Genomic DNA, 112,819 nt, shown 5'->3' with positions numbered 1-112,819 from the left:
GCTGGTCGCTTCCTGGTGGCCCACGGGGGCGGGGCGGACGGCTTCCCCGCGGCACCGGACACACCGGATCGGGACTACCCGGGGCCAGGTCTCTCCGTCGCGGTTCCGGCGGTCGTGGCGATGGAACGGGTCACGGTTGCACGGGGCTCCGGCGACCATTCCCGGGCGGGGCGCGCCACAGATCGGCTTGAGGGTGGTGGCGATGGTCATCACGCCACCGCCCCGGCAAGGGTGTGTGCACCTTCGTAGGAGTAGCCAGGATCGGGCAGTCCCTTGGATGCTGCCGCGAGCGCACGCCGCCTCCCGACTCGCTGTCGTTCTTCGTTCCGCTCCCACAGCGGCACCACGTTCACGGGCTCGGGCTCGAACTCGAAAGTCGGTTCCGGGGTCGTTTCGAGCTTCGACCGAGAGAGGGCGTGATGGTGGCGGCGGTGGGCTCGCTCGCGGGCGTCGCCGTCGCGGGGTTGAGGGGGCGGTCCGGGTCCTCGCACATGATGCGGCCCCCGAGCACCCCGTCCAGCACGCCGGACTTGACGGCGTCGCACAGATCGGCCCAGTAGTCCGGATCGAGAACGAGCACCCGGTTCCGGTGGTCGTCGGCCACGGTCAGGACCACGCCCTCGATCGATTCGGCGATGAGCACGCCTGCCGGAATCAGGATGCCGTCCGGGTCGGGCCGGACCGCACGCCACACCAGGTCGCGGTGGGCGGGCGAGAAGTGCGGGACGGGGACGGGCAAGCGGGTCATTGCTGTGGCACCTCATCTTCTTCTTCGGAGGGCTGGCGGACTTCGGACCACACGCCGTTGCGGCGCGGAACCCTGTCGTGGCCGTACGCATCGCCGCGAGCGAGTACGTGAAGGACTGCCTTCGTCATCTCGGTCGTCATCTCGGACGGGTCTATTCGGATCGTGACCTTGAGACCCCCACCCCTGACCGCCAGGGTGAGCGCGGGACGCCCGAACAACTTGTGCAGGGCGTCCGATATCCACCTTGCGCGGTCACGGAAACGCTCTTCGAGCGGCGGTCTTCGACGGTCTTCGGGGCATGCGTCATCTGAGCAGCTTTCCGTTCAATCACGCCGCGCGGGTGTTCGCGGCCATCGCCGCCGGCGCGCAGCGGCGGGGCTCGCGCCAGGTGTTGCCACCATGGTGTGAAGCCACCGGCGCCGGCCGGCTGCCCGCTCCTGCCGCATTGCCCCGAGCCCGTCAGCACGGGCGGGCAACACGCGGACAGCCGACCGTTCCGCAGCCGCCCACCCGGGAGTGGTCGGCGACAGGCACCCAGATGACTCACCGAGTGGGCTGGTCGCCCGCCTCAGCTCCGTGGCGCGGGCGCTGGGGCGGGCTGTACAGGGGGCCGGGTCGGAGGAGGCTCCGGCTCCGGCTTCACCGGCGGACGGCCGCGAACCGCCCCGCGCGGGACGAACCCGAGGTCCGCCAGCGACTTGTCCGGCCACATGTGCTGGAACACCCGCCGGTAGACGTAGTAGGGACAGCGGATCTCGCCGGCCTCCACCCGCCCGATGTAGCGCGCGTCGCACGACACGTGCTCGCCGATCTCCCGACCGGCCCTGCGAATCTTCGTGGCGAACTCCCTCGGTGAGAGATTGCCACGCAGTTCCCGCATCGCCAGGTTCGGGACGGGCGGGAGCCCGGACACGTACATGGTGGTCACCGCCTGTCTCCTGTCACTTTCGGTGTGTAACCAGCTTGGACGCAGGGGGCTACGATCGGAAGTCATTCGCGCTGCACAGTCCTACCGTGTGGGACTCCGGCAACTGGAAGTGATCAGGCTTGCGAAAGACAGCACTTGACCCCTCATCAGGTCCAGCCGCGGCTTTTGGAGTGCAACTCCGCAGGTCACGTGAGGCGTTAGGCCTGACTCAGGTTGAGGCGGGACGGGCGCTGAACATCAGCGACAGCTACGTGTCGTCCATCGAAAGAGCGGAGCGCAATCCCACAATCGAACTGGCTCGGCGGGCAGACATGGCGTTCGGCACCGGCGGAACCCTGGAGCTGATGTTCTGGCAGATTGGCAACCAAGCATTCCTTGAAGGCTTCCCGGAGTACGCCGTGGCCGAAGGCAGGGCTGTGGCCATCCGCTTGTATGAACGGGTCATCCCGCACGGCCTGCTACAGACTCCGGAGTTCACCACGGAGCTGGAGCGAGCCGCCGTTGAACGGGGCAGTGCTACACCTGAGCAGGCAGAGGAGCGGGCCGCGCATCTGCTTGCACGCCAAGCCAACACCCTTGGTCGAGTCTCACCTCCACTGATCCACGCGGTGCTGGACGAGAGCTGCCTTCGGACCGAGGTAGGGGGCCGTGACGTTCTGAGCCGGCAGCTCGCGCATCTGGAAGACCTGTCGCTTCGTCCCAGCGTGATCATTCAGGTGGCCCCGTTCAAAATGGGGGCGTCACAGCCCTTCCTACATGCGCTGACGCTCTTGACCATGCCGGACGGCTCGACTCTGGGCTATACCGAGACACACCAACGCGGATACCTGGAGAGGGATAAGGAGTCGGTTGCGACGTGGGGCAGGGACTACGATCGGCTTCAGGTGGAAGCGCTCTCCCGAACATCGTCGCGCGCGTTGATCCGCCAGGCCCGGAAGGAACTGTCACATGATGGAACATGACGTCGACCTGAGCGCCGCTCGTTGGTTCAAGAGTTCGTTCAGTGGCAACGGTGGCCAGTGTGTAGAGATCACCACTGACTACGTAACCTCGCACGCAGTGCTGTTCGTTCGGGACAGCAAGGACCCGCACGGGCCTTCTCTTTCTGTCTCCCCTTCCGCCTGGGCTGCCTTCGCCGAAGCGGCGGGAAACGGCAAGTTCGGCAACGCCTGACAGTGACTCAGGTCTTTTACTCGACAGTTGAGCCCCCGACGCCGGGGGCTTCGCTGTGTCGCGCGACGACGGCGAGCGCCTCGGCCGCCAGGGCGTGCGTGGCGGTCGGCACCGGGACAGTCAACCGGCACGCTCAAGAGATCATGGAAGCGGCAAAGGCCCCGCCCCGACCGCCCGCAGGAGGAGGACAAGGCGGGGCGTTGTTCAGCGCTGCAGAGTCAGCCGGCGAGGACGTTCGTCAGTCGGGCAGCGGCCTTGCCTCCGAACAGGGCGATGCCGCAATAGAACTCGATCCGGGTTCGAAACACGGGCTTGTCGTGGGCCTCTCCGAGGTCGGTCACCTGGATGCCGCCGTTGGTGAGTCCGGTGACTCCTGCGTCGGCGTCGGAGGTGCCGAACCGGACGGCGTAGATGTCGCCGGTCTCCTTGCCGCCGGTACCGGTGGTGAGCGGGAGGACGTCGGTGCCGTCGAGCTTCTGGCCGGGGTCGAGCATCGGGATGCCGTTCCACATGGTGACTTCCTTGCCGCTTCCTTGCCGTGGATCTGCGCGGTCAGCAGTTCGGAGCCGCCGAGCCGGCGGAACCCGGAACGGATCTTCGCGATGATCGCGGCGTTTATGTACGCCGCGCCGTTCTGGCTGGTGATCCCGCACACCTGCGCGGTGAGCGCGTCCAGGGCGTCGAAGAAGTCGTAGCCGCTGGAGACGGGCCCGGCGCCCTTGGCGTCGAGGACCTGGCGGCCAATGAGGCGCTTGCGCAGCCCGTCGAAGCCGAGCGGGTTCACCATCGTGTCGCCCTTGAAGAACTGGTCGGAGGAGTGGACCGACGCGGCCTTGACCTTCATGGCTCCTGGATCGCGCGCTGCTCGTTGATGTTGCCGCGCGTCTTGACGATGAACTTGTCGACGTCGCTGTCGCCGCCGAGGATCGCCAGGGTCTCGATACGCGGACTGACCGCGCCCACACTCTCCGGGTACGCCTCGTTGACCACACGAAATGAGACGCTGAGAGGGGCGGACTCCTCGTTGTAGCGGAACGGGGTTCCCTCGAACTGGATCAGTGGCAGCCGGTCGAGGATCGGCGATTCCTGGACGAAGGTCTCGACCACGCCGCGCTGAAGATTGTCGATCGAGAACTTCGCGGACTCGGCAAGGGTGAGTGCCATGGTGATGTTTTCTCCTGATTCTCCATGCAGGGTGGGGAGTTCAGTCCCCATACGTCGTCTCTATCGCTCGACTGCGGCGTGCGACGGCGATGCGAGCGCTTAACGATGACCTCAATTTCCCGAGATGGAAGGCGAGTTGGACCGCTACTGAACTTGAACTCGTGATGTCGGTCGACTCGTGGTGGCGGCGTCAGGGTCCGAGACTCGGCTGTTACCGGCTCGGGTTCAGGACGACGGCTGTAGCCAGCGCCGTGCCGCGGAGAGGTTCACCTCGACGTCATCGCTCCAAGAACAGACCTCCAGCCATGAGAGGTAGCCGCCTTGCGCGAAGACCAAGACCTCACCAGGGCACTCGCCGGTTTCGGTGAACAGCTGTACATCGGCAGCCACGACGGTGCCGGGGCCCGTTGGCGCGGGCTCCAACGCGTCGGCGTCAAGGTCGAAGTAGGCAGTGCCGCACCCACACTTGCAGCGGGATTGCACCCTGAGTTGGGGCACCTGCCGTCGGAGGGCGACGTGAATCGGCTCGTCCGGGTTCAGGACGAGGCCAAGCACGTCAGCTACATCCTCGGGCAGACTTTCAGGCATGCCGCCACCGTAGCTGACCAGCAGCTTCGGGCTTCGACCAATTTCGGGTCCGTCGACCCGACGCTCACAGGGCCAGGTCGGTGCCGCCGGCCAGCTGTCAGGCGAACGGCACCGACATCACTCAATCGAGTTCAGTAGCGGGCGAGGGTCCAGTTCGCGAGGCGGTCCACGATGTCGAGAACCGACCTGCGTGCCCCGGCGGAGATGAACGCGAAGACGACGAACGAGGGGATGAGCGCCACGATCACGACCAACGCGGGCAGCAGACGGACCACGACGGTGCAGAAGTCCAGCAGGGCGCGGAGGGTCCGGGTCTGAGACAGGAGGTCGATCAAACGGTCCAGCAAGGTGCACTCCTCGGATACGCGAGCGGGGTCACCTGGTGTCCGACTGAGGGCATACATCTCCCTCAGACGGTGCCTTGTCAGGGCAACCAAGCTAATGAAGAACCCCGCTGGCCCGCGTTTCACGAGTCAGCGGCAGGTTCGAAACCTGCTGCGCATCCCTGTCTCCCTGCATATCGACCTACGACGCCGGACTACAGTCCGGCGGGCAGCTAAATTTACTGACCGCCACACTGTCATTCAAGGGCGAATTTTAGTCACTGTCTAGAAACACTCGAAGCTACTGCCTGAGCTTGAATGCGTGATGCCGGCCAGTCGTCCGTGATCAGGCCGGTGCTGGTCAGGCAGCCGTCGACCAGGTCCGGACGGTACTGGATCTGCTTGAGCCTGCGCTTGACGGCGCGAGTGATCTGGCCGAGGTCGGCTGCGGCGAGGTTGCCGATGTCGCGTTTGACCAGTGACCAGATGCCCTCTTGCGGGTTCAAGTCCGGTGCGTAACTCGGAAGTTGGAAGACGGTGAGCCAGTCCGCGTGGTCGGCGATGAATCGGCGCATCGCCTCGACCAGGTGCATGCGCAGGTTGTCCCAGACCAGCACGATCGGGCCGCCGAGCTGGATGTGCGCTCTGACCAGCAGGTCGCACAGGTCGCGCCAGCCGGTGCCCTTCGGCTCGCCCTTGCGGCCCCGGTACTCGCGGACCGAGTAGAACGTCCGGGACCGCTTCCCCGGCTTGTAGCAGGTCAACCCGGCTATGGACACCCGGCCCGAGCCCCGGCCACGGACCCGGACCACTGGCGTTGAGCCCTTGCGTCCCCAGCTTCTCGCGCGTGGCGGCGGTCTTGATCCGGGCCAGTGTCCACCGCTGGTCGGCCCAGCCGTGGACCAGCGGCCCACGCTCCAGTTCCCGTTCCAGCCTCGCGATCTGTGCTTCGCCCAGTCTCGGCCGCCCCGGCGATCCCTTCGACAGGACCCCCGCTTCACCGCGCTCGCGCCACTGACGGCGCCACCGTTCCACAGACCGCTCACTGACCCGCAGCGTCGCAGCGATCTCCCTGTTCTTCTGCCCGCCTTGGAAGCGTGTCACGGCCTGCAGCCGGACCCGCTCCCTCGCGGCCCTCCCGACGTCGGTCAACCCGCCGCCCTGCGCGTATCTCACAGTTCAGGGCTACCGGAACGGACCGACCACCATCAGGCGAACGGTCCGACATCACCCAATCAAGTTCAAGTAGCCCCGCAAGAATGGCTGTATTGGCCATCGGGGTTTTTTGCCTCCCGCCCGGTCAAGGTCAGGAGGGGAGGGAGTCACCCCCTGGGTAAAGCCATAGGTCAAAGGCCCTTTGCGGGCTTTTGGCGCTCCGAAGCCCAGCCTCCGGGCTGGTGAACAGCCGTCTCACGGCTGTGACACTGCGTACACAGCGGACGGAGGCACGACCACGCGTCAGGATCAGCGGCACCACGCGCGACCAGTGAGCGGCGCGACTCGGGGAAGTGGTCGGCGACGGTCGCCGGCTTCGCGCACAGCAGGCACCACGGGTGTGTGTACAGGTAGGCCCGGCGAATGCGTGCCCAACGCTGGGCGTCGTAGCCGCGCTCTGCTGCCATGTCTCGCTGCTGCTCTGCCTCGCGCTGGTGTTCAGCACAGCGTCCACCACGGGCGGTCAGCTCGGGGCACCCGGGACTGTGCACGGGGGGCGGGGTCGGCGTGGCACGGGAGACCTCCACGGCAGGGTGGGGCCACCCCGAAAGGACGTTATGACCTCTTCTCTGCTGGAGGCATGAGTAGGCCCCCTCATAGCGAGGGGGCCCGGCTCGAAGTGAGGTCAGCGGACGTCGAACGAGTGGGTTGCGTAGTTGTTGCTGGCGCTACAGCCCGCGACATAGACGGCGCTGGGGGCACTGGCGCTGTAGGGGTACAGGCACATGTTGAATGCCTGGTTGCGCAGTTGGTACCGGCTGGGCTTGCTGGAGTCGATCATGGTGAAGGTCTGTTCGTCCCACCGGGAATCGCACGGACGCTGCTGGACCTCGCTGCCGTTGGTGCTGGTGCCCAAGACCGTTACACACATATCGCTGTTGAGGTTGCGCAACAGGAAGGTGTTGCTGGTGACCGGATCGATGGCCCATTTCTGAGCCAAGTCGCCGGTGTCGGACTGGTACTGGAGCAGCGCGCCACCGACTGTCGAGTTGCCGGCGACGCCAAGGACGGCACCGGTCTGCCAGTTGCGGATCTTGGTGCCGCTCAACGGCCCCGTTGCGTCAGCGGTGCCCGACCCAAGTACGGTGGCGCCCAGCGCCAAAGCGGCGATGGCGCAGGTGGATCGAATGCGCACGAAAGACTCCCTTGCCTCAAAGCAATCAGCACTGTCCGTGTCCGGTTGGACACGAACGCCATGCTGCGCCGCCATGGCGGCCTCTGCAAGCGGTGCGACGGTTAGGTGGCTCGGTCCGCTCGAATGGGCAGTTTGTGGCTGGCGCGCTGTTACTCGTTCCGAAGTCCTCGCAGGTCTTCGCCTTGTGGCACGGTCGGCACAGCGGTTGGACGTTCTCGTCAATGTCCTCGCCCCCGAGGGCAAGCGGCGTGATGTGGTCCACGTCCACCGTGGACGGAAGGAACTCCAGCCGGCACCGCGCGCACGTCACCCACCCCGACTTCCGCAGGGCCTTCCGGAGCCTCGCCGCAGCGCTGTTCCCTCGGGCTGTCACCGCCTGGTGAGCGCGGCGGGCACGGACGGACGGGCTTCGCGGGCCCTGTGGTGGGCTTCGCAGCGGCCCCGGTGGGTCGGGGGCGAGAGGCAGTCGACACAGTGCACGGTGACCCCTCTCAGCGTTGGATGGTGCCTCGCGCAGGTTCTCGCCCTCGCCGAAGTCGATGTTCAACTGCGCGGCGGCAGCGTCGCACGAATCGCGCTGACGCTCCGGGCTGGTCGTCTCGTCGGTGAGGACGGACAGACGGATCGCCCGGACCCCACGGAGGGGCCGGGCGAACACGGTGCGCTCGGTGCCGGGAAGCCCGTTGCTTGAGTTGTCCATACCCTCGGAGGAGGGGGACGAGTGCGTGTGACGGGTCCGGGGCGCGGGGGCGAGGGCGGTAGACACGGGGGCTCACTCCAGAGGTGTGAACCCGGATCACTCGGCGAAGGGGAACGCACCCCACCGCAAGATCGCGACGCACGACAATCACTTGCACGTGCACGCGACCTCACGGACCGGTGAGCGCTCGCGCAGCGCCGAACCTCAGGCAGTCCGCCGCAGCAACGCCAGATACATCGCGTCCGTCCCATGCAGGTGCGGCCAAAGCTGAACGTCCGGCCCGTCCCCCAGCTCCGGCACGCCCGGCAGCAGCGGCCGGGCGTCGACCCACTCCACGTCCTCGCGGCCGCGCAGCACGTCGTCCACCACGGCGCGCGTCTCGGCCAGGTGCGGCGAGCACGTCGCGTAGCCGACCACGCCGCCGACCCGCGCCGCGTCCAGCGCGTTCCGCAGCAACTCCCGCTGCAGCGGCCCGAATCCGGCAATGTCCTCCGGCCGACGACGCCACCGCGCCTCCGGCCGACGTCGCAGCGCACCCAGACCGGAGCACGGCACGTCCACCAGCACCCGGTCGAACGCCCCTTCCTGCCAAGCCCCTTGCGTACCGTCCGCCGTAATGACCGCATACGGCCCGGGATTCCCGTTCAGCGCACGCGCCACCAGCCGGGCGCGGTGCGGCTGCTTCTCGGAGGCGACCAGGGCCGCCCCGCGCGAAGCGGCGATCGCGCCGAGCAGCGCGGCCTTGCCGCCGGGACCGGCGCAGCCGTCCAGCCAGAGCCGGTCGGGGCCGTCCACGGGGGCGTTGGCGAGTGCGAGCGCGACCAGCTGGCTGCCCTCGTCCTGCACGCCGGCCCGGTTCTCGCGGACGGCGTCCAGCCCGGCGGGGTCGCCGCCCTCGGCGAGCCGCAGCGCGTACGGGGACCAGCGGCCGTCCTCGGCCTCCGGCAGCGCCTCGCGCAGTTCTGCGACGTCGGAGCGGCCGGGGCGGGCGACCAGCGTCACCTCGGGGCGGGCGTTGTCGGCCTCCAGCAGGCGCTCCATCGCGGCGCGGCCGGCGTCCTCGGGCTGCCAGCGGCCGAGCGCGTCCCACAGCGAGGAGACCACCCAGCGCGGGTGCGAGTGCACTACGGCGAGGTGGTCCTCGGCGTCGTCCTCGTACGGCGGGGCGACCTGGGCGACCCAGCCGTCCAGGTCCTGCGCGCTGATCTTGCGCAGCACGGCGTTGACGAACTTGGCGCGGCCGTCGCCCAGCACCACGCGGGCGAGTTCGACGGTCGCGGAGACGGCGGCGTGGCTGGGGATGCGGGTGCCGAGCAGCTGGTGCGCGCCGAGCGAGAGGACGTCCAGCACCGGCGGGTCGACCTCGCGCAGCGGGCGGTCCACGCAGGCGGCGATGATCGCGTCGTAGGTGCCCTGGCCGCGCAGCGTGCCGTAGACCAGCTCGGTGGCGAGCGCGGCGTCGCGGCGCTCCATGCCCTTGCGCTCGGCCTCGCGGAGCAGCGACGGCAGGATCAGGTTGGCGTACGCGTCGCGCTCGTCGACGGCGCGCAGCGCGCGGAACGCGACGATCCGGGCCGGGTCCTTCTTGGGGCGACGGTGCGGACGGGGGGCGCGCTTGGCGCCGGCGGGGGTGCTCAACGGGTGCCTCGAAACAAAGTGCTGCGGATCAGGTCCGACCCGGCAGCGCGGCCGGGCCTCACCCCGAATTCTAGGACGAGACCCGGCCGAACCGGACATCAACCGGCGTCAGCCCTCGAAGCGCTCGCCGGACTCGATCCGCGCGCCGCGCGCCCAGTCGGCGGCCGGCATCGCCTTCTTGCCCTGCGGGCGGACCTCGCCGAGCTCCACCTCGTGGCTGCCGGTGCCGACCCGCACACTGTTCTTGCTGACGGCCAACTCCCCTGCCGCCAGGCCGACTTCACCGGGCAGCAGCCGCACGGGGCCGGTCACCTTGAGCCGCTCGCCGCGGAACGTGGTCCACGCGCCGGGCGCGGGCGCGCAGCCGCGCACCACCCGGTCGACCCGCAGCGCGGGGTGGGTCCACTCGATCCGGGCGTCCTCGACGGTGATCTTCGGCGCCAGCGACACCCCGTCCACGGGCTGCGGCTCGGGGCGGGCCTGGCCGTCCTCGATCGCGTCCATGGTGCGCACCAGCAGGTCCGCGCCCGCGTGCGCGAGCCGGCCGAGCAGGTCGCCGCTGGTGTCGGTGGGCTTGACCGTCTCGGTCAGGACGCCGAACACGGGGCCGTCGTCCAGGCCCTCCTGGATCCGGAAGGTGGACGCGCCGGTCACCTCGTCGCCCGCCATGATCGAGTGCTGGACGGGGGCCGCGCCGCGCCACGCGGGCAGCAGCGAGAAGTGCAGGTTCACCCAGCCGTGCACCGGGATCTCCAGCGCACCGGGACGGATCAGCGCGCCGTACGCCACCACCGGGCAGCAGTCGGGGGCGATCTCGGCCAGCCGGGCCATGAACTCCGACTCACTGGGACGGGCCGGCTTGAGCACCTCGATGCCCGCCTCCTCGGCGCGCTGCGCGACGGGGCTGGCCACCAGCTTGCGCCCGCGCCCGGCCGGCGCGTCGGGGCGGGTCACCACGGCGACCACCTCGTGCCGGGAGGCCAGCAGGGCGTCCAGGGCGGGAACGGCTACCTCGGGGGTGCCGGCGAAGACGAGACGCACGGGCATGGGCCTTTCTTGAAGTCACACCGACCAGCAGGAAGTCCCACTGGTCAGAACATCGGATTGCCGGAAAATGATCGTCACTTGATCGGGCCTCCGGCTCATCGGGCCTTCGGCTCATCGACCCCTGCGACAATCCCGCAATCCCGTCGAAACACGTCGAAGCACGTGGAAATACGTGGAAACACGTCGAAACGCGGGGCACCAACGGGCGCTCGGCGTCGAACCCGTCAGCGAATGACGCCGAACGTGGAATGCGGCGAGATCTTCACCGTCGGCGCCGGAGCCCCGCCCCAGTCCGCCTCCCGGATCGCCTTCATCGCCGCCTTCCGGGTCTCCCGGTCCAGCCGGTCGATGAAGATGATCCCGTCCAGGTGGTCGGTCTCGTGCTGGATGCACCGCGACAGCAGCTCGGTGCCCTCCACCGTCACCGGGTCCCCGTACATGTTGAAGCCCTTCGCCACCACGCCGAACGCCCGCTTGGTGTCGAACCGCAGCCCGGGCAGCGACAGGCAGCCCTCGGGGCCGTCCTGCTCCTCCTCGGTCAACGACAGGTCGGGGTTGATCAGATGCCCCACCACACCGTCCACGTTGTACGTGAACACCCGCAACGAGACGCCCAGTTGCGGCGCCGCGAGGCCCGCGCCCGGCGCCTCCAGCATGGTGTCCGTGAGGTCCTTCACCAGCCTCCGCAGCTCCTTGTCGAAGGTGACCACCGGCTTCGCGGCGGACCGCAGCACGGGGTCACCGAAGATCCGGATCGGCTGAACTGCCAAGACTGCGACTCCCTCTGCACCCGGAACGGGATGTGAACAACGACCTACCGGGAAGTCTATGCAATCCCCGTCACCTGTTCGGAGCGGTCACCGACAAATCCCGACTCGCACTCCGGGCGTGACCCAACGACCCGACGTGCGTTGGTCAATGCGAATTGACCGGGACGCGCGAGCGCCCCGAGCACGCGACCCGACCGAGAGGTGGCAACCAGGCCATGGCCGAGCAGATCAACCACGACGCCCGGGCCAGGGCGTCCCTTCACCTGCTGGTGCGGGACATCGAACGGGTTCGTCGCCAGGTCGACGCCCTCCGCACGCTCACCGCCCAGCTGGGCAACGTCTACCGCCCGCGCCGCCCCAGCACCTCCGCCGGCTTCGTGGTCTACGGCCGGGCCCCCGCCCCCACCGTCCGGCTCGCCCAGGAACTGCGCGAAAGCGTCGAAACCCTGGTCGCCGCCGCCGTCGAGTTCGACCGCGCCCTCGGCTTCTCCTGGGACTCCGTCGGCTCCGCCCTCGGCGTCACCAAGCAGGCCGTCCACCGCCGCTACGGCGTCCGCCGCCCCACCACCGAACTCCTCCCCGCCCCCCGCGAAACCGAGGCGGCGCCCCCGGCACCCCCCACCCCCCGGCCCCCGATCCCCCAGGCCCGCCAGGCCAGCCCCTTGATGCCCCAGCGCACCCGGTAAGGAAGCAGGGGCGCGGGGAACTGCGCGAAGGGGAACGCACCCGCCAGCAAGATCGCGACGCACGACAATGACTTGCACGTGCTCGCGACCTCACGGACCGGCTTGCGCTTGTCGCCCAGCTCTCCCCGCGCCCAAAAATTTCGTACCCATTCCCCCCACCCCGGTGGTCCCCCTCCCCCTCCCGTCCAAGAATCGATCTCGCACGCCATCCTGCGCCGACGAGAGGGATCGATCCCATGGCCGTGGCCAATACCCCGATGAACCTGACCCGTGCCGCCCATGTCGGCATCTCCGTCTCCGACCTGGACACCTCGATCGAGTTCTACCGCGCCCTGACCGGCCGGGAGCCGGTCGTCGCCGACGAGACCATGCACAGCGTCCCGTTCGGCCTCTCCCAGGGCCTGCCGTCGGCGAAGCTCCGCTACGCCACCATCAACCTGGACAACAGCCTCGGCATCGACCTGATCGAGTTCCAGCAGCCGATCGGCTACCGCACCAACGGCGCGGCCAACCGCCCGGGCTCGATGCACCTGTGCTTCCGGGTCGACGACTTCGACGCCGTCCTCGGCCGGATGAAGGAGGCGGGGTACGGCTTCCTCGGCGACGACTACACCTTCCTGGCCGGCGAGGTCACCCCGGAGTCGGCGCTGGGCACCAAGGTCGCCTACTTCAACGACCCGGACGGCACCAACCTGGAGATCATCCAGCCCAAGGGCGGCTTCGCGAGCTGACGTCGACACCCCGCGAGCCACGGACCCGACTCAACCGATGTCTGTCGGGTCCACCCGAATCCGCACCGTCTCCGCCCCTCGCAGCGCCAGCCGGGCGATCTGCGCCGCCTTCAGTGCCGAAGCCAGCGCGGCGCCCTGCCCAGGCGCGACCCGCACCAGCGCCCGCTCGGCGGTCTCGCCCTTGGGCCCGCCGTACACCGGCACCGGCCCGAGCACGTCCGCGCCCTCGGGCAGCCGCACCAACCCCAGCAGGTCCTCCACGGCCTGTGGGGGTCCCGTCACCGCGGCCATCCGGGACACCGGCGGGAACCGGAGTTCCTCCCGCTCGTCGAGTTCCATCCCGGCGTGCCCGGCGGGATCCCATCGCACCAGCGCCTGCACGGGCCTCGAGGCCGCCTCGGCGACCACCACCACCGTCCCGCCGTCCCCGGCCGGACGGACCAGCGAGGCGGCCGTCAGCCACCGCCGCACCGTCTCCTCGCCGGCCCGCAGGTCGGGCCGGTTCAGCAGCGCCCACCCGTCCAGCAGCAGCGCCGCCGCGTATCCGGGCCCCTCCGCCACCGGCTCCGCGCCCGGCGTCGAGATCACCAGCGCCGGGGACGAAGGGACGGAAGCAAGGATCGCGTCCCGCCCGGACGTCCGCACCGGCACCCGCGGGAACGCTTTCCCGAGCTCCTCCGCCGTCCGCCGCACGCCCACCACCTGTGCCCGCAGCCGGAACGACCCGCACTCCAGGCAGTGCCAGTCGTGCTCCTCCGTCCCGCACCACGCGCACACCAGCGCCGCGTCCGCCGCCGGAGACTCCAGCGGCCCCCCGCACGCACGACACCGCACCGGCTCGCGGCAGCGCCCGCACGCCAGCCGGGGCGCGTAACCCCGCCGCGGGACCTGAATCAGCACCGGGCCGCGCGAAAGCGCCTCGCGCGCCGTCTCCCACGCCACCGAGGGCAGCCGCGCGGCCTGCGCCGCCGCGTCCCGGCCCTGGTCGTGCTCGGTCACCGTCCGCACCCGCGGTGCGACCTGCCGGACGACCTCGCGCGGAGCGGCCAGCGGCCGCGCCCACCCACTGCGCAGCAGCTGCGCGGCCTCGACGGTCATCGAGACGCCGCCGAGCAGCATCGCGGCGCCCTCCTCGGCGGCCCGCAGCAGCGCCACCTCCCGCACGTGCGGGTACGGCGCGTTGGGATCGCTGTGGCTGCTGTCGCCGTCCGACCACACCACCACCAACCCGAGGTCACGGACCGGCGCGAACACCGCCGCGCGGGTCCCGATCGCGGCGTGCACCGAGCCCCGACTGACGGCCAGCCACCGCCGGTACCGTTCCTGCGGGCCCGCCTCGGCGGCCAGCACCGCGTGTCGGCCCTCCCCGAGCACGCCCCGCAGCGCGGCGTCGACCCGGGCGACCGAGCGCCCGTCCGGCAGCACCACCAGCGCACCGCGCCCGGAGGCGAGCGTCGCCGCCACCGCCCGCGCGATCTCGAACGGCCACTCGGGGCCGGGCAGCGCCGTCCACACCGCACGCGGCGCATGGCCGCCCGCCAGCGAGGCCAGGAAGTCCGGCCCGTGCGCGTACCGCTCCCAACTGCCCGCCGCCGGAGCGCCGGGCGGCGGCAGCGGCCGCGGCGAGTCCTCGCCCTCGGCCCCGGCGTGCCGCGGCGGGATCGCCAGCTGCAGCACATCGGCAAGGGTGCCCGCGTACCGGTCGGCGACGGCCCGGCACAGCCGCAGCAGCCCGGGCGTCAGCACCACCTCGGGCGAGAGCACCCGGGCCAGCGGCGCCAGCGGGCCCGCGTAGTCGGAGTCGTCCCGCCGTTCGACGATGAACCCGTCGTGCAGCGCCCCGCCCTCGCGCCGCCCGTGCGCGCCGACCCGCCCCCCGAAGCGGACCCGGACCCGGACGCCGGGCCGGGCGTCCTCGGACGTCGCCTCGGGCACCGCGTAGTCGAAGTACTGGTCGAGGCTCAGCACGCCCTTGTCGACCAGCACCCGGGCCACCGGCTTCCGCTCCGCCAGGACGACGCCGCGCGCGGCCCGAGGCTTCGCCCGGCGCACTGTCTCCCGGATGAACGCCAACTGCTCCCCGGCCCCGTCCGCGCTGCTCACGCCCCCAAACCTAGCGGACCGCACCGACACAACGACAAAGCCGCCCGCCGAGGAGAATCCCTCGACGGGCGGCAGCGTCAACAGCGAGCTCAGGCGGCGACAGCGGCCTTCAGCGCGTCCACGCGGTCGGTGCGCTCCCAGGTGAAGTCCGGCAGCTCACGGCCGAAGTGGCCGTACGCGGCGGTCTGGGCGTAGATCGGCCGCAGCAGGTCCAGGTCGCGGATGATCGCGGCCGGGCGGAGGTCGAAGACCTTGCTGACGGCTTCCTGGATCTTCTGCACCGGAACGGTCTCGGTGCCGAAGGTCTCCACGAACAGGCCGACCGGCTCGGCCTTGCCGATCGCGTACGCGACCTGCACCTCGGCGCGGCCGGCGAGGCCGGCGGCGACGATGTTCTTCGCCACCCAGCGCATCGCGTACGCGGCGGAGCGGTCGACCTTGGACGGGTCCTTGCCGGAGAACGCGCCGCCACCGTGGCGGGCCATGCCGCCGTAGGTGTCGATGATGATCTTGCGACCGGTGAGGCCGGCGTCGCCCATCGGGCCGCCGATCTCGAAGCGGCCGGTCGGGTTGACCAGCAGGCGGTAGCCCTCGGTGGTGAGCTTGATGCCCTCGTCGGCGAGCGCCTTGAGCTCCGGCTCGACCACGAACTCGCGGATGTCCGGGGTGAGCAGCGACTCCAGGTCGATGTCCGAGGCGTGCTGCGAGGAGACCACGACGGTGTCCAGGCGGACGGCGCGGTCGCCGTCGTACTCGATGGTGACCTGGGTCTTGCCGTCGGGGCGCAGGTACGGGATGGTCCCGTTCTTGCGGACCTCGGTCAGGCGGCGGGAGAGCCGGTGCGCCAGGGTGATCGGCAGCGGCATCAGCTCGGGGGTGTCGTCGCAGGCGTAGCCGAACATCAGGCCCTGGTCGCCGGCGCCCTGCCGGTCCAGCTCGTCCTCGACATCGCCCTCGACCCGGTGCTCGTGGGCGGTGTCGACGCCCTGCGCGATGTCCGGGGACTGCGAGCCGATGGACACCGACACGCCGCAGGAGGCGCCGTCGAAGCCCTTCTTCGACGAGTCGTAGCCGATCTCCAGGATCTTCTCGCGGACGAGCTGGGCGATCGGCGCGTACGCCTTGGTGGTGACCTCACCGGCGATGTGCACCAGGCCGGTGGTGATCAGGGTCTCCACGGCGACGCGGGAGGTCGGGTCGTCCTTGAGGAGGGCGTCCAGAATCGTGTCGCTGATCTGGTCAGCGATCTTGTCGGGGTGGCCCTCGGTGACGGACTCCGAGGTGAACAGGCGGCGAGACACAGCGCTCCCTGGGGTTGCAGCGGCTGCTGACTGAATGCGCTCGGAAGTCCCGAGGCATCCGGAAAGACTTGATTCCTGCTGTGGAGTGTAACGGTCGGCTACCGATCACGGACACTCTCTGTGCGCCCCGAACATGTCCGCGATGTGAATCACATCCGGGTGAAACCGGCGGAAACACTCCCGGAACACCCCGAGCCGATCCCCAACTGCCCGGGCCGCTCGGGGTTTTGCAGAAGTCAGTCGGCGAGCCGGACGGCGACCTGGTCCCAGATCGCGTCGGCCAGCATCTCCTTCGGACCATCCGCGATGTGGACCTCCGAACCGTCCGCGCCGAGCAGCACCGCGCTGTTGGTGTCCTGGCCGAACGCCTTGCCGTCGCCGACCTCGTTGACCACCAGCAGATCGCAGCCCTTGCGGGCGAGCTTGGCGCGGCCGTTGGCGAGCACGTCGTCGGTCTCGGCGGCGAAGCCGACCACCAGCTGTCCGGGGCGGGCCCGGTCGGCGGAGATCTCGGCCAGGATGTCGGGGTTGCGGACCAGCACGATCGGCGCGGGCTCGACCCCGTCCACCTTCTTGATCTTGCCGGTGACATACTCGGCGGGCCGGAAGTCGGCGACCGCGGCGGCCATCACCACGGCGTCGGCCCCGGCGGCGGCCTTCAGCACGGCGTCGCGCAGCTGCAGCGCGGTGCCGGCCCGGACCACGTCCACCCCCGCCGGGTCGGGCAGCGCGGTGTTCGCGGCGATCAGGGTGACCCGGGCGCCGCGGGCGGCGGCGGTGGCGGCCAGCGCGTAACCCTGCTTGCCGGACGAGCGGTTGCCGAGGAAGCGCACCGGGTCCAGCGGCTCCCGGGTGCCGCCGGCGGAGACCACCACGTGCCGGCCGGCCAGGTCCTGCTCCAGCGAACCGCGGGCCAGCACCCGCCGGCAGGCGGCGAAGATCTCGCCCGGGTCGGGCAGCCGGCCCTTGCCGGTGTCCACGCCGGTCAGCCGGCCCACGGCGGGCTCGATGACGATCGCGCCGCGGCGGCGCAGCGTGGCCACGTTCTCCTGGGTGGCCGGGTGCTCCCACATCTCGGTGTGCATGGCGGGCGCGAACACCACCGGGCAGCGGGCGGTCAGCAGGGTGTTGGTGAGCAGGTCGTCGGCGAGGCCGTGGGCGGCCTTGGCGAGCAGGTCGGCGGTGGCCGGGGCGACCACCACCAGGTCGGCCTGCTGCCCGATCCGCACGTGCGGGACCTCGTGCACCCGCTCCCAGGTCTCGGTGGCGGCGGGCCGCCCGGACAGCGCCGCCCAGGTCGCCTCGCCGACGAAGTGCAGCGCGGCGGCGGTCGGCACCACCTGCACCTGGTGCCCGGACTCGGTGAACCGGCGCAGTAGTTCGCAGGCCTTGTACGCGGCGATCCCGCCGCTGACACCGAGGACGACACGGGGCGCGGTCATGGCGGTCGATTCTCCTAACGACGGGTCAACCAGCCCACCTTACGACCCGCCGCCGGACCGCTGCGACGTGTCTCCGCGCACACCACCGGCCCACCCGCGCACACCCCGGGGGAGGTGGCGGCTGTTCGCAAGTGATCGCACCCGGTCATAAGTGATCACGCGCCGGAGATTGTCTACGCGGAGATTATCTGCGCATAGACCAACTCCGCCCCGGCCACCCAGACACCACCGGCCCGCCCGCGCACATGCCGAGGGCCCGCCCGACGCACATGGCATCGGACGGGCCCTCGAAGGAAATGCTGGGGGCTCAGGCGCCCTCGATCGCCTCGGCGGTGAGCAGGCCGGCGTTGATCTCGCGGAGCGCGATCGACAGCGGCTTCTCGTGCACGTGGGTGTCGACCAGCGGGCCGACGTACTCCAGCAGGCCCTCGCCGAGCTGGGAGTAGTACGCGTTGATCTGGCGGGCACGCTTGGCCGCGTAGATCACCAGGCTGTACTTGGAGTCGGTGGCCTCGAGCAGCTCGTCGATCGGCGGGTTGATGATGCCCTCGGGCGCGGTCATCGAAGAGGACACGCTGAACCTTCCGAAGTGGTTTTCATGGATTGGCTGGATGCAGCCGATCCGGTCAGGCTACACCGAGCAAGGCTAGCAGTTCGGCCGCTACCTGCTCGACGGAGGTATTGACAAGCGTCGTGTCGAACTCCGCCTCAGCGGCGAGCTCGATCCGGGCCGCTGCCAGCCGCTCGTCGATGACGGCCTGCGACTCGGTGCCGCGGCCGGTGAGCCGGCGCACCAGCTCGTCCCAGCTCGGCGGGGCCAGGAAGACCAACTGGGCCTCGGGCATCGACTCCTTGACCTGCCGGGCACCCTGGAGGTCGATCTCCAGCAGCACCGGCTCGCCCTTGTCGAGCTTGTCGACGACGGCCTGCCGGGGGGTCCCGTACCGGTTGCCGGCGAACACTGCCCACTCCAGCAGTTCGCCGTTGGCGACCAGCTTGTCGAACTGCTCGTTGTCGACGAAGTGGTACTGCACTCCGTCGCGCTCACCCGGGCGCGGGTGGCGGGTCGTCGCCGACACCGACAGCCAGACCTCGGGGAACTGCTTCCTCATATGAGCGACGACCGTGCTCTTGCCGACCCCGGAGGGGCCGGAGAGCACGGTCAGCCGCGGACGCTCACTCATGTACCGATTATCCCGGATCGCGGAGGTTCCGCCGACACCGGCCTCCGTTCAGGAGGCGGCGCCGCCGAACTCCCGCTCCAGGGACGCGATCTGGTTCGTACCGAGGCCCCGCACACGACGGCTCTCGGAGATGCCGAGGCGCTCCATGATCTGCTTGGCGCGGACCTTGCCGACACCCGGCAGGGACTCCAGCAGAGCGGAGACCTTCATCTTGCCGATGACCTCGTCGTCGGACTTGCCGGCCTTGATGACGTCGTGCAGCGAGGCGCCCGAGTGCTTCAGCCGGTTCTTGACGTCGGCACGCTTCCGGCGAGCCTCGGCGGCCTTGGCGAGCGCGGCGGTGCGCTGTTCGGGAGTAAGGGGCGGAAGAGCCACGCCGTTCACCTCAGGTGTGGATGGAAGGGATGTTCCATGACTGGGTTGTGCCCGGACGCCACAGGCTCTGACCTGCGACGGTGGCCGGAACCACCGCCAACTGGCGTCCTACCGCCGGACACTACCCAACTTGGGCCGCCACGTCAGGAAAAGAACACGAAAAGTCCAGGTCAGCAGGGGCCGACCCGGGACTTTTCCGGGCAAATCAGCCGAGTTGGCCACCCCTGGGTCACGCGTTTGTGACGGCCCTCACATCATCGACGAACACCTGCGCGGCCTGTCGCAGTGCGGCGACCGACGGTCCGTGCTTCAGCACATCGCGGCTCACACTGGGCACCACGTTGCGCACCTGGTCGCCGAACACCCGCGGCAGGTCCTGCGCGGTGGCGCCCTGCGCACCCACGCCGGGGGCCAGCAGCGGGCCGTTGATCGCCAGGTCCACGCCCGCGTCGGCGAGCGTCGCGCCGACCACCGCACCGAACGAACCCAGCGGCGCCGCACCGGAGTTCTCCGCCGCGAGCCGCCGCAGCACGGCCTGCGCGACGCTCTCGCCGTCCGCGCCGATCGCCCGCTGCACCTCGTGGCCCTCGGGGTTGGAGGTCAAAGCCAGCGCGAACAGACCGCAGCCGTTGGCGTGCGCCAGGTCGACGGCCGGCTGCAGCGAACCGAAGCCCAGGTACGGGCTGACGGTGAGCGCGTCGGAGAACAGCGGGCTGTCCGGCGCCAGGAAGGTCTCCGCGTAGGCGGCCATGGTGGAGCCGATGTCGCCGCGCTTGGCGTCCATCAGCACCAGCGCGCCCGCCTCCCGGGCCTCGGTGACGGTGCGCTCCAGCACCGCGATGCCGCGACTGCCGAAGCGCTCGAAGAACGCCGACTGCGGCTTCAGCACGGCGACCCGGTCGGCCAGCGCCTCCACCACGGTGCGCGAGAAGCTCTCCAGGCCCGCGAGGTCGTCGTTCAGGCCCCAGGCGGTGAGCAGCGAGCCGTGCGGGTCGATGCCGACGCAGAGCTGGCCGCGAGTGTCCAGGGCGGTCCGCAGGCGGGTGCCGAACGGCGTGATGTCAGTCATCGGTGTCTTTCCTCAGTCTCAAGAATGTGGTCGGCTGCCCGTTTCGAGGAACAGGCTCAGCGGATGCCCTTGCCGACCGCCTCGCCGATGGACGCGTAGCCGGCGGCGCGCAGGCGCGCGGACAGGCCCTTGTGGACCTTGCGCATCCAGAACGGGCCTTCGTAGATGAACGCGGAGTAGCCCTGGACCAGGTCGGCGCCGGCCAGGATGCGCTGCCAGGCGTCCTCGGCGGTCTCGATGCCGCCGACCGAGATGATCGCCAGGCGGCCCTCGGTGCGCTTGCGCAGCCGCTCCAGCACCTCCAGCGAGCGGGCCTTCAGCGGGGCGCCGGACAGGCCGCCCATGCCGATCTCCTCGATCCGCGCGGCGGGGGTCTTCAGGCCTTCACGGCCGATGGTGGTGTTGGTGGCGATGATGCCGTCCAGGCCGAGGTGCAGCGCCATGTCGGCGATCTCGTCGATGTCCTCGTCGGCGAGGTCGGGGGCGATCTTCACCAGCAGCGGCACGTGGTGGGTGGTGACCTCGTCGGCGGCCTTGCGGACGTCCCACAGCAGCGGGCCGAGGATCTGCACGGCCTGCAGGTTGCGCAGCCCGGGGGTGTTCGGCGAGGAGACGTTGACGACCAGGTAGTCGGCGTAGGGCGCCAGCGCCTTGGCGCTCTTCAGGTAGTCGGGCGTCGCCTGGTCCTCGGGAACGACCTTGGTCTTGCCGATGTTGATGCCGACCACGGGGGTGCTGCTGGTGCGCGCGCGGCCGGCCAGGCGGGCGGCGACCCGGGCGGAGCCCTGGTTGTTGAAGCCCATCCGGTTGATCAGCGCGCGGTCCTCGATCAGGCGGAACAGGCGCGGCGCGGGGTTGCCGGGCTGGGGCTCGCCGGTGATGGTGCCGATCTCGACGTAGTCGAAGCCGAGCATCGACAGGCCGTCGATGCCGATGCCGTTCTTGTCGAAGCCGGCGCCGAGGCCGAACGGGCCGGGCAGGTCCAGGCCGAGGGCGGTGGTGCGCAGCTTGGGGTCGCGCGGGGCGAGCACGGCCCGCACCAGCGAGCGCAGGCCGGGCACCGAGCTGGCCAGCCTGATCCAGAAGAACGCCAGGTGGTGGGCCTTCTCCGGGTCCATCTTCTTGAACAGCAGGTTGAACAGCAGCTTGTACACGTGGGCCTCCGACGGCTGGCTGGGCTCGGGCATGGACGTGGGGGGCACCCGGCGTGCGGTGTGCCCCCCACGGTTTTCGACCTACTGGCGGCCGGAGTTGATCAGCGCCGCGTGTTCCTGCAGCGACATCACGCCGACCTCGCCGCGGTGCAGCGCGTCGATGCCCTGCACGGCCGCGCCCATCGCCTGCACGGTGGTCAGGCAGGGGACGGCGCGGGAGACCGCGGCGGTGCGGATCTCGTAGCCGTCCATCCGGCCGCCGGTGCCGTACGGGGTGTTGATGATGAGGTCGATGCCGCCCTCGTGGATCAGCTGGACGATGGTCTTCTCGCCGTTCGGGCCCTCGCCCTCGGAGTGCTTGCGCACCACGGTGGCGGGGATGCCGGCCCGCTGCAGGACCTCGGCGGTGCCGGTGGTGGCGAGCAGTTCGAAGCCGAGCTCGACCAGCGCGCGGGCCGGGAAGACCAGGTTGCGCTTGTCGCGGTTGGCGACCGAGACGAACACCTTGCCGCTGGTGGGCAGGGCGCCGTACGCGCCGGTCTGGGACTTCGCGTAGGCGGTGCCGAAGACCCGGTCGATGCCCATGACCTCGCCGGTGGAGCGCATCTCCGGGCCGAGCACGGTGTCCACGCCGCGGCCGTGCACGTCGCGGAAGCGCGACCACGGCATCACGGCCTCCTTGACGGAGATCGGCGCGTCGGCGGGCAGCGTGCCGCCGTCGCCCTCGCGCGGCAGCAGGCCCTCGGCGCGCAGTTCGGCGATGGTGGCGCCGAGCGAGATCCGGGCGGCGGCCTTGGCCAGCGGCACGGCGGTCGCCTTGGAGGTGAACGGCACGGTGCGGGAGGCGCGCGGGTTGGCCTCCAGCACGTACAGGATGTCGCCGGACAGCGCGAACTGGATGTTGATCAGTCCGCGGACGCCAACTCCCTTGGCGATGCCCTCGGTTGCGGAGCGCAGCCGCTTGATGTCGTACCCGCCGAGGGTGATCGGCGGCAGCGCGCACGCCGAGTCACCGGAGTGGATGCCGGCCTCCTCGATGTGCTCCATGACGCCGCCGAGGTACAGCTCCTCGCCGTCGTACAGGGCGTCCACGTCGATCTCGACGGCGTCGTCGAGGAAGCGGTCGATCAGCACGGGGTGCTCGGAGATCAGGCCCGCGTGCCGCTCCAGGTAGGAGGCGAGCGAGGCCTCGTCGTAGACGATCTCCATGCCGCGGCCGCCGAGCACGTAGGACGGGCGGGCGAGGACGGGGTAGCCGATCTCGTCGGCGATGGCCTTGGCCTCGTCGAAGGAGAAGGCGGTGCCGTGCTTGGGGGCGGGCAGGCCCGCGTCCTTCAGCACCCGGCCGAACGCGCCGCGCTCCTCGGCGAGGTGGATCGCCTCGGGCGAGGTGCCGACGACCGGCGCGCCGTTGTCCTTGAGCGCCTGCGCCAGGCCCAGCGGGGTCTGGCCGCCGAGCTGCACGATGACGCCGGCCAGCGGGCCGGCCTGCTGCTCGGCGTGGACGATCTCGAGCACGTCCTCCAGGGTGAGCGGCTCGAAGTACAGCCGGTCGGAGGTGTCGTAGTCGGTGGAGACGGTCTCCGGGTTGCAGTTGACCATCACGGTCTCGTACCCGGCGTCGGCGAGCGCGAAGGACGCGTGCACGCAGGAGTAGTCGAACTCGATGCCCTGACCGATCCGGTTCGGGCCGGAGCCCAGGATGATCACGGCGGGCTTGGTGCGCGGCGCGACCTCGTTCTCCTCGTCGTAGGACGAGTAGAAGTACGGGGTCCTGGCGGCGAATTCGGCGGCGCAGGTGTCGACGGTCTTGAACACCGGGCGGATGCCGAGCGCGTGCCGCACCTCGCGGACCACGTCGGTCTTCAGGCCGCGGATCTCGCCGATCTGCTGGTCGGAGAAGCCGTGCTGCTTGGCGTGGCGCAGCAGCTCCGGGTCGAGCTTGTCGCCCTCGGCGAGCTCGACGGCGATCTCGTGGATCAGGAAGAGCTGGTCGACGAACCACGGGTCGATCTTGGTGGCCTCGAACACCTCCTCGGGGGTGGCGCCGGCCCGGATCGCCTCCATGACGGTGTTGATCCGGCCGTCGGTGGGGATCTGAGCCTTCTCCAGCAGCTCGTCCTTCTCCCCCACCTGGCCGACGAAGCTGAACTGCGAGCCCTTCTTCTCCAGCGAGCGCAGCGCCTTGTTCAGCGCCTCGGGGAAGTTGCGGCCCATCGCCATGGCCTCGCCGACCGACTTCATGGTGGTGGTCAGCGTGGCGTCGGCGGACGGGAACTTCTCGAACGCGAACCGCGGCACCTTGACGACCACGTAGTCCAGGGTCGGCTCGAAGGAGGCCGGGGTCTGCTCGGTGATGTCGTTGGGGATCTCGTCCAGCGTGTAGCCGACGGCCAGCTTGGCGGCGATCTTGGCGATCGGGAAGCCGGTGGCCTTCGACGCCAGCGCCGACGACCTCGACACACGCGGGTTCATCTCGATGACGATGACCCGGCCGTCGACGGGGTTGACGGCGAACTGGATGTTGCAGCCGCCGGTGTCGACGCCGACCTCGCGGATCACGGCGATGCCGATGTCGCGCAGGATCTGGTACTCGCGGTCGGTGAGGGTCATCGCCGGGGCGACGGTGATCGAGTCACCGGTGTGCACGCCCATCGGGTCGAAGTTCTCGATCGAGCAGACGACCACGACGTTGTCGTGCTTGTCGCGCATCAGCTCGAGCTCGTACTCCTTCCAGCCGAGGATGGACTCCTCCAGGAGCACCTCGGTGGTCGGCGAGAGGGTCAGGCCCTGGCCGGCGATGCGGCGCAGGTCCTCCTCGTCGTGCGCGAAGCCGGAGCCGGCGCCGCCCATGGTGAAGGACGGACGGACCACGACCGGGTAGCCGCCGAGGGTGTCGACGCCGGCGAGCACGTCCTCCATGGAGTGGCAGATCACCGAGCGGGCGGACTCGCCGTGGCCGATCTTGGCGTTGACGGCCTCGACCACGCCCTTGAACAGCTCGCGGTCCTCGCCCTTGTTGATCGCCTCGACGTCGGCGCCGATCAGCTCGACGTCGTACTTGTCGAGGGTGCCGGCGCTGTGCAGGGAGATCGCGGTGTTCAGCGCGGTCTGGCCGCCGAGGGTCGGCAGCAGCGCGTCGGGGCGCTCCTTGGCGATGATCTTCTCGACGAACTCCGGGGTGATCGGCTCGACGTAGGTGGCGTCGGCGATCTCCGGGTCGGTCATGATGGTCGCCGGGTTGGAGTTGACCAGGATGACCCGCAGGCCCTCGGCCTTGAGCACCCGGCAGGCCTGCGTACCCGAGTAGTCGAACTCCGCCGCCTGGCCGATGACGATGGGGCCGGAGCCGATCACCAGGACGGACTTGATGTCGGTGCGCTTAGGCACGCTGGGCCTCCATAAGGCTCACGAAGCGGTCGAAGAGGTAGGCGGCGTCGTGCGGGCCGGCTGCCGCTTCGGGGTGGTACTGCACGCTGAAGGCGGGGATGTCGAGTGCCTGCAGGCCCTCGACCACGTCGTCGTTGAGGCAGACGTGGGAGACCTCGACCCGCCCGAAGGGGGTGTCGCTCACCTTGTCCAGCGGCGCGTTCACGGCGAAGCCGTGGTTGTGGGCGGTCACCTCGACCTTGCCGGTGGTGCGGTCCTGCACCGGCTGGTTGATGCCGCGGTGGCCGTACTTGAGCTTGTAGGTGCCGAACCCGAGGGCCCGGCCGAGGATCTGGTTGCCGAAGCAGATGCCGAAGAACGGGGTCTTCTTGGCCAGCACCTCGCGCAGCACCTCGACCTGCCGGTCGGCGGTGGCCGGGTCGCCCGGGCCGTTGGAGAAGAACACGCCGTCGGGCTGCACCGCGTAGATGTCCTCGGCGGTGGAGTTGGCCGGCAGCACGTGCACCTCGATGCCGCGCTCGGCCATCCGCTGCGGGGTCATGCCCTTGATGCCGAGGTCGAGGGCGGCGACGGTGAACTTCTTCTCACCGATCGCGGGGACGACGTAGGTCTCCTTGGTGGCGACCTCGGCGCACAGGTCGGCGCCCTTCATCTCGGGGGCCTGCTGCACCTTGGCCAGCAGCGCGGCCTGGTCCTCGACGGCCGGGCCGGAGAAGATGCCGACCCGCATCGCGCCGCGCTCGCGCAGGTGGCGGGTGAGGGCGCGGGTGTCGATGCCGCTGATGCCGACGACGCCCTGGCGCTCCAGCTCCTCGTCCAGCGAGCGCTTGGCGCGCCAGTTGGAGGCGACCCGGGAGGGGTCGCGGACCACGTAGCCGGCCACCCAGATCTGCTGCGACTCGTCGTCCTCGTCGTTCCAGCCGGTGTTGCCGATCTGCGGGGCCGTCATGACGACCACCTGGCGGTGGTACGACGGGTCGGTCAGGGTCTCCTGGTAGCCGGACATGCCGGTGTTGAAGACCGCCTCGCCGAAGGTCTCGCCGACCGCGCCGTAGGCCTGGCCGCGGAACGTCCGGCCGTCCTCCAGGACGAGCACGGCAGGCACTCGCTCCCGCCTGGTGCGCGTGGTGGTGGGGGCAGGTGCGGTCATTTCGCGGCCTCTTCCGTCTTCTTCGTGCTCGTACGTGTTACCAGTGCCTCGACGGCCTCGACCCAGGCGTCGTGCTCGGCGGCGGCGTCCAGCCGGAAGCCGCTTTCCAACTCCCGCTCCCCGATCGTCCAGCCGACCACCAGCAGGCCCGAGGGGACCACCTTGCCGGCGATGCCGGAGTCGGTGCGGGCGCCGGTGAGGGCTTCGGCGGGGATCCACAGGTCGTCCGCGCCGGGGCGGCGGGCCAGCAGGCCGTGCTCGGTGAGGGTGAGCTCGGCCAGGCTGCGGGTACCCAGGCCGTGCGCGACGACCCGGTCCAGCCAGTTCCCGGCGGTGGTGGAGCCGTGGTACCGGCCGGGGGCGGCCAGCAGGGTCTCACCCGGCTGCGCGGGCACCGCGGGCAGTTCCGGCAGGTCGGACTGCAGGGTCCGGCGCCAGTTCCAGCCCTGGCGCATCAGCCAGTAGACCAGCGCGACCAGGATCAGCAGGCCGACCGTCGCACCGATGTACCCGGGCCAGTTGGTCACCTGGCCCTTCTCGGTGGCGAGCAGCATCAGCGCTCGACCAGTTCGCCCGCGAGGACGGTGGCCTCGCCGCGCAGGAAGGTGGCGTGCACCCGTCCGGGCAGGTCCATGCCCTTGAAGGGGCTGTTGCGGGAGCGGGTGGCGAAGGTGTCGGGGTTCACGACACCACGGTACGCGGGATCGAAGAGCACCAGGTTGGCGGGCTCACCCACCGAGACCGGACGTCCGTGGCCGGTCAGCCGCCCGATCCGGGCCGGGCGGTGCGACATCCGGTCCGCGACGCCCTCCCAGTTCAGCAGGCCGGTCTCGACCATGGTCTGCTGCACGACCGACAGCGCGGTCTCCAGGCCGACCATGCCCATCGCGGCGACCGCCCACTCGCAGTCCTTGTCCTCCGCCGGGTGCGGGGCGTGGTCGGTGGCGACGGCGTCGATGGTGCCGTCGGCCAGCGCGCCGCGCAGCGCCTCGACGTCCGCGGCGGTGCGCAGCGGCGGGTTGACCTTGTACACCGGGTCGTAGCTGCGGACGAGTTCGTCGGTGAGCAGCAGGTGGTGCGGGGTGACCTCGGCGGTGACGTTCCAGCCCTTGCCCTTGGCCCAGCGGACGATCTCCACCGAGCCGGCCGTGGACAGGTGGCAGATGTGCACCCGGGAGCCGACGTGCGCGGCCAGCAGCACGTCCCGGGCGATGATCGACTCCTCGGCGACGGCGGGCCAGCCGCCGAGGCCGAGCTCGCCGGAGACCAGGCCCTCGTTCATCTGGGCGCCGGCGGTCAGCCGCGGCTCCTGGGCGTGCTGGGCGACGACGCCGTCGAAGGCCTTCACGTACTCCAGCGCGCGGCGCATGATGACCGCGTCGTCCACGCACTTGCCGTCGTCGGAGAACACCCGCACCCCGGCGGCGGAGTCGTGCATCGCGCCGAGCTCGGCGAGCTGCTTGCCCTCCAGGCCGACGGTGACGGCGCCGACCGGCTGCACGTCGCAGTAGCCGTACTCCTGGCCGAGCCGCCAGACCTGCTCGACGACGCCGGCGGTGTCGGCGACCGGGAAGGTGTTGGCCATCGCGTGCACCGCGGTGTAGCCGCCCATGGCGGCGGACTGGGTGCCGGTCAGCACGGTCTCGGCGTCCTCGCGGCCGGGCTCGCGCAGGTGGGTGTGCAGGTCGACCAGGCCGGGCAGGGCGATCAGGCCGGTGGCGTCGATCTCGATGTCGGCCTGCACGTCGAGGTGCTCGCCGATGGCGGCGAAGACGCCGTCCACGAGGTGGATGTCCTGGGGGGCGCCGCCGAGGATCTGGGCGTTGCGGATCAGGTAGGTGGTCACTGGGCGGCCTCCGGGGTTTCGATGGTGCGGGCTGCGTCGGCTGAGCCATCGGCGAAAACGGCGCCGCCGAGCAGCAGGTAAAGGACGGCCATCCGGACCGAGACGCCGTTGGCGACCTGCTCGACCACGGTGCAGCGCGGCGAGTCGGCGACGTCGGCGGTGATCTCCATGCCGCGGACCATCGGGCCGGGGTGCATCACGATGGCGTGCTCCGGCATGGTGGCGAGGCGCAGCCCGTCCAGGCCGTAGCGGCGCGAGTACTCGCGCTCGGTGGGGAAGAACGCGGCGTTCATCCGCTCGCGCTGCACCCGCAGCATCATCACGGCGTCGACCTTCGGCAGCACGGCGTCCAGGTCGTAGGAGACCTGGCAGGGCCAGGTCTCGATGCCGATCGGCAGCAGCGTCGGCGGGGCGACGAAGGTGACCTCGGCGCCGAGCGTGGTCAGCAGGTGCACGTTGGAGCGGGCGACCCGGCTGTGCAGGATGTCGCCGACGATGGCGATCTTCCGGCCGGCCAGGTCGCGGCCGGGGCCGGGGTTGAGGTGGCGGCGCATGGTGAACGCGTCGAGCAGCGCCTGGGTGGGGTGCTCGTGGGTGCCGTCACCGGCGTTGATGACGCTGCCGTGCAGCCAGTCGGAGCCGGCCAGCCGGGCGGCGGCACCGGAGGCGTGGTGGCGGATCACCACGGCGTCGGCGCCCATCGCCTGCAGGGTCAGCGCGGTGTCCTTGAGGCTCTCGCCCTTGGAGACCGAGGAGCCCTTGGCGGAGAAGTTGATGACGTCGGCGGACAGCCGCTTCTCGGCGACCTCGAAGGAGGTCTTGGTGCGGGTGGAGTCCTCGAAGAACAGGTTGACGACGGTGCGGCCGCGCAGCGTGGGGAGCTTCTTGACGGCCCGTCCGGAGAGCTGGGCGAGCTCCTCGGCGGTGTCCAGGATCAGCAGCGCGTCGTCGCGGCTGAGGTCGGCGGCGGAGACGAGGTGGCGCTTCACGCGGTTTTACTCCGGGAGCTGGGGATCGGCGGCAAGAGCCTGGGAACTGCGGGCGGCGTAGTCGCGGTCGCCGAGCAGGACGGCGTCGCGGCCGTCGGTCTCGGAGAGCTGGACCTGCACGGCCTCGCGCAGCGAGGTGGGCAGGTTCTTGCCCACGTAGTCGGCGCGGATCGGGAGTTCGCGGTGTCCGCGGTCGACCATGACGGCCAGCTGCACGGCGCGCGGGCGGCCGATGTCGCCGAGCGCGTCGAGGGCGGCCCGGATGGTGCGGCCGGAGAACAGCACGTCGTCGACCAGGATCACCAGCTTGCCGTCGATGCCGTCGGCGGGGATCTCGGTGTGTTCCAGGGCCCGGGCGGGCTTCAGCCGCAGGTCGTCCCGGTACATGGTGATGTCCAGCGTGCCGAACGGGATCTCCCGGCCGGTGATCTGGGTGAGCTTGGCGCGCAGCCGGCGGGCCAGGTGGACGCCGCGGGTGTGGATGCCGAGGAGCACGACGTCCTCGGCGCCCTTGGCGCGTTCCACGATCTCGTGGGCGATCCGGGTGACGACCCGGGCGACGTCGGTGGCGTCCAGCACCTGGTGCGGGGCGCGGGGAGCAGAACTGGGTGTGGTCATGCCGAAGCGGACCTCCTTCCCCGCCTCACTGGACGGGTCTTAAAGGATGTCGGGAAGGGTTTCCGGCCGCAGCCAGAACCTTGCTCATCGTAGCAGTGCGCTGATCTCGGCCCGTTCGGCACGCGTTCGCACGAGTGCCCCATTCGGCTTGACGCGCCACCCTCACTCTACGTAACCTCACAGTGAGTTACGAACGTGCTCCACTGCGGGCCTCGTGGCTCCCATTCAGCGTCCCATTCAGCGCACGCGAAGCAATCTCGTCCGGGGAGATCCATGTCCAGCGACTATGCAAAGCAGCTCGGGGCCAAGCTCCGGGCGATCCGCACTCAGCAGAATCTCTCCCTGCACGGTGTGGAGGAGAAGTCCACGGGCCGCTGGAAGGCCGTCGTGGTCGGCTCCTACGAGCGCGGCGACCGTGCCGTGACGGTGCAGCGCCTCGCCGAGCTGGCCGATTTCTACGGCGTCCCGGTGCAGGAGCTGCTGCCCGGCGGCACCCCGGGCGGCGCGGCCGAGCCGCCGCCGCGTCTGGTGCTCGACCTCGAGCGGCTGACTCAGGTCCCGTCCGAGAAGGCCGGCCCGCTGCAGCGCTACGCCGCGACCATCCAGTCGCAGCGCGGCGACTACAACGGCAAGATCCTCTCGATCCGCCAGGACGACCTGCGCACCCTCGCGGTCATCTACGACCAGTCCCCCTCGATCCTCACCGAGCAGCTGATCAGCTGGGGCGTGCTGAACCCGGACGCGCGGCGCGCCGTCCGCGAGGACGACGCGAGCTGATCTCCGCTCCCTGAGCGTTCGCACTGAAGAAACGTCACAGCGGGGCGGGTGGCCGGTTCTCCGGCCGCCCGCCCCGCTGTCGCACGCTCAGACCACGGTGCCCAGGCTGAAGCCCGGACCGGCCGGGACACCGTGCATCGCCACCTCCGCCGGCGTCCAGTCGAAGCCGGTGCTGCGCCAGGCCCAGGCGACCTGCCGGTACTCGCCGCACAGCGAGCCGGAGCCCTGCGTCCCGTGCAGCACCGCGGCGCCGGGCAGTTCGCCGTACAGGCCCGCGCAGAGCACCGCCGTGATCAGGTCGAGGTCCTCGTCGTTGATCCGGACGGCGCCGTCCTCCCAGTGCAGCACCCGGGCGTGCGCCTCCAGCGCCCCGCCGGGGGCGTCCACCGCGACCCGGAACTCGTACGCCCCGCAGCCGGCGCCGACCATCACCCGGCGGAACACCTCGGACGCTTGCTGGTACGTCCAGCGCGCCCGCGGATCGGCGGCCGCCTTCCCCCAGCCCAGGGGGCTGGGAGGTACCCCCACGGCGGCGCACAGCGCGCCGTCCATCACCAGGTCCGCGTGCCGCAGCGTCAGACCGCCCTCGCGGGCCCGGACCAGCCGGGGCACGAAGTCGGCGAGCTCCTCGCCGCGGTAGGTGACCAGCTGGGTCTGCAGCGGCGGGTTGACCAGGTAACCGTCCCGGGCGGCCTGCTCGCCCGGGTCGACGCCGTGCAGCAGGCAGTAGTCCGCGAAGTCCGCGGGGTGGAACATCCGGGCCCGGACCGTCCCGTAGCACTCCACGGCCTCGGCCAGCAGGTCGGCGGTCTCGCGCAGGTAGGTCTCGTAGTCCGGCGCGTCGGTGAGCTGCCACTCCCGCGCCCGGGCGAAGTCGGCCTCGTCGGTCAGGATCCCGGTGACGAACGCCTCGTCGCTGCGGCGCGAGGACTCGGCACCGCAACGGCGCGGCCGACGGCTGTTCCTGGACATCGGTGGCTCCCGGGGATCTCGGTCGAGCAACTGCTGACCGACTTCTCCCCGCCCACACCCGTCCCACACACACGGGCTGTCACAACTCTGCAACTGACCGTCAAGTCCGGCGCGCGCCCCGCCGAGATGGGACCGCCGGGGCGCGGGGCGGCCCAGGAGGCCGATCCGGGCCCGATGGCGCAAGGTTTTGACTATTGACCGCATGGGGCCGCGCTGCGGCAGGCCCCGGCTCACGGCCGGGCGCGAGACCGCCGCAGTGAGCCGAAACCAGCCGAAGGAGCGGTTTCAAGTGAAGGCTGCACGCTACTACGACTGCGGCGACATCCGGATCGAGGACATCGCGGAGCCCGCCGTCCGGCCGGGCACGGTGGGCATCGACGTCGCCTACTGCGGGATCTGCGGCACCGACCTGCACGAATACCTCGACGGACCGATCTTCGTCCCGCCCGCCGGCCACCCGCACCCGATCTCGGGCGAGAGCGCCCCCGTGACGCTCGGCCATGAGATGTCCGGCGTCGTGTACGCGGTGGGCGAGGGCGTCGACGACCTGAAACCGGGCGACCGCGTGGTCGTCGAGCCCTACATCCTGCGCCCCGACGTCGACACCGGCGAGAACAACCCGGTCTACCACCTGTCGCCCGACATGAACTTCATCGGCCTCGCGGGGCGCGGTGGCGGACTCGCCGAGAAGATCGTCGTCGAACGCCGGTGGGTGCACCCCGTCGGCGACCTCCCGCTCGACCAGGCGGCCCTGATCGAGCCGCTGTCGGTCGGGTACCACGCGTTCCAGCGCTCGGGCGCGAAGGCCGGCGACTTCGCCCTGGTCGGCGGCGCCGGACCGATCGGGCTGCTCACCTGCGCGGTGCTCAAGGCGATGGGCGTCGAGGTCGCGGTCTCCGAACTCAGCTCGCTGCGGCGGCAGAAGGCGCTGGATTCCAAGGCCGCCGACCACGTCATCGACCCGGCCGCCACCGACGTCGTCGAGGAGGTCCGCCGCCTCACCGCCGGCCGGGGCGCGGACGTCGCGTTCGAGGCGACGTCCGTCAACGCCGTCCTCGACACGCTGTTCGACGCGATCAAGCCGGGCGGGGTGATCACCGTCATCTCGATCTGGGGCAAGCCGGCGTCGCTCGACATGCAGAAGCTCGTCCTCAAGGAGGTCGATCTGCGCGGCACCATCGCCTACGTCAACTCCCACCCGCAGACCATCAAGCTGGTGCAGGAGGGACGGATCGACCTGGCGCCGTTCATCACCAAGACGATCGGGCTGGACCACCTCGTCACCGAAGGCTTCGAGACCCTCATCCACCACAACGAGACGGCCGTCAAGATCCTGGTCGACCCGCGCCGCTGACCTGCCCCGAGCCGGCCCCCGGTCAGCGCGGGGTCTTGGCGAGCTGGCGGGACTGGGCGACCAGCCGGCCGTCCTCGTCCCAGATCTCGCAGTCCTCCTCGAAGTAGCCGCCGGCCAGGTTGCGGGTGGCGTGCGAGACCCGCAGCCAGCCGTCGGCGGGCAGGGCGCGCAGGTGGACGGTCAGTTCGATGGTGGGGGCCCAGCCGGGGCGGCCCAGGTCGAAAGTGACGGGGGGCAGCGCGTCGGCGGTGAGCAGCAGCGAGAGCGGGTCGGCGGGGCGGCCGTCGGCGAGCCGGAACCAGCCCTGGATGCGCCCCTCCTTGGACGGCTGGCCGAGCGCCCAGCCGACGGTGGCCGGGTCCAGGCGCAGGTCGAGGCGCTCCAACAGGGCGGCCTGGGCGATGAGTTCCTTGGGCGCGAGCTCGATGCCGACGCACTGATCGGGGGCGGGCAGCACGGGCGGCAGCGCGGTGGTGGCGACCTCGTCGTCGAGCGCGCCGAGGTCGGTGAACGCGGCGGTGACCCGCAGCCGCTCCTCGCCGTCCTGGGAGAGGATCGCGCTGCCGGTGGCCAGGGTGCGGCCGCGGCGCATGATCTCGGTGCGGACGGTGGCCGGCCCGGGGCGGGACGGCGAGACGTAGGTGCCGCTGACGGTCAGCGGGTGCGGGTGGCCGGGCCCGGCCTCCAGGGCGAGGGCGTGTGCGGCGAAGGCGAGCAGCAGTCCGCCGTTGACGCCGCCGCCGATCTGCCAGCCGTCGCCGAGTTCGCCGTCATAGCGGCCGGGTTCGTCCGGGTGCGGGGTGAGCGCGATGCCCCGGTCGAACTCGCTGGTGGTCTCCGGCATGGCTGAGGCCCTTCTGCGCAGACGCCAAAACACATTACTTGCCGGTAGCTTACGCGCGAAGGCCGCCGGACCAACAGGTCCGACGGCCTTCGAACAGGCAGTGCGAGCTCAGCGACGAATGGTCGGCTTGAGCTCCAGGAAGCGGGCGAGCAGGCCGTTCACGAAGGCCGGCGACTCGTCCGTGGAGTACTCCTTGGCAATCTCGACGGCCTCGTCCAGGACGACCGCGTCGGGGGTGCCGTCTTCCCAGATCAGCTCGTACGCACCGAGCCGGAGCACGTTGCGGTCCGCGATCGGCATCCGGTCGAGCGTCCAGCCCACCGCGTAGGTGGAGATCAGGTCGTCGATGGTGCGCGCGTGCTGCGAGTAGCCCTCGACCAGCTGCATGGTGTACTCCGCGACCTGCGGAATGCCCTCGTCCGGACGGGGGTCGCGCGAGCGCGCGACCCAGTCGGCGAGCACCCGCTCGGGGGCCACGCCGCGGTGGTCCGCCTCGAACAGGATCTGAAAGGCCCGGGTGCGGGCCTTGGTGCGAGCAGAGGCCACGATTACTTGACCCGGCCGAGGTAGCTGCCGTCGCGGGTGTCGACCTTGACCTTCTCGCCGGTGGTGACGAACAGCGGCACCTGGATCTCGGCACCGGTCTCCAGGGTGGCGGGCTTGGTGCCACCGGTGGAGCGGTCGCCCTGCAGGCCCGGCTCGGTCTCGGAGATGACCAGCTCGACCGCGGCGGGGAGCTCGATGTACAGCGGGACGCCCTCGTTCTGCGCGACCAGGGCCTCGAAGCCCTCGAGCAGGTACTTGGCGGCGTCGCCGACGGTGGCGGCGTCGACCGGGACCTGGTCGTAGGTGTCCATGTCCATGAAGATGAAGGTCTCGCCGTCGCGGTACGAGTACTGCATCGTCCGCTTGTCGACATTGGCGGTCTCGACCTTGACGCCCGCGTTGAAGGTCTTCTCGACGACCTTGCCGGAGAGGACCTCCTTCAGCTTGGTGCGAACGAAGGCCGGGCCCTTGCCGGGCTTGACGTGCTGGAACTCGACGACGGACCAGAGCTTGCCGCCGTCCAGCTTGAGGACCATGCCGTTCTTGAGATCATTCGTGGAAGCCACGGGCGCACTTACTCCTGATATGTCCGCTGTCAAAGAACACCAAGCAGTGCGCCGCCGGAGCCCGTTGGGCTACAGCGCGAGGAGCTCCTTGGTGGTGATGGTGAGCAGCTCGGGCCCGCCCTCCTCGGGAGGCCGCACCACGAGCGTGTCCTCGATCCGGACGCCGCCCCGGCCCGGGAGATGCACTCCTGGACCGACGGTGACCGGCACGCGATTGTCCAGTTTACCCATGTCGGCGGGCCCGAGGCGCGGCGCCTCCCTGATCTCCAGGCCGATGCCGTGCCCGAGCGGGTGGACGGCGTGCTCGGCGTGGCCCGCGGCCTGCAGGATCGAGCGGGCCGCGTCGTCCGGGACGTGCTGCTCGACGCCCGGCCCGAGCGCCTCCCGGCCGGCCCGCTGAGCGCGGAACACCAGGCGGTGCAGCTCGACCTGCCAGGCGGCGGGGGCGGCCCCGATCACGAAGGTGCGGGCGGTGGAGATGCCGTAGCCGCGGTACTGCGCGCCCAGCGCGACGGTGAGGAAGTCGCCCTCCTCGACCCGGCGGTCGGTGGGCTGGTGGCGCTCCAAGCCGGAGTGGCTGCCGGTGCCGACGGAGACCGGGAAGGCGGCCCGGTCGGCGCCGTGGTCGATCATCCGGCGTTCCAGCTCCATCGCCAGGTGGCGTTCGGTGCGGCCGACCAGGATCGATTCGAGCAGCTCGCCGAGCGCCTGGTCGGCGATCTCGGCGGCGATCCGCAGGTCGGCGAGCTCGTGCTCGTCCTTGACCACCCGCAGCCGCTCCACCGCCCGGTCCAGGTCGAGCAGCCGGGCCGGCTCGGCCTGCCGGGCGACGGCGCGGTGCCGGGCGACCGTCAGGTCGTGCTCCTCGACGGCGAGGTCCCGCACCCGCAGCCGGGCGGCGGCCTCGGCGGCGGCCACCGCGGCGTCCGTCTCGGCGGGCGCCGCCAGCCGGGTGACCTCCTCGTCCACCTCGCGCTCCACCGACTCCTCGGGCGGCACGTCCTGCGGCAGCGCCAGCACCGCGCGTTCGCGGGTGAGCAGCAGCGCGGCGCCGCACGGCGGGCAGCCGGTGAGGTAGCGGACGTTGGCGGCGCGCGTGATCAGCGCGGCGTCGGCTCCGGAGGCGCTGCAGTACTCGCGGAGGCGTTCGCGTCGGGCGGCGTGCGCGTCGGACATGTCTCCGAGCCTACGAACGGGGCCCGGGGGCCGCCCGTCGGAACGGGCCCGATCGGGGCGGGAATGCGGCGGGGCAGGGGCGTGTTGTGGCCACATGAAAACGGCAATCGTTGCCGAGAGTGGAGGTTCGAGATGGCGCGCAGCGAGCTGCGACCGGTGATCACGCTCCGGTCGGCGGCGGGCACGGGCTTCAGCTACGTGACCCGCAAGAACCGGCGGAACAACCCCGACCGGATCGTCCTGCGGAAGTTCGACCCGGTGGCCGGGCGGCACGTGGAGTTCCGCGAAACCCGCTGACCACAGGGCAGTTGAGGGCGTTCGAAGGCTGTTGAAGGCTTGGCGAAGGAGGAGCAGATGAAGCAGGGAGTGCACCCCGAGTACCGTCCGGTGGTGTTCCGGGACAAGACGGGCGGCCTGTCGTTCCTGACCCGATCCACGGCCACCAGCGGCCGGACGGTCGAGTGGACGGACGGGCGGGCGTACCCGGTGGTGGACGTCGAGACGTCCTCCGCGAGCCACCCGTTCTACACCGGCAAGGCCCGCCTGCTGGACACCGCGGGCCGGGTGGAGCTGTACCGGCGCAGGTACGGCCTCTGACAGACGTGCGGCGAAGGGCCCCGGGAGCTTCCCGGGGCCCTTCGCTCACTTGCCGGCCGGCGGGGGCACGGAGACCACCAGGGTGAGCCGGCAGTCGCCGGTGCCCTCGTTGCGGTAGCTGTGGGCGGTTCCGGCCTCGTAGGAGGCGGTGGAGCCGGCCGGGATGCGGTGGGCGCGGCCGTCGAGGACGAGGGTGAGTTCGCCCTCGTCGATCCGGGCGATCTCGACGGTGCCGGCCGGGTGCGGGTCCGAGGCGTGGGTCTCGCCGGGGCGCAGGTGCCAGGTCCACAGCTCCAGCGGGCCGGGGGCCTCGATGCCGTTCAGCAGGACGCCACTGCCGCCGTCCGGGCCGCTCCACAGCCGCACGGCGTCCTCGGCGGGGATGATCCGCACCACCGAGGTCTCGTCGTAGTCGAGCAGCCGGGCGATCGAGACGCCGAGGGCGTCGGCGAGCCGGACCACGGTGCCGACACTGGGGTTGGTGCGGGCCTGCTCGATCTGGACCACCATGCCGCGGCTGACGCCGGAGCGGGCCGCGAGGGCGTCCATGTTCGCGCTCGGCGTCGTGGTCCTCTCGCAGACCGCCGCCGCCCTGGTCCTCGTCCTGGCCGTCACCGCCACCGGCGGCTGGGCCGACGCGGGCCCCGCGCTCTGGTACGCCGTCGCGGCCGGCGTGATCGGGCCGGTCGCGCTGCTCGCCTTCTACAAGGCACTGGCGCTCGGGCCGATGGGCGTGGTCTCACCGCTGGCCACCGTCGGCGTGCTGGTGCCGATCGGCGTCGGCCTGTTCCTCGGCGAACGGCCGGGCGCCGTCCAGGGGTTGGGGATCCTGGTGGCGATCGCCGGGGTCGCGCTGGCCGGCGGCCCGCAGCGCGGCGGACCGGCTGTGAGCCGCCGGGTCCTCGTCCTCACCCTCTCCGCCGCGTTCGCGTTCGGCGCGGTGCTCGCCCTGATCGCGCATGGCAGCGCCGGCGGCGGACTGCTGCTGACGCTGTGCGTGCAACGACTGACCAACGCGGTGGTCGGCATCGGCATGCTGGCCGCCGCCGCCCGCCGGGAGCCGGTCGAACTGCGCGGCGCGGCCCGTTCGTTGCCCTCACTGACCGCCGTCGGCGTCGCCGACGTGGCCGCGAACGGCCTGTACGCCGCCGCCACCCACCTGGGCTCGGTCGCGGTGGCGGCGGTGCTGGCCTCGCTCTACCCCGTGGTGACGGCGCTGATGGCGCGCGGCCTGCTCAAGGAACGGCTGCTGCGGGTCCAGGTGGTCGGCGCCGGACTGGCCGTCGCCGGAACGCTGATCCTGGCCGCAGGTTGACTTCCCGTCAGGCCGCGCGTTCTCAGGCCCCTGCCCCCGCGAAGGCCTTGGACCGCCGGGCGATCCGCCAGTAGCCGATCGCCGCCGCCCAGACCACCACGAACAGGCCGACGATCACGAAGCCGACGTTTTCCAGACCGAGTCCGGCGATCCAGCCGGACACCGGATCGTCCAGGCCGAACTTGTCGTGCAGCACCGCGACCAGCTCGATGGTGCCGATCACGAAGGCCACCGCGATCGACAGCCCCGTAATGGTCAGGTTGTAGTACACCTTGCGGACCGGGTTGGAGAACGCCCACTGGTAGGCGAAGTTCATGAACGTGCCGTCCAGCGTGTCGAACAGGCTCATCCCGGCCGCGAACAGCAGCGGCAGGCAGACGATCGCGTACCAGGGCAGGCCGGACGCCGCACCCGAACCCGCCATCACCATCAGGGTCACCTCGGTCGCGGTGTCGAAGCCCAGGCCCAGCACCATGCCCACCGGGAACATCTGCCCGGGCCGGGTGATCGAACGGGTCGCCCGGCCCAGGATCCGGGCCAGGAAGCCCCGCGAGTCCAGGTGCTTCTCCAGCTCGGCCTCGTCGTACTCACCGGCCCGCATCGCCCGGAACACCCGCAGGATGCCCAGCAGCGCCACCAGGTTGAGCGCCGCGATCAGGTACAGGAACGCCCCCGACGCGGTGGTGCCGATGGTGCCCAGCACCTGATGGGTCGTCGAACCCTCGTCCATCAGGGTGCCCGCCAGCGCCGCCCCGCCGGCCACCAGCGCAGCCATCAGCACCACCATCGAGGAGTGCCCGAGCGCGAACCAGAAGCCCACCGAGACCGGCCGGCGGCCGTCCGCCATCAGCTTGCGGGTGGTGTTGTCGATCACCGCGATGTGGTCGGCGTCGAAGGCGTGCCGCATGCCCAGCGTGTAGGCCGTGATGCCCAGGCCCACGCCGAACACCTGGGTACCCACCTGGTACTTCTCCGGCACCACCAGGAACAGCAGCGTCCCGAACGCCGCCACGTGCAGGGCCAGGATCACCGCCATCAGGCCGGCGGTGCGCAAGGTGTCCTCGCGCCGCCAGCGGAAAGCAGGAAGAGGGGAGCCCGGGACGTTTCCGGGCACGGTCGAATTGGACGCGGTCATCCGCGCATCACGCTCCAGCACCTCGTGGATCACTTCGTGAGATGCCGTGGCCGGTCTCCTGGCTGACGGGGTGTTCGGCGTCGGCGCCCGGCCTTCCCGGCCGCGAGCGGCCAGTGGCACGAGGTGGGAGCCGACGACTCCCCGATCACAGTGGCGAGGGCCGCTCCGGACTCCTGTGACGAGCACAGTGCACCGGCTTCCCGAACACCACGGCCCGCCCACCGTAGATCCGGCCACCACGCGGCGGCAAGAGCGTCACACCGCGCAGGTGTCGAAGATCACGCCCGCCCGGCGGCTGACGGCGCGTCACGCCATCCAGAAGAACACGCAGGTCATCCGCTTCTCGTCCAGGGTGGAGCCGTAGTACTCGGTCGCGGTGTGCATCAGGTTGGCGGTGTACAGCAGCAGCCGGTTGTAGCGGTGCGGAACGGCCAGATCCTCGGTGAACGAGTCCGGCGGGACGAAACGGGTGCCGAGCGCGTCCACCAGATTGTTGTGCGGGGCGACCACGGTGTTCCCGCCGAGCCGGCCCCCCGGCAGGCTCTGTCGGTAGAAGCTCGTCCCGCACCGCTTCGGCACGTTCGGGTTGAGGTACAGCACGGCGGCGTACCGGCACAGCGACCGCGAATCGGTGTGCGGCCGCGGCTCGCACTCCCCCTCCCCCACCACCTGCACGCAGTTGTGGTTGAACGTGCCGCCCTCGGCCTCGCTCAACGCCCAGATCCGCGGCGCCTGCACGGTCTCCCGCACCAGCTTCTCGACGTGCGCCAACTCCTCCGGCTCCAGCCCGGGCATCGCCCGCAACCCCGGCCAGGGCTCCGGCCTGTGCGGATACCCCTCGTCCCAGTCGGTACGCGCCAGATGCCGGGCCCGCACCGCATCCGGATCCGGCAGGACATCGTCCAGCACCCAGTAGTCACGCCCCTTGGTGGGCTTGCGGTACGGGAGGACCGGAAGGGCCGGAGTCGGGCGCGGGCCCTGGAACGGTTGCACGGGCATGGACCCGACAATAGGAGCGCGCCCCGAACCCCTCGCCCAAGGGCCGGTCAACCTTCCGTCAAGGCTTCCCCACTACCCTCCGTGATGACGACCCGTCATGCCTGCTGGCAGCGCGGGCACCAGAACAGGTTCCGGGCCGCCAACTCCTCGGTCCGCACCGGGGTTTCACACACCAGACACGGCTGATCCTGCCGCCGGTACACGTACACCTCACCACCGTGGTCGTCCACCCGCGGCGGACGCCCCATCGCCTCCGGCGTGTGCTCCGGCCGCACGGTGTCGATCCGCCCCGCCGCGACACCGTCATGCATCAGCGCCACCAGATCCGCCCAGATCGCGTCCCACTCGGCCCGGCTCAGATCCCGCCCCGCCCGGTGCGGACTGATCCCCAACCGGAACAGCACCTCCGCGCGATACACGTTGCCGACACCCGCCAGCACCTTCTGATCCATCAGCAACGCGGCCACCGTCGTCCCGCTCCGCGAGATCCGCTGCCACGCCGCATCCCCCACCTCCCCCGGCCGCAACGGATCCGGCCCCAGCCTGCGATGCACCGCCGCCTTCTCCCCCGGCGTCAGCACCTCGCACGCCGTCGGCCCCCGCAGATCCGCGTACCCACTCCCGTTCTCCATCCGCAACCGCACCTGCCCCACCGGCTCCGGGGCCTCCCCCACCCCGAACTCGTACTTCCCGTACAACCCGAGATGCACATGCAGCCAGTCGTCGCCGAACCCCAGGAACAGATGCTTCCCGTGCGCCTCCGCAACCTCCAACACCCGCCCGTCCAGCAGCCCCGCCCCCTCCGCGAAGCGCCCCTGCGGCGACGAAACCCGCACCGCCCGCCCCCCGAACAGCTCCCCGTTCAACCCGGCCAACCGATGCACCACATGCCCCTCGGGCACCCGCGCCACCTCCACATTCGTTCCCGTCCAACACCCCCATTCTCCCCGCCCCCACCGACACCCCGGCAGAGCCGGCCTGCGCGCAGCGCTCGTCGCGGGTCGGGTTGCGCGGCGCGGGTGGAGGGAGCTCCCCGCAGGGGGTCAGCGTTGGTGGAGGCGGGAGAGGATCGCCTGGTCGAGCGCGGCGGCCGTCTCGGGGACGGTGAGGTTGGAGTTGTCGATGATGGGGAGGCCGGAGGTGCGCCAGCCGGCCATGCGGCCGTGGATGCGGGCCACTTCGTCGTCGGAGAGGCGGCGGTTGCCGGAGCGTTCGGCGTTGCGGGCGAGGACGCGGTCGAGGCCGGGGAGGAGGACGACGGGGATCATGCCGGGGCCGATGTGGCGCTTCCAGCCGCCGAGGCCGATCGCGGGGCGGTCGGGGAAGACGGCGTCGTCGATGATGCAGGAGATGCCGTTGGCGAGGTAGTTGCGGCAGGCGAAGCCGCAGGTGCGCCGGGCGAGGCGGTACTGGGCCTCGGAGGCGGTGTTCCAGCCGGACTGCGGGTTGGCGAACCCGGCCTGGACCCACTCGCGGACGTCGTCGAGGCTGATGTGCGCGGTGGGGGTGGGACGGCGTTCGGCCCAGTAGCGGGCGACGGTGGTCTTGCCGGCGCCGGCCGCGCCGATCAGCAGGACGGCGATCGGTCCGACGGGCAGCGGGGCGGCCGGTGCGGGCATCGGCGGTGGCGCGGCAGGGAGTTGGACGGTGCCGCCGCTGGGGAGCAGGAAGTGCCCGGTGCCGCCGGGGACGACGGGCGCGACGGCCTTGAGCGGGACGGTCGGCCGGTCAGGGCGGGTGGCGATCGGCCCGAGGGTGGGTATGGCCTGGGTGGTGGCGGGCAGTACCGGTGCGGGGTACGGCTGTTGAGGGGCCGTCGGATACGGGGGCGTCCCCGGGCGGGGCGGCACCTGGCCCCCCGGATGGTGGCTCTGCGCGTACTGGCTCACCGTCACCTCCCTGCGCCGAATGTACACGTCGGCCCGGTGGCGGGCACAAGTCCGCCACCGGGCCGCGCGGTGCTCAGCGGGTGGTCAACTGTTCGGCGAGTGCCCGCAGGGCGAGTTCGTACGAGCCGAGACCGAAGCCCGCGATGGTGCCGGAGGCGACCGCGGCGATGACCGAGGTGTGCCGGAAGGTCTCGCGGGTGTACGGGTTGGAGATGTGCACCTCGATGAGCGGGGCGGTGCGCTGTGCGGCGGCGTCCCGCATCGCGTACGAGTAGTGGGTGAACGCGCCGGGGTTGATCACCACGGGGGTCTTGGCGTCCGCCGCTTCGTGCAGCCAACCGACCATCTCGGCCTCGGAGTTGGTCTCCCGGACCTCGACCGAGAGCCCGAGCTCCGCGCCCAGGGCAGCACAGCGCGCAACGAGCCCCGCGTACGACGTGGAACCGTACACGTCGGGCTCTCGGGAGCCCAGCCGGCCCAGGTTGGGGCCGTTCAGGACGAGCACCGGGACGGCGGTCATCCGGAGACCTCCGCGTACGCGGCGACCAGCAGCGACGGGTCGGGGCCTTCGAGGACGGAGGTCTTGGCGAGGCCGTCGAGGACGATGAAGCGCAGCAGGTCGCCACGCGACTTCTTGTCGATCTTCATGGCGTCCAGCAGCTTCGGCCAGGCATCCGCCCGGTAGCTGAGCGGCAGGCCGACCGAGGCCAGTACGGTGCGGTGCCGGTCGGCGGTGGCGTCGTCCAACCGCCCGGCCAGGCGGCCGAGTTCGGCGGCGAAGACCATGCCGATGGAGATCGCCGCGCCGTGCCGCCACTTGTAGCGCTCGTTGCGTTCGATGGCGTGGCCGAGGGTGTGGCCGTAGTTGAGGATCTCACGGCGGCCGGATTCCTTGAGGTCGCCGGAGACCACGTCGGCCTTGACCTGGATGGCCCGCCGGATGAGTTCCAGGGTGTGCGGGCCGGCGGGGGTGGTGGCGGCCGCGGGGTCCTGCTCGATCAGGTCGAGGATCACCGGGTCGGCGATGAAGCCGGCCTTGATCACCTCGGCGAGGCCGGAGACGTAGTCGTGCTTGCCGAGGGTCTCCAGGGTGCCGAGGTCGGCCAGCACGCCCGCGGGCGGGTGGAAGGCGCCGACCATGTTCTTGCCTTCGGCGATGTTGATGCCGGTCTTGCCGCCGACCGCGGCGTCCACCATGCCGAGCAGCGTGGTGGGCACCGAGATCCAGCGCACCCCGCGCAGCCAGGTGGCGGCGACGAAGCCCGCCAGGTCGGTGGTCGAGCCGCCGCCCAGGCCGATGATGACGTCGCTGCGGGTGAAGCCGGTCTGGCCGAGCACCGACCAGCAGTACGCGGCGACCTCGACGCTCTTGGCGTCCTCGGCGTTCGGGACCTGCAGGACGATCGCCTCGTAGCCCTGGTCGACCAGGTCCTCGCGGATCGCCTCGCCGGTGGCCTCCAGCGCCTCCGGGTGGATGATCGCCACCCGCTTGGCCTTCGGGCCGATCAGCGGGGCGAGTTCGCCGAGCAGCTGGTGCCCGATCAGCACCTCGTACGGGGCGTGGCCGTCACTACCAGCAACGGCAATCCGAACGATGTCACTCATGAGGGTTCTTCAGCTCCAGTGCTTCAAGTACGGCGTCGGCGGCCTGCTCGGGCGTGCGGCCCTCGGTGTCGACCACGGCGGTGGCGACCTCCAGGTACAGCGGGCGGCGGGCCTCCATCAGTTCGCGCCAGCGGGCCCGGGGGTTGACCGCGAGCAGCGGGCGGGGGGCGTCCAGGCCGACCCGCTTGACCGCGTCGCCCAGCGCGACCTCCAGGAACACCACGGGCAGCGGGGCGAGCACTTCGCGCGTGGAAGGGGCCATCACGGCGCCCCCGCCGAGCGCGAGCACGCCTGCAAAGTCCGCACAGGCTGCCTCGACGGCTTCGCGCTCCAGCTGCCGGAAGTGCGGCTCGCCCTCGTCGACGAAGATCTCCGGGATGGGCTTGCCGGCCGTCCGCTCGATGTCCTCGTCGGTGTCGCGGAACGGCAGGCCGAGGCGCTCCGCGAGGACCCGCCCGACGGTGGACTTGCCACTGCCGGGCGGGCCGACCAGCACAACTACCGGGGCGCTCATCGGACGATCAGGTTGTCGAGGTACGACTGCACGTTGCGACGGGTCTCGGAGACGTTGTCGCCACCGAACTTCTCCGCCACCGCGTCGGCCAGCACCAGCGCCACCATCGCCTCGGCGACGATGCCGGCGGCCGGCACGGCGCACACGTCGGAGCGCTGGTGGTGCGCCTTCGCGGGCTCGCCGGTGCGCACGTCCAGCGTCTGCAGGGCGCGCGGGACGGTCGCGATCGGCTTCATCGCGGCCCGGACGCGCAGCAGCTCGCCGGTGGACAGTCCGCCCTCGGTGCCGCCGGAGCGGCCGGTGGCGCGCTTGACGCCCTCGGGGGTCGGCAGGATCTCGTCGTGCGCCTGGGAGCCGGGGATCCGGGCCAGTTCGAAGCCGTCGCCGACCTCGACGCCCTTGATCGCCTGGATGCCCATCAGCGCGGCGGCCAGCCGGGCGTCCAGGCGGCGGTCCCAGTGCACGTGCGAGCCGAGGCCGACCGGCACGCCGTACGCCAGCACCTCGACGACGCCGCCCAGGGTGTCGCCGTCCTTGTGAGCCTGGTCGATCTCGGCGACCATCGCCTTCGACGCGTCGGCGTCCAGGCAGCGCACCGGGTCCTCGTCCAGCCGGGCCTCGTCGGCGGGCAGCGGCAGCACCCCGGCCGGGGCCTTGGCGGCGGCCAGCTCGACCACGTGGCTGACGATCTCGATGCCGCAGGTCTCCTTCAGGTAGGAGCGGGCGACCACGCCGAGCGCGACCCGGGCGGCGGTCTCCCGGGCGCTGGCGCGCTCCAGGATCGGCCGGGCCTCGTCGATCGAGTACTTCTGCATGCCGGCCAGGTCGGCGTGGCCCGGGCGGGGGCGGGTCAGCGGCTCGTTGCGGGCCAGGCCCGCGAGCACCTCGGGGTCGACCGGGTCGGCCGACATGACCTGCTCCCACTTCGGCCACTCGGTGTTGCCGACCATGATCGCCACCGGCGATCCCATGGTCTCGCCGTGCCGGACACCGCCGAGGAACGTCACCTCGTCCTGCTCGAACTTCATCCGCGCGCCGCGACCATAACCGAGCCGCCGGCGGGCCAGCGCGTCGGCCACCATGGCGGTGGTGACCGGCACTCCGGCCGGCAGGCCCTCCAGCGTCGCGACCAGAGCGGGGCCGTGCGACTCCCCCGCCGTCAGCCAGCGCAAGCTACCCACCGAAAAGCTCCTTCGTCAGCGGCCCGCTCGCCGCGAACGGCGGCCGGTCCGGCGTCTCGTGCTGCCCGGCCGCGGAGCGCGGCGGGGCAAGCACCGATCCTTTCACGTCCGGGCGGCCGCCGGGGGCACGGTCCGCGTGGCGGACAGTGAACGTCCGCCGACGCCGCCCGGCCCGGCGGGCGAAGCCGCAGCTCAGGGCACCCGACATGGCCTCCGGACACCGCCGCCGTCTCACCACCGCGCCTGGCCGCCCGCGAGCGCGGACCCGACCGCAACCGCTCAGGACGCCGCCAGGGCCGCCTCGCCCGCCGCGCGCATCGCCGCCAGCGGGCCCTGCTCGACGCCCGTGAACCGCTCGAACTGGAGCACCGCCTGGTGCACCAGCAGGTCCAGCCCGCCGAGCACCGTGCCGCCCCGCTCCTGGCAGGCCGCGGCCAGCGCGGTCGGCCACGGGTGGTACAGCACGTCGAACAGCACCCCGGGAGTACCGGTCAGCTGCGCGGCGAAGCCGTCGGTGGCCCCGACCGGCGTGGTGGAGACCGTCAGCGGCCCGGCCAGCGCCTGCACCGAGTCCGCCCAGTCGGCGGTGCGCACCGCCACCCCGAGCTTCTCCCCCAACTCCCGCATCTCGGCGGCCCGTTCGGCACTGCGCACATACACGGTGACGTCGCCGTCGCAAATCTGCCCGAGCGCCGCCAGCGCGGACGAGGCGGTGGCCCCGGCGCCCAGCACTGCCGCCGATTCCACCCGTTCGACGCCCCGCTCGCGCAGCGCGTTGACCAGCCCGGGAACGTCCGTGTTGTCACCGTGCCGCCGCCCGTCCGGCCCGAACACCACGGTGTTGACGGCGTCCACGGCCCGCGCGGTGTCGCTGACGGTGTCCAGCAGCGGCAGGATCGCCCGCTTCAGCGGCATGGTCAGCGACAGCCCGGCCCAGTTGGCGTCCAGCCCGATGACGAACGCCTCCAGCCCGGCCTCGTCGACCTCGTACCGGTCGTAGCGCCACTCGTCCAGGCCGAGCGCGGCATAACCGGCCCGGTGCAGGACGGGCGAGAGCGAGTGGGCAATCGGCGAGCCGAGCACGGCGGCCCGGTGCGGGTTGGTCACGACACGATCCTTCGGGGAGTTCGGTACAGGTGGACGTCGATCGGGTCCTCGGACGCGAACCCGAAACCGTGCCGCTCGTACAGCCGCCGGGCAGGGCTGCCCTGCAGCACGGTCAGCCGAACGGCCAGACCGTCAACCGTATCCAGCACGGAGCGCAGCACGGCGGTGCCGAGGCCGCGGCCGTGCAGCGCCGGGTCGAGGTAGAAGTGCTCCAGCACCAGCGTGCCGGGCCGCTCCCCGTCCGGGCGGAGCGTCAGGCAGCCCGCCGGCGGCGGAAACCCGGGCACCTCCAGCACCGAGGTGTGCGCGGGCCGGTACCCGTCACGCATCCGCTGCCGGACCCGGTGCTCGTCAAAACGGCCGAGCCGTTCCAGGTCGGGACGCATCGCCACCGCCCGCAGCTCGACCAGCGCCTCCAGGTCTTCGTCCGTCGCGGGGCGCAGCGCCCATTCGGTCACACGGCGCCCCGGCGGGTGCGGGCGGTCCAGCGGCCCTCGCTGTGCCCGATCCGGATCGGGTGTCCGAAGCAGTCGGAGACCAGCTCGGTGGTGAGCACCTCCGCGGCCGGGCCCGCAGCGGTGACCACTCCGTCGCGCAGCAGCAGCGCGTGGCTGGTGGTCTCCGGCAGCTCCTCCAGGTGGTGGGTGACCAGCACCGAGGCCACCTCGGGAAAGCGGCGGCGCAGCTCGTCCAGGCTCTCCAGCAACTGCTCACGCGCCGTCAGATCGAGCCCGGTCGCGGGCTCGTCGAGCAGCAGCAGCCGGGGCGCGGGCATCAGCGCGCGGGCGATCAGCACCCGCCCGCGCTCGCCCTGCGAGAGCGTCGTCCAGGCACTGTCGGCCCGGTGCTCGACGCCCAGTGTGTGGATCAACTCCTCGGCGTGGTCGAGCTGTTCGGCCGTCGGCTTGCGGAACGGATCCGGCTCGATCGACTGGGTGACCCCGGTCAACACCACCTGACGCACCGTCAACGGCGAACGCAACGGATGCCGCGGATTGACATGCCCGAGATGCGCCCGCAACTCCCGCACATCGACCCGGCCCAACTGCCGCCCGAGCACCTTCACACTGCCCGCCGTCGGATGCTGCACCGCGCCCAGCAGCGAAAGCAACGTGCTCTTCCCCGCCCCGTTCGCCCCGAGCACCGCCCAGTGCTCCCCGGCCCGGACGGTCAGCGACACGTCCTTCAGCAGGTACCGCCCGTCGCGGACCACATCCACATGAGCGGCTTCCAGCAACGGCGCTCCGGCCGGGTGTTCCTGGTTCTGCGGCGTCTCCATGCGCCTCACGCTACCGGCCCGCCCCCGCCCGACCGCAAAGCCGTATCGCCAGCCGGACCGGCCGGCGCTGCTCTGCGGTCAGGCCGTGGAGCACCGTCAGGACTTGCAGGTGACAGTCTTGGAGTCGTACTTCATGCCCTTGCCGATGCACCACGCCTCGGTGTTCTTGGCGTGCTCCGCGCCGGTCGCCGCGAACTTGGTCTCCTGCGGCGAGACGGCCAGCCAGAACACCCAGTCGCCCGGCGTCGGGTTGAGGACGGCGTCGAGCGCCTCCTTGCCGGGGTTGCCGATCGGGGTCGGCGGCAGGCCGGGGTTGATGTACGAGTTGTACTTGTTCGAGCCGTCGTTGATTTCCTTGTCTTCCAGCTTGGTGCGGCCCAGCGAGTACTGGAGGGTGGTGTCCACCGCCAGCTTGTGCTGGGTGACGTTGGTGGTCAGCCGGTTGGAGATGGCACGGGCCATCTTGCCGAAGTCCTCCGAGTTGTTGCCCTCGGCCTGCAGGATGCTGGCCTCGGTCACCACCTCGTACGCGTTCCTCAGGCCGATCTTCTGCGCCGCCTCGTCCAGCTTGAGCTCGTCGTACTTCTGAACGGCGTTCGTCACCATCTGCTTCAGCAGTTCCTCGGGCTTCATGCCGTCGGCGACCGAGTAGCGGGCCGGCCAGAGGAAGCCCTCCGGGTTGTTGTTGGCGTACGCGGGCAGGCCCAGGCTGCCGGCCTGGTCCTTGGCGATCTTGCCGGTGGTGCCCTTGTCGAGCTTCAGCTTCTCGTCGATCTTGGCGTAGATGTCTACGGACTTCAGACCCTCGGGGATGATCAGCGCGTTGCCGCCGTTCGACTCCAGCAGCACCTTGAACGCTGCGGCGCCGGACATCTGGTGCTTCATCGTGTAGACGCCGGGCTGGATGCCTCGCCCCTTGGGGTCCTTCTGGTACGCGACGCTGAAGGCCTTGATGCTCTTGACCACGCCGGCGTCCTTCAGGGTCTTGCCGATCGCGTCGCCACCCGCGCCGGAAGCGACGGTGATGTTGACCGAGCCGCTGCCGTCACCCGAGAAGTCCGGCGGCGGGCCGAACCGATCCTGGTACATGCCGTAGCCCCACCAGCCGGCGCCGCCCGTCGCACCGAGCAGCACCAGGGCGACCACCAGGCAGGCGCCGCTGTTGCGGCGGCCCGACTTCTTGCCCTTCTCCTTGCGCTTGCGCTCGGCCTCGCGGGAGTTGTCCTGCTCGGAGAGGAACGAACCGCCCCTCTCCTCCTCGGCGTACTCGTCCTCGGCCCACTGCTCGGGCTCGCCCGCACGCTCGTCGAACGCGTCCGGCTCGGCCACAGCAGGCGCCCCCGGGTTGTCGAGCGCCGCGGCCTCCGCCTCCCAGTCGATGCCGTCCGGACCGGGCCCCCCGGCCGGCTCGGCCCGCCGGGCCTGCGGCTGAGCGCCCTGGGCCTGCACCGGCTGCGCCATGCCCTGCTGGGACATGCCCGGCTGCTGAACGACCTGCTGCTGCAAGCCCTGCTGCTGCACGCCCTGCTGGGGCATGCCCTGCTGTATCGGCTGCTGCATGCCCTGCTGGACGAACTGCTGCTGACCGCCCTGGGTGCCACCGCGCTGCTGCGGGTAGCCCTGACCGCCCATCTGCATCTGCTGCTGAGGCACACCCTGCTGCGGCATCTGCTGCTGCGGAACGCCCTGCTGCGGCATCGCCTGCCCGGGCACGAAGCCCTGCTCCTGGCCGAACTGCTGCTGCACGAACTGCTGCTGACCGCCCTGCGCCATCCCCTGCTGGGGCATGACCTGCTGCGGATACCCCTGCGGCTGCTGCTGGACGAAGCCCTGCTGCTGCGAATAGCCCTGGCCACCCATCGGCGCCTGCTGCTGCGGTACCTGCTGCATCTGCTGCTGCGGGAACCCCTGCTGCGGCACGCCTTGTTGCGGCACACCCTGCTGCTCGAGGTACCCCTGCGGGTACTGCTGCCCGAGGTCCTGCTGACCGTACTGCGGGGGCTGCTGCTGTTCTCCGGGGAACCACGCCTGGTCGCCCTGGGCACCGTAGCGCCCGCTCTGATCAGTCATTGATCCCCTTACCGCGTCCAGGGTGTCCGTCGAACGGGCGCGCTAGTAAACGCCCGTGCTGGGAGACGTTACCGTACCGCAGCGTAGCCAACGGGCGTCGCTCCCTGTTGATCAGGGGACGGAAGGTGCGGGGGCGGAGTCGGTCGGGGACGGGTTCTGTGCACGGTGTGCGTTGAACTCGTCGACGTTCTTCCGTTGTTGGTCGGAGCTGTCGGTGAAGCGGGTGTCGCCGGGTTGGACGGTCACGAAGTACAGCCAGTCACCGTCGGCGGGGTGGATCGCGGCGCGCAGCGCGTCCCGGCCGGGGTTGCCGATGGGGGTGGGTGGCAGGCCGGGGTGGGCGTAGGTGTTGAACGGGGAGTCGAGCCTGGTGTCGGCCACGGTGGTGGTGAGGGTGGAGCGGCCGAGCGCGTAGTTGATGGTGGAGTCGAGCTGCAGCGGCATGTTCTTCGCCAGCCGGTTGTAGACGACCCGGGCGACCTTGGCCATGTCCTCGGGGTTGTCGGCCTCGGCCTGGGCGAGGCTGGCGACGGCGAGCACGCCGTAGGGGGAGATGTTGTTCGCGGCGGCGGCGTCGGCGATCGCGCCGCCGCCGAGCTCGGTGTCGGCTTCCTTCACCATTTCCTGGAGCAGGCTGAGTGCCGTGGTGTCGCCGGTGACGGGGTAGGTCGCCGGGAACAGGTAGCCCTCGGGGTGACCGCTCGCGTCGGCGGGCAGCCCGAGTTCGGCGAGGTGCTCTTCGACGGTGGCCTTGGTGGTGCCGGCGGCCAGGCCGAGCCGGGAGTCGATGGCGGCGTAGACCTGGGTGGAGCGCCAGCCTTCGGGGATGGTCAGGGCGTTGGCGTTGGCGGGGTCGAGCAGCATGTTGAGTGCCGCGGTGGCCGACATCTTCTCCTTGAGGGTGTAGGTGCCGGGTTGGATCCGGTTGCTGGCCGGACTCTTGGCGGCGGCCTCGGTGAACGCCCTGGTGGAGGCGACGACGTGTTTGGCCGTCAGGGTCTTGCCGATCTGGGTGACGCTGGCGCCCTGGGCCACCGACACCTGTACCCGTCCGGTGCCGGCGCCGGCGAAGTCGGGGGCGGGTTTCTTGCCCTCGGGCCAGACCAGGAACAGCGCGACGGCGCCGGCGGTCGCCACCCCGAGCAGGCCGGCCACGCTGAGGCAGCAGGCGGCGCCGGTGCGCAGTCGGCCGGGGTCCGGCGGCTCGACGCCGTACGGCAGGCCGGGCGGGGCGCCCTCGGGTTCGAGGACGGGAGCGCCGAGGTGACCGGGGGTCAGTCCGGGGGCGGTGTACGGGTCGGTCACGGTGGGGCCTCCCGGCGGCGGGCAAACGATCGGGGCCCGTGCGGACGCGCGTCCGCACGGGCCCCGATCGGGAACCTAGACCTGGCCGGTCAGGCCACCGGCTCGACACTCTCGCCGGGTGCGCGTCCGCTCACCCGTTCGGTCTCAAGCGCGGACTGGAGGATCACCACGGCCGCGGCCTGGTCGATCACCGAGCGGCCCTTCTTCGAGGACCGGCCGGAGGCGCGCAGCCCGGCGGCGGCGGTGACGGTGGTCATCCGCTCGTCCACCAGCCGCACGCCGACCGGGTAGGTCAGCATGGCCAGCCGGCCCGCGTACTCGCGGACCTTGGCGGCGGCCGGGCCTTCCTTGCCGCTCAGTGAGCGCGGCAGGCCGACCACCACCTCGATCGCGTCGTACTCCTCGACGATCGCCTTGAGCCGGGCCTGCGAGCGGCCCCCGGCGGGGACGGTCTCCACGGGTGTGGCGATCAGCCCATCGGGGTCGCAGACCGCGACCCCGATCCGGGCGTCACCCACATCGACGGCGATCCGCCGGCCGCGCCGGAAGACCTTCTCTTCGGTGTGCTCCTCGCTCACGCGCGCTCGGCCACCAGTGCCCGGACGGCCTCGATCGCCTCGCCGACGGCGGCCGGGTTGGTGCCGCCGCCCTGCGCCACGTCGTCCTTGCCGCCACCGCCGCCGCCGAGCGTCTTCGCCGCGGTGCGGACCAGCTCGCCGGCCTTGATGCCGCGGGCGCGGGCGTCCTCGCTGGTGGCGATGACGGTCAGCGGGCGGTCATTGGCGACGGTGAACGCCGCGACCACGGCCGGGCGGTTGCCGAGCCGGGCACGGACGTCCAGCACCAGCTTGCGCAGCTCGTCCGCACCGGTGCCGTCACCGACCCGGGCGGCGACCAGGGCCACGCCCTTGACGTCCTCCGCGCCCTCGGCGAGGCCCGCGGCGGCCTGCAGCACCTTCTCGGCGCGGAACTTCTCGATCTCCTTCTCGGCGTCCTTGAGCTTGGCGAGCATGCCGGAGATCTTCTCCGGGAGCTCCTCCGGACGGCCCTTTACCAGCTCGGTGAGCTGGGAGACCACGGTGTGCTCGCGGGCCAGGAACTTGTACGCGTCGACGCCGACCAGCGCCTCCACGCGGCGCACGCCGGAGCCGATCGAGGACTCGCCGAGCAGCTTCACCAGGCCCAGCTGGGCGGTGTTGCCGACGTGCGTGCCACCGCACAGTTCCTTGGAGAAGTCGCCGATGGTGACCACGCGGACCGAGTCGCCGTACTTCTCGCCGAACATCGCGATGGCGCCCTGCTTGCGGGCCTGGTCCATCGTCATGACCTCGGCGGTGACGTCCAGCTCGCGGGTCAGCACGTCGTTGATCTTCTGCTCGACGTCGACCAGCACGCTGCCGGGCACGGCGGCGGGCGAGCCGAAGTCGAAGCGGAAGCGGCCCGGCGCGTTCTCGGAGCCGGCCTGGGCGGCCGTCGGGCCGAGCGCGTCGCGCAGCGCCTGGTGGGTCAGGTGGGTCGCCGAGTGGGCGCGGGCGATGGCCCGGCGGCGCTCGGTGTCGATGGTGGCGTACGCGGACGCGCCGAGCACCACCTCGCCGAACAGCACCCCGCCGGAGTGCACGATGACGCCCGGCACCGGCTGCTGCACGTCGCGGATCTCGACGACCGCGCCGGAGTCCAGCCGGATCCGGCCGTGGTCGGCGAGCTGGCCGCCGCCCTCGGCGTAGAACGGGGTGCGGTCGAGGATCAGCTCGACCTCGTCGCCCTCGCTGGCGGCCGGCGACGGGACGCCGTCCACCAGCAGGCCGACCACGGTGGCCTCGCCCTCGGTGTGGTTGTAGCCGGTGAAGACGGACGCGCCGGCGCTGTCGGCGACCTCGCGGTACGCGGCGACGTCGGCGTGGCCCATCTTCTTCGCCTTGGCGTCGGCCTTGGCGCGGTCCCGCTGCTCCTGCATCAGGCGGCGGAAGCCGGCCTCGTCGACCTGGAGGCCCTGCTCCTCGGCCATCTCCAGGGTCAGGTCGATCGGGAAGCCGTAGGTGTCGTGCAGCTTGAACGCCTGCTCGCCGGAGAGCACCACGCTGCCGCCGGCCTTGGTCTCGGTGACGGCGGCGTCCAGCAGGTTGGTGCCGGAGCGCAGGGTCTGCAGGAAGGCGTTCTCCTCGGCGACCACGACCGTCTCGATGCGCTTGCGGTCGGTCTCCAGCTCCGGGTACTGCGGGGCCATCGCCTTGATCGAGATGTCGATCAGGTCCTTGGCGACCGGCCCGGTGGCGCCGAGCAGGCGCATGTTGCGGATCGCGCGGCGCAGGATGCGGCGCAGCACGTAACCGCGGCCCTCGTTGCCGGGGGTGACGCCGTCACCGACCAGCATCAGCGCGGTGCGGAAGTGGTCGGTGACCACGCGCAGCGAGACGTCCGACTTGTGGTCGGCACCGTAGGTGTGGCCGGTGAGCTCGGCGGCGCGGTCGAGGATCATCCGGCTGGTGTCGATCTCGAACAGGTTGTCGACGTCCTGCAGGACGGCGGCGAGACGCTCCAGGCCGAGGCCGGTGTCGATGTTCTTGCTCGGCAGGTCGCCGAGGATCTCGAACCCGTCCTTGCCGTCGCCGTGGCCGCGCTCGTACTGCATGAAGACCAGGTTCCAGATCTCCAGGTAGCGCTCGCCGTTGACCGCCGGGCCGCCCTCCTCGCCGTACGCGGGGCCGCGGTCGTAGTTGATCTCCGAGCACGGGCCGCACGGGCCGGGAACGCCCATCGACCAGAAGTTGTCCTTCATGCCCAGGCGCTGGATCCGCTCGGACGGGACGCCGATGACGTCACGCCAGATCTGCTCGGCCTCGTCGTCGTCCTTGTAGACGGTGATCCAGAGCTTCTCGGGGTCCAGGCCGTAGCCGCCGTCCGCGACGGAGCTGGTGAGCAGCTCCCAGGCGAACTTGATGGCGCCTTCCTTGAAGTAGTCGCCGAACGAGAAGTTTCCGCACATCTGGAAGAACGAGCCGTGCCGGGTGGTCTTCCCGACCTCCTCGATGTCCAGGGTGCGGACGCACTTCTGCACGCTGGTGGCGCGCGAGAACTGCGGCTTGACCTCGCCGAGGAAGTACGGCTTGAAGGGCACCATGCCGGCGTTGACCAGCAGCAGGGTGGGGTCGTCGGCGACCAGCGAGGCCGACGGTACGACGGTGTGGCCGCGCTCCTCGAAGAAGCGCAGCCAGCGGCGGCGGATCTCTGCCGACTCCATCAGTGGGGGTCCTTCCGATCGGTCGTGCTGCCCGGCAGCTCGCGCTGACGGGGCTTGGCAACGATTGTCTGGGGGGTGGTGCGGCGGGTGCCGCGGGACGTGGGCAGGGCGGCGGCCGGGGAGCCCGGGGCCGCCGAGATAGCTCGGCCACCGCTCGACCCGGCCGCACCGCTGAGCGTGCGGCGGCGGGGCGGCTCGACGACCGCGGTGCCGTCCAGGCCGAGGTCGGCGCGCAGCTGCTGCTCGCGCTCGGCCATGCCGGCCTTCACGTCGCGGGCGAACTGCTGGGCGGCATCGCCGAGTTGGAGCGCGCCGCGGGCGGCGGTGCCGGACAGCGAGTCGGGCGTGAGGCGGTGCACCGCCTCGTTGGCCTTGTTCATGGCCCAGACGGTGGCGCCCGCGCCGACCGCCATCCAGAAGATTCTGCGCACCATCGCCGGTCAGCCCCTCACGGCCCGGCGGACCCGGGCCAGCAGCCCGCCGCGCGGCGCGGTCGCGGCCCGAACCTCGGCCCGGATCAGCCGGGCCAGCTCCTCGCGCTCACCGCTCTGCTGCGGCACCACGGGCCCGGCCTGCTGCCGGTTCACGGCCCGGCGCACGCCGTAGCTGAACGCGGCCAGCTTCACCAGCGGCCCGCCGACGGTGGCAGCCACCGTCGAGGACAGCGCCTTGGCGTCGGCCGCCGCGTCCTGGACGTTGGCGGTGATCTCGTCGACCCGCTCCAGCTGCTCGTGCGCGCTGCGGACGGCGGCGTTCGCGTCCTGCAGCAGCGGCACGGCCTGCTCGGTGACGGCGGAGACCAGGACGGTCGCCTCCCGCAGCACCTTGGACAGCCGGACCAGGACCACGGCGAGCAGGGTGACCAGGACCGCCCAGAAGACGGCGACCAGCAGCCCGGCCAGCTCTCCCACGGACACCTTCGCGCGCTCCCTCGCCTGTCGCTGCGACACTCTTGCAATCCGGGGTTGCGCAACTATCACAATCCCAGAGCTGAACCCTACCGTGGCGGCCGACCGCTCCCCGACCGGATATCGGCAGGTACGCCCGCCCCCGAACCGGTCGGATGTGCGAACACCGCGCGTAACCTACCGCCCGGTCACCTCGTTGGGGAGTTGGCTCGCGGAAGCGCGCGCCCACCGGTGAACGGGTTCCTAGCGACGGGGGCGTCCCTATGGATGGCATGGCGGCAGCGCCGAGAGAACCGGGCCGACTGCCCGCCGAAGCCACCCCGTTCATCGGCCGGGCCGCCGAACTCGAGGCCCTGACCGCCCTGTTGGGCCGCTCCCGGCTGGTCACCGTGACCGGCCCGGGCGGGGTCGGCAAGTCCCGGCTGGCGCTGCGGGCCGCCGCCCGGCTCGCCCCCGATTTCCCGGACGGCACGCGCCTCGCCGACCTCGCGCCGGTCCGTGATCCGCTGCTGCTCGGCCCCGCCGTACGGGCCGCCCTGGACCCCACCGGCCGGTTCCCGCTCGCCGACCGCCGCGTGCTGCTGGTGCTGGACGGCTGCGAGCACCTGGTCGACGCCTGTGCCGAACTGGTCGACTCGCTGCTGCGCGCCGCGCCCGGGCTGCGGGTGCTGGCCACCTCCCGCCAGTCGCTGCGGGCGGCCGGCGAGCACCTACTGCCGCTGGCCCCGCTGCCGGTCGAACCGGGAGACGGCGGGGCCGACTCGGAGGCGATGCGGCTGTTCGCCGACCGGGCCGCCGCCGCCCGGCCCGGCTTCCGCCTGGCGGGCGCCAACCGCGCCGAGGTGGCGCTGCTCTGCCGCCGCCTGGACGGCCTCCCGCTGGCCCTGGAGCTGGCCGCCGGCCGGTTGCGCGCGCTGTCCGTGGAGCAGCTGCTGGCCCGGCTGGACGACCGCTTCCGGCTGCTCACCGGCGGCGGCCGCACCGCCCCCTCCCGGCACCGGACGATGCGCACAGCGATCGGCTGGAGCCACGAACTCTGCACCATGCAGGAACGTTTACTCTGGGCCCGCCTGTCGGTCTTCGCCGGCGACTTCGACCTGGACGCCGCCGAATACGTCTGCGGCGGCCACGGGCTGGACCTCGACGACGTCCTCGCCCTGCTCGACTCGCTGGCCGACAAGTCCGTCCTGGAACGCCAAGACGGCGAACCCGCCCGGTTCCGGATGCTCGAAACCCTGCGCGACTACGGCGGCCACTGGCTGCGGGCCGGCGACGACCACCGGCGGCTGCTGCGCCGCCACCGCGACTGGTACCTGGGCGTCGCCACCTGGGGCGAGGTCGAGTGGTTCGGCCCCCGGCAGGCCGAGACCGCCGAACGCACCCGGCTCGCCCACCCGAACCTGCGCGCCGCCCTGGAGTTCTCGCTCACCGAACCCGGCGAGGAACAGCCCGCCCTCACCCTGGCCGGCGCCCTCTGGTACTTCTGGCTCGGCACCGGCCTGCTCGGCGAGGGCCGCCACTGGCTCGACCGCGCCCTCGCCCGCGCCCCCGAAGCGACCGAAGCCCGCGCCAAGGCCCTCTGGGTCACCGGCCACCTCGCCACCCTCCAGGGCGACCCGGCCCGCGCCCGCCCCGCCCTCGAGCGGTGCCACCGCCAGGCCCTGGCCACCGGCGACCGCCGGGCCCTCGCCCACGCCGTCCACCGCCAGGGCTGCGCCGCCCTGATCGGCGACGACCCGGCCCGCGCCGCCGAACTCCTCGACGAGGCCCTGCGGCACTACACCGCCCTCGGCGAGCTCGACACCCACGTCCTGATGGCCATGGCCGAACTCGCCCTGGCCCACCTGTTCCTCGGCGACGACCCGGGCGCCGCCGCCTGGGCGGAACGCGTCCGGCAGACCTGCGAGGCGCACGGCGAGCAGTGGGCGCACGCCTACGGCCTGTACACGCTGGCCCACGCCCGCCGGCAGTCCGGCGAACCGCGGGCCGCCCGGGGCTTCGCCCGCGACTCGATCCGCCTCACCCACCCGCTGGGCGACCCGCTCGGCCTCGCCCTCGCGATGGACCTGCTGGCCCTGCTCACCGCCGAGGACCCCGCCCCCGACCCGTACGAGGCGCGCGTCCTGCAGGGCGCCGCCCACCGGCTCTGGACGGCCCTCGGCACCCCGTTCCTCGGCTCCCGCACCTTCCGCGGCCCGCACCGCACCTGCGAGCAGCGCGCCCGCGCCGCCCTCACCGCGCAGCAGTACGAGGAAGCGTTCCGGCTCGGCACCCGCCTCGACCTCGACACCGCCGTCCACCGCGCCCTGAACACCTGACCGGAAACGGGAAACGCCCCCGCGGTCCGAAGACCGAGGGGGCGTTCCGCTCGCGGGTCAGCGCGAGTAGTACTCGACGACCAGCTGCTCGTCGCAGACAACCGGAACCTCGCGGCGCTGCGGCGCGCGGTCCAGGCGGAAGGCCAGGGCCTTCAGGTTGACCTCGAGGTACTTCGGGGTCTGGCCCTCGCCGGCGTTGCCACCCTCGCGAGCCACCTGGAAGGGGACCTTCTCCTTGGACTTTTCCTTCACCGTGACGACGTAGCCCGGCTTCATCTGGAACGACGGCTTGTTGACCTTCGAGCCGTTGACCTCGATGTGACCGTGCACGACCATCTGGCGGGCCTGGTAGATGGTGCGGGCGATGCCCGAACGCAGAACCAGGGCGTCGAGGCGGACCTCCAGCAGGGCGACGAGCGCCTCACCGGTCTTGCCCTCGACCTTCTTGGCGGCCTCGAAGGCACGCGCCATCTGCTTCTCGCTGAGGTCGTACTGCGCGCGCAGACGCTGCTTCTCGGTCAGACGGACCTTGTAGTCAGAGTTCTGCTTGCGGCCACGGCCGTGCTGGCCGGGCGGGTACGGGCGGGCCTCGAAGTACTTGACGGACTTCGGGGTCAGCGGAACGCCGAGAGCACGGGCGATCTTGACCTTGGGGCGCTTCTGGTTCGCCATGTTTCCTTTTCCTGTTCAGATACGGCTGTCACCAGGTGTTGACGGAGGACGCTTCTCGCGGCCCGGAGAAAAACCGTCCGTCGCCGGATGGTCAGCCGCTCTCCGCGACCGGGCACTATGTGCTTGCACACGAGACGCCCACCGACCGGGAAAGGTGGTGGGCTGCCCGCGACACCGAAAACCGGTGCGCGCCGCTCCTGGAGAACTCCCTTGCGGGAGGCCTCCGTTGGTTGCCCCGCTGGTGCGGCCGGTCGTTCCTCGCGGAACCCCGGGCCCGGGACACACTGCGGACAGTCTACAGGCTGTTCACTCGCCCTTGAGCCGGGCCCTGGTCCACTCCGCGATCTCCGCGTACCGGGCCTCGCCACCCCGCCTGGTCGGCTTGTAGTACTCCTTGCCGTGCACCGCGTCCGGCGCGTACTGCTGCGCCGCGATGCCCTCCGCCAGGTCGTGCGGGTACTGGTACCCCTTGCCGTGCCCGAGCTTCTTCGCCCCGCCGTAGTGCGCGTCCCGCAGATGCGGCGGCACCGCGCCCGCCAGCCCCTGCCGGACGTCCGCCAGCGCGGCATCGATCGCCAGGTACGCGGCGTTCGACTTCGGCGCCAGCGCGAGCGCGATCGCCGCCTGCGACAGGATGATCCGCGCCTCCGGGAACCCGATCAGCGCCACCGCCTGCGCCGCCGCGACCGCCGTCGACAGCGCGGTCGGATCGGCCAGCCCGATGTCCTCGCTCGCCGAGATCATCAACCGGCGCGCGATGAACCGCGGGTCCTCCCCCGCCTCGATCATCCGCGCCAGGTAGTGCAGCGTGGCATCCACATCACTGCCCCGGATCGACTTGATCAGCGCACTCGCCACGTCGTAATGCTGATCGCCGTCCCGGTCGTACCGCACCGCCGCCCTGTTCACGGCCGTCTCGGTCGCCGCCAGCGTCAGCACGCCCCCGCCCTGCTCCAGCGCCGCCCCCGCCGCCGCCTCCAGCATGGTCAACGCCCGCCGGGCATCACCCCCGGCCAACCGCACCAGGTGGTCCTCCGCCTCCTCCGCCAGCTCCACGCTCCCGCCGAGCCCGCGCTCGTCGGTGGTCGCCCGGCGCAGCAGGACGCGAATGTCCTCGTCGGTCAGCGACTCCAGGGTCAGCAGCAACGACCGCGACAGCAGCGGCGAAATGATCGAGAAGTACGGGTTCTCGGTGGTCGCCGCGATCAGCGTCACCCACCGGTTCTCCACCGCCGGGAGCAAGGAATCCTGCTGCGCCTTCGAGAACCGGTGGATCTCGTCCAGGAACAGCACCGTCTCCCGCCCGGTCATCCCGACCGCCCGACGCGCCCCCTCGATCACCGCCCGGACTTCCTTGACCCCGTGCGTGATCGCCGAAAGCTCGACGAACCGCCCCTCCACCGCCTGGCTGATCACATGCGCCAGCGTGGTCTTCCCCGTCCCCGGCGGCCCCCACAGAATCACCGAACTCGTCGCCGCCGGCCCCTTGGCCCCCGCCACCAGCCGCCGCAACGGCGACCCGTCCTTCAACAGCTGCTGCTGCCCCGCCACCTCGTCCAACGTCCGCGGCCGCATCCGCACCGCCAGTGGGGCGCGCCCCGGCTCGGCACTCTGGCGTTCCTCGGCTGCATGCGTGAAAAGGTCGGGCTCGTCCACGAGACGCAAGCCTATACGCGAAGGCGAAACCAACCAGGGGCGCGGGGAACTGCGCGAAGGGGAACGCGGCCCACCAGCCAGATCGCGACGCAGGACAGCCACTTGCACGTGATCGCGACCTTGCGGACGTGATGTGCGCTTGTCGCGCAGTTCTCCCCCAGCCCTAGCGGGCCGGGAGGTACCCCCACGCGCCCCTGTTCTCGCGCCCTCCGCTCGCGCAGGTCTCCCCGCGCCCGCCTGCTCTCAGCCCTCCGACGGCCGGTGCAGCAGGACGACGTCGAACTCCTCCATCCCGTAGATCACCGTCCCGGAAGCCTTGCTCGCCGCCCCCCGCACCGCCGCCTGCGCCCCGCGCGAGGCCTCGAACGCCCCCCGGTCCGCGAAGATCGTCCCGACCACCCCTACCGACCGCCCGCGGTCGATGAGCATGGCGGCGCCCACATACCCGTCGATCTCCCTGATCGCCGGGAGGCCGCTCTCCTCGAAGCCCTTCACCACCCCGTCCAACCCGGCCGCGTCGTACGCGAAGCGAGTCAGCCGGAAGCCCCCGTTCTCCACCGCGGGCCCGGGTTCCGCCGCGACAACGTCCCAGCGGTTGACGGCAACGGTCGCGGCGAACGGCACCAGCAACGTGTCCCGCCGGTCGGCCAACGCGGTGTCACTCGCAGCTTCGTGTTCGGGGCTGTCCCACCAGGAGCCCATGGTGAGCGTGCCGAGCGCCCGGTTGGCGAACAGCCCGTAGCCGCGGTAGCCGGGCTGGGCGGAGAGGAGTTCGACGGACTCGCCGCGCAGCGCGTCGAGGCTGTCCTCCAGCAGGGCGGGGTCTCCGGTGGCGTAGACGGTGCGGACATACATGGGAGTGCCTCCAGCCGTTGCGGGATCCCCTCCATCGCACGCCCGCCCCCTCGGCCGGGTCAACCGGGGGCGGTCACCGGGCGAGCAGTGTCGCGGTGTGGTCGAAGACGTACTTCTGGAGGTCGCGCGGCGGCCGTTGGTACCCGCGTGGTTCGGGCCGGTCCGGAAGTGTGATCGCCGGGCGGACCACCTCGTGGTACGGGACGGAGGACAGCAGGTGGGCGATCATGTTGAGCCGGGCGCGGCGCTTGTCGTCGCTGTCGACGACGTTCCACGGGGATTCGGGGATGTCGGTGTAGACGAACATCTCGTCCTTGGCCCGCGAGTAGTCCTCCCAGCGGGTGATGGATTCGACGTCCATCGGGGAGAGCTTCCACTGCCGCATGGGGTCGTCGAGGCGGTCGCGGAAGCGGCGTTCCTGTTCGATGTCACTGACCGAGAACCAGTACTTGCGCAGCACGATGCCCGCTTCGATGAGCATCCGTTCGAAGGTGGGGCACTGGTGGAGGAACTGCCAGTACTCCTCCTCGGTGCAGAATCCCATCACCTTCTCGACGCCGGCCCGGTTGTACCAGGACCGGTCGAACAGCACCATCTCGCCGGCCGCCGGGAGCTGCTCGACGTAGCGCTGGAAGTACCACTGACCGCGCTGGCGTTCGGTGGGGGCGGGGAGGGCAACGATCCGGGCGATGCGGGGGTTGAGGTATTCGGTGACGCGTTTGATCGCGCCGCCCTTGCCGGCGGCGTCCCGGCCCTCGAAGATCACGACCATCCGGATGCCCTCGCTGCGCACCCACTCCTGCATCTTGACCAGCTCCTGCTGGAGCCGCAGCAGTTCGGGTTCGTAGATCCGCTTGGGGATGCGCGGGACGCTCTTGGCGCCGCGGGGCTTCCTGCCTCGCTTGGGGTCCGCCACTTCATGTGCCTTTCTCACCGTGCCGCCGACGAGCACTCACGCTACGGGCCGCCGATGGTCGACGCAGGTCGGCCGACGGCCAGTGGCGGGCGTCGGTCAGATTTCGTCGAACGGCGCCGCGTAGCGGCAGACGCCGTGCGGGGCGCTGTCCGCGCCGGACAGCAGGAGTACCTGGAAGTACACGTCAGGGACGTCGTACGGGCCGCTGATGCGGTGTCCGGAGGCGGGCGCGAAGCCGAACCGCCCGTAGTAGCCGGGGTCGCCGAGGACCACCACAACGCGCTCGCCGGCTTCCGCGGCGGCGGTCAGCGCGGCCCGGACCACGGCGGTGCCAACGCCCTTGCGCTGCCATTCGGGGGCGACGGCGACGGGGGCGAGGGCGAGTCCCTTGCCGTTGCCGATCTTCAGCCGGGTGAGCAGGGCGTGGCCGATGACGACCTCGCGGTCGTCGACGGCGACCAGGGAGAGTTCCGGCAGCCAGGCGGGGTCACGGCGCAGCGCGTCCACCAGGTCCGCCTCTTCGGGGCCTGGGAAGGCCGCCATGTGCACGCGCCGGGTCTCGGCGGTGTCGGTGGGGAGTTCAACTCTGGTTCGTACGGTCATCCTTGACCCCTCTTGCGCCCTGCACCCCGTCGTGCAGCGTTCCGGCCCCGGGCGGTGCGAGCCTACTCCTGGTAGGCGGGCACCGGCCGGGGCCGGAACGAATCGTGATCTTTGTGATGTGCCGTCAGTTTTCGACGGTGCGTCAGACGATGCGTCAGACGGTAGGTCAGGCGGTGGGCTCGGCCTCCGCCTTGGCGCCGTCCTTGGCCTTCGGCTTGGCGTCCACGCCGGCCTCCCGGCGCTGGGCCGGGGTGATCGGGGTGGGAGCGCCGGTCAGCGGGTCGCCGCCGGTGGAGGTCTTCGGGAAGGCGATGACGTCCCGGATGGTGTCGTAGCCGCCCAGCAGGGTGACCACGCGGTCCAGGCCGAGCGCGATGCCGCCGTGCGGCGGCGGGCCGTAGTTGAAGGCGTCCAGCAGGAAGCCGAACTGCGAGGCGGCCTCCTCCTCGGACAGGCCGATCGCGTCGAACGCCCGCTTCTGCACGTCGCGCTGGTGGATACGGATCGAACCGCCGCCCAGCTCCGAGCCGTTGAGCACCAGGTCGTACGCGTTGGAGAGCGCGCTGCCCGGGTCGGTGTCGAAGGTGGCGAGCGACTCGGCGGTGGGCGCGGTGAACGGGTGGTGCACCGCGTGCCAGCCCTGGAACTCGCCCTTGTCGTCCTCGATCGGCTCGAACATCGGGAAGTCCACGACCCAGAGGAAGGCCCACTGGGACTCGTCGATCAGGTTGCAGCGGCGGCCGATCTCCAGGCGGGCGGCGCCGAGCAGCTCCTGCGAGGCGGTCTTCTTGCCGGCCGCGAAGAACACCGCGTCGCCGGGCTTGGCGCCGGCGGCGGCGGCCAGGCCGGCCAGGTGCTCCTCGGACAGGTTCTTGGCGACCGGGCCGCGCAGCTCGCCGGTCTCGGCGTCCACCAGGACGTACGCGAGGCCGCGGGCGCCGCGGGCCTTCGCCCAGTCCTGCCAGGCGTCGAGCTGCTTGCGGGGCTGCGAGGCGCCGCCGGGCATCACGACCGCGCCGACGTACGGCGCCTGGAAGACCCGGAACTCGGTGCCCTTGAAGTACTCGGTCAGGTCGGTGAGTTCCTGGCCGAAGCGGACGTCCGGCTTGTCGGAGCCGTAGCGCGACATGGCGTCGACGTACGTCATCCGCGGCAGCGGGTTGGGGATCTCGTAGCCGTGCACCTCGCGCCAGATCGCGGCGATGACCTTCTCGCCGAGGGCCAGGATGTCCTCCTGGTCGACGAACGACGCCTCGATGTCCAGCTGGGTGAACTCCGGCTGCCGGTCGGCGCGGAAGTCCTCGTCGCGGAAGCAGCGGGCGATCTGGTAGTAGCGCTCCATGCCGGCCACCATCAGCAGCTGCTTGAACAGCTGCGGGGACTGCGGCAGGGCGTACCAGTGGCCGGGCTGGAGGCGGACCGGGACCAGGAAGTCGCGGGCGCCCTCGGGGGTGGAGCGGGTCAGGTACGGGGTCTCGATGTCGAGGTAGTCGTTCTCCTCCATCACCGTGCGGATGATGTGGTTGACCTTCGAGCGCAGCCGCAGCGCGCGGGCCGGGCCCTCGCGGCGCAGGTCGAGGTAGCGGTAGCGGAGCCGCACCTCCTCGTTGACCGAACCGGGCTCGTACTCGGCGACCTGGAACGGCAGCGGCGCGGCCTCGGACAGCACCTCGATGGACTCGACGACGACCTCGACGGCGCCGGTCGGGATGTCCGGGTTCTCGTTGCCCTCGGGGCGGACCCGGACGTCGCCGATCACCTTCACGCAGTACTCGGAGCGCAGCCCGTGCACCGACTCCAGGTCGCGGACCACGACCTGCACGGTGCCGGAGGCGTCCCGCAGGTCGATGAAGGCCACGCCGCCGTGGTCACGGCGGCGGGCCACCCAGCCGGCCAGGGTGACGGTGGTGCCGGCGTGCTCCGGTCGGAGCGTGCCCGCGTCGTGCGTGCGGATCACAGCTGCTTCTCCTTCAGGGTGGTGACGAGCGCCTCGAGGGCGACGGGGGTCTGCTCGCCGGACTCCATGTCCTTGAGCTGGACCACGCCCTCGGCGAGGTCCCGGTCGCCCGCGATCAGGGCGAAGCGTGCTCCGGACCTGTTCGCGGACTTCATGGCGTTCTTGATGCTCTTGACGCCGAACGCGAGGTCGGTGGCGACGCCGGCCCGGCGCAGCTCGACGGTCTTCGCGAACAGCACGTTCTTGGCTTCCTCGCCGAGCGCGACCGCGTACACCTCGGTGGTGACGGGCAGGTCGAGCTCGATGCCTTCGGCCTCCAGCGCGAGGAAGGTGCGGTCCACACCCAGGCCCCAGCCGACCGAGGGCAGCGCCGGGCCGCCCAGCATCTCGGACAGGCCGTCGTAGCGGCCGCCGCCGCCGATCGCGGACTGCGAGCCGAGGCCGCCGTGCACGAACTCGAAGGTGGTGCGGGTGTAGTAGTCCAGGCCGCGCACCAGCTTGGGGTCGTCGACGAACGCGACCCCGGCGGCGGTGAGCAGCTCGCGGACCTTCTCGTCGTACGCCTTGCAGTCCTCGCACAGGTAGTCGCGCAGCATGGGCGCGTCCACCAGCTGGGCCTGCACCTCGGGTCGCTTGTCGTCGAGGACGCGCAGCGGGTTGATCTCGGCGCGGCGGCGGGTGTCCGCGTCCAGGTCGAGGCCGGTCAGGAAGTCCACCAGCGCGGCGCGGTAGACCGGGCGGCACTGCTGGTCGCCGAGCGAGTTCAGCAGCAGCTTGTACTCGCGCAGGCCGAGCGAGCGGAAGGCGTCGTCGGCGAGGATGATCAGCTCGGCGTCCAGCGCCGGGTCCTCGGCGCCCAGCGCCTCCGCGCCGACCTGCGAGAACTGCCGGTAGCGGCCCTTCTGCGGGCGCTCGTAGCGGTAGAAGTTGCCGGAGTACCAGAGCTTGACCGGCAGGTTGCCGAGCTTGTGCAGGTTGGCTTCCAGCGTGGCGCGGACCACCGACGCGGTGCCCTCGGGGCGCAGCGCGAGGTCCTCGCTGCTCTCGGGGCGCTTGGCGAGGGTGAACATCTCCTTGGTGACGATGTCGGTGGACTCGCCGACGCCGCGGGAGAACAGCTTGACGTCCTCGAACACGGGGGTCTCGACGTAGCCGTACCCGGCGCGGCGCAGCGGCGCGGACAGCCGCTCGCGGATCGCCAGGTAGGCCGCGGAGTTGACCGTGGGCAGCAGGTCGTAGGTGCCCTTGGGGGCGGTGAAGGTGCTCAACTTCTCTTCCGTCACATTCCTCGTCGCGGGAAAGCCTGGGCGCCGACCGCCCCTGCTGCCTGCTGGAGGTAGGGGTTGGTGGCGCGCTCTCGGCCGATGGTGGTCTGCGAGCCGTGGCCGGAGAGCACCACGGTCGCGTCGTCGAGGGGCAGGCACACCCGGGCCAGGGAGCGCATGATCGCGCCACTGTCTCCGCCCGGGAGGTCGGTACGCCCGATGGAGCCGGCGAACAGCAGGTCGCCCGAGAACAGCACCGGCGGGATGTCCGATGCGGCGGGCGTCCTGAACGTCACCGACCCCTTGGTATGGCCGGGGGCGTGGTCGACGGTGAGCCGCATGCCCGCGAGTTCCAGCACGCTGCCGTCGGTCAACTCGCGGACGTCGTCCGGTTCGCCAACGGTGATCGAGCCCATCAACTGCTGCCCGAGGGAGCGCCCGAGACCCTTCTCGGGGTCGGCCATCATGTACCGGTCCTCGGGGTGGATCCAGGCCGGGACACCCTGCGCGCCGCAGACCGGGACCACCGAGGCGATGTGGTCGATGTGCCCGTGGGTGAGCAGGACCGCGACCGGCTTGAGCCGGTGCTCGCGGATCAACTCCTCGACGCCGCTTGCCGCTTCGTGCCCGGGATCGACGATCACGCACTCCTCACCTGCGGCGGGAGCGACCAGGTAACAGTTGGTGCCCCAGGCCCCGGCGGGGAATCCGGCGACGAACACGCGAGTCCTTCGTTTCGTAACGGTGGCGGTCTTGTTTCCCCCGCAGCCTACCGGCGGCACCGGGCCGCGGGCGAACCGGTTCCCGCGCGCGTTCAGGCCTTTCTCATGTGGCACTGATCCCCTGCTGACGCGCGGGGTCCCTACACTTGGCCGCCGACGGGTGCGACGATGCGCACACGACAGTCACAAGTCCCTCGCCCCACAGCGCATTAGGAGACACGTCCGGTGGTCAGCAGCGAACAGCGTCGGCGACAGCTCGCCCGCGAGAAGTACGAGCGCCAGATGCAGGCGCGCGCCGAAGCGGCGACCAAGCGCAAGAAGCGCAACGTCGTGGTGGCCTCGGTGGCGGCCCTGGTGGTGCTGGCGGGCATCGGAGCGACCGCGGCCGGTGTGTTCAGCTCGGACAAGAAGGACGACAAGAAGGCGTCCGCCGCGCCGACTCCGTCCGAGAGCGGCAAGAAGTGGGCGGCCGAGCCGGCCATGTCGATCGACGCCGCGTCCCCGTACACCGCGACGCTGGACACCTCGGCGGGCAAGGTGACCCTCTCGCTGGACGCGAAGAAGGCGCCGCACACCGTCAACTCCTTCGTTTTCCTGGCGGGTCAGCAGTACTTCGACGGCTCCACCTGCCACCGGCTCACCACCGACGGCATCTTCGTCCTCCAGTGCGGCGACCCGACCGGCACCGGCCGCGGCGGCCCCGGCTACCAGTTCCAGGACGAGAACCTGACCGGCGCGACCTACCCGGCGGGCACCGTGGCGATGGCCAACGCCGGCGCGAACACCAACGGCAGCCAGTTCTTCCTGGTCTACAAGGACACCCAACTGCCGCCCCAGTACACCCCGTTCGGCAAGATCACCGGCGGCCTGGACGTGCTCCAGAAGGTCGCCGAGGCCGGCGTCAAGGGCGGCAAGACGGACGGTCCGCCGGCCACCCCGGTCGACCTCAAGGCCGTCACCGCGACCAAGGGCTGACCCGCCGCGAAAATCGACCGGCGCCGGATGCGGACAGCACCGGCGCTGGTCGCCTATGTTGCTGTTGTATAGGGTGCCCAGACCGTCGGCCGTCACCCTCGGCACGACAACGACGGCTCGGGACGGCGGACTCCATCGGTCCGCCGCACATCAACTGTGGACGACGCTCCCGCCCGTGGGCGTGGCGTCATGTGGAGGAGGCGCTGTGAGCAGCGACCCGTGGGGCCGTGTCGACGAGCAGGGGAACGTCTACGTGAGGACGGCCGACGGCGAACGCCAGGTCGGCTCCTGGCAGGCCGGCTCTCCCGAGGAGGCCCTCGCCTACTTCGAGCGCAAGTTCCAGGGCCTGGAGGCGGAGACCGCCCTCCTGGAGCACCGGGTGCGCAAGACCGACCTGGCCGCCAAGGAGGCGCAGGCCGCGCTGGAGCACCTGCGCGCGCAGGTCGTCGAGGCGCACGCGGTCGGCGACCTGGAGTCGCTGGCCAAGCGCCTGGACACGCTGGCCGGCGAGATCGAGACCCGGCAGACCGAGCGCAAGGCCGCCCGGGCGAAGGCCCAGGAGGAGACCCGCGCCGCCAAGGAGGCGCTGGTCGCCGAGGCCGAGCAGCTCGCCGACTCCAACCAGTGGCGGGAGGCCGGCGACCGGCTGCGCGCCCTGGTCGACAGCTGGAAGGCGCTGCCGCGCCTGGACCGCAAGAGCGACGACGAGCTGTGGCACCGTTTCTCGCACGCCCGCTCGGTGTTCTCCAAGCACCGCAAGGCGCACTTCGCGGCCCTGGACTCGGAGCGCGACCACGCCCGCGCGGTCAAGGAGAAGCTGGTCGCCGAGGCCGAGCAGCTCGCGAACTCCACCGACTGGGGCCCGACCGCGGCCGCCTACCGCGACCTGATGACCCGCTGGAAGGCCGCCGGCCGCGCCCAGCGCGAGGCGGAGGAGGAGCTGTGGGCCCGCTTCCGCGGCGCCCAGGACGTCTTCTTCCAGGCCCGGTCCGCGGTGTTCACCGAGCGTGACGCCGAGCAGGGCGAGAACCAGAAGGCCAAGGAGGCGCTGCTGGTCGAGGCCGAGGCGATCCTGCCGATCACCGACCTGAAGGCCGCCAAGGCCGCGCTGCGCGAGGTCTCCGAGCGCTGGGAGGCGATCGGTCACGTCCCGCGCGACGCCCGTCCGAAGCTGGACGGCCGGCTGGCCGCGGTGGAGCGCGCCGTCCGCGAGGCCGAGGAGGCCGAGTGGCAGCGCTCCAACCCGGAGGCCCGCGCCCGCGCCACCGGCATGACCGCGCTGCTGCAGTCCGCCGTCGACAAGCTGCAGTCCGACCTGGACAAGGCCCGCTCGGCCGGCAACACGTCGAAGGCCGCCAAGCTGGAGGCCGAGCTGGCGGGCCGTCAGGCACTGCTCGACCAGGCGCAGAAGTCGCTGCAGGAGTTCAGCTCCTGACGCTTCGTCGAGAAAGGGGCCCGGTCGCTGTCACGGCGGCCGGGCCCTTCTGCGTGCGGGCGCTCAGACGGTGGTCGGGCTGGCCTCGGGCTGGAGCTGGTCGATGTCCATGCTCTGGTCGGGGCCGGGGGTGGCGGAGGGCACCGGGGTGCCGAAGTCGCTGAAGTCGACCGCGCCGACGGACTGTTCCAGCCGCAGCGGCACCGGCGGGCCGGAGGTGGCCACGTACAGGGTGGCGGTGCCGCTGTCGGTGCTGCGGGTGAGGGCGACCGCCGGGCGGCCCTGGACGGTGCTGGTGGCGCCCTTGGCGAGGTCGCTCGCCGCGCTGCCGAGCTGGTCGGCGAGGGCGCCGAGGTCGCACAGGCCGGCGATGTCGCCGAAGTCGGGGTCGTCGCTGGTGGTCTTCAGGTAGCGGTCGCCGACGGCGTCGGCCAGCGCGGCTCCGCCGTGGCTCTGCCAGAACGCCTGGTCGGGTTTGACCCACAGCTGCTGGCCGGCCTTCACCACCTGGAAGCTGCCCACGCCGCTCTGGCCCAGCGTGCCGGTGCAGTTGCCCGCGGTGTCCAGCCGCAGGTCGATGGTGATCGCCGGGCCGTCGCCGCCGACCGTGCCGACCGCCCGTACCGCGTGGGCGTCGGTGAGGGCCTGGACGGACTGCCGGAGGATTTCGTCGGCCGGTCGGCCGGCCACCCCGTTGTCGGTGCCGGGTGCGGGGGCGGTGGCGGTCGCGGTGGCCGCCGCCGGGGTGCCGGCGGCGCCCGGTCCGGTGGAGTGGCCCGAGCCGCAGCCGGCCGTCAGGGCCGCGACGGCCGCCGCCGCGCCGGCCATCGCCGTCGTCGTCCGAATCGCGTGCACGGTGCCTCCGGGAATGAGCGGGCCGCCCCCACCCGGCCAGTGTCTGCGGGGTGGGGGCGGCCTGCACCCGGAGGGCCGGGCGCGGAGGGCTACTTGTTGCGGGCCGAGGTGACCCGGTAGACGTCGTACACGCCTTCGACGCCGCGGACGGCCTTCAGGACGTGGCCGAGGTGCTTCGGGTCGCCCATCTCGAAGGTGAACCGGCTCATCGCCACCCGGTCGCGGGAGGTCTGCACCGCCGCGGACAGGATGTTGACGTGCTGGTCGGAGAGCACCCGGGTGACGTCCGACAGCAGTCGGGAGCGGTCCAGCGCCTCCACCTGGATGGCCACCAGGAACACCGAGGACTGGGTGGCCGCCCACTCGACGTCGATGATCCGCTCGGGCTGCTGCTGCAACGACTCGACGTTGACGCAGTCCGCGCGGTGCACCGAGACGCCGTTGCCGCGGGTGATGAAGCCGACGATCGGGTCGCCGGGCACCGGCGTGCAGCAGCGCGCCAGCTTCACCCACAGGTCGTCGACGCCCTTGACGATGATGCCCGGGTCGCCCTTGGCCCGGCGGCGCATCGAGCGCGGCTGGTGGGACGGGGTGGTGGTCTCGACGAGGTCCTCGACCGCGCCTTCCTCGCCGCCCATCGCCTGGACCAGCTTCTGCACGATGGCCGGCGCGGCGACGTGGCCCTCGCCGATCGCCGCGTACAGCGAGGAGATGTCCGGGTAGCGCATCTCATGGGCCAGCGTGACCAGCGAGTCCCCGGTGAGGATCCGCTGGATCGGCAGGCCCTGCTTGCGCATGGTCCGGGCGATCGCCTCCTTGCCCTGCTCGATCGCCTCCTCGCGGCGCTCCTTGGAGAACCAGGCGCGGATCTTGTTCCGGGCCCGCGGCGACTTGACGAAGTTCAGCCAGTCCCGGGACGGGCCGGCGTTCTCCGCCTTCGAGGTGAACACCTCGACCGTGTCGCCGTTCTCCAGCGTCGACTCCAGCGGCACCAGCCGGCCGTTCACCCGGGCGCCGATGGTCCGGCAGCCGACCTCGGTGTGCACCGCGAACGCGAAGTCCACCGGGGTGGCCTTCGCGGGCAGCGCTATCACGTCGCCCTTCGGGGTGAAGACGAACACCTCGTTGCTGGACAGGTCGAAGCGCAGCGACTCGAGGAACTCGCTGGGGTCCTCGGTCTCCTTCTGCCAGTCCAGCAGCTGGCGCAGCCAGGCCATCTCGTTGACCGCGTCGGCCTTGTCGTGCTGCCGCTTGTGGGTCGGGGTGTCGGTGCGCACCTTGGACGCGCCGGCCACCGCCCGCTGCTTGTACTTCCAGTGCGCGGCGATGCCGTACTCGGCACGGCGGTGCATGTCGAAGGTGCGGATCTGGAGTTCGACGGGCTTGCCGCCGGGACCGATCACCGTGGTGTGCAGCGACTGGTACATGTTGAACTTGGGCATCGCGATGTAGTCCTTGAACCGCCCCGGCACCGGGTTCCACCGCGCGTGGATGGTGCCCAGCGCCGCGTAGCAGTCGCGGACGGTGTCGACCAGGACCCGGATGCCCACCAGGTCGTAGATCTCGGCGAAGTCCCGGCCCCGGACGATCATCTTCTGGTAGACCGAGTAGTAGTGCTTCGGGCGGCCCGTCACCTGCGCGGTGATCCGCGCCCCGCGCAGATCGCCCTGCACCTGGTCGATCACGGTCGCCAGGTACTCGTCGCGCTTCGGGGCGCGCTCGGCCACCAGCCGGACGATCTCGTCGTACATCTTGGGGTAGAGGATGGCGAACGCCAGGTCCTCCAGCTCCCACTTGATGGTGTTCATGCCCAGCCGGTGCGCCAGCGGGGCGTAGATCTCCAGCGTCTCGCGGGCCTTCTTCTCCTGCTTCTCCCGCTTCAGGTAACGCATGGTGCGCATGTTGTGCAGCCGGTCGGCGAGCTTGATCACCAGGACCCGCGGGTCCTTGGCCATCGCGACGACCATCTTGCGGACGGTCTCCGCCTGCGCCGCCTCGCCGAACTTCACCCGGTCCAGCTTGGTGACGCCGTCGACCAGCAGCGCCACCGAGTCACCGAAGTCGTGCCGCAGCGTCTCCAGGCCGTAGTCGGTGTCCTCGACGGTGTCGTGCAGCAGCCCCGCCATCAGCGTCGGCGCGTCCATCCCCAGCTCGGCCAGGATGGTCGCCACCGCCAGCGGGTGCGTGATGTACGGATCGCCGCTCTTGCGCTTCTGCCCACGGTGCCACTTCTCGGCCACCGCGTACGCCCGCTCGATGTCCTTGAGCAGGGCCGGGTCGGCCTTCGGGTCGTTGGCCCGGATGGTCCGGAACAGCGGTTCCAGCACCGGGTTGACCATCGAACTGCGCTGTCCGCCCAGCCGAGCGAGGCGAGCCCGCATCCCGCCGGGGGAAGGGCGGGAACTGGCAGTCGCAGCCGTGGGCACAACCTCGTCGGGCAAGGACACTCCTACGTGCAGACGGATCAATCTTCATCGTACCGGCGGCGCGACGGGCTTCCGCGCCCGGCCGACCCCACCTGTGCGAAAAGCCGCCCGGGAACAGGATCTGTTCCCGGGCGGCTTCCGAAAGCGGTCTTCCCGCTCAGACCACGACCAGGGTCTCCAGCGGCGCACCGTGCAGGTGCGGCTCCAGGCGCTCACGCCCAGTCAGGAACCCGAGCTCCATCAGCACCACGACGCCCACCAGCTCGGCGCCGGCCTCCTGGACCAGGTCCAGCGAGGCGGAGATGGTGCCGCCGGTGGCCAGCACGTCGTCCACCACCAGCACCTTCTCGCCGGGGGCGAACGCGTCGCACTGCACCTCCAGCGTCGCCGACCCGTACTCCAGGTCGTACGAGCGGGAGAACACGTCGCCGGGCAGCTTGCCCTTCTTGCGGATCGGGACGAACCCGAGTCCGGCCGCGACCGCGGCGGGCGCGGCCAGCACGAACCCCCGCGCCTCCAGGCCGACCACCTTGGTGGCGCCGAGTTCCTTCGCCCGCTCGGCCAGCGCCCGGGTCAGCGCGCCGAACGCCTCGGCGTCGGCCAGCAGGGGGGCGATGTCCTTGAACAGGACGCCCGGCTTCGGGTAGTCCTGCACGTCCCGGATCCGGCTGTTGAGCAGCTCGGACAGGGCGGGGTCGGTGGTGGAGGTCACGGGGGTTCCTTAACTGACAGCGGGGTTCAGCGCTTGCCGGACGGCCGTCCCTTGCCCCGGGAGCGGCTGGTCGGCTGGTTGCGCTGTCCGACCATACCTGCCGTGAGCTCCTGGTCGATCATCCCGTCCTCGCCCAGGGCCTCGCCCTCCTCGGCCGCCTTGGCCTCGGACGCCCGGCGCTGCAGGACCCGCTTGGCGAGCGCCTTCATCTCCGGGGTCTGCTCCTTGAGCTGCGCGAGCAGCGGGGTGGCGACGCAGATCGAGGAGTAGGCACCGGCCGCGAGACCGATGAACAGCGCCAGCGAGATGTCGTTGAGGGTGCCCGCGCCGAGCAGGCCGCCGCCGATGAACAGCAGGGCGGAGACCGGCAGCAGCGCGACGACCGTGGTGTTGATGGAACGCACCAGGGTCTGGTTGAGACCGTGGTTGGCGGCCTCGCTGTAGGTCCGGCGCGACTGCTTGGTCAGGCCGTTGGTGTTCTCCTTCACGGTGTCGAAGACGACGACCGTGTCGTAGAGCGAGTAACCGAGGATGGTCAGGAAGCCGATCACGGTACCCGGAGTGACCTCGAAGCCGACCAGCGCGTAGACACCGATGGTGATCAGCAGGTCGTGGATCAGCGCGACCAGCGCGGCCAGCGCCATCCGCCACTCGAAGGCGATCGCCAGGTAGACGGTGACCAGGACCATGAAGATGACCAGGCCGGTCAGCGCCTTCTTGGAGATGTCCGAACCCCAGGAGGGGCCGATCACCTGGGCGTTGATGTCCTTCTCCTCGACGCCGACGGCCTTCGAGAACTCCTTGGTGAAGGTCGCGGCCGGCACCGACTCCTCGGCGCTGATCTGGACCCGGACGTCGCCCTTGTCCGTGGTCTGCACCAGCGCGGTGTTGGAGCCGGTGATCTTGTTCGCGACGTCCTTCGCCTGGGACACCGTCAGTCCGGGCTTGTGCACGGTGTAGACCGAGCCGCCCTTGAACTCGATGCCCAGGTGCAGGCCCATGGCCAGGCCGATCGCGGCCACCAGGACGATCACCGCGGAGATCGAGTACCAGATCTTCCGCTTGCCGACGAAGTCGAACGAGACCTCGCCCTGGTAGAGGCGGTGACCGATGTTGCGGAGCGACATGGGTCAGACCTCCTGGGTCTGCTGGGAGGGGGCGGGACGGCGGCGCGAACCGCGGATCGGCGGACGGGCGCCGAGCCGCTTCGGGTCCAGGCCGGACCACGGGTGACCGCTGGAGAAGAACTTCGTGCGGGCCAGCAGGGTGATCAGCGGCTTGGTGAACAGGAAGATCACCACGACGTCCAGCAGGGTGGTCAGACCCAGGGTGAAGGCGAAGCCCTGCACCTTGCCGACCGACACCAGGTACAGCACCGCGGCACACAGGAAGGACACGAAGTCCGACACCAGGATGGTGCGCCGGGCCCGCGGCCAGGCACGCTGCACGGCCGGACGCAGCTGGGCGCCCTCGCGGACCTCGTCACGGATGCGCTCGAAGTACACGATGAACGAGTCGGCGGTGATACCGATCGCGACGATCGCGCCACAGACCGCGGGCAGGTTCAGCGCGAAGCCGACGCCGGCACCCAGCAGGCTCATGATCGACCAGGTCAGGACCGCGGAGACCACCAGGCCGGCGATCGAGACCAGGCCCAGGCCGCGGTAGTAGACCAGAGAGTAGACGACCACCAGGACCATGCCGATAAGACCGGCGATCAGGCCGGCCTTCAGCTGGTCGGAGCCGAGCTGCGGGGAGACGGTGGTGACGTCGCTCTTCACGAAGTCCAGCGGGAGCGCGCCGTAGCTCAGCACGTTGCCCAGCGACTTGGCGTCGGCCTGGGTGAAGGTGCCGGAGATGACCGCGCTGCCACCGGTGATCGACTCGGAGACGTACGGGTGCGAGACGACCGCGCCGTCCAGCACGATGGCGAACTGGTTGCCCGGGGACTGCTGGGTGGCGAGCTTGCCGGTGGTGGCCGCGAAGGCCTTCGAGCCCGCGTCGTTGAACGACAGGTCGACCATCCAGCCCTTGGCGCTCTGGGTGTCGTACACGGCCTGCGCCTTGGTGACGTCCTGGCCGTTCACGGCGACACCACCGAGCGCGAACTTGTACCAGAGGCCCTGCTCGGCGTCGTACGAGCAGGCCACGGTCGGCTGGGCCGGGTCGCTGGACTGGTAGTTCTTCCGCTGCTCCTTGACCGAGCAGTCCAGCGCGGTGAACTGCTTCTGCAGCTCGGCCGGGGCAGTGCCCTGGGTCAGCGCGGCAGTCATGTCGGGCTGGTCGGCCGGGGCGCTGGCGCCGGCGCTCGGAGCGGCCGAGCCGGCGGCCGGGGCCGAGGCGGAGCCGCTCGCGGCGGAGGTCGGGTCGGCCTGCAGGGCGCCGGAGACGGCGCGGCCGGCCTTGCTCGCCGAGGAGCTCGGCGAGGCGGGCGCGGAGGCGCTGCCCGAGGCGGACGGGCTGGCCGAGCCGCTGGGCGCCGACGACGGCGACCCGCTCGGCTGCGGCTGGGCGCTCACACCGCTCGGCGCGGCGGCCAGGACCGGGCGGAAGTACAGCTTCGCGGTGTCACCGACCTTGTCGATGGACTCCTGCGTGTTACCACCGTCGGGGATGTTGACGATGATGTTGCTGTTGCCCTGGGTCTGGACCTCGGCCTCGGAGACACCCATGCCGTTGACGCGCTTCTGGATGATGCCGACCGCGGTGTCAAGGTTTGCCTTGTTGATCGCGGAAGGATCGTCCGACTTGGCGGTCAGCGTGACGCTGGTGCCACCGGCGAGGTCGATACCGAGACGCGGCTTGGTGTAGCCCGTCCCGAACATGAGGGCCACCAGGCCGACGGTGACCACCAGGATGAGCGCCAGCGCCCTCCCCGGGTATCCGTCGCGCGACCGCGACTTGGGTGTTGCCACCTTGTTCGTTTCTCCCTGTCCATGCCGCCCGGCGGCCGGCCCCGGACCCCGCACAGGGCGGGGTCCGGGAGAGACGGACGCACGGCGGCCCAAGAGGTCCTGTGGGCTTGCGGCGGATGCCGCTGGTCGGGGAAGAGAGGCCCCCCCGGCCGTACTACTTGCTCTCGGGAGCCTCGGCGCCGACCTTCGCCTCGTCCTTGGACAGGCTCAGCGGCTTCTCGTCGGCGTCCGTGCCCTCGGCGGCCTCGACCACGTCGTCCTCCGACTCGTCCTCGGCGGGACGGCCGTTGATGATCGCCTCGTACTCGAGCGGCTCCAGGACCGCGGCGATGGCGCCCTTGGTGTAGTGCGCCACCACACCGGGAGCGACCTCGAGCTCGACCGTCTCATCGTTGATCGCCTTGACCAGCGCGTACATGCCGCCGATGGTCCGGACACCCGAACCCGGCTGCAGCGCGGACTGCATGGTCTGCATCTGCGCCTGCCGCTTCTTCTGCGAGCGGAACATCAGGAAGATCGCGAGGAGCGGGAGGACAAGAATGATGTATTGAGACACAGCCAGGGTCCTTAGTCGGTCACCGGTCAGGTGGCCAGTGCGTGTACGTCGGCCCGTCGGGCGAGAGGGGCGGTCCGGCGGAGTCTAGGCGACCCGCACTCAACGGACAACGCCAAGCATGCCAGTGCGGCGCCGAAAGTGGCGACCCTTGGCATGGACATAAACCCCCGATAAGGCAGCCCGGTCAGGCCTGGCCGTCCGCCCACAGTTCGGGCTGCGCCCCGCGCGGCGCCCGGGCCGGCTGCGGCGGAGTGAGACCCAGGTGCTGCCAGGCCGCCGCCGTCGCGATCCGCCCGCGCGGGGTGCGCGCGAGCAGCCCTTCCCTTACCAGGAAGGGCTCGGCGACCTCCTCGACGGTCTCGGACTCCTCCCCGACGGCGACCGCCAGGGTGGACAGGCCGACCGGTCCGCCGCCGAAGAGCTTCAGCAGCGCCTCCAGCACCGCGCGGTCCAGCCGGTCCAGTCCGCGCGCGTCAACCTCGTACACCTCGAGCGCCCGGGCGGCGATTTCCCGGGTGATCAGACCGTCGTGACGGACTTGGGCAAAATCCCTCACCCGGCGCAACAACCGGTTGGCGATGCGGGGCGTGCCACGGGAGCGGCCGGCGATCTCCGCCGCGCCCGCCGGGTCGATCTCGACGTCCAGCAGCCCCGCCGAACGGTGGACCACCCGCTCCAGCTCGGCGGGCGCGTAGAACTCCATGTGGCCGGTGAAACCGAACCGGTCGCGCAGCGGCGGCGGCAGCAGACCGGCCCGGGTGGTCGCCCCGACCAGCGTGAACGGCGGCAGCTCCAGCGGGATCGCGGTCGCCCCCGGCCCCTTGCCGACGATCACGTCGACCCGGAAGTCCTCCATCGCCATGTACAGCATTTCCTCGGCGGGCCGGGACATCCGGTGGATCTCGTCGAGGAACAGCACCTCGCCCTCGGTCAGCGAGGACAGGATCGCCGCCAGGTCGCCGGCGTGCTGGATCGCCGGGCCGGAGGTGATCCGGATCGGCGCGTTCAGCTCCGCCGCGATGATCATCGACAGCGTGGTCTTGCCCAGCCCGGGCGGGCCGCTCAGCAGCACGTGGTCCGGCGCCGCGCCGCGCTGACGGGCCGCCTGCAGCACCAGCGACAGCTGCTCACGCACCCGCTCCTGACCGATGAACTCCTCGAGCATCCTCGGCCGCAGCGCCGCCTCCACCGCCTGGTCCTCGCCGTCGGCGGACGCCGTCACCAGGCGGTCAACGGGCTCGGACTCGTACGGATTCATCGGAAAACGGCTCCCCATCGGCTGGTCGTCGGTCGTGTCGATTGTCGACTTGGTGACGGATCGTCAGATTGCTTTGACGCCGGTCAGCGGGCGCGGTTCAGCCCGCGCAGCGCGAGGCGCAGCAGCGCGCCCACGTCCGGCGTGCCCTGCGCGTCGGCGTCCGGCGTCACCCGGGCCACCGCCTCGTCCGCCTCCCGCGGAGCGTAGCCCAGGCCCACCAGCGCCGAATGCAGCTGCTCGTGCCACGGCGCCGGGCCGGTCGCGACCGGCTTCTGCGCCGGCACCGTCCCGTGCGGGGCGCCCAACTTGTCCTTGTACTCCAGCAGCAGCTTCGCCGCCTTCGCCTTGCCGATCCCCGGCACCGCGATCAGCGCCTTCTCGTCACCGCCCGCCACCGCGACCCGCAGCGCCTCCGGCGAGTGCACCCCCAGGATCGCCTGCGCCAGCTTCGGCCCCACGCCCGGCGCCGCCTGCAGCACCTCGAACGTCGCGCGCTCGTCGTCGTCCGCGAAACCGAACAGCGTCAGCGAGTCCTCACGGACCACGAGAGACGTCGCCAGCCGGGCCACCTCCCCCACCCGCAGGGTGGCCAGCGTGTTCGGCGTGCACTGCACCGCCATCCCCACTCCCCCGACCTCCACCACGGCCACCCCGGCCCCCACCACCGCGACGGGCCCCTGCACAAAGGCGATCACGTGACGTCGTTCCTTTCCTTGCTGTACTCGGCACCCGTCAGGGGCGCGTGGAAGTGCGCGACCGGCCAGGCACTCTGCCGTACGCCGCCCGGGGTGCAACTGGCTGCTGCTCGGGCGGATCTTGCCCGATGCCGTCTTCCGCTTCGCGCGGTTCCCCGCGCCCCTGACTGCGCACCCCTCCGCCGCTGTGCCACTTGCCGCTCTCGTGCGCGCGGATGGCCGCCGTCAGGCGGTTGGTGGTGCCGCCGCGCCAGATGTGGCAGATGGCGAGGGCGAGGGCGTCCGCCGCGTCGGCGGGCTTGGGTGGGGCGTCGAGCCGGAGGAGGCGGGTGACCATGGCGGTGACCTGGGCCTTGTCGGCCCGGCCGGAGCCGGTGACGGCGGCCTTGACCTCGCTGGGGGTGTGCAGGGTGACCGGGATCCCGCGGCGGGTCGCGCACAGGACGGCGACGGCCGAGGCCTGCGCGGTGCCCATCACCGTGCGGACGTTGTGCTGCGCGAAGACCCGCTCGACGGCGACGAGTTCGGGCGAGTAGCGGTCGAGCCACTCCTCCAGCCCGCGTTCGACGGCGAGCAGTCGCGGCCCGAGGTCGTCCCCCGGCGGCGTCCGTACGACGCCGACGCCGAGCATCGTCAACTGCCGCCCGGGCAGCCCCTCGACGACTCCGACGCCGCACCTGGTCAGCCCAGGGTCCACACCCAGTACTCGCACGAGCCCTGCCCCACCTCTCTCCGACCCGGGAAGGCTACCCCTGGCCACGGACAACCGTCCCCGGACACGCTTCCGCCCGGCGGCCGCGAGCAGCCACCGGGCGGGGAAAGCGGAGCGGGACTCAGGCGTCCAGCTCGGCCATGATCTCGTCCGAGACGTCGAAGTTGGCGAAGACGTTCTGCACGTCGTCGCTGTCCTCCAGCGCGTCGATCAGCTTGAAGATCTTGCGGGCGCCGTCGGCGTCCAGCTCGACCTGCATGCTGGGAACGAAGTTGGCGTCGGCGGAGTCGTAGTCGATACCCGCGTCGACCAGGGCGGTGCGGACCGCGACCATGTCGGTGGCCTCGGACATCACCTCGAAGGCCTCGCCGAGGTCGTTGACCTCTTCGGCGCCGGCGTCCAGCACGACGTCCAGGATCTTGTCCTCGTCCACGCCGTCGGCCTTGGGGACGATGACGACGCCCTTGCGGTTGAACAGGTAGGACACCGAGCCCGGGTCCGCCATGTTGCCGCCGTTGCGGGTCATCGCGACGCGGACGTCGGAGGCCGCGCGGTTGCGGTTGTCGGTGAGGCACTCGATCAGGACGGCCACGCCGTTCGGGCCGTAGCCCTCGTACATGATCGTCGAGTAGTCGGCGCCGCCGGCCTCCGCACCGGAGCCGCGCTTGACGGCCCGGTTGATGTTGTCGATCGGGACGGAGCTCTTCTTCGCCTTCTGGATGGCGTCGTAGAGCGTCGGGTTGCCCGCGGGGTCGCCGCCGCCGGTACGAGCCGCCACCTCGATGTTCTTGATCATCTTGGCGAAGAGCTTGCCGCGCTTGGCGTCGATCGCGGCCTTCTTGTGCTTGGTGGTAGCCCACTTAGAGTGGCCGGACATCGCCAGCTCCTTTTCGTCGCCAATGGGAAATGAACAGGGGAGATCTTACCGGTGCCGCACGGGGAGGTGGCACACGGTCACCACGTCGCGCCTAGCGCGCGGCGGCCTCGACCATGCGGACGAAGTACTCGTGGACGCGGTGGTCGCCGGTCAGCTCCGGGTGGAAGGAGGTGGCCAGCAGGTTGCCCTGGCGGACCGCCACGATTCGGGCGTCCGGGCCGTCGGCGGCCGGCACCTCGGCCAGCACCTCGACGCCCGCGCCGACCGACTCGACCCAGGGGGCGCGGATGAAGACGCCGGTGACCGGCTCGGCCATGCCGGCGAACGGGATGGCGGTCTCGAAGGACTCGTTCTGCCGGCCGAAGGCGTTCCGGCGGACCGTCATGTCGATGCCGCCGACGGTCTCCTGGTCGTCGCGGCCGTCCAGGATCTTGTCCGCCAGCATGATCATGCCGGCGCAGGTGCCGTAGACCGGCATGCCGGCCCGGACCCGCTCGCGCAGCGGGTCCATCACGTCGAACAGCACGGCCAGCTTGGAGATGGTGGTGGACTCTCCGCCGGGCATCACCAGGGCGTCGACCTCGGCGAGCTCCTCGGGGCGGCGGACCGGCCGGGCCAGCGCGTCGGCGGCGGCCAGCGCCACCAGGTGCTCACGGACGTCGCCCTGCAGGGCGAGGACACCGATGGTGGGGGTGCTCACGGTTTGTCACTACCTCTTCATCTCGAACTACGGGCCGCAAAAGCCCACGGAGCGGCCCGCCGCGCCGATTGCTCGCGCGGCGGGCCGGAGCCGGGAGGCACGGGCCGGGCAGGCCCGCGAGTCTTACCAGCCGCGGTTGGCGTAGCGCTCGGACTCCGGCAGGGTGTCGCAGTTGATGCCGACCATGGCCTCGCCCAGGTTGCGGGAGGCGTCCGCGATGATCTTCGGGTCGTCGAAGAAGGTGGTGGCCTTCACGATGGCGGCGGCGCGCTTGGCCGGGTCGCCCGACTTGAAGATGCCGGAGCCGACGAACACGCCCTCGGCGCCCAGCTGACGCATCAGCGCGGCGTCGGCCGGGGTGGCGACGCCACCGGCGGAGAACAGCACGACCGGCAGCTTGCCGAGCTCGGCGACCTCGCGGACCAGCTCGTACGGGGCGCGCAGCTCCTTGGCGGCGGCGTACAGCTCGTTGTTGTCGAAGCCGCGCAGCTTGGCGATCTCGTTCTTGATCTGGCGCAGGTGGCGGACGGCCTCGACCACGTTGCCGGTGCCGGCCTCGCCCTTGGAGCGGATCATGGCCGCGCCCTCGGCGATGCGGCGCAGGGCCTCGCCCAGGTTGGTGGCGCCGCAGACGAAGGGGGTCGTGAAGGCCCACTTGTCGGAGTGGTTGATCTCGTCGGCCGGGGTCAGCACCTCGGACTCGTCGATGTAGTCGACGCCGAGCGACTGCAGGACCTGGGCCTCGACGAAGTGGCCGATGCGGGACTTGGCCATCACGGGGATGGAGACCGCGTCGATGATCTCTTCGATCATGTTCGGGTCGGACATCCGGGCCACGCCACCGTCCTTGCGGATGTCGGCGGGCACGCGCTCCAGGGCCATCACGGCGACCGCGCCGGCGTCCTCGGCGATCTTCGCCTGCTCGGCGTTGACCACATCCATGATCACACCGCCCTTGAGCTGCTCGGCCATGCCGCGCTTGACCCGGGCGGTACCGATCTGCGGCTGGTCTGCGGTGGTGGGGGTGGTGGACACGTAAGACCTCACTCAGAGATGAACCGGTGCTATCGACCTATCGTAGGCCCGAGGGGGTCCGGACCCATACGCCACATGGTCCAGCGCCAAACACGGCATACGACAAACAGGCCAGAGCACGACGGGCGGGTAACAGTGGGGGTATCAGCGCCACCCAGCCTACGCGGGAGCCCCCTCCGGGGTGAGCGCGGTCGGCGGTTCGTCGTCCATTTCGAAGGCCATCGGGAACGGCGCCCGGCCCGCCAGCCGGAAGTAGCGCACCAGCCGGTGCTCGCGCACCGCGCGGGCCGCCCGCACCGCGTCGTTGTGGAAACGCCGCGCCATCGGCACCCGGCGCACCGCCTCCACCAGGTCGCGCACCGCCTCCTCGCCGCCGGGCGCCGCCCGCAGCGCCGCCACCTGCGCCGGCTCGTCCAGCACGGCGCGCAGCGCGATGCTCAGCTCGCTCTCGGCCACCTCGCGCTGCTCGTCCTGCGCCTGCCGCGCCCCGTGCGCGGCCTCCAGCAGCAGGATCGACGCGGCCGGGTCGAGCAGCGAGGAGGTGGCCAGTTCCATCGCCACCGAGGCCCGGCGCAGCAACTGGGCGTCCAGCGAGGCCCGGGCCGCGTCGATCCGGGCATGCAGGCGGTCGAGCCTGCCCGCCGTCCAGCTCAGGTAGACGGCGAACAGTACGACGGCCGCGAGGCCCCAGATCCAGTTAGTCACGGGGCGTTACGGTACCCGGCTCAGCCGCCGAAGACCGCCGAGCGGTAGGAGTCCGAGTCGGTCTCGGTGACCGACACGGCCGCCTGCACCGCCCCCGGATCCGCCCCCAGGTACTCGGGCAGCGCGGCCACCGCCGCCTCGGCGAGCGCCGCCTTGGCCTGCGCCGAACGCCCCGGGAAGATCTCGAACTCGATCACCACCAGCGCGAACGTCTCGGCGTCCGCGCCGACCACCGCCTCCTCGGTCCGCCGGAAACGGGTCTTGCAGGCCTCCGGCTTGGCGTCGATCAGCTTCACCGCAAGCCTGTTCAGGGCCAGCCCGAAGCCGCGCCGGTCCAGGCAGTCGGCGAGCCGGTCGGTGTAGTCGACGGTGATCAGCGGCATGGTGGTACCTCTCGCGAGCAGGGTGGTTCAACGACCAAGACGCGAACGCCAGCCGGACGGTTCGGCCTCGGCGACCGGCGGACGACCGTCCGTGACCGTCTCGTACACCGACAGCACCTCCGCGCCGACGGTCTCCCAGTCGAAACGCCGCACGTGCCGGGACGCGGCCTCGCGCAGCGCCGCCAGCCGTTCCGGACTGCCGAGCAGTTTGACCGCGGCGGCGGCCAGCGCGTCCGCGTCCTCCACCGGGAACAGTTCACCGGCCGCGCCGCCGTCCAGCACCTGGCGGAACGCGTCCAGGTCACTGGCCAGCACCGGCGCACCCGCCGACATCGCCTCGACCAGGATGATGCCGAACGACTCGCCGCCGGTGTTCGGCGCCACGTACAGGTCGACACTGCGCAGCAGCCGGGCCTTGTCCCGGTCGGAGACCATGCCGAGGAACTCGATCTGGGCCCGCACCTCGGCGGGCAGACCGGCCACCGCCTCCTCCTCGTCGCCCTTGCCGGCCACCAGCAGCCGCACCCCGGGGCGCTCGGCGAGGATCCGCGGCAGCGCCGCCAGCAGCGTCGGCAGGCCCTTGCGGGGCTCGTTGATCCGGCCGATGAAGCCGATGGTGCCCGGCCCGCCGTCGGCCGCGCCGCCCTGCCACTTCGGGTCCGGCTCGGCGTCCGCGAAGAACCGCACGTCCACACCGTTCGGAATCACCACCGCGTCGCCGCCCAGGTGCTCCACCAGGGTGCGCCGCGCGTACTCCGACACCGCGATCCGGCCCGACATCTTCTCCAGGCCCGGCTGCAGGATCGGCGAGGCCGCCAGCATCGCCCGCGAGCGCGGGTTCGAGGTGTGGAACGTCCCGACCATCGGCCCGGACGCCGCCCAGGCCGCCAGCATCGACAGCGACGGCGAGTTCGGCTCGTGCACGTGCAGCACGTCGAACCGGCCCTCGCGCAGCCAGCGCCGCACCCGCGCCGCCGACAGAATGCCGAAACTCAGCCGCGCCACCGACCCGTTGTACGGCACCGCGACCGCCCGCCCCGCGGACACCACGTACGGCGGCAGCGCCTCCTCGTCCTCCGCCGGAGCCAGCACCGACACCTCGTGACCGAGCCGGATCAGATGCTCCGCCAAGTCCCGGATGTGGAACTGCACACCGCCCGGCACGTCCCAGTCGTACGGGCAGACCACGCCGATCCTCACGACTCGGCCCTCCGCGGCCTCAGATCCGACAGCCACAGCTTCTGCAGCATGTGCCAGTCCACCGCGTGCTCACGGATCGACTCCGCCCACACATCGGCCATCGCCTGCGTCATCACCGCGACCTGCTCCTGCCGCTCCCCCTCGCCGGACGGCACCACCTCCGGGTGCACCTCCGCACGCAGCATCGGCCCGTCGTACCAGAGCGTCACCGGGAACAGCGCCGCACCCGTACGCTGCGCGAGCGCCGCCGGGCCGGCCGGCATCCGGGTCGGCTCGCCGAAGAAGTCCACCTGGATCCCGGCATCCGACAGATCCCGGTCACCGACCAGGCACACCAACTTGCCCTCGCGCAGCCGCCGCGCCAGCGTCCCCACCACCGACACGCTGGAGCCGGTCAGCGCCAGCACCTCCATGCCGAGGCTCTCCCGGTACGCCACGAAACGGTCGAACAGCGACTCCGGCTTCAACCGCTCCGCGACCGTGGTGAACGGGAACCCGCCCGCCGACGCGATCCACGCGCCCGCCAGGTCCCAGTTCGCCATGTGCGGCAGCGCCAGCACCGCGCCGCGCCCCGCCGCCATCGCCTCGTTCAGCTGATCCAGGTTCTTCACCGTTATCGCCTGCGAGACCCGCTCCCGGCTCCAGGTCGGCAGCCGGAACGACTCCATCCAGTACCGCATGTACGACCGCATCCCGGCCCGGGACAACTCCCGCAGCAGGGCCGCGTCCGCACCCGGCCGGACCCGGGCCAGGTTGGCCTCCAACTGCCGGACCCCCTTGCCCTGCCGCCGCCACGCCACATCGGCAATGGTGTTGAACAGGCCGCGGGCCATCGGCTCCGGCAGATGCTTCAGCCCCGCCCAGCCGGCCGCGTAGGCCGCGTCGACCAACCGCTCCTTCATTCGCCCCCCTTGACGGCGCCCGCCGCCTCCAGCTCCGCCGACTCCCGGCGCACCGTCAGCATCCGCTGCGCCACCGTCACCAGGCTGCCCACCGCGACCACCCACAGGGCGACCGGCAGCAGCCACTCGATGTACGGCACCCCGAACTTGTGCAGACCCGCGAAACCGGCCGCCACCAGGCTGATCACCAGCCGCTCGGCCCGCTCCACCAGCCCCGACACGTTCACCGGGAAGCCCAGCGACTCACCGCGCGCCTTCGTGTACGACACCACCTGGCCGCTGGCCAGACAGAACATCGCCACCGCGCACAGCACGTTGTTGTCGCCCTTGCCGGCGTACCACATCGCCAGACCGCCGAAGATCGCCGCATCGGCGACCCGGTCGAGCGTGGAGTCCAGGAACGCACCCCACTTGCTGGACCGGCCCGCCTGGCGGGCCATGTTGCCGTCCACCAGGTCGGAGAAAATGAAAAGGGTGATGGTGACCGTGCCCCAGAAGAACTCCCCGCGCGGGAAGAACACCAAGGCACCGGCCACCGAACCGGCCGTTCCGATCAGCGTGACAGCATCCGGACTGACACCCCACCGCAGCAGCATCGCCGCGAACGGGGTGAGGACACGTGTGAAGAAGCCACGCGCGTACTTGTTGAGCATGGCCTTCCGGTCCGCTCCGCTCTTCGGATTGGCACCCGCGAGCCGCTTGCCCGCCGGGCGGCCGCGCGGATGGCCCCGCCCGGCTGGACAATGGTATCCACGCTGATCGAGCGGCAGGAGGCCAGCCATGCCGGACCGGACAGCCCACTCCCCCACTACGCCCGCCGACCGACCCGGCCGGCTCCGCAACCTCGCCCTGGTCGGGGCGGCCGGAGCCGGCAAGACCACCCTCGCAGAAGCCCTCGCCGTCACCGCCGGCGCCCTGACCAGGCCCGGAACCGTCCCCGACGGCACCACCGCCGCCGACTGGGAGGACATCGAGCACCAACAGCAGCGCTCCGTCCAGTTCGCGCTGCTCCCGCTCCCCTGGCAGGACCTCACCGTCAACGTGCTCGACACCCCCGGCTACGCCGACTTCGCCGGCGAACTCCACGCCGCCCTGCGCGCCGCCGAAGCCGCCGTGTTCGTCCACTCCGCCGCCGACGAGACCGTCGCCCGCCCCGTCCAGGCCCTGTGGCAGCAGTGCGAGGCCGCCCACCTGCCGCGCGCCCTCGCCCTCACCCACCTCAACACCACCCGGGTCCGCCTCGACGACGTCCTGCGGATGCTCCAGGACACCCTCGGCACCCCCGACACCGTCCGCCCGCTCCACCACCCCGACCTGCGCGACGGCCACCTGCACGGCACCACCGAGCTGCTCACCGGCCGCACCTACGGCCACCCCGATGACCCCGGCGACCTCACCGCCGAACGCGCCCGCCTGGTCGAAGCCCTGGCCGGCGAGGACGACGCCCTGATGCAGCGCTACCTCGACGGCGCCGACCTCGACACCGCCGCCCTCACCGCCGGACTCCGCCGCGAATTCCTCGCCGGCACCCTGCACCCCGTCCTCGCCACCGCCCCCGACGGCACCGGCTGCGACGCCCTCCTCGACCTGGTCGCCACCGCCTTCCCCACCCCCGCCGACCGCGCCGACGACCTCCCCGCCGCCGACCCCGACGCCCCCTTCACCGCCCAGGTCGTCCAGACCGGCGAGGACCCCTACCTCGGCCGCCTCAGCCTGCTGCGGATCTTCACCGGCACGCTGCGCCCCGACACCACCGCCCACCTCCCCGACGGCACCGACGAGCGCCTCACCGCCCTGCACAGCCCCTTCGGCCACCAGCTGCGCCCCGTCCCGCAGGCCGTCGCCGGCGACCTCGTCACCGTCGCGAAACTCGGCACCGCCCGCACCGGCGACACCCTCGGCACCGACCACACCGTGCTACCGCCCTGGCCGCTGCCCGAAGCCCTGCTGCCCACCGCCGTCCAGGCCCGTTCCAAGGCCGACGAGGACAAGCTCTCCCAGGCCCTCGGCCGGCTCACCGCCCAGGACCCGGCACTGCGCGTCGAACAGAACCCCGACACCCACCAGCTCGTCCTGTGGTGCACCGGCGAGGCCCACCTCGCCGTCACCCTCGACCGGCTCGCCGGCCGGCACGGCGTTCACGTCGAGACCGTCCCCTACGAGGTCGCCCTGCGCGAGACCTTCGCCGCCCCCGCCAGCGGCCACGGCCGGCACGTCAAACAGTCCGGCGGCCACGGCCAGTACGCGATCTGCGACCTCACCGTGGAACCCCTGCCCGGCGGCGGCTTCGAATTCGTCGACCAGGTCGTCGGCGGCTCCGTCCCGCGCAACTTCATCCCGTCCGTCGAGAAAGGCGTCCGCGCCCAACTCGCCCACGGCCTGCACGGCCACCCGATGACCGACGTCCGGGTCACCCTCACCGACGGCAAGGCGCACTCCGTCGACTCCTCCGACGCCGCCTTCCAGACCGCCGCCGCACTCGCCCTCAAGGAAGCCGCCGACCACACCGACGTACGGGTCCTGGAACCCGTCGACGAAGTCCGGGTGCTGCTCCCCGACGAGTACCAGGGCGCCGTCCTCACCGACCTGTCCGCCCGCCGCGGCCACGTCCTCGGCACCGAGATCGGCGGACCGGGACTCAGCCTGGTCCGCGCCGAAGTCCCCGAACTCGAACTCACCCGCTACTCGCTCGACCTGCGCTCGCTGTCGCACGGAACCGGCCAGTTCACCCGCAGCTACCTGCGCCACGCCCCGATGCCCACGCACCTCGCGGCCCAGCTCGCCACGACGGGGTGACGGCTCAGGAACGGCGCGGCAGCGCGCATGCCTTGGTGCCGCCGGGCATCTGGTGCCGGTGCCGCGCCACCCAGCGGTACGCCACCTCCGCGAGCGGCCGCACCGGGGCCAGCGCCAGCAGGCCGCCCGCCCAGGCCCACAGCCCGCCCGACCGCATCAACAGCCGCGCCACCGCCTGCGCGCCGCCGTACACCTTGCGGTCCGGCGTGATCCACAACACCTCGCGGGTGGCCCGCTCCTCCGTCACCTGCCCGCCGGTGAACTCCGACAGCGCGTCCAGATCCGCGAACTGGAACGCCACCGCCTCCCACCCGGCCGAGGACAGGCTCTGCCGCGGGTAGCGCTCGGCCCACCGCACACAGCTCGAGCAGAACGCGCAATCACCGTCGAAAACCAGCACCGGCTCCGGTGCGAAGGCACTCGTCATGGCGCGATCCTAAACCCGTGCGTCGAAGTCCCCGCTGCGGGGCAACATCTCCCCGAAACCGGCTTTCGCGGCCGAGATGTGACCCAGGATCAGTTGATGATCCGCACGGGCAGGCCGCTACGCGGTAACCTGCCGCAGACCATCAGGGGAGGAGGAGCTGCTCAGGTGACTCAGCTCGACATGACGCCGGGCGCACAGGTACCACGGACGGACGTCGGTCATCAGACCGCGGTCACCCAGGCGTTCTCCTCCGCCGCCTACCGCACCGGCGACTACAACGAACTGGAAGCGCTCGCCGGAGTCTCGGTCAAGCCGGGCAAGTTCGCCCTGTTCCGGCCAAGTGCCGGCGAGGCGTTCAGCCGCGCCCTGATCGACCGCACCCTCGGTGGCGGCCGCAAACCGATAGTGCCCTCGCACGGCACCGATGTCCGCATGGTCGTCGAGCACTGCCTCGCCGCCCAGGACCTGCGCGAGGCCCGCGACCGCCGGCTCGCCACCCTCACCGCGGTCTGCGGCCTGCTCTTCCTGCCCGGCACGCTGGTCTGGCTCGCCGCGTACCAGGCCCGCGCCTGGCTCGGCACCAAGAAGTCCGCCGCCAAGGACGGGCTGATCGGCACGCTCGCCCTGCTGGTCGCCGCCGGTCTCACCGTGTTTCTGGCGATCCGCCCGCCGGCCCACGGCCTGCTCGGCCTGTACTGCCGTGTGGTGATGATCGGCCCGGTCCTCGGCTGGTACCTCGCCAGGCGCACCGTGATCACCTCCGTGATGCAGCAGCGCGCCCGCTGGGGCGACCTGGTCGGCGGCAGCGCGGTGGCCGCGATCGTCCCCAAGGCCGTCCCCAAGGACGACCTCGACAAGAAGGCCAACGAGCTCCGGGCCGGCCTCGAGCGCCTCTCCCGCGAACAGAACACCAACGTCCAGCACTACGCCGGCCCCAAGGGCATCCTCGGCATCGGCGCCCGCTGGGCCGAGTGGTCGCTGCGCGAGGACCTCCGCCCCGCCGAGGGCCACCCCGACTTCCGCACCTTCCACGTCTGGGACCTCGCCCGCCGGATCACCGACCGCCTCGGCGCCCTCAGCGGCAGCGACGTCCCCAACGGCGGCCTGCCCAAGCCGCAGATCAGCCACTGGGTGGTACTCGACACCGGCGAGGGCGCCGACGAGATCGGCCGCCCCTCCGGCGCCGAGATGGACGGCGACCGGATGCGCGACTTCGCCGTCTCCGAACTCGCCAACAAGCAGAGCGTCGGCAACGACACCCGGCACCGCATCGCCGTCCAATTCGTGCTCCACAAGGGCCAGTTGGTCACCACCGTGGTGGTCAGCATCATGGTCCTCTCGCACAGCCTCCAGGTCACCGCCACCGCGCACGCGCTCGGCCCGATCGCCGGCTACTTCGGCTCCAAGCCCAAGACCCCGGAGAAGGACGTCCCCAAGACCCTCCGGTTCTGGGAGAACCGCACCGTCCAACTCCCCGTCGTCACCGACGACGAGATCGTCCGGCAGGCCGTCCGCGCCCCGTTCCACAAGATCCCCAGCCTGCAGAAGTGGCTCGGCGGCTCCATCGGCCTCCCCGAACCCCTGTGTCTGCGCCAGGCCTGGGCCGACCCGGCCTGGAACAGCCGCTTCAAGTCCGACGACGCGCTGTACATCCCCACCCCCGTGGTCGGCCTTATCCACGCCGCCGTAGTCGAGTTCCTCGACGAGCACGACGTCGCCACCGACCGGATCGCCGGCCGCTCCAACATCATCCGCGCCGAAATGCAGGGCACCCGCCCGTTCCGCGCCGACAAGTACGACGCCGGATAACCCCGGACACACAGACGGCAGGGGCCGTGCGGGAATTGCTCCCGCACGGCCCCTGCCGTTCGTCCCTCACCGCATCAAACCGGCCACACCTCGGCCAGCACCTTCCGGGTGTCCGCCAGCAACTGCGGCAGCACCTTCGTGTGCCCCACCACCGGCATGAAGTTGGTGTCCCCACCCCAGCGCGGCACCACGTGCTGGTGCAGGTGCGCCGCGATCCCGGCCCCCGCCGCCGCACCCTGGTTCATCCCGATGTTGAACCCGTGCGCCCCCGACGCCGCCCGCAGCGCCGTCATCGCCTTCTTGGTGAACTCCCCGAGCTCCGCCGTCTCCGGCCCGTCCAACTCGGTGTAGTCCGCCACGTGCCGGTACGGCACCACCATCAAGTGCCCACCGTTGTACGGGTACAGGTTCAGCACCGCGAACACCGACTCGCCGCGCTGCACGATCAGCCCGTCCTCGTCGCTCAGCTTCGGGATCGAACAGAACGGGCAACCGTCGTCCGGAGCCGGCCCGGTGGGCTTGTTCTCCCCCTGGATGTACGCCATCCGATGGGGTGTCCAAAGGCGACGGAAGCCGTCCGGCTCCCCCACGCCCCGCTGCAGTTCCGGCTCACTCGTCATGCCCGCCAGCATATGCTCCGCACCTCGCGAACCAAGCAGTACGGGGCAGACTCCCGAAGGAGACTGCCCCGCAGGTCACGTCGGCTTACCGGTATCAGACCTGAACCCGGCTCCGCACCGCTTCGACGATCTCGGCGATCGCTTCGTCACGCGGCACGCCGTTCTTCTGCTCGCCGTTGCGGTACCGGAACGACACCGCGCCCGCCTCCACGTCGTCGTTGCCCGCGATCAGCATGTACGGGACCTTCGACTTCTGGGCGTTGCGGATCTTCTTCTGCATCCGGTCGTCCGAGGTGTCGACGTCCACCCGGATCCCGTGCTTCTTCAACTCGGCCGCCACGTCCAGCAGGTACGGCACGTGCTCGTCGGTGATCGGAATGCCGGTCACGGTGACCGGGGCCAGCCACGGCGGCATGGCGCCCGCGTAGTGCTCCAGCAGCACCGCGAAGAAGCGTTCGATCGAGCCGAACAGCGCACGGTGGATCATCACCGGCCGCTGCCGCGAGCCGTCCGCCGAGGTGTACTCGAGCTCGAAACGCTCCGGCAGATTGAAGTCGAGCTGGATGGTCGACATCTGCCAGGTACGGCCGATCGCGTCCCGCGCCTGGACCGAGATCTTCGGGCCGTAGAAGGCCGCGCCACCCGGGTCCGGCACCAGCGGCAGGCCCTGCTTCTCGGCCACGCTCGCCAGAACTGCGGTCGCCTCTTCCCACGCGTCGTCGCTGCCGACGAACTTCTCCGGGTCCTTGGTGGACAGCTCCAGGTAGAAGTCGTTCAGACCGTAGTCGCGCAGCAGGTCCAGCACGAAGGTCAGCGTGCGGTCCAGCTCGTCGGCCATCTGCTCGCGGGTGCAGTAGATGTGCGCGTCGTCCTGCGTGAAGCCGCGGGCGCGGGTCAGGCCGTGCACCACGCCGGACTTCTCGTACCGGTACACGGTGCCGAACTCGAAGAGGCGCAGCGGCAGTTCACGGTAGGAGCGGCCGCGCGCGTCGAAGATCAGGTTGTGCATCGGGCAGTTCATGGGCTTGAGGTAGTAGTCCGTGCCCTCGTCGAGCTGCATGGGGGGGTACATGCCGTCGGCGTACCAGTCGAGGTGGCCGCTGGTTTCGAACAGCTTCCCCTTGGTGGCGTGCGGGGTGTAGACGAACTCGTAGCCCTCTTCCTCGTGCCGCTTGCGCGAGTAGTCCTCCATGGTGCGGCGGATGATGCCGCCCTTGGGGTGGAAGACGGCGAGGCCGGAGCCGATCTGCTCGGGGATGGAGAACAGGTCGAGCTCGGTGCCGAGCTTGCGGTGGTCGCGCTTGGCGGCTTCCTCGAGGAAGTCGAGGTGGGCCTTCAGCTCTTCCTTGGTGGGCCACGCGGTGCCGTAGAGGCGCTGCAGCATGGGGTTTTTCTCGCTGCCGCGCCAGTACGCGGCGGCGGAGCGCATCAGCTTGAACGCCGGGATGTGCCGGGTGCTGGGCAGGTGCGGGCCGCGGCAGAGGTCGCCCCAGCAGACCTCGCCGGTCTTCGGGTCGAGGTTGTCGTAGATGGTGAGTTCGCCGGCGCCGACCTCGACGTCGGCGCCCTCGCCGGCGGTGGCGGCGGAGCCCTTGAGGCCGATCAGCTCGAGCTTGTAGGGCTCCTTGGCGAGCTCCTCGCGGGCGGCCTCGTCGGTGACCACGCGGCGGGAGAACTTCTGTCCCCGCTTGATGATCTCCTGCATGCGCTTCTCGATGGTCTTGAGGTCGTCCGGGTGGAACGGCTTCTCGACGTCGAAGTCGTAGTAGAAGCCGTCGCGGACGGGCGGGCCGATGCCGAGCTTGGCCTCCGGGAAGACCTGCTGGACGGCCTGGGCCATGACGTGCGCGGTGGAGTGCCGCAGGATGTCGAGGCCGTCGGGGCTGGAGATCTCGACGGGCTCGACCTCGTCGCCGTCCTGGACGGCGTAGGCGAGGTCCTTGAGCTGGCCGCCGACGCGGGCGGCGATCACGGCGCGGTCGTCGGCGAAGAGCTCGGCGGCCGTAGTGCCCGTGGTCACCACGCGCTCTTCCCGATCGGGTTCGCGGTTGATGATGATCCGGACGTCCGTCACCGGTCTCTCCTGACGTTCTGGCTATGGGGCGCAGCACAACCGCTGCGTTGTGCATGGTACCGAGCCGGGCCGGGTCCCTGTCGCCGAGGCCCGTGGCGGCCGCGGTGATCGTTCGATCACTTTCTGCCACAAAGGGGGCGTCCGGGACGGTTGACTTTCCGTCAACTGCGGTATCACTTGGACACGGCGCGGCGCTCCGCTGGTCCTCGGTGGCAGCGCCGCCCGGCAAGGGTTCGCGCGGCGTCTGAGGGGGCGTCATGCAACAGCTCCGTTCCTGGTTTCACGGTCCGCTGGCGTCCTTCGACACCGAGACCACGGGTGTGGATGTCGAGCGGGATCGGATCGTCTCGGCCGCCCTGGTGGTGCAGTCCGCCCCGGGCGGGGCGGCCGCCGTCCGCAGCTGGCTGGCGAATCCGGGTGTGCCCATCCCGGAGCAGGCCCGGGCCGTGCACGGCATTTCCGACGACCGGGTACGGGCGCACGGCCGTCCGCCGCGGACGGTGGCGGTGGAGGTGGCGCTCGCGCTGGCCGAGCAGTCCCGCGCGGGGGTGCCGCTGGTGGTGATGAACGCCCCGTACGACCTGACGCTGCTGGACCGGGAGTTGCGCCGGCACGGGGCGGGTTCGCTGACGGAGGTGCTGGGCGGAGCGGAGCTGCTGGTGCTGGATCCGCGGGTGCTGGACAAGCAGGTGGACCGCTACCGCAAGGGCCGGCGCACGCTGACTGACCTGTGCGGGCATTACGGGGTTTCGCTGGTGGGTGCGCACGACGCGGCGGCGGACGCGTTGGCGGCACTGGAGTTGGTGCGGGCGGTGGCGTCCCGGCACTCGGAGCGGTTGGGCGGGCTGTCCCCGGCGGAGCTGCATCTGCGGCAGGCGGTGTGGCACGCGTCGCAGGCCCGTGGTCTGGAGCGCTGGTTCGAGCGGGCGGGCACCCCGGAGCAGGTGGACACGGCGTGGCCGTTGCGGCCGGCCCGATGCCGGTGCGGCGAGCGCCTGGAGCCGGGCCATGCCTGCGAGTTGGCGGCCTGACGGGACGACAGCAACGCGGAAGGCCCCGACCTGGTGGTCGGGGCCTTCCGCGTTGTGCTCGGTGGGCGATACTGGGATCGAACCAGTGACCCCTTCGGTGTGAACGAAGTGCTCTCCCGCTGAGCTAATCGCCCGGGCAACGAGATGAACAGTAGCACCACTTGGGCCCGGGTATCCAATCCGTTCCCCGACGGCCCCCCAGATCCCGTGCCGGGCACGTCCGTTGAATGGCTTCCGTGCCGGGCGGGCCAGTTGAATGCCCGTCAGAACTCGGGCCGGGGAACGCGGAAAAGGCGCGGGGCCCCGACCTGATAAACAAGTCGGAGCCCCGCGCCTTTGCATTCCGGTGGGCGATACTGGGATCGAACCAGTGACCCCTTCGGTGTGAACGAAGTGCTCTCCCGCTGAGCTAATCGCCCGGGTGCAGAAAGAACATTACCCCATCTGCGCGGGTGCTCCGACCACCCCGCCCCCGTCGCGCCCGGTCCGCGTCCCGGGCCCCGACCAGCGGAGTCGGCGGGCCGGCCGGTGGAGGTCGTGGACGGGGCGGTGCTCCGGGCGGGTCCGGCGGCGGCAGCTTCGTGTGTTCCTCCAGCCGTCCGGCCGCAGGTCCGGTGCGACCGCCGGTAATCCGTGCCGTTACCGGGCCGGTCGGCAGCCGGTCGGGCCGTTCGGGGGATTCCGCAATGCGCCGGAAGGGGTACGACTCGCACCGGAATCGGGACAGACGGGTTTACACCGGGCTTTCAGGTGGGATGGTCCGTTCGCCGACGTGCGATTCCCCGAGCGCACACTGAGCGAAAGGCCCTGGCGCTTATGAACACCACGGTCAGCTGCGAGCTGCACCTGCGCCTCATCGTGTCCAGCGAGTCCTCACTGCCCGTCCCCGCGGGCCTGCGCTACGACACTGCCGACCCCTATGCCGTGCATGCGACGTTCCACACCGGAGCAGACGAGACCGTGGAGTGGGTGTTCGCCCGCGACCTCCTCGCGGAGGGGCTGCACCGACCGACCGGTACCGGCGACGTCCGGGTGTGGCCGTCCCGCAGCCATGGTCAAGGCGTGGTTTGCATCGCCCTGAGCTCTCCGGAAGGAGAGGCACTGCTGGAGGCCCCGGCCCGGGCGCTTGAGTCCTTCCTCAAGCGGACGGACGCCGCGGTGCCGCCCGGCACCGAACACCGTCACTTCGACCTCGACCGGGAGCTGTCCCACATCCTCGCCGAGAGCTGAACCCGAACGAGTTACGGCCCGCCGTCGCGCGGCGGCGGGATCGCCTCGATGCGCACCGTCCTACTCGGGGGCACGGTCGCAGTTCGCTGCCGCCCGCCGGCGGCCTCGGGGCCCGGCCCCGGGCGTTCCCTCCCACCGGAGCGGACGTCCGGGGCTAAGCCGCGTCCCGGCCCGAACGGCGGCCCGGGCCGGTAGAGTCGGGCCCCGCGTTGACCGACGCGGCGGTCCACGGGCCGCCGCCGCGTGAGGAGTTCCCACGTGCTGATCACCCATGACACCGAGTGCGCGCTGAGCATCCTGGTGGAGCTGCTGAACACCGCGCCGGAGGCCTGCGGCAGCGAGCAGCTACCCGATGTGGCGGCTCTGAGCGGCTTCGTGGTCCGGCAGGAGATCAGCGAGATTGACTCGCTCGGTCCGGCCGACCTGGCCTCGGTGCACGAGCTGCGCGACCGGCTGCGCGAGGTGTTCTCGGCCGGCACGGTCGAGCAGGCCGCGGAACTGGTCAACGCGCTGGTCGCCGACGCCGGGACGACGCCGCGGCTGACCAACCACGACCACCACGGCTGGCACATCCACTACTTCGCGCCGCACGCCGCGGTCGGCCGGCACCTGGCCGCCGAGCTCGGCATGGCGCTGGCGTTCATCGTGATGGCGGGCGAGCTGGAGCGGCTGCGCCGCTGCGAGGCGCCGGACTGCGCCCGGGTCTTCGTCGACCTGTCCCGCAACCGCTCCCGCCGCTACTGCGACAGCCGCACCTGTGGCAACCGGCTGCACGTGGCCGCGTACCGGGCCCGGCAGCGCTCGGCGGAGGCCGGGGCGGTGGCGGCGGCCGGACGCTGACGTCCGTCCGGGCTGGTCGGGGCCGGGGTCGGAGTGTGGACCTGGGAGACTTGTGGCATGAGCGATTCCCCCCTGCCCCGTGTCGAATTCTGGTGCGACCTGCTGTGCCCCGACTGCCGTACCGCGCTGGCGGACATCCGCGCGCTGCGTGACCGCTTCGGTGACGCGCTGACCGTCGAGCTGCGGCACTTCCCGCTGGAGAAGCACAAGTTCGCGTACCCGGCGGCGGAGGCCGCGACCGAGGCGTTCGAGCAGGGGCGCGGCTGGGAGTTCGTCGAGGCGCTGCTGGCCCGGATCGAGGACGTGGAGCGCGGCGGGGCGCAGGTGCTGGTGGAGATCGCCGGGTCGGTCGGGCTGGACGCGGACGAGGTCGACACCGCGCTGATCGACGGCCGTCACATGCTGCTGGTCGACTCGGACGTGGCCGAGGGCCGGGCGATCGGCGTTTCGGGCACCCCGACGTACGTGGTGGCCGGCAAGCGGCTGGACGGCGGCAAGTCCCAGGACGGGCTGCGCGAGCGCATCGTCGAGCTGCTGGGCGGCTGACCGCCCCGGCGTCCGTGACGGCGGGGCGGTCGGGCTTTCCCGGAGCGGCCGGGCTCAGAGCAGTGGCTTGCTGAGCCTGCGCAGCATGACCCGGTAGCCGAGCGATTCGTAGAGCGCGACCGCCACGCCGTTGTCGGAGAACACGTTGAGCCCCAGGTCGTGAACGCCTGCGGCGAGGCACTCGCGTTCGGCAAGGCGCATCAGGGTGCGGCCGTGGCCGTGGCCGCGCTGTTCGGCGGCGACCTCGACCAGCATCACCCAGGCCAGCGGGCGGCCGTCCGGCAGGCTGTTCAGGCGGAGGGCGACCCAGAGGCAGCCGAGCACGTTCCCGTCGGCGTCGAGGAGTTGGCGCAGCGCGGTGTCCGGGGTGTCCGGGCCGTCCGGCAGGGCGCGCTGGTGGTCGTGCTCCGATTTCGCGGTGGCTTCGGCGGCGCCGAGACCGGAGTCGATCAGCTCCTGCCGGTAGCCCGCGACCGCGGCCCGCTCCCAGGCGGGGTACTGTTCCGGGCCGATCCGGCGGTCCGTCAATCCTGCTGGCAGCTGCGGGAGTTCGGCGAGCGGCTTGATCATGTTGCGCATCCGCTCGGTGTAGCCGAGGGCGTGGGCCAGCCGCAGGCCGGCCTCCGCCTCCGCGGGCACCGTGATGTCGACCCGGGTGCAGCCCCAGGAGCGCAGCACTTCTTCGGCGGCGAGCGCGGCGACGGTGCCGCGGCCGCGGCGCCGGCCTTCGGTGACCTCGAGTTCGCTGATCTCGCCCGGGCAGAACCCTTCTCCGGGCCAGGCGGTCGTCCGCAGGCCGCCCACCGGATGTCCGTTCACCATGATGTGCCAGCGCCGCGTCCGCCCGTCGTTGGCCGCGGCCTCCTCGGCCCCGTCCGGTCGCAACGTGGTTGTCATACCAGCCCCCTTCCCTCCCCCACTGGGCTTCTACCGTCCCACACTGCCCGCCGGGAATGTGCTCAGACGGGGTCGGTGTTCCGGGCTGCGTGGTCGGCGAAGATCTCCATCGCCTTGCGGGTCACCGGGCCGATGGCGGGGAGGGTGCGGGTGTCGACGCGGGTGACGGCCTGGACGTCGCGGAGGGTGGAGGTGAGGAAGACCTCTTCGGCCTCGGCGAGGGCCTCGAGGGGGACGTCGGTCTCTTCGGCGCCGGTCCAGTCGATGACGAGTTGGCGGGTGATGCCGGCCAGGCAGCCGGAGGAGAGGGTGGGGGTGAGGAGGCGCCCATCGAGGACCAGGAAGACGTTGGAGCCGGTGCCTTCGCAGAGTTGGCCGGCGGTGTTGGCGAGGAGGGCTTCGCTGGCGTCGGCGCGGTGGGCGGCGGCGAGGGCGATGACGTTCTCGGCGTAGGAGGTGGTCTTCAGGCCGGTGACGGCGGAGTGTTCGTTGCGGCGCCAGGGGACGGTGACGACGGCGGTGGTGTCGGGGCGGCGCTCGGCGGAGCCGAGGGCGACGACCAACGTCGGTGCGCCGCCGCCGCGTTCGGAGCCGAGTGGGGCGCGGCCGCCGGTGTAGGTGATGCGCAGGCGGCCGAGCGGGAGCGGCTTCGCGGCGAGGACGGCGGCGCAGGCCTCGCGGACCTGGTCGTGGTCGGGGTCGGGGAGGCCGAGGCCGCGTGCGGAGCGGGTGAGGCGGTCGAGGTGGCGGGTGAGTGCGAAGAGTTGGCCGTGCTCGGCCTTGACGGTTTCGAAGACGCCGTCGCCGACGGTGAGTCCGTGGTCGAGGACGGAGAGGGTGGCCTCGTCCTCGGTGGTGAGGGTTCCGTTGACCCAGATCATCGGCGTCGTACTCCTTGCGCTCAGGCGGGGCTGCCGGTGGAGGCTATCGCCACCAGCCTGGCGGCTTTGAGCTCGGTTTCGTGCCATTCGCGGTCCGGGTCGGAGTCCCAGGTGATTCCGGCGCCGGTACCGAATTTGAGGACGGGCCGGCCGCTGTCCCGTTCGATCCAGAACGAGCGGATGCCGACGGCGAGTTCGGCCTCGCCGCGGTCGGCGTCGACCCAGCCGATGGCGCCGCAGTAGGGGCCGCGGGGGGCGGTCTCCAGGTCTCGGATGATGCGCAGCGCGCTGCTCTTGGGGGCGCCGGTGACGGAGCCGGGCGGGAAGGTGGCGTCGAACAGTTGCGGCCAGCCCGCGTCGGCGCGCAGACGTCCTTCGACGGTGGAGACGAGGTGGACCAGGCCGGGGTGCTTCTCGACGGCGCACAGGTCGGGGACGGTGACGGTGCCGGTGTCGCAGACCTGACCGAGGTCGTTGCGGACCAGGTCGACGATCATCACGTTCTCGGCGTGGTCCTTGTCGAGCAGGTCGTGTTCGGTGCGGCCGGTGCCCTTGATCGGGCCGGAGCGGACGGTGCGCCCGTGCCGGCTCAGGTACAGCTCGGGTGAGGCGGTGGCGATTTCGATGCCGTGCTCGGGGAGCCGGATCGTTCCCGCGTACGGCGCGGGGTTGTGAGCGGCGAGCAGGCCGGTAAGGGCGTCGATGTCGGTGCGCCCGGGGTCGGGCAGGGGTGCGCTCAACACCCGGCAGAGGTTGGCCTGGTAGACCTCGCCGGCGGCGATGTGTTCGCGGATGCGGCGCACTCCGGCGCGGTAGGCGTCGGCGTCGAGGGAGGTGTGCCAGCTGTCCGGGGCGGGGCCGTGCCAGTTGTGGGTGGCCGGCGGGGCCGGGTCGGGGCGGACGTCGTCGAACCGGGCGCAGGTGAGGCGGCCCTCGAAGTCGTGGGCGACGGCCCAGAATCCGCCGCGGTCGAGGGCGGTGGGGTCGTGGGTGACTTCCCGCAGGCCGGTGGCGAGGCGTCCGGCGAAGCGGGCCATCGGCTGGTGGGGGCTGAGCGGGGCGGTGCGGCCGGACACGGTTCTCCTGCGCGGATTGCGGTGCTGCCCGTTGCGCCCGCGCGGGCGCGGGCGTGGGCGCCGGGGGATCGCCCCGGTACCGAAAGTCTAGGTCGGAGGCCTGCTGGAACGTTCCGGCCGAGCCCGACGCTTGGGCATCCGGCGGCCACCCCCGCGCCACGCTGCGGGAACGGATTTTTCAGCTGGGCCGGGGATCCGCTAGAGTTCAACACGTCGCCAGGGAGCGCAGCCGGGAAAAACCGGAAGAGCTTCCAGGGAGACAGGCGGACGTGGCTCAGTTGGTAGAGCATCACCTTGCCAAGGTGAGGGTCGCGAGTTCGAATCTCGTCGTCCGCTCGACGGAGAACAGGTAAGGTCGTTCTCCAAGAGGAACAGGTAAGATCGTTCCTCGCATGTTGCCTGGTGGAGTGGCCGAGAGGCGAGGCAACGGCCTGCAAAGCCGTGTACACGGGTTCAAATCCCGTCTCCACCTCCAAGAGGTATCGCCCGGTTTCGACCGGGTGGTCCTCCCTGCGCGATTAGCTCAGCGGGAGAGCACTACCTTGACACGGTAGGGGTCACTGGTTCAATCCCAGTATCGCGCACTGATCTTCGGATCTTTGATCTTCGGATCATCCCCGCGCGATTAGCTCAGCGGGAGAGCACTACCTTGACACGGTAGGGGTCACTGGTTCAATCCCAGTATCGCGCACCACAGGCAAGGCTCCTCGGAGCGCCTGACACCCCCGCGCGATTAGCTCAGCGGGAGAGCACTACCTTGACACGGTAGGGGTCACTGGTTCAATCCCAGTATCGCGCACTGATCTTCGGATCTTTGATCTTCGGATCATCCCCGCGCGATTAGCTCAGCGGGAGAGCACTACCTTGACACGGTAGGGGTCACTGGTTCAATCCCAGTATCGCGCACCAGACATGAGAGCCGCCGTCCGATATTCGGACGGCGGCTCTCGGCATTTGCGGCAGCGGGCAGGTGCGGCAACAGCCGGGCGTGGCAGCGGACATGGGAATGGCCGGGAACAACACGCCCTCACCGACGTGTTGTTCCCGGCCACCGGGTGAGCCGGAGCTGCAGCCTGCGCCACTCATTTCGTCCGTCCACGACTTGATGAGGGTTGCTCCGGCCGGCGAAGACCCCTACCCCATTGGGGGTCAGCGCCCGATCAGGTCGGCGACCGCTTGGGTCTGCGTCGCCAGTTGGTCCCACGCCCCGAACAGGGCCATCAGCAGGATCGCGCAGGGCAGGGCGATGGCAAGGGCGACCATCGGGTGCCGGGTCTCCGCGGGGTGCGGGGACAGGGGCCGGCGGCGAGGGGCTCTGTTGAGCGGTGCCATGTCTGCTGTGCTCCTGCCGGGCTGCGGTGCTGCGGTCGGGTCGGGGACGGGTGGTGCTGCTTGGCAGCGAGGACGGTCATTCTCGGGGGACGAGCGGGGCCGTCCTCGCTGTGAACAACGGTAGGCGGGACGGCTTTCCGGGTCGTCATGCCGTCGTACTGTTCCGATCGCCTCCGCTGGTAGGAGGAGGGATGGGGCGGTGTACGCCTGGAGGCGGAGACGGGAGTACGCCGACCCCTTAGGCGACCCTGACAGCGCCCCTTGGGGGACGGCCGGATTGCCGGTGGAGCAAGGGATTTGGGGGTGCGCCAGCGACCCTGATCTGACAATCCGACCGGCGGTTCCAGTGTTGCGTGTCGGCACGGGGCCGCTACCAGTCCGTAAGCTGTGCCGAGACAGTTGTCTGACGATGCCCCAAATCCGACGGGGCCTCACCCCACAGGCTGACGGAACGGGAACGGGTACGGGCAAATGGCAATGATGCGGCTGCGGCGTGAGGACCCCCGCATCGTCGGCCCGTACCGGCTGCACCGGCGGCTGGGTGCCGGCGGGATGGGCGTGGTCTTCCTCGGTTCGGACCGGAAGGGGCAGCGGGTCGCGCTGAAGCTGATCCGCGCCGAACTCGCGGAGGACGCCGAGTTCCGCACCCGGTTCGCCCGGGAGATCGCGGCGGCCTCCCGGATCCGCGGCGGCTGCACGGCCCGGGTGATGGGCTCCGACATCGAGGCCGACCGACCGTGGCTGGCCACCGCGTACGTGCCCGGGCCGTCGCTGTACAAGCAGGTCTCCGAAGAAGGCACGCTGGCCTGGCCGGACGCCGCGCGGATCGGCGCGGCGCTGGCCGACGGGCTGGTGAAGGTGCACGAGGCAGGGGTGGTGCACCGCGACCTCAAGCCGTCGAACATCCTGCTCTCCCCCAAGGGCCCGCGAATCATCGACTTCGGCATCGCCTGGTCGCGCGGCGCGTCCACCCTCACACACGTCGGCACCGCCGTCGGCTCGCCGGGCTTCCTGGCGCCCGAGCAGGTGCGCGGCGCGGCCGTGACACCCGCCACCGACGTGTTCGCGTTCGGGGCGACGCTGGCCTTCGCGCTGACCGGGGAGTCGCCGTTCGGGTCGGGCGCCTCCTCCGAAGTGATGCTGTACCGGGTGGTGCACGAGGAACCGGACCTGACCGGGATTCCGCCGGTGCTGGCCCCGGTGGTGCGGGCCTGCCTGGCCAAGGAGCCGTCCGAACGCCCGCCTGCGGCCGCGCTGCACGAGCGCCTGAGCGAACTCGCCGCGCGCGGCCCCGGCGGCCGGGCCGCCCGGGCCGCGGCCCTGGCCGAGGAGCAGGCCGCACCCGCGCCCGCCGCCCCGGCCGGAAACCCGGCGGGCGGACGGCCGGACGGTGCGCCGGTGCGCCGCGCGGCCGGCCCGCAGGGCGCCCCGGTGCCCGGCGCGGGCCGGCGGCCCGCCGACCCCGCACGTGCCTCGGCCGGTGCGCCGCCCGTCCGCCCGGCGCCCGTCCCAGCGCCGAATGCGGACGGTGCGGCAGTAGCGGCCGCGATGCCCCGGCCGGAGGTGCATCCGGACGCCCGCACCGAGCGGGTGCGGCGCCCGGTCCGGGACGGCGACACGGTGCGCGAGCGCCGGCCCGCCGCCCCCGCCGGGCGGGAGCGCACCCCCGTGCCCGGCCGCGACCGCACTCCCCCGCCCGGGCGCCCCGCGGGCCCCGCCCGGCCGACCGCGCGTCAACGGCTGATGCGCCAGCGGCTGGTGGTGTTCGTCACCGTGACGCTCGGGGTCGCGCTGGCCATCGCGGTCGCGCAGGGCTGCGAGAGCCGCGCCACCCACAGCCTCGGGCCGACGCCGACCGCGACCGCCCCCGTGAAGCCGACCTCGGGCGCGACGCTGTCGGTGGACGGCGTGAACACCGTCGGCCACAGCGGCTCGGGTCTGGGCCCGGCGCTCGGCAGCCCGCCGCCCGTGGACTGGCTCAACCGCAGCTACCAGGACCCGTCCGGCGGCCCGGGGATCCAGCTGCGCGACGGCCACTCGACCGACGCGGGCGCGCCCGTCACGCTGACCGCCGTGCTGCCGGCCCGCTTCCGGGACGCCCAGGCGACGCTGGTGGTGCTGCGCCGGGGCGAGGGCTCCGTCCCGACCGACCTGGTGCAGCTGTACGGCTTCACCGGCGACGCCCCGGTGCTGATCGCCGGCCGGACGTCCGCCGCCAACCCGGAGGCCGGGGCGGTGTGGCGGGTGGAGAACGGCGCGCTGATCCGCGAGGAGCGGGTGGACCGCACCGGCGCGGTCTCCTCGACCCGGTACACCGTCCGCCCGGACGGCAGCCTGGAGGAGTCCTTCCCGGGCGCGGGCGTCTCCGGGAACTGAAGCCACCGCTCAACTGCCGGTGACGGTCTGTCAGTGCCCGGCGGGAGCATGTGCCGCATGATGTGGACGACCGACGCGATGCATGTCGCGTACTGCCAGTATTTCCTGTACGGCCCGGAACTGCCGGACGGCTGGGACGCGCACGCGCTGGCCCGGCTGTTCCACGGCAACGGGGTGGCGGCCGGGTGCCCTGACCACCTGACGGTGCTGTGCGGCACCCACACCGGGCTGATCCGGCTCGGCGTGGAGCGCGCGGTCGAACGGCCCGCGGAGCCCGGGCCGGAGTGGGAGAGCGCCGTGGAGCTGTCGCTGTACAGCAGCGGCGAGCTGCGGCTGCGGGCCTGGGACGGCGTGGACATCGCCGAGGCCGGCAACCTGGCGCACGCCGGCCGCGGCTGGTACCGGGTCCGGGTGCAGACCCGGGGCCGCGACCGCGGCCGGGAGACCGACACCGCTGCCCGCCCCGTCGAAGAACACCGCCTGACGATCTGGCCCGCTCCCCCGGCCCCCGACCTGGTGCTGCGGGTCGGCGACCTGACGGGCCGCCGCCACCACGATCCGCGCCGGCCGGCCCCGCAGCCGATATCGCCTCCGGCGGCGCGTCGCGCGGCCTGACCGGTCATCGGGCGGCCGCGGCGGATAATGATCCGCGGAAATCGGGCGAGACCGGGAGGTACGGGAGCAATGGCGCTGGTCGCGGGTGTGCGGGTCAAGCTGGTGACGGAGCTGGCGCTGGGAGACGCGTCCGGGGACGGGGAGACGGTGGGTCTGCTCCTGCTGGGGGCGGGCATCGAGGGCACCGTCGAGCGCGTGGTCGGGGAGGTGACGGCGCCCGAGGAGGTCCGCGAGTACGAGCGGCTGCGGGCGCTGCACGACGACTACGGGCACACCATGCCCACCGAGAGCCTCAAGCAGTTGGAGAACGAGATCGCCAAGCTGGTACCGCACTGGGAGGCGTTCCAGGTGCGGGGGCCGCGCTCGTCGGTCCGGGTCCGCTTCGACAACGGGTTCGTGCTGGACGGGGCCGACGAGGCGGTGCTGACGGCTCTCTAGAACCGGTCGTTCTCCTCCCAGTCGTACCAGCCGTCACCCATCGGGATGTAGTGGCCCTTCTTGGCGGGCGGGGTGGTACCGGGCGGGAAGTACGCGTAGCCGTGGGCGGCGAACGTGCCGCTGCCGCCGATGGCGAACTTCACGCCGCCGCCGACGAATTCGGTCCCGATGACGCGGTAGCCCGCGACCCAGCCCCGGTCTGCCGTGCCGGTGGCCAGGGCGTGGTCGGCCCAGTCGGTGAGCGCCGGGCGGGCCAGCGCGAAGCGGGCCTCGGCCGGGTCGGCCTGGGTGACCGTCAGCGCGGTGGCGGCGACCAGCAGCGGGGCCACGGCCCAGCGCCAACGGCCGGACGGGGACTCGGCGTTGCGGGCGACGGGCCACTGCTGCCACAGCAGCCAGGCGAGCGGCAGGCCGACCAGCGTCAACCCGCCGACGCCGAGCAGGCCGAGGTCCCAGCCCGGGACGCTGAAGCCCAGCACGACGGCGGCGCAGCCCAGCGCGAGGCCGAGCAGCGCGCTGACGCCGGGGCGGCGCGGGCGGGTGAACGGCCTTTCGACCGTCGCGCCGACCACCACGACGGCGATCAGCACGAACGGGAACGCGACCGGCAGGAGGATCAGGGGTGCGGCCATCGGAATCACCGTGAGCGCCGACAGGAACATCCCGCCCATCATGGCGGCGAACGTCATCGCGAGGTGCAGTCCTCCCTCGGGCAGCGCCACGACGGCGGTCAGCAGCGCGGCCAGCAGCAGCGGGCCGCGGTAGCCGGGGAGTGTGAGGCGGCGGAGCGCGACGGTGCGGTCGATGATCATGGCCGCATGTCTACCGCAGAAACCGTGCCGGGCGGAAGCCTCAACTTCCGTTGCGGGGACGGGACTCAGCCGTGGTTGACCGCGTAGAACGCGATCGCGGCGGCGGCGCCGACGTTGAGGGAGTCGATGCCGTGTGCCATCGGGATGCGGACCCGCTGGTCGGCGGCGGCGAGGGCCTTCGGGGTGAGGCCGTCGCCCTCGGCGCCCAGCATCAGGGCCGCCCTGGGGAGGAGATGGGACTTGGCGACCGTGAAGTCCTCGGCGCCGGACGGGGTGAGCGCGAGCAGTTCGAAGCCGGCCTCGCGGACGGCAGCGAGAGAATCCGGCCACGGGTCGAGGCGGGCGTACGGGACGGAGAACACCGCGCCCATGGACGTCTTCACGGCGCGGCGGTAGAGCGGGTCGGCGCAGTCCGGGGAGAGCAGCACGGCGTCCATGCCGAGAGCGGCCGCCGAGCGGAAGATCGCGCCGAGGTTGGTGTGGTCGACCAGGCCCTCCAGCACCGCGACGCGGCGTGCGCCGTCGAGGACTTCGGCGGCGGTCGGGAGGGGCTTGCGTTCCATTGAGGCGAGGGCGCCGCGGTGAACGTGGTAGCCGGTCACCTGCTCGGCGAGAGCGGGTTCGACGAGGTGCACGGGTGCGTCGGTCTCGGCGATCACGTCGCCCATCACGCCGAGCCACTTCGCGGTGAGCAGCATCGACCGCATCCGGAAGCCGGCGGCGAGGGCGCGGCGGATCACCTTCTCGCCTTCAGCGATGAAGAGGCCTTCGGCCGGTTCGCGGCGGCGGCGCAGCTCGACGTCGGTGAGGTCGGTGTAGTCGCTCAGCCGGGGGTCGGCGGCGTCGGTGACGGTGATGGGCTCGGACATTGGACGATTTTCGCATGTGGGAGAGCGTCGGCGGTTCGGGGGCGGGCGGGGAGGGGGACCAGAGACGGCGGAACGCAAAGCGCCCCGTTGATCACTCGCAGACTTGGCCCCGCCGTTCCCCGGGCCCCTGGTTTCGCACCCATCAGCCCCCTGAGGGGGCTCTCACTCCCCCAGGACGTTGACCACGTCGCCGATGACGATGACCGCCGGGGGCTTGATGCCCTCCGTCAGGACGGTTTCGCCGATGGTGGCGAGGGTGGCGTCGATGCGGCGCTGGGCGGCGGTGGTGCCCTCCTGGACGACGGCGACCGGGGTGTCTGCGGGGCGCCCGTGCTTCAGCAGCTCCGCGGCGATCTTGGCGATCTTGTCGACGGCCATCAGGAGGACCAGGGTGCCGGTCATGCCGGCGACGGCCTGCCAGTTGGTGAGGGAGCGTTCGCCGGGGCCGACGTGGCCGGAGATGACGGTGAACTCGTGGGTGAGGCCGCGGTGGGTGACGGGGATGCCCGCGGCGGCGGGGACGCTGATCGAGGAGGAGATGCCGGGGACGACGGTGACGGGCACGCCGGCGTCCAGGCAGGCGAGGAGTTCTTCGCCGCCGCGGCCGAAGACGTACGGGTCGCCGCCCTTGAGGCGGACCACGAACTTGCCGGCCTTGGCGTGTTCGATCAGCGTCGCGTTGATCGCCTCCTGGGCCATGTAGCGGCCGTAGGGGATCTTGGAGGCGTCGATCACCTCGACGTGCGGCGGGAGTTCGGCGAGGAGTTCGCGCGGGGCGAGCCGGTCGGCGACGACGACGTCGGCGTCGGCGAGGAGGCGGCGGCCGCGGACCGTGATCAGGTCGGGGTCGCCGGGGCCGCCGCCGACCAGGGCGACGCCGGCGCCGCGGGCGCGGTACTGGCGGGCGGCGAGGGAGCCGTCGCGGAGGCCGGCGACGATGGAGTCGCGCAGTGCGGCGGAGTGCCGGGGGTCGCCGGTGAGGACGGCGACGGTCGCGCCGGCGTCGTGGCCGGAGGCGGGCGTCCAGGCGGTGGCGGCGGAGGCGTCGTCGCTGCGGGAGCAGAACACCCGCAGGCGCTCGGCCTCGGCGGAGACGGCGGTGTTGACGTCCGGGTCGTCGGTGGCGACCAGCACGTACCAGGTGTCGGCGAGGTCGCCGTCCGCGTACGGGCGCTGGTGCCAGGTGAGTTCACCGGCGTCGGCCATCGCGGAGACGGCCGGGGTGGTGGCCGGGGATATCAGGTGCAGGTCGGCGCCGGCGGCGATCAGCGCGGGCAGGCGGCGCTGGGCGACCTGGCCGCCGCCGATCACCACGACGCGGCGGCCGGCCAGTAGCAGCCCGACGGGGTACGGGGTGAGGCCCTGGGTGGACGGGTGCGGGTGCGGCGCGGTCATCGGCGGAGCTCCTGGGTGGGCGGCGGTGCGAGTCCCGTACCGGGCCGGGGTACGGGCCGACGGGCCACCCCCTGGGTGCGAGGGGCGGCCCGTCTGGTGGATCAGGCCTTCTCGGTGACTCCGGCGGAGTCGAAGGTGGCTACATCGTGCATCGCCCGGGCGGCGCTCTGCACCAGCGGCAGGGCGAGCAGGGCACCGGTGCCCTCGCCCAGACGCAGGTCCAGGTCGATGAGCGGACGCAGGCCGAGCCTGGCGAGCGCGGTCTGGTGGCCCGGCTCGGCGGAGCGGTGGCCCGCGATGCAGGCGGACAGCACCTCCGGCGCGATGGCCTTGGCGACCAGCGCGGCCGAGCCGGCGATCACGCCGTCCAGGATCACCGGGATGCGCAGCGAGGCCGCGCCGAGCAGGAAGCCCGCCAGCGCGGCGTGCTCCAGCCCGCCGACGGCGGCGAGCACGCCGATCGGGTCGGCCGGGTCCGGCTTGTGCAGCTCCAGGGCCTGCCGGACCACCTCGACCTTGCGGGCGTGGGTGGCGTCGTCGATGCCGGTGCCGCGCCCGGTCACCTCGGCCGGGTCGGTGTCGGTGAACACCGAGATCAGCGCGGCGGAGGCGGTGGTGTTGGCGATGCCCATGTCGCCGGTGATCAGCACCTTGTTGCCGGCCGCGACCAGGTCGCGGGCGGTCTCGATGCCGACCTCGATCGCGCGCACCGCCTCGTCCCGGCTCATCGCCGGGCCCTGCGTCATGTCGTCGGTGCCGGGCTTGACCTTGCGCGGCAGCAGGCCGGTGGTGCGGCCCTGCTGGATGGCGTCCGGGAGTTCGGCCGCAACGCCGACGTCCACCACGCACACCTCGGTGCCGACCTGCGCGGCGAACGCGTTGACCACCGCTCCCCCGGCCAGGAAGTTCCCGACCATCTGCGCGGTGACCTCCTGCGGCCACGGCGTCACGCCCTGGGCGTGCACCCCGTGGTCACCCGCGAAGATCGCCACACAACCCGGCTCCGGGATCGGCGGCGGGCACTGGCGGGCCAGGCCGGACAGCTGCGCCGCGATGATCTCCAGCACGCCGAGCGACCCGGCGGGCTTGGTCATCCGCTTCTGCCGGTCCCACGCCTCGCCGAGCGCCTTGGCGTCCAGCGGACGGATGTTGCGCAGCGTGTCGGACAGCAGGTCGTGCGGCTCCTCGCCGGGCAGCGCGCGGTTGCCGTACTGCTCCTCGTGCACCACCCAGGACAGCGGGCGCTTCTTCGCCCAGCCCTGCTGCTGCAGTTCCGGCTCGTCCGGGAACGCGTCCACGAAGCCGACGCACAGGTAGGCGACGACCTCCAGGTGCTCGGGCAGGCCGAGCTCGCGGACCAGCTCCTCGTCGTCGAAGAAGCTCACCCAGCCGACGCCCAGCCCCTCGGCGCGGGCCGCCAGCCACAGGTTCTCCACCGCCAGGGCCGCCGAGTACGGGGCCATCTGCGGCTGGGTGTGGCGGCCCAGCGTGTGCCGGCCGCCGCGGGTGCGGTCGGCGGTCACCACGATGTTGACCGGCGTCTCGAGGATCGCCTCGATCTTGATTTCCTTGAACTGCTTCGCCCGGCCCTTGGGCAGCGAGTCCGCGTACGCCTCGCGCTGACGCTCCGCCAGCTCGTGCATCTTCCGGCGGGTCTTCGCGGACCGGATCACCACGAAGTCCCACGGCTGCGAGTAGCCGACGCTCGGCGCGGTGTGCGCCGCCTCCAGCACCCGGATCAGCACCTCGTGCGGGATCGGGTCCGGCCGGAAGCCGTTGCGGACGTCGCGGCGCTCGCGGATCACCTGGTGCACGGCCTCGCGGCTCGCGTCGTCGAAGCCGGGGGCGGCGGGGCCGCGGGGCTCCTCCGGGACGGGGGTGACATCGGCGTCGGGGGTGGGGGTGGAGTCGGTTTCCGGGGCGGGGGCCTCGACGGCGGATTCGGCGTCGGGGGCTGAGACGGGGGCGGGGTCCGCGGTGGGCTCGGCCGCTGCTTCGGCGTCGGCCGGGGCCTCGGGGGCTTCGGCGGCCTCCGGGGCTTCCTCGGACTTGGCGGCCTCGGGAGCCTCGGCGGGCTCCGGCGCGGTCTCCGGTTCGGCGGCAGGCTCGGCGACGGGCTCGGCGACGGGCTCTGCCTCGGCGGCGGGCTCGGGCTCGGTAGCGGGCTCGGCCTCGACCTCGGGGGTCGGCTCGGCGGCCGGTTCCGGGGTCTCGGCGGCCAGCTGCTCGGCAACGGCCGGGGTCTCGGCCTCCGCAGCCGCCTGAACGGGCGCGGCAGGCACCGCTCCCTCGGTCGGCGCGGCGGCCTCGGTGGCCTCCGCGGTCTCGGCAACCTCGGCGGCGGGCTGCGGCTCGGCCGACGGCGTCTCGGGGGTCAGCAGCGGCAGACCGGCGGGCGCGGCGAGGAACGCCGAGATGCGGCGGTGCGCACCCCGTCCGGCCGACTTGGTGGCCTGCGCGGGGATCGGCTGCTCCGCGGCCTCGCCCTCGGCCGCCTCCGTCTGGGCGGCCTGCGGCGCGGGCTCCTCGGTGGTGGCGGCTTCCGGCTGCTCCTCGGTGGCGGCTTCCGGCTGCTCGGCCGACGGGGTTTCGGCAGCGGCGGCCTCGGCCTGCGGCTCCGACGGCGCGTCAGCCGCCTCGGCCACGACCGGCTCGACGGCGACCGGCTCGACCGCAACGGGCTCGGCGGACACAGTCTCGGCAGCCGGCTGGGCCTCGGGCTCGGCGGCGGGCGCCTCAGCAGCCGGGGCGTCCGCGGCCGGTGCTTCGGCAGCCGGTTCCTCGGCAGTCGGCGTCTCCGCCGGGGCCGCCTCGGCAGCGGGCGCCTCGGCCACGACCGGCTCAGCGGCGACCGGCTCAGCGGCGACCGGCTCGGCGGCGGGCTGCTCGGCGGCAGCCGGGGCCTCGGGGGCCGGGGTGGTCTCGGCGGTGGGCGCCGGGGCGTTCGCGGGTGCGGTGGGCTCGACCGGCTCGACGAACACGGGCGTCAGGTTGGCGGCGGGCGCGGGGATCGCCACGGCCTCCGGCGCCGGCTGTGCGGGGGCCTCGGCGGCAGCGGGCGCGGGCTCGGTGACGACCGGTTCGGCCACGACGGGGGCGACCGCGATCGGTTCGGCGGCCACCGGCTCGACGGCGATCGGCTGCGCGGCGGCGGCCTCCGGCTCGGCGGCGGGCGCTTCCTCGGCGGGGGCGACCGGCTCGGCGACGGCTGCGGCAGCGGCGGCCTCCACCACGTGCGGCTGCACGGACGCGGGCACCTGCGCGGCAGTCGGCGCGGGTGCGGTCGCCTGGGCGGGCACCGGCACCGGCTGGGCCTGCACGGCCTGCGGCTGGACCGGTTGCTGCACCGTTTCGGCGTTGACCACGGGCACCCCGAAGGCGGGCGTGCCGCCGGGGGTGGACGGGCCGCGGTCGGCCAGCGAGCGGACCGGGACCTGGCCGGTCATCAGCGACGGGTCCGGGATCGGCGGGCCGGCGTGCAGCGGGCGGCGCTGGTGAGGAGGGGTCAGCAGCGGGGCCGCGGCGGGCTGCGCCTGCGGGGTACCGGCTGCGGGGGCGCTCTCCGCCACGGGCTCGGCGGTGAGCACCGGCGGGGCGACCGGCGGCCAGGACGGCGCGACGGGGGTGCCGGGCGGCTGCTCGGCGACCGGCTCGGCGACGGCGGCCTCGGCGGCTGCCGGGGCGTCAGCGGGCCCGGCCGCCTCGGCGGTGCCGTTCACGGCGTCGCCCCAGGCGGTCTGGGGGCCGGGCATCAGCAGGACGTCGTCGTCCTCGTCGCCGTCGGGCTGGTCGAGGAAGGTGTAGGCGGGCCGCTGCTCGCCGTGCCATCCGGCGGCGGCAGGCGGAAGGGGCGCGCCGAGGTGGTGCTCCGGGGCGGACCCGCCGGGCCCGGGTTCGGGCGCGAGGGGACCGGCGTGGGGGGCGTGGCCGCCGTCGGTCATGTCAATGCTCCTTCCAGGCCGCTTGCGCGTCCTTGGCGGGTGTCCCGGAGGTCCCGCCCACTTCGCCGGGGCGGAGCCGCACCGACCCGTCCCTTACTCCATCGGTCGTCACCCTCAGGGGTGGCGTGCCATCAGAAACAACGACAGCCCCGAGCAACCGGCACGACGGCACGGCCGCTTTCGGACGCTCACGGCATTCTTCCGGGCTGGTGCGCACCGCGTCGAATGCCCGCGAAGCGGGCTGTTCGGGTTGCAGTGCGTCAAATCGGCAGTAATCATGCCTGATCGGACACGGTGCTGCCGTGACGAATTGCGCCCCGGGGAAACCCTACCGGCCGCGACCGAACCGTTCTCGAAACCTTGTCCGGATGCGACGGGGATCACCGTACCGTCCGGGTCTGACGGTCAGTCGCGCGGTTCGGCCCAGATCAGCAGGGTGTAGTCGCCGCGCCCGAAGGAGGGTCCGGCGCCGCCGGCCGGTTCGGCGCGCAGCGGGGCCGATTGGAGCAGCAGTCCGTCGGTGCGGTAGCCGGCGGTGTCGAGGATCTGCCGGGTCTCGCCGGCTTCGGCGAGGCTGCGGGCGACGGCGACGACGCGTTCGGGTCGGCGGTCGACGACGGCGCGGACCATGACGGGTCCGCCGTGTTCGACGGCGACGGCGTCGGGTTCGGGGAGGGCGCCGAGGACGTCGGGTCCGGTGCCGGTGGCGGTTTCGATCTCGACGCCGGCCTTGCGGGCGTTGGCGGCTATCCGGGCGCAGTCGGAGGGTTCGGCTTCGACGGCGACGACGGCGGCGCCGAACCGGGCGGCTTCGACGGCGAGTGCGCCGTCGCCCGCGCCGACGGTCCAGAGCAGGTCGCCGGGGGTGGGTGCGAGGCGGGCGAGGGCGAGCGCGCGGACGTGCGGGGGCAGTGCGCGGGGGCGCCTGGTGTCGGCGTCCGCGCCGGCGTACGCCCGGTTGGGAAGCGCCCAGCCGCGCTGCGGTCCGGGGTGGTCGAGGGGTTTGCCGGCCAGCCAGCCCGAAGCGGCCTCGGTGGGCGGGACGTTGCCGATGACCAGGACGACGGAGGGGTCGCGCCAGTCGTGGTCGGGGACGCGTTCGGAGGTGAGGACGGTGACGTCCTCCTCGGGGGTGCCGAGGGCTTCGCAGACCACGAAGGTGCGGGGGACGCCGCGCAGCATCAGGGCGAGTTCGCTGGGTCCGGCACCGGCGGTGGTGAGGACGGCGACCTTGGGGTGGGCGCGGCAGACGTTGGCGGCGCGGCGCAGTCGTCCGCCGTGGGCGGAGACCACCTGGGCGTCCTCCCAGGGCATGCCGGCCCGGGCGAAGGCGGCGGCCACCGAGGAGACGGCGGGCAGCACTTCGAGTTCGAGTCCGTATTCGGGGCGGCGCAGGGTGCGGACGACGCCGAAGAAGCCGGGGTCGCCCTCGGCGACGACGACGGCGGTGCCGCGGTGGTCGGCGAGGCGGCGGGCGGCGGCCCGCAGGTCGGCGAGGCCGATGCGTTCGGCGCGTTCGGGGACGGGGAGTGCGGCGAGCTGGTAGCCCGCTCCGGCGACCAGGGTGGCGGCGGCGAGTGCGCCGGCGGCTGCCTGGGTCAGTGGGGTGCCGTCCCACCCGATGACCGTGATCCGGTCAGCCATCTGCGGCTGTTCTCCCTATGCCGTGTTCCGCCCCTGGTGGGTGCGCCGGTGGCGGATTCCGCCGTCGGTGTTCCCTGGGCAGAGGCTACCGCCTGCCGGGGGTGTGCGGAGCAGGGGCACGCGCCCGGGGGCGCGTTCAGTGGCGCAGGGCACAGAACGCGTCGGTGGCGCGGCGCGGGTCAGTGGCGCAGCGCGTGGTGCTGGTCGGCGGGGTGGGCGGGTTCGGGCGGGTCGAGGTCCTCGGGGAGGAGGCTCCACACGATCAGGTCGGTGTGTTCCTCCGGGCCGGGGCCCCATTCGCCGCCGCGGACTATCGCGGCGTTGCGCAGGACGCCTTCGCTGATCGCGCCGGTTTTCTGGGCGACCTGCTGGGCGGCGGTGTTGCCGGCGGCGGTGCGCAGTTCGAGGCGTTGGAAGCCGCGGTCCTCGAACAGCCACTGGGCGGTGCCGAGGACGGCTTCGGGGGCGTAGCCCTCGCCGCGGGCCCAGGGGGCGGTGATGTACCGGACCTCGGTGGCGCGCAAGTGCCAGTCGGTGCGGTCGAGTTCGAGGAGTCCGACCAGGCGCTGGGTGAGGTGTTCGGTGACGGCGAAAACGATTCCGCGTCCCCCGGTGCGGCGCTCGGGTGCCTGGCGGGTGATCAGGTCGTGGGCGTCGGCCTGGGTGTAGGGCCGGGGGTACTCGGACCAGATCTGGACGAGTTCGTCGGAGAGCATGGTGATCAGGCCGGGGGCGTCCTGGTCCTCAAGGGCGCGCAGCAGCAGCCTTTCGGTGCTGATGGCTGTCTCGGGGAAGTTCGCAACCATGCCGTCTCTCCTCGCCGGGTCGTGGACACACCGTACGCCCCGCCCTTGTCGGGCGTGTCAGCGTACCTGTTCCGCTCCTGACAGCTGGTCGGGGGGGGGGGGCCCCCCGGGGGGGGGGGGGGCGCCCCCCGGGGCCCCCCCGGGGGGGGGGGGGGCCGGCCCCGGGGGGGGCGGGGCCCCGGGAGTTTGTTGGGGGTTTTTTTTTTTTGGGG

At 71.6% G+C, this 112,819-nt stretch carries 107 protein-coding genes, 8 tRNA genes, 3 pseudogenes and 1 riboswitch; of the genes and pseudogenes, 27 read left to right on the top strand and 91 right to left on the bottom strand.

Features of this window, described 5'->3' with window-relative positions; genetic code table 11:
* Positions 1 to 349: 349 nt before the first annotated feature.
* Positions 350 to 748: a hypothetical protein gene (locus ACFYST_RS12715; RefSeq protein ID WP_387861664.1), complete on the bottom strand. Its 399-nt coding sequence runs from the start codon at positions 746 to 748 to the stop codon at positions 350 to 352.
* A gap of 577 nt (positions 749 to 1,325) precedes the next feature.
* Positions 1,326 to 1,667, bottom strand: a pseudogene (locus ACFYST_RS12710) (hypothetical protein); the annotation flags it as partial.
* Between the two features lie 179 nt (positions 1,668 to 1,846).
* On the opposite strand from ACFYST_RS12710, the gene ACFYST_RS12705 reads away from it, so the two are divergent.
* Both ACFYST_RS12705 and ACFYST_RS12700 read left to right on the top strand, forming a co-directional pair.
* On the top strand, positions 1,847 to 2,638 hold the full coding sequence (locus ACFYST_RS12705) for a Scr1 family TA system antitoxin-like transcriptional regulator (protein ID WP_387861663.1): 792 nt from the start codon (positions 1,847 to 1,849) through the stop codon (positions 2,636 to 2,638).
* Positions 2,625 to 2,849 (top strand): DUF397 domain-containing protein, encoded by a 225-nt coding sequence (locus ACFYST_RS12700; protein ID WP_387861662.1) that lies wholly within the window; start codon positions 2,625 to 2,627, stop codon positions 2,847 to 2,849. The genes ACFYST_RS12705 and ACFYST_RS12700 overlap by 14 nt, the downstream gene beginning before the upstream one ends.
* A gap of 218 nt (positions 2,850 to 3,067) precedes the next feature.
* Here the strand turns inward: ACFYST_RS12700 and ACFYST_RS12695 are convergent, their stop codons facing one another.
* From ACFYST_RS12695 to def, 12 genes and pseudogenes are all read right to left on the bottom strand, one after another.
* Positions 3,068 to 3,361, bottom strand: coding sequence for a hypothetical protein (locus ACFYST_RS12695; RefSeq protein ID WP_387861661.1), 294 nt, complete (start codon positions 3,359 to 3,361; stop codon positions 3,068 to 3,070).
* Between the two features lie 328 nt (positions 3,362 to 3,689).
* Positions 3,690 to 4,013, bottom strand: a complete 324-nt coding sequence (locus ACFYST_RS12690; protein ID WP_387861659.1) for a major capsid protein — start codon at positions 4,011 to 4,013, stop codon at positions 3,690 to 3,692.
* Between the two features lie 225 nt (positions 4,014 to 4,238).
* Complete coding sequence (locus ACFYST_RS12685) at positions 4,239 to 4,601, bottom strand: hypothetical protein (RefSeq protein WP_041128917.1); 363 nt, start codon at positions 4,599 to 4,601, stop codon at positions 4,239 to 4,241.
* Positions 4,602 to 4,732: 131 nt separating this feature from the next.
* On the bottom strand, positions 4,733 to 4,948 hold the full coding sequence (locus ACFYST_RS12680) for a hypothetical protein (protein WP_387861656.1): 216 nt from the start codon (positions 4,946 to 4,948) through the stop codon (positions 4,733 to 4,735).
* A gap of 254 nt (positions 4,949 to 5,202) precedes the next feature.
* Positions 5,203 to 5,736, bottom strand: coding sequence for a transposase (locus tag ACFYST_RS12675; protein ID WP_387861655.1), 534 nt, complete (start codon positions 5,734 to 5,736; stop codon positions 5,203 to 5,205).
* 91 nt (positions 5,737 to 5,827) lie between these two features.
* Positions 5,828 to 6,100 (bottom strand): annotated as a pseudogene (locus ACFYST_RS12670) (helix-turn-helix domain-containing protein); the annotation flags it as partial.
* A 664-nt stretch (positions 6,101 to 6,764) separates the two neighbouring features.
* The gene (locus ACFYST_RS12665; RefSeq protein WP_387861653.1) at positions 6,765 to 7,274 is read right to left on the bottom strand and encodes an RICIN domain-containing protein; all 510 of its coding nucleotides are present in this window, start codon (positions 7,272 to 7,274) and stop codon (positions 6,765 to 6,767) included.
* A gap of 25 nt (positions 7,275 to 7,299) precedes the next feature.
* Positions 7,300 to 7,536: an HNH endonuclease gene (locus tag ACFYST_RS12660; RefSeq protein ID WP_387861934.1), complete on the bottom strand. Its 237-nt coding sequence runs from the start codon at positions 7,534 to 7,536 to the stop codon at positions 7,300 to 7,302.
* 243 nt (positions 7,537 to 7,779) lie between these two features.
* A pseudogene (locus ACFYST_RS12655) lies at positions 7,780 to 7,974 on the bottom strand (hypothetical protein); the annotation flags it as partial.
* A 204-nt stretch (positions 7,975 to 8,178) separates the two neighbouring features.
* On the bottom strand, positions 8,179 to 9,612 hold the full coding sequence (locus tag ACFYST_RS12650) for an RsmB/NOP family class I SAM-dependent RNA methyltransferase (RefSeq protein ID WP_387861651.1): 1,434 nt from the start codon (positions 9,610 to 9,612) through the stop codon (positions 8,179 to 8,181).
* 108 nt (positions 9,613 to 9,720) lie between these two features.
* Positions 9,721 to 10,653: a methionyl-tRNA formyltransferase gene (gene fmt, locus ACFYST_RS12645; protein ID WP_387861932.1), complete on the bottom strand. Its 933-nt coding sequence runs from the start codon at positions 10,651 to 10,653 to the stop codon at positions 9,721 to 9,723.
* Positions 10,654 to 10,883: 230 nt separating this feature from the next.
* Positions 10,884 to 11,429: a peptide deformylase gene (def, locus tag ACFYST_RS12640; protein WP_387642877.1), complete on the bottom strand. Its 546-nt coding sequence runs from the start codon at positions 11,427 to 11,429 to the stop codon at positions 10,884 to 10,886.
* A gap of 215 nt (positions 11,430 to 11,644) precedes the next feature.
* Here def and ACFYST_RS12635 point away from each other — a divergent pair, with 215 nt between their 5' ends.
* Together ACFYST_RS12635 and ACFYST_RS12630 are read left to right on the top strand one after the other, a co-directional pair.
* On the top strand, positions 11,645 to 12,115 hold the full coding sequence (locus ACFYST_RS12635) for a hypothetical protein (RefSeq protein WP_387861650.1): 471 nt from the start codon (positions 11,645 to 11,647) through the stop codon (positions 12,113 to 12,115).
* 236 nt (positions 12,116 to 12,351) lie between these two features.
* Positions 12,352 to 12,846, top strand: a complete 495-nt coding sequence (locus ACFYST_RS12630; protein WP_387861649.1) for a VOC family protein — start codon at positions 12,352 to 12,354, stop codon at positions 12,844 to 12,846.
* Between the two features lie 30 nt (positions 12,847 to 12,876).
* Here the strand turns inward: ACFYST_RS12630 and ACFYST_RS12625 are convergent, their stop codons facing one another.
* From ACFYST_RS12625 to pyrR, 14 genes are all read right to left on the bottom strand, one after another.
* Entirely contained in the window at positions 12,877 to 14,973 is a 2,097-nt protein-coding gene (locus tag ACFYST_RS12625) for a primosomal protein N' (protein WP_387861648.1), read from the bottom strand.
* A 65-nt stretch (positions 14,974 to 15,038) separates the two neighbouring features.
* Positions 15,039 to 16,250, bottom strand: a complete 1,212-nt coding sequence (gene metK / locus ACFYST_RS12620; protein ID WP_387642880.1) for a methionine adenosyltransferase — start codon at positions 16,248 to 16,250, stop codon at positions 15,039 to 15,041.
* A gap of 236 nt (positions 16,251 to 16,486) precedes the next feature.
* Positions 16,487 to 17,692, bottom strand: coding sequence for a bifunctional phosphopantothenoylcysteine decarboxylase/phosphopantothenate--cysteine ligase CoaBC (coaBC, locus tag ACFYST_RS12615; protein ID WP_387642881.1), 1,206 nt, complete (start codon positions 17,690 to 17,692; stop codon positions 16,487 to 16,489).
* 307 nt (positions 17,693 to 17,999) lie between these two features.
* Complete coding sequence (gene rpoZ, locus ACFYST_RS12610; protein ID WP_100835243.1) at positions 18,000 to 18,266, bottom strand: DNA-directed RNA polymerase subunit omega; 267 nt, start codon at positions 18,264 to 18,266, stop codon at positions 18,000 to 18,002.
* A 52-nt stretch (positions 18,267 to 18,318) separates the two neighbouring features.
* The gene (gene gmk, locus ACFYST_RS12605) at positions 18,319 to 18,876 is read right to left on the bottom strand and encodes a guanylate kinase (protein WP_387642882.1); all 558 of its coding nucleotides are present in this window, start codon (positions 18,874 to 18,876) and stop codon (positions 18,319 to 18,321) included.
* A 48-nt stretch (positions 18,877 to 18,924) separates the two neighbouring features.
* A complete protein-coding gene (mihF, locus tag ACFYST_RS12600; RefSeq protein WP_030459182.1) occupies positions 18,925 to 19,251 on the bottom strand; it encodes an integration host factor, actinobacterial type in 327 nt (108 codons plus the stop codon).
* 229 nt (positions 19,252 to 19,480) lie between these two features.
* Positions 19,481 to 20,320, bottom strand: coding sequence for an orotidine-5'-phosphate decarboxylase (gene pyrF / locus ACFYST_RS12595; RefSeq protein ID WP_387861646.1), 840 nt, complete (start codon positions 20,318 to 20,320; stop codon positions 19,481 to 19,483).
* 56 nt (positions 20,321 to 20,376) lie between these two features.
* The gene (locus ACFYST_RS12590; RefSeq protein WP_387642884.1) at positions 20,377 to 21,474 is read right to left on the bottom strand and encodes a quinone-dependent dihydroorotate dehydrogenase; all 1,098 of its coding nucleotides are present in this window, start codon (positions 21,472 to 21,474) and stop codon (positions 20,377 to 20,379) included.
* A gap of 81 nt (positions 21,475 to 21,555) precedes the next feature.
* Positions 21,556 to 24,864: a carbamoyl-phosphate synthase large subunit gene (gene carB, locus ACFYST_RS12585; RefSeq protein ID WP_387861644.1), complete on the bottom strand. Its 3,309-nt coding sequence runs from the start codon at positions 24,862 to 24,864 to the stop codon at positions 21,556 to 21,558.
* The gene (gene carA / locus ACFYST_RS12580) at positions 24,857 to 26,014 is read right to left on the bottom strand and encodes a glutamine-hydrolyzing carbamoyl-phosphate synthase small subunit (protein ID WP_387642886.1); all 1,158 of its coding nucleotides are present in this window, start codon (positions 26,012 to 26,014) and stop codon (positions 24,857 to 24,859) included. The genes carB and carA overlap by 8 nt, the downstream gene beginning before the upstream one ends.
* The gene (locus ACFYST_RS12575) at positions 26,011 to 26,568 is read right to left on the bottom strand and encodes a hypothetical protein (protein WP_387642887.1); all 558 of its coding nucleotides are present in this window, start codon (positions 26,566 to 26,568) and stop codon (positions 26,011 to 26,013) included. Before ACFYST_RS12575 ends, carA begins: the two co-directional genes overlap by 4 nt.
* On the bottom strand, positions 26,568 to 27,860 hold the full coding sequence (locus ACFYST_RS12570) for a dihydroorotase (RefSeq protein ID WP_387642888.1): 1,293 nt from the start codon (positions 27,858 to 27,860) through the stop codon (positions 26,568 to 26,570). Before ACFYST_RS12570 ends, ACFYST_RS12575 begins: the two co-directional genes overlap by 1 nt.
* Positions 27,857 to 28,849 carry an aspartate carbamoyltransferase catalytic subunit gene (locus tag ACFYST_RS12565; protein WP_387861642.1) on the bottom strand — a complete coding sequence of 331 codons (993 nt, stop codon included), beginning with the start codon at positions 28,847 to 28,849 and terminating at the stop codon, positions 27,857 to 27,859. The genes ACFYST_RS12570 and ACFYST_RS12565 overlap by 4 nt, the downstream gene beginning before the upstream one ends.
* Before the next feature lie 6 nt (positions 28,850 to 28,855).
* A complete protein-coding gene (gene pyrR, locus ACFYST_RS12560; protein ID WP_387861641.1) occupies positions 28,856 to 29,467 on the bottom strand; it encodes a bifunctional pyr operon transcriptional regulator/uracil phosphoribosyltransferase PyrR in 612 nt (203 codons plus the stop codon).
* A gap of 273 nt (positions 29,468 to 29,740) precedes the next feature.
* On the opposite strand from pyrR, the gene ACFYST_RS12555 reads away from it, so the two are divergent.
* A complete protein-coding gene (locus ACFYST_RS12555) occupies positions 29,741 to 30,244 on the top strand; it encodes a transcriptional regulator (protein ID WP_380488108.1) in 504 nt (167 codons plus the stop codon).
* An 87-nt stretch (positions 30,245 to 30,331) separates the two neighbouring features.
* On the opposite strand, the gene ACFYST_RS12550 is transcribed toward ACFYST_RS12555, so the two are convergent.
* A complete protein-coding gene (locus tag ACFYST_RS12550; RefSeq protein ID WP_387642890.1) occupies positions 30,332 to 31,216 on the bottom strand; it encodes a hypothetical protein in 885 nt (294 codons plus the stop codon).
* 289 nt (positions 31,217 to 31,505) lie between these two features.
* Between ACFYST_RS12550 and ACFYST_RS12545 the strand changes: the two genes are divergently transcribed.
* Positions 31,506 to 32,570: a 2,3-butanediol dehydrogenase gene (locus tag ACFYST_RS12545; RefSeq protein WP_387861640.1), complete on the top strand. Its 1,065-nt coding sequence runs from the start codon at positions 31,506 to 31,508 to the stop codon at positions 32,568 to 32,570.
* 22 nt (positions 32,571 to 32,592) lie between these two features.
* Here the strand turns inward: ACFYST_RS12545 and ACFYST_RS12540 are convergent, their stop codons facing one another.
* From ACFYST_RS12540 to ACFYST_RS12525, 4 genes are all read right to left on the bottom strand, one after another.
* Positions 32,593 to 33,414, bottom strand: coding sequence for a thioesterase family protein (locus ACFYST_RS12540; RefSeq protein WP_387861638.1), 822 nt, complete (start codon positions 33,412 to 33,414; stop codon positions 32,593 to 32,595).
* 108 nt (positions 33,415 to 33,522) lie between these two features.
* Positions 33,523 to 33,960, bottom strand: coding sequence for a transcription antitermination factor NusB (gene nusB, locus ACFYST_RS12535; RefSeq protein WP_387642893.1), 438 nt, complete (start codon positions 33,958 to 33,960; stop codon positions 33,523 to 33,525).
* Positions 33,961 to 33,962: 2 nt separating this feature from the next.
* A complete protein-coding gene (gene efp / locus ACFYST_RS12530; RefSeq protein WP_387642894.1) occupies positions 33,963 to 34,526 on the bottom strand; it encodes an elongation factor P in 564 nt (187 codons plus the stop codon).
* Positions 34,527 to 34,595: 69 nt separating this feature from the next.
* Positions 34,596 to 35,702: an aminopeptidase P family protein gene (locus ACFYST_RS12525; protein WP_387861637.1), complete on the bottom strand. Its 1,107-nt coding sequence runs from the start codon at positions 35,700 to 35,702 to the stop codon at positions 34,596 to 34,598.
* A gap of 132 nt (positions 35,703 to 35,834) precedes the next feature.
* Here ACFYST_RS12525 and rpmG point away from each other — a divergent pair, with 132 nt between their 5' ends.
* Together rpmG and ACFYST_RS12515 are read left to right on the top strand one after the other, a co-directional pair.
* Complete coding sequence (gene rpmG / locus ACFYST_RS12520) at positions 35,835 to 35,999, top strand: 50S ribosomal protein L33 (protein ID WP_387642896.1); 165 nt, start codon at positions 35,835 to 35,837, stop codon at positions 35,997 to 35,999.
* A gap of 57 nt (positions 36,000 to 36,056) precedes the next feature.
* Positions 36,057 to 36,299 (top strand): type B 50S ribosomal protein L31, encoded by a 243-nt coding sequence (locus ACFYST_RS12515; protein ID WP_387642897.1) that lies wholly within the window; start codon positions 36,057 to 36,059, stop codon positions 36,297 to 36,299.
* Between the two features lie 45 nt (positions 36,300 to 36,344).
* Here the strand turns inward: ACFYST_RS12515 and ACFYST_RS12510 are convergent, their stop codons facing one another.
* On the bottom strand, positions 36,345 to 36,848 hold the full coding sequence (locus tag ACFYST_RS12510) for an XRE family transcriptional regulator (protein ID WP_387861636.1): 504 nt from the start codon (positions 36,846 to 36,848) through the stop codon (positions 36,345 to 36,347).
* Here ACFYST_RS12510 and ACFYST_RS12505 point away from each other — a divergent pair.
* The gene (locus tag ACFYST_RS12505) at positions 36,847 to 37,614 is read left to right on the top strand and encodes an EamA family transporter (RefSeq protein WP_387861634.1); all 768 of its coding nucleotides are present in this window, start codon (positions 36,847 to 36,849) and stop codon (positions 37,612 to 37,614) included. The two genes, ACFYST_RS12510 and ACFYST_RS12505, sit on opposite strands and share 2 nt — an antisense overlap.
* A gap of 22 nt (positions 37,615 to 37,636) precedes the next feature.
* On the opposite strand, the gene ACFYST_RS12500 is transcribed toward ACFYST_RS12505, so the two are convergent.
* From ACFYST_RS12500 to ACFYST_RS12420, 17 genes are all read right to left on the bottom strand, one after another.
* On the bottom strand, positions 37,637 to 38,749 hold the full coding sequence (locus ACFYST_RS12500; RefSeq protein WP_387861633.1) for a HoxN/HupN/NixA family nickel/cobalt transporter: 1,113 nt from the start codon (positions 38,747 to 38,749) through the stop codon (positions 37,637 to 37,639).
* A 30-nt stretch (positions 38,750 to 38,779) separates the two neighbouring features.
* Positions 38,780 to 38,976: riboswitch (cobalamin riboswitch) on the bottom strand.
* A 79-nt stretch (positions 38,977 to 39,055) separates the two neighbouring features.
* Positions 39,056 to 39,748: a DUF6445 family protein gene (locus ACFYST_RS12495; protein WP_387861632.1), complete on the bottom strand. Its 693-nt coding sequence runs from the start codon at positions 39,746 to 39,748 to the stop codon at positions 39,056 to 39,058.
* Positions 39,749 to 39,843: 95 nt separating this feature from the next.
* On the bottom strand, positions 39,844 to 40,650 hold the full coding sequence (locus ACFYST_RS12490; protein WP_387861929.1) for an Fpg/Nei family DNA glycosylase: 807 nt from the start codon (positions 40,648 to 40,650) through the stop codon (positions 39,844 to 39,846).
* Between the two features lie 141 nt (positions 40,651 to 40,791).
* Positions 40,792 to 41,637 carry an AAA family ATPase gene (locus ACFYST_RS12485; protein WP_387861630.1) on the bottom strand — a complete coding sequence of 282 codons (846 nt, stop codon included), beginning with the start codon at positions 41,635 to 41,637 and terminating at the stop codon, positions 40,792 to 40,794.
* Between the two features lie 73 nt (positions 41,638 to 41,710).
* Positions 41,711 to 42,157, bottom strand: coding sequence for a type II 3-dehydroquinate dehydratase (aroQ, locus tag ACFYST_RS12480; protein ID WP_387642903.1), 447 nt, complete (start codon positions 42,155 to 42,157; stop codon positions 41,711 to 41,713).
* Positions 42,154 to 43,242 (bottom strand): 3-dehydroquinate synthase, encoded by a 1,089-nt coding sequence (gene aroB / locus ACFYST_RS12475; protein ID WP_387642904.1) that lies wholly within the window; start codon positions 43,240 to 43,242, stop codon positions 42,154 to 42,156. Before aroB ends, aroQ begins: the two co-directional genes overlap by 4 nt.
* Positions 43,235 to 43,756, bottom strand: coding sequence for a shikimate kinase (locus tag ACFYST_RS12470; RefSeq protein WP_387861628.1), 522 nt, complete (start codon positions 43,754 to 43,756; stop codon positions 43,235 to 43,237). Before ACFYST_RS12470 ends, aroB begins: the two co-directional genes overlap by 8 nt.
* On the bottom strand, positions 43,753 to 44,937 hold the full coding sequence (gene aroC / locus ACFYST_RS12465) for a chorismate synthase (protein WP_387642906.1): 1,185 nt from the start codon (positions 44,935 to 44,937) through the stop codon (positions 43,753 to 43,755). The genes ACFYST_RS12470 and aroC overlap by 4 nt, the downstream gene beginning before the upstream one ends.
* A gap of 279 nt (positions 44,938 to 45,216) precedes the next feature.
* On the bottom strand, positions 45,217 to 46,044 hold the full coding sequence (locus ACFYST_RS12460) for a shikimate dehydrogenase (protein WP_387861627.1): 828 nt from the start codon (positions 46,042 to 46,044) through the stop codon (positions 45,217 to 45,219).
* On the bottom strand, positions 46,041 to 46,502 hold the full coding sequence (locus tag ACFYST_RS12455) for a GNAT family N-acetyltransferase (RefSeq protein ID WP_387861626.1): 462 nt from the start codon (positions 46,500 to 46,502) through the stop codon (positions 46,041 to 46,043). Before ACFYST_RS12455 ends, ACFYST_RS12460 begins: the two co-directional genes overlap by 4 nt.
* Positions 46,499 to 47,323: an ABC transporter ATP-binding protein gene (locus ACFYST_RS12450; RefSeq protein ID WP_387861624.1), complete on the bottom strand. Its 825-nt coding sequence runs from the start codon at positions 47,321 to 47,323 to the stop codon at positions 46,499 to 46,501. Before ACFYST_RS12450 ends, ACFYST_RS12455 begins: the two co-directional genes overlap by 4 nt.
* A gap of 96 nt (positions 47,324 to 47,419) precedes the next feature.
* A complete protein-coding gene (gene mltG, locus ACFYST_RS12445; RefSeq protein ID WP_387861623.1) occupies positions 47,420 to 49,393 on the bottom strand; it encodes an endolytic transglycosylase MltG in 1,974 nt (657 codons plus the stop codon).
* Positions 49,394 to 49,504: 111 nt separating this feature from the next.
* The gene (mltG, locus tag ACFYST_RS12440) at positions 49,505 to 50,698 is read right to left on the bottom strand and encodes an endolytic transglycosylase MltG (RefSeq protein WP_387642912.1); all 1,194 of its coding nucleotides are present in this window, start codon (positions 50,696 to 50,698) and stop codon (positions 49,505 to 49,507) included.
* A gap of 89 nt (positions 50,699 to 50,787) precedes the next feature.
* Positions 50,788 to 51,276 (bottom strand): Holliday junction resolvase RuvX, encoded by a 489-nt coding sequence (gene ruvX, locus ACFYST_RS12435; protein WP_387642913.1) that lies wholly within the window; start codon positions 51,274 to 51,276, stop codon positions 50,788 to 50,790.
* Positions 51,273 to 53,939: an alanine--tRNA ligase gene (gene alaS, locus ACFYST_RS12430; protein ID WP_387642914.1), complete on the bottom strand. Its 2,667-nt coding sequence runs from the start codon at positions 53,937 to 53,939 to the stop codon at positions 51,273 to 51,275. Before alaS ends, ruvX begins: the two co-directional genes overlap by 4 nt.
* Positions 53,939 to 54,373, bottom strand: coding sequence for a DUF6167 family protein (locus ACFYST_RS12425; protein ID WP_387861621.1), 435 nt, complete (start codon positions 54,371 to 54,373; stop codon positions 53,939 to 53,941). The genes alaS and ACFYST_RS12425 overlap by 1 nt, the downstream gene beginning before the upstream one ends.
* Positions 54,374 to 54,379: 6 nt before the next feature.
* Positions 54,380 to 54,856 carry a DUF948 domain-containing protein gene (locus tag ACFYST_RS12420; RefSeq protein WP_387861619.1) on the bottom strand — a complete coding sequence of 159 codons (477 nt, stop codon included), beginning with the start codon at positions 54,854 to 54,856 and terminating at the stop codon, positions 54,380 to 54,382.
* A 263-nt stretch (positions 54,857 to 55,119) separates the two neighbouring features.
* Between ACFYST_RS12420 and ACFYST_RS12415 the strand changes: the two genes are divergently transcribed.
* On the top strand, positions 55,120 to 57,165 hold the full coding sequence (locus tag ACFYST_RS12415; protein ID WP_387861618.1) for an ATP-binding protein: 2,046 nt from the start codon (positions 55,120 to 55,122) through the stop codon (positions 57,163 to 57,165).
* Positions 57,166 to 57,222: 57 nt separating this feature from the next.
* On the opposite strand, the gene rpsD is transcribed toward ACFYST_RS12415, so the two are convergent.
* The 8 genes from rpsD to ACFYST_RS12375 form a co-directional block, all read right to left on the bottom strand.
* Positions 57,223 to 57,837 (bottom strand): 30S ribosomal protein S4, encoded by a 615-nt coding sequence (rpsD, locus tag ACFYST_RS12410; protein WP_035860039.1) that lies wholly within the window; start codon positions 57,835 to 57,837, stop codon positions 57,223 to 57,225.
* Between the two features lie 306 nt (positions 57,838 to 58,143).
* Positions 58,144 to 59,493 carry a replication-associated recombination protein A gene (locus ACFYST_RS12405; RefSeq protein ID WP_387861616.1) on the bottom strand — a complete coding sequence of 450 codons (1,350 nt, stop codon included), beginning with the start codon at positions 59,491 to 59,493 and terminating at the stop codon, positions 58,144 to 58,146.
* A 243-nt stretch (positions 59,494 to 59,736) separates the two neighbouring features.
* Positions 59,737 to 60,348 (bottom strand): hypothetical protein, encoded by a 612-nt coding sequence (locus ACFYST_RS12400; protein ID WP_387642918.1) that lies wholly within the window; start codon positions 60,346 to 60,348, stop codon positions 59,737 to 59,739.
* 73 nt (positions 60,349 to 60,421) lie between these two features.
* Positions 60,422 to 61,210, bottom strand: coding sequence for a polyphosphate kinase 2 (ppk2, locus tag ACFYST_RS12395; RefSeq protein WP_387861926.1), 789 nt, complete (start codon positions 61,208 to 61,210; stop codon positions 60,422 to 60,424).
* Positions 61,211 to 61,360: 150 nt separating this feature from the next.
* A complete protein-coding gene (locus ACFYST_RS12390) occupies positions 61,361 to 61,867 on the bottom strand; it encodes a GNAT family N-acetyltransferase (protein ID WP_387642919.1) in 507 nt (168 codons plus the stop codon).
* A 166-nt stretch (positions 61,868 to 62,033) separates the two neighbouring features.
* A complete protein-coding gene (gene aspS, locus ACFYST_RS12385; protein ID WP_387642920.1) occupies positions 62,034 to 63,824 on the bottom strand; it encodes an aspartate--tRNA ligase in 1,791 nt (596 codons plus the stop codon).
* Complete coding sequence (gene hisS, locus ACFYST_RS12380; RefSeq protein WP_387861615.1) at positions 63,821 to 65,092, bottom strand: histidine--tRNA ligase; 1,272 nt, start codon at positions 65,090 to 65,092, stop codon at positions 63,821 to 63,823. Before hisS ends, aspS begins: the two co-directional genes overlap by 4 nt.
* 11 nt (positions 65,093 to 65,103) lie before the next feature.
* The gene (locus ACFYST_RS12375) at positions 65,104 to 65,811 is read right to left on the bottom strand and encodes an MBL fold metallo-hydrolase (protein ID WP_387861613.1); all 708 of its coding nucleotides are present in this window, start codon (positions 65,809 to 65,811) and stop codon (positions 65,104 to 65,106) included.
* Positions 65,812 to 66,036: 225 nt separating this feature from the next.
* Here ACFYST_RS12375 and ACFYST_RS12370 point away from each other — a divergent pair, with 225 nt between their 5' ends.
* Both ACFYST_RS12370 and ACFYST_RS12365 read left to right on the top strand, forming a co-directional pair.
* Positions 66,037 to 66,786: a peptidylprolyl isomerase gene (locus ACFYST_RS12370; protein ID WP_387642923.1), complete on the top strand. Its 750-nt coding sequence runs from the start codon at positions 66,037 to 66,039 to the stop codon at positions 66,784 to 66,786.
* 205 nt (positions 66,787 to 66,991) lie between these two features.
* Entirely contained in the window at positions 66,992 to 68,221 is a 1,230-nt protein-coding gene (locus ACFYST_RS12365) for a DUF349 domain-containing protein (RefSeq protein WP_387861611.1), read from the top strand.
* A 63-nt stretch (positions 68,222 to 68,284) separates the two neighbouring features.
* Here the strand turns inward: ACFYST_RS12365 and ACFYST_RS12360 are convergent, their stop codons facing one another.
* The 17 genes from ACFYST_RS12360 to pgsA form a co-directional block, all read right to left on the bottom strand.
* Positions 68,285 to 69,076 (bottom strand): hypothetical protein, encoded by a 792-nt coding sequence (locus tag ACFYST_RS12360; RefSeq protein ID WP_387861609.1) that lies wholly within the window; start codon positions 69,074 to 69,076, stop codon positions 68,285 to 68,287.
* 89 nt (positions 69,077 to 69,165) lie between these two features.
* Positions 69,166 to 71,457: a RelA/SpoT family protein gene (locus ACFYST_RS12355; RefSeq protein WP_387642926.1), complete on the bottom strand. Its 2,292-nt coding sequence runs from the start codon at positions 71,455 to 71,457 to the stop codon at positions 69,166 to 69,168.
* Between the two features lie 202 nt (positions 71,458 to 71,659).
* Positions 71,660 to 72,214, bottom strand: coding sequence for an adenine phosphoribosyltransferase (locus ACFYST_RS12350; protein WP_387861608.1), 555 nt, complete (start codon positions 72,212 to 72,214; stop codon positions 71,660 to 71,662).
* A 26-nt stretch (positions 72,215 to 72,240) separates the two neighbouring features.
* Positions 72,241 to 73,341, bottom strand: coding sequence for a protein translocase subunit SecF (gene secF, locus ACFYST_RS12345; protein ID WP_387861607.1), 1,101 nt, complete (start codon positions 73,339 to 73,341; stop codon positions 72,241 to 72,243).
* Positions 73,342 to 73,344: 3 nt separating this feature from the next.
* The gene (gene secD, locus ACFYST_RS12340) at positions 73,345 to 75,129 is read right to left on the bottom strand and encodes a protein translocase subunit SecD (protein WP_387861605.1); all 1,785 of its coding nucleotides are present in this window, start codon (positions 75,127 to 75,129) and stop codon (positions 73,345 to 73,347) included.
* Between the two features lie 154 nt (positions 75,130 to 75,283).
* On the bottom strand, positions 75,284 to 75,685 hold the full coding sequence (gene yajC / locus ACFYST_RS12335; RefSeq protein WP_387642930.1) for a preprotein translocase subunit YajC: 402 nt from the start codon (positions 75,683 to 75,685) through the stop codon (positions 75,284 to 75,286).
* 184 nt (positions 75,686 to 75,869) lie between these two features.
* The gene (gene ruvB / locus ACFYST_RS12330; RefSeq protein WP_387642931.1) at positions 75,870 to 76,943 is read right to left on the bottom strand and encodes a Holliday junction branch migration DNA helicase RuvB; all 1,074 of its coding nucleotides are present in this window, start codon (positions 76,941 to 76,943) and stop codon (positions 75,870 to 75,872) included.
* Between the two features lie 83 nt (positions 76,944 to 77,026).
* Complete coding sequence (gene ruvA, locus ACFYST_RS12325) at positions 77,027 to 77,638, bottom strand: Holliday junction branch migration protein RuvA (RefSeq protein ID WP_387642932.1); 612 nt, start codon at positions 77,636 to 77,638, stop codon at positions 77,027 to 77,029.
* A gap of 37 nt (positions 77,639 to 77,675) precedes the next feature.
* Positions 77,676 to 78,350: a crossover junction endodeoxyribonuclease RuvC gene (gene ruvC / locus ACFYST_RS12320; RefSeq protein WP_387861603.1), complete on the bottom strand. Its 675-nt coding sequence runs from the start codon at positions 78,348 to 78,350 to the stop codon at positions 77,676 to 77,678.
* 121 nt (positions 78,351 to 78,471) lie between these two features.
* A complete protein-coding gene (locus ACFYST_RS12315) occupies positions 78,472 to 79,227 on the bottom strand; it encodes a YebC/PmpR family DNA-binding transcriptional regulator (RefSeq protein ID WP_014134592.1) in 756 nt (251 codons plus the stop codon).
* 91 nt (positions 79,228 to 79,318) lie between these two features.
* Positions 79,319 to 79,927, bottom strand: coding sequence for a pyridoxal 5'-phosphate synthase glutaminase subunit PdxT (gene pdxT / locus ACFYST_RS12310; RefSeq protein WP_387642934.1), 609 nt, complete (start codon positions 79,925 to 79,927; stop codon positions 79,319 to 79,321).
* A 123-nt stretch (positions 79,928 to 80,050) separates the two neighbouring features.
* Positions 80,051 to 80,962 carry a pyridoxal 5'-phosphate synthase lyase subunit PdxS gene (pdxS, locus tag ACFYST_RS12305; protein ID WP_073817016.1) on the bottom strand — a complete coding sequence of 304 codons (912 nt, stop codon included), beginning with the start codon at positions 80,960 to 80,962 and terminating at the stop codon, positions 80,051 to 80,053.
* Between the two features lie 159 nt (positions 80,963 to 81,121).
* On the bottom strand, positions 81,122 to 81,667 hold the full coding sequence (locus ACFYST_RS12300; RefSeq protein WP_387642935.1) for a hypothetical protein: 546 nt from the start codon (positions 81,665 to 81,667) through the stop codon (positions 81,122 to 81,124).
* A gap of 20 nt (positions 81,668 to 81,687) precedes the next feature.
* The gene (locus ACFYST_RS12295; RefSeq protein WP_387642936.1) at positions 81,688 to 82,050 is read right to left on the bottom strand and encodes an isomerase; all 363 of its coding nucleotides are present in this window, start codon (positions 82,048 to 82,050) and stop codon (positions 81,688 to 81,690) included.
* Positions 82,051 to 82,077: 27 nt separating this feature from the next.
* Positions 82,078 to 83,250, bottom strand: a complete 1,173-nt coding sequence (locus tag ACFYST_RS12290) for a glycosyltransferase family 4 protein (protein ID WP_387861602.1) — start codon at positions 83,248 to 83,250, stop codon at positions 82,078 to 82,080.
* Positions 83,247 to 84,152, bottom strand: a complete 906-nt coding sequence (locus tag ACFYST_RS12285; RefSeq protein ID WP_387642938.1) for a phosphatidylinositol mannoside acyltransferase — start codon at positions 84,150 to 84,152, stop codon at positions 83,247 to 83,249. Before ACFYST_RS12285 ends, ACFYST_RS12290 begins: the two co-directional genes overlap by 4 nt.
* Positions 84,149 to 84,805, bottom strand: coding sequence for a phosphatidylinositol phosphate synthase (pgsA, locus tag ACFYST_RS12280; RefSeq protein ID WP_387643041.1), 657 nt, complete (start codon positions 84,803 to 84,805; stop codon positions 84,149 to 84,151). The genes ACFYST_RS12285 and pgsA overlap by 4 nt, the downstream gene beginning before the upstream one ends.
* A gap of 127 nt (positions 84,806 to 84,932) precedes the next feature.
* Here pgsA and ACFYST_RS12275 point away from each other — a divergent pair, with 127 nt between their 5' ends.
* The gene (locus ACFYST_RS12275) at positions 84,933 to 86,948 is read left to right on the top strand and encodes an elongation factor G (RefSeq protein ID WP_387861600.1); all 2,016 of its coding nucleotides are present in this window, start codon (positions 84,933 to 84,935) and stop codon (positions 86,946 to 86,948) included.
* A 4-nt stretch (positions 86,949 to 86,952) separates the two neighbouring features.
* Here the strand turns inward: ACFYST_RS12275 and ACFYST_RS12270 are convergent, their stop codons facing one another.
* Entirely contained in the window at positions 86,953 to 87,375 is a 423-nt protein-coding gene (locus tag ACFYST_RS12270; protein ID WP_387642940.1) for a thiol-disulfide oxidoreductase DCC family protein, read from the bottom strand.
* Between the two features lie 165 nt (positions 87,376 to 87,540).
* On the opposite strand from ACFYST_RS12270, the gene ACFYST_RS12265 reads away from it, so the two are divergent.
* Positions 87,541 to 89,184, top strand: coding sequence for a hypothetical protein (locus ACFYST_RS12265; protein ID WP_387642941.1), 1,644 nt, complete (start codon positions 87,541 to 87,543; stop codon positions 89,182 to 89,184).
* Between the two features lie 74 nt (positions 89,185 to 89,258).
* Here the strand turns inward: ACFYST_RS12265 and ACFYST_RS12260 are convergent, their stop codons facing one another.
* On the bottom strand, positions 89,259 to 89,816 hold the full coding sequence (locus ACFYST_RS12260; RefSeq protein WP_043908607.1) for an HIT domain-containing protein: 558 nt from the start codon (positions 89,814 to 89,816) through the stop codon (positions 89,259 to 89,261).
* A gap of 82 nt (positions 89,817 to 89,898) precedes the next feature.
* A complete protein-coding gene (gene thrS / locus ACFYST_RS12255; RefSeq protein WP_387861598.1) occupies positions 89,899 to 91,878 on the bottom strand; it encodes a threonine--tRNA ligase in 1,980 nt (659 codons plus the stop codon).
* 257 nt (positions 91,879 to 92,135) lie between these two features.
* On the opposite strand from thrS, the gene ACFYST_RS12250 reads away from it, so the two are divergent.
* On the top strand, positions 92,136 to 92,909 hold the full coding sequence (locus ACFYST_RS12250) for a 3'-5' exonuclease (protein WP_387861596.1): 774 nt from the start codon (positions 92,136 to 92,138) through the stop codon (positions 92,907 to 92,909).
* 62 nt (positions 92,910 to 92,971) lie between these two features.
* Here the strand turns inward: ACFYST_RS12250 and ACFYST_RS12245 are convergent.
* Positions 92,972 to 93,043, bottom strand: a tRNA-Val gene (locus tag ACFYST_RS12245).
* Between the two features lie 213 nt (positions 93,044 to 93,256).
* A tRNA-Val gene (locus ACFYST_RS12240) sits at positions 93,257 to 93,328 on the bottom strand.
* Between the two features lie 397 nt (positions 93,329 to 93,725).
* On the opposite strand from ACFYST_RS12240, the gene ACFYST_RS12235 reads away from it, so the two are divergent.
* The 3 genes from ACFYST_RS12235 (at position 93,726) to ACFYST_RS12225 (ending at position 95,525) form a co-directional block, all read left to right on the top strand.
* Positions 93,726 to 94,139 (top strand): SsgA family sporulation/cell division regulator, encoded by a 414-nt coding sequence (locus ACFYST_RS12235; protein WP_030056266.1) that lies wholly within the window; start codon positions 93,726 to 93,728, stop codon positions 94,137 to 94,139.
* Between the two features lie 258 nt (positions 94,140 to 94,397).
* Complete coding sequence (locus ACFYST_RS12230; protein WP_387642944.1) at positions 94,398 to 94,979, top strand: CGNR zinc finger domain-containing protein; 582 nt, start codon at positions 94,398 to 94,400, stop codon at positions 94,977 to 94,979.
* Between the two features lie 57 nt (positions 94,980 to 95,036).
* Complete coding sequence (locus ACFYST_RS12225) at positions 95,037 to 95,525, top strand: DsbA family protein (protein ID WP_387642945.1); 489 nt, start codon at positions 95,037 to 95,039, stop codon at positions 95,523 to 95,525.
* Between the two features lie 54 nt (positions 95,526 to 95,579).
* Here the strand turns inward: ACFYST_RS12225 and ACFYST_RS12220 are convergent, their stop codons facing one another.
* From ACFYST_RS12220 to ACFYST_RS12210, 3 genes are all read right to left on the bottom strand, one after another.
* Positions 95,580 to 96,422, bottom strand: coding sequence for a GNAT family N-acetyltransferase (locus tag ACFYST_RS12220; RefSeq protein WP_387642946.1), 843 nt, complete (start codon positions 96,420 to 96,422; stop codon positions 95,580 to 95,582).
* Positions 96,423 to 96,484: 62 nt separating this feature from the next.
* Positions 96,485 to 97,303 (bottom strand): aminotransferase class IV, encoded by an 819-nt coding sequence (locus tag ACFYST_RS12215; protein WP_387642947.1) that lies wholly within the window; start codon positions 97,301 to 97,303, stop codon positions 96,485 to 96,487.
* A gap of 20 nt (positions 97,304 to 97,323) precedes the next feature.
* Positions 97,324 to 98,340 (bottom strand): chorismate-binding protein, encoded by a 1,017-nt coding sequence (locus tag ACFYST_RS12210; protein WP_387643042.1) that lies wholly within the window; start codon positions 98,338 to 98,340, stop codon positions 97,324 to 97,326.
* 302 nt (positions 98,341 to 98,642) lie between these two features.
* Between ACFYST_RS12210 and ACFYST_RS12205 the strand changes: the two genes are divergently transcribed.
* The 6 genes from ACFYST_RS12205 to ACFYST_RS12180 all read left to right on the top strand — a co-directional run bounded on the left by ACFYST_RS12205 (position 98,643) and on the right by ACFYST_RS12180 (position 99,288).
* Positions 98,643 to 98,715, top strand: a tRNA-Gly gene (locus ACFYST_RS12205).
* A 65-nt stretch (positions 98,716 to 98,780) separates the two neighbouring features.
* A tRNA-Cys gene (locus ACFYST_RS12200) sits at positions 98,781 to 98,854 on the top strand.
* Positions 98,855 to 98,891: 37 nt separating this feature from the next.
* A tRNA-Val gene (locus tag ACFYST_RS12195) sits at positions 98,892 to 98,963 on the top strand.
* Between the two features lie 35 nt (positions 98,964 to 98,998).
* A tRNA-Val gene (locus ACFYST_RS12190) sits at positions 98,999 to 99,073 on the top strand.
* A gap of 33 nt (positions 99,074 to 99,106) precedes the next feature.
* Positions 99,107 to 99,178, top strand: a tRNA-Val gene (locus ACFYST_RS12185).
* A gap of 35 nt (positions 99,179 to 99,213) precedes the next feature.
* A tRNA-Val gene (locus ACFYST_RS12180) sits at positions 99,214 to 99,288 on the top strand.
* Between the two features lie 240 nt (positions 99,289 to 99,528).
* Here ACFYST_RS12180 and ACFYST_RS12175 read toward each other — a convergent pair.
* Positions 99,529 to 99,711 carry a hypothetical protein gene (locus ACFYST_RS12175; protein ID WP_387642948.1) on the bottom strand — a complete coding sequence of 61 codons (183 nt, stop codon included), beginning with the start codon at positions 99,709 to 99,711 and terminating at the stop codon, positions 99,529 to 99,531.
* A 471-nt stretch (positions 99,712 to 100,182) separates the two neighbouring features.
* Here ACFYST_RS12175 and ACFYST_RS12170 point away from each other — a divergent pair, with 471 nt between their 5' ends.
* The 3 genes from ACFYST_RS12170 to ACFYST_RS12160 all read left to right on the top strand — a co-directional run bounded on the left by ACFYST_RS12170 (position 100,183) and on the right by ACFYST_RS12160 (position 103,140).
* Complete coding sequence (locus ACFYST_RS12170) at positions 100,183 to 102,087, top strand: serine/threonine-protein kinase (protein ID WP_387861595.1); 1,905 nt, start codon at positions 100,183 to 100,185, stop codon at positions 102,085 to 102,087.
* Positions 102,088 to 102,144: 57 nt separating this feature from the next.
* Positions 102,145 to 102,702 carry a hypothetical protein gene (locus ACFYST_RS12165; protein WP_387861593.1) on the top strand — a complete coding sequence of 186 codons (558 nt, stop codon included), beginning with the start codon at positions 102,145 to 102,147 and terminating at the stop codon, positions 102,700 to 102,702.
* Positions 102,703 to 102,771: 69 nt separating this feature from the next.
* Positions 102,772 to 103,140, top strand: coding sequence for a hypothetical protein (locus ACFYST_RS12160; protein ID WP_387642951.1), 369 nt, complete (start codon positions 102,772 to 102,774; stop codon positions 103,138 to 103,140).
* On the opposite strand, the gene ACFYST_RS12155 is transcribed toward ACFYST_RS12160, so the two are convergent.
* From ACFYST_RS12155 to ACFYST_RS12130, 6 genes are all read right to left on the bottom strand, one after another.
* A complete protein-coding gene (locus tag ACFYST_RS12155) occupies positions 103,137 to 103,952 on the bottom strand; it encodes a hypothetical protein (protein WP_387861592.1) in 816 nt (271 codons plus the stop codon). The genes ACFYST_RS12160 and ACFYST_RS12155 overlap by 4 nt on opposite strands.
* Positions 103,953 to 104,017: 65 nt before the next feature.
* Positions 104,018 to 104,821: a TrmH family RNA methyltransferase gene (locus tag ACFYST_RS12150; RefSeq protein ID WP_387861591.1), complete on the bottom strand. Its 804-nt coding sequence runs from the start codon at positions 104,819 to 104,821 to the stop codon at positions 104,018 to 104,020.
* A gap of 162 nt (positions 104,822 to 104,983) precedes the next feature.
* Complete coding sequence (gene cobA / locus ACFYST_RS12145) at positions 104,984 to 106,216, bottom strand: uroporphyrinogen-III C-methyltransferase (protein WP_387861589.1); 1,233 nt, start codon at positions 106,214 to 106,216, stop codon at positions 104,984 to 104,986.
* 101 nt (positions 106,217 to 106,317) lie between these two features.
* Positions 106,318 to 110,157: a nicotinate-nucleotide--dimethylbenzimidazole phosphoribosyltransferase gene (gene cobT, locus ACFYST_RS12140; protein WP_387861588.1), complete on the bottom strand. Its 3,840-nt coding sequence runs from the start codon at positions 110,155 to 110,157 to the stop codon at positions 106,318 to 106,320.
* A 405-nt stretch (positions 110,158 to 110,562) separates the two neighbouring features.
* Positions 110,563 to 111,801, bottom strand: a complete 1,239-nt coding sequence (gene cbiE, locus ACFYST_RS12135; protein WP_387642956.1) for a precorrin-6y C5,15-methyltransferase (decarboxylating) subunit CbiE — start codon at positions 111,799 to 111,801, stop codon at positions 110,563 to 110,565.
* A 179-nt stretch (positions 111,802 to 111,980) separates the two neighbouring features.
* Positions 111,981 to 112,607: a GNAT family N-acetyltransferase gene (locus ACFYST_RS12130; RefSeq protein ID WP_387642957.1), complete on the bottom strand. Its 627-nt coding sequence runs from the start codon at positions 112,605 to 112,607 to the stop codon at positions 111,981 to 111,983.
* Positions 112,608 to 112,819: the final 212 nt, after the last annotated feature.

Source organism: Kitasatospora sp. NPDC004614 (genome assembly GCF_042873675.1).
Taxonomy (GTDB): domain Bacteria; phylum Actinomycetota; class Actinomycetes; order Streptomycetales; family Streptomycetaceae; genus Kitasatospora.
The sequence above is the reverse complement of the archived record's forward strand: the minus strand, read 5'-3'. Positions and strand labels throughout refer to the sequence as shown.

Coding starts and splice junctions, on each gene's coding strand:
- ACFYST_RS12715 (WP_387861664.1), bottom strand. CDS start 748: ATGACCCGCTTGCCCGTCCCCGTCCCGCACTTCTCGCCCGCCCACCGC.
- ACFYST_RS12700 (WP_387861662.1), top strand. CDS start 2,625: ATGATGGAACATGACGTCGACCTGAGCGCCGCTCGTTGGTTCAAGAGT.
- ACFYST_RS12695 (WP_387861661.1), bottom strand. CDS start 3,361: ATGTGGAACGGCATCCCGATGCTCGACCCCGGCCAGAAGCTCGACGGC.
- ACFYST_RS12690 (WP_387861659.1), bottom strand. CDS start 4,013: ATGGCACTCACCCTTGCCGAGTCCGCGAAGTTCTCGATCGACAATCTT.
- ACFYST_RS12685 (WP_041128917.1), bottom strand. CDS start 4,601: ATGCCTGAAAGTCTGCCCGAGGATGTAGCTGACGTGCTTGGCCTCGTC.
- ACFYST_RS12635 (WP_387861650.1), top strand. CDS start 11,645: ATGGCCGAGCAGATCAACCACGACGCCCGGGCCAGGGCGTCCCTTCAC.
- ACFYST_RS12630 (WP_387861649.1), top strand. CDS start 12,352: ATGGCCGTGGCCAATACCCCGATGAACCTGACCCGTGCCGCCCATGTC.
- coaBC (WP_387642881.1), bottom strand. CDS start 17,692: ATGACCGCGCCCCGTGTCGTCCTCGGTGTCAGCGGCGGGATCGCCGCG.
- gmk (WP_387642882.1), bottom strand. CDS start 18,876: ATGAGTGAGCGTCCGCGGCTGACCGTGCTCTCCGGCCCCTCCGGGGTC.
- pyrF (WP_387861646.1), bottom strand. CDS start 20,320: ATGACTGACATCACGCCGTTCGGCACCCGCCTGCGGACCGCCCTGGAC.
- carA (WP_387642886.1), bottom strand. CDS start 26,014: ATGACCGCACCTGCCCCCACCACCACGCGCACCAGGCGGGAGCGAGTG.
- ACFYST_RS12575 (WP_387642887.1), bottom strand. CDS start 26,568: ATGCTGCTCGCCACCGAGAAGGGCCAGGTGACCAACTGGCCCGGGTAC.
- pyrR (WP_387861641.1), bottom strand. CDS start 29,467: ATGACCACACCCAGTTCTGCTCCCCGCGCCCCGCACCAGGTGCTGGAC.
- ACFYST_RS12555 (WP_380488108.1), top strand. CDS start 29,741: ATGTCCAGCGACTATGCAAAGCAGCTCGGGGCCAAGCTCCGGGCGATC.
- ACFYST_RS12550 (WP_387642890.1), bottom strand. CDS start 31,216: ATGTCCAGGAACAGCCGTCGGCCGCGCCGTTGCGGTGCCGAGTCCTCG.
- ACFYST_RS12540 (WP_387861638.1), bottom strand. CDS start 33,414: ATGCCGGAGACCACCAGCGAGTTCGACCGGGGCATCGCGCTCACCCCG.
- ACFYST_RS12525 (WP_387861637.1), bottom strand. CDS start 35,702: ATGTCCGACGCGCACGCCGCCCGACGCGAACGCCTCCGCGAGTACTGC.
- rpmG (WP_387642896.1), top strand. CDS start 35,835: ATGGCGCGCAGCGAGCTGCGACCGGTGATCACGCTCCGGTCGGCGGCG.
- ACFYST_RS12515 (WP_387642897.1), top strand. CDS start 36,057: ATGAAGCAGGGAGTGCACCCCGAGTACCGTCCGGTGGTGTTCCGGGAC.
- ACFYST_RS12505 (WP_387861634.1), top strand. CDS start 36,847: ATGTTCGCGCTCGGCGTCGTGGTCCTCTCGCAGACCGCCGCCGCCCTG.
- ACFYST_RS12510 (WP_387861636.1), bottom strand. CDS start 36,848: ATGGACGCCCTCGCGGCCCGCTCCGGCGTCAGCCGCGGCATGGTGGTC.
- ACFYST_RS12500 (WP_387861633.1), bottom strand. CDS start 38,749: ATGACCGCGTCCAATTCGACCGTGCCCGGAAACGTCCCGGGCTCCCCT.
- ACFYST_RS12495 (WP_387861632.1), bottom strand. CDS start 39,748: ATGCCCGTGCAACCGTTCCAGGGCCCGCGCCCGACTCCGGCCCTTCCG.
- aroQ (WP_387642903.1), bottom strand. CDS start 42,157: ATGACCGCCGTCCCGGTGCTCGTCCTGAACGGCCCCAACCTGGGCCGG.
- aroB (WP_387642904.1), bottom strand. CDS start 43,242: ATGAGTGACATCGTTCGGATTGCCGTTGCTGGTAGTGACGGCCACGCC.
- ACFYST_RS12470 (WP_387861628.1), bottom strand. CDS start 43,756: ATGAGCGCCCCGGTAGTTGTGCTGGTCGGCCCGCCCGGCAGTGGCAAG.
- ACFYST_RS12450 (WP_387861624.1), bottom strand. CDS start 47,323: ATGGAGACGCCGCAGAACCAGGAACACCCGGCCGGAGCGCCGTTGCTG.
- mltG (WP_387861623.1), bottom strand. CDS start 49,393: ATGACTGATCAGAGCGGGCGCTACGGTGCCCAGGGCGACCAGGCGTGG.
- alaS (WP_387642914.1), bottom strand. CDS start 53,939: ATGGAGTCGGCAGAGATCCGCCGCCGCTGGCTGCGCTTCTTCGAGGAG.
- ACFYST_RS12425 (WP_387861621.1), bottom strand. CDS start 54,373: ATGGTGCGCAGAATCTTCTGGATGGCGGTCGGCGCGGGCGCCACCGTC.
- ACFYST_RS12415 (WP_387861618.1), top strand. CDS start 55,120: ATGGCGGCAGCGCCGAGAGAACCGGGCCGACTGCCCGCCGAAGCCACC.
- rpsD (WP_035860039.1), bottom strand. CDS start 57,837: ATGGCGAACCAGAAGCGCCCCAAGGTCAAGATCGCCCGTGCTCTCGGC.
- ACFYST_RS12400 (WP_387642918.1), bottom strand. CDS start 60,348: ATGTATGTCCGCACCGTCTACGCCACCGGAGACCCCGCCCTGCTGGAG.
- ACFYST_RS12390 (WP_387642919.1), bottom strand. CDS start 61,867: ATGACCGTACGAACCAGAGTTGAACTCCCCACCGACACCGCCGAGACC.
- ACFYST_RS12355 (WP_387642926.1), bottom strand. CDS start 71,457: ATGCGGGCTCGCCTCGCTCGGCTGGGCGGACAGCGCAGTTCGATGGTC.
- secF (WP_387861607.1), bottom strand. CDS start 73,341: ATGTCGCTCCGCAACATCGGTCACCGCCTCTACCAGGGCGAGGTCTCG.
- ruvB (WP_387642931.1), bottom strand. CDS start 76,943: ATGAATCCGTACGAGTCCGAGCCCGTTGACCGCCTGGTGACGGCGTCC.
- ACFYST_RS12315 (WP_014134592.1), bottom strand. CDS start 79,227: ATGTCCGGCCACTCTAAGTGGGCTACCACCAAGCACAAGAAGGCCGCG.
- ACFYST_RS12295 (WP_387642936.1), bottom strand. CDS start 82,050: ATGCCGCTGATCACCGTCGACTACACCGACCGGCTCGCCGACTGCCTG.
- ACFYST_RS12285 (WP_387642938.1), bottom strand. CDS start 84,152: ATGAAGGAGCGGTTGGTCGACGCGGCCTACGCGGCCGGCTGGGCGGGG.
- pgsA (WP_387643041.1), bottom strand. CDS start 84,805: ATGCTCAACAAGTACGCGCGTGGCTTCTTCACACGTGTCCTCACCCCG.
- ACFYST_RS12275 (WP_387861600.1), top strand. CDS start 84,933: ATGCCGGACCGGACAGCCCACTCCCCCACTACGCCCGCCGACCGACCC.
- ACFYST_RS12270 (WP_387642940.1), bottom strand. CDS start 87,375: ATGACGAGTGCCTTCGCACCGGAGCCGGTGCTGGTTTTCGACGGTGAT.
- ACFYST_RS12260 (WP_043908607.1), bottom strand. CDS start 89,816: ATGCTGGCGGGCATGACGAGTGAGCCGGAACTGCAGCGGGGCGTGGGG.
- ACFYST_RS12250 (WP_387861596.1), top strand. CDS start 92,136: ATGCAACAGCTCCGTTCCTGGTTTCACGGTCCGCTGGCGTCCTTCGAC.
- ACFYST_RS12235 (WP_030056266.1), top strand. CDS start 93,726: ATGAACACCACGGTCAGCTGCGAGCTGCACCTGCGCCTCATCGTGTCC.
- ACFYST_RS12225 (WP_387642945.1), top strand. CDS start 95,037: ATGAGCGATTCCCCCCTGCCCCGTGTCGAATTCTGGTGCGACCTGCTG.
- ACFYST_RS12220 (WP_387642946.1), bottom strand. CDS start 96,422: ATGACAACCACGTTGCGACCGGACGGGGCCGAGGAGGCCGCGGCCAAC.
- ACFYST_RS12215 (WP_387642947.1), bottom strand. CDS start 97,303: ATGATCTGGGTCAACGGAACCCTCACCACCGAGGACGAGGCCACCCTC.
- ACFYST_RS12210 (WP_387643042.1), bottom strand. CDS start 98,340: ATGGCCCGCTTCGCCGGACGCCTCGCCACCGGCCTGCGGGAAGTCACC.
- ACFYST_RS12175 (WP_387642948.1), bottom strand. CDS start 99,711: ATGGCACCGCTCAACAGAGCCCCTCGCCGCCGGCCCCTGTCCCCGCAC.
- ACFYST_RS12170 (WP_387861595.1), top strand. CDS start 100,183: ATGGCAATGATGCGGCTGCGGCGTGAGGACCCCCGCATCGTCGGCCCG.
- ACFYST_RS12165 (WP_387861593.1), top strand. CDS start 102,145: ATGATGTGGACGACCGACGCGATGCATGTCGCGTACTGCCAGTATTTC.
- ACFYST_RS12160 (WP_387642951.1), top strand. CDS start 102,772: ATGGCGCTGGTCGCGGGTGTGCGGGTCAAGCTGGTGACGGAGCTGGCG.
- ACFYST_RS12155 (WP_387861592.1), bottom strand. CDS start 103,952: ATGATCATCGACCGCACCGTCGCGCTCCGCCGCCTCACACTCCCCGGC.
- ACFYST_RS12150 (WP_387861591.1), bottom strand. CDS start 104,821: ATGTCCGAGCCCATCACCGTCACCGACGCCGCCGACCCCCGGCTGAGC.
- cobA (WP_387861589.1), bottom strand. CDS start 106,216: ATGACCGCGCCGCACCCGCACCCGTCCACCCAGGGCCTCACCCCGTAC.
- cobT (WP_387861588.1), bottom strand. CDS start 110,157: ATGACCGACGGCGGCCACGCCCCCCACGCCGGTCCCCTCGCGCCCGAA.
- cbiE (WP_387642956.1), bottom strand. CDS start 111,801: ATGGCTGACCGGATCACGGTCATCGGGTGGGACGGCACCCCACTGACC.
- ACFYST_RS12130 (WP_387642957.1), bottom strand. CDS start 112,607: ATGGTTGCGAACTTCCCCGAGACAGCCATCAGCACCGAAAGGCTGCTG.